This window comes from Sulfitobacter sp. 1A13368 (genome assembly GCF_043557275.1).
Classification (GTDB): domain Bacteria; phylum Pseudomonadota; class Alphaproteobacteria; order Rhodobacterales; family Rhodobacteraceae; genus Sulfitobacter; species Sulfitobacter faviae.
In genome coordinates this window covers 500026-610067 of sequence record NZ_JBIFFR010000002.1, presented here as the reverse complement: position 1 = coordinate 610067, position 110042 = coordinate 500026, and the positions used below count along the sequence as shown (strand labels likewise).

Sequence of the window (110042 nt, the reverse complement as noted above, 5' to 3'; positions counted from 1 at the left end):
TCGATATGCGCAAGGGCCATGTGCGGCTGGATGGTGAAGACATCACCGAACTCAGCCCGCAGGACCGTGTGGCCAAGGGCATGGGCTTCGTGCCCCAAACCTCGAACATTTTCACCTCAATGTCGGTCGAAGAGAACCTTGAGATGGGCGCTTTCATCCGCCGCGATGACTTTCGCGATACGATGGCACAGGTCTATGACCTTTTCCCGATCCTTAAGGAAAAGCGCCATCAGGCGGCGGGTGAACTGTCGGGCGGGCAACGCCAGCAGGTGGCCGTGGGCCGCGCGCTGATGACCCAGCCCAAGGTGCTGATGCTGGATGAGCCGACGGCGGGTGTCTCGCCCATCGTCATGGACGAGCTTTTCGACCGGATCATTGAGGTTGCCCGCACCGGCATCCCGATCCTGATGGTCGAACAGAACGCCCGTCAAGCGCTTGAAATCGCGGACAAAGGCTATGTGCTTGTGCAGGGGGCGAATGCCTTTACCGGCACCGGCAAAGAGCTTTTGGCCGATCCTGAAGTCCGCAAATCGTTTCTGGGGGGCTGAACATGGATCTGCTCAACGCTTTCATTGCACTTTCGAACTATGTGCTCATTCCGGGCATCGCCTATGGCTCGCAGCTGGCGCTTGGCGCGCTTGGCGTGACGCTGGTCTACGGCATCTTGCGGTTTTCCAACTTCGCCCATGGCGACACAATGGCCATGGGCACCATGGCGACGATCCTGATGACATGGCTGTTCCAGTCCATGGGCCTCAGCCTCGGCGTGCTGCCGACGGCGCTTCTGGCCCTGCCCTTCGGCATCGCCTTTACCATGCTGCTGGTGCTCGGCACCGACAAGGTGGTCTACAAGTTCTACCGTGAACAGAAGGCCAAGCCGGTGATCCTCGTGATTGTCTCTCTCGGCGTGACCTTCATCTACAACGGGATCACCCGCTTCATCATCGGCGCGGATGACCAGAACTTCCTTGACGGCCAGCGCTTCATCATGTCGGCGCGGGATTTCAAAGAGATGACTGGCCTGCGCGAAGGTCTTGCCTTTAAGACCACCCAAGGCATCACCATCGTTACCGCGATCATCGTCGTGGCGCTGCTGTTTTGGTTCCTTAACAAGACGCGGGCGGGCAAATCCATGCGCGCCTATTCCGATAACGAGGATCTGGCGCTCTTGTCGGGCATCAACCCCGAGCGTGTGGTGATGATCACATGGATGATCGTGGCCGCCTTGGCGACGATTGCGGGCACGCTTTATGGTCTTGATAAGTCGTTCAAACCCTTCACCTATTTCCAACTTCTGCTGCCGATCTTCGCAGCGGCCATCGTCGGCGGGCTCGGCTCTCCGGTCGGGGCGATCGCGGGCGGTTTCGTGATCGCATTCAGCGAGGTCACGATCACCTACGCGTGGAAAAAGGTGCTGGGCTATGTGATGCCCGAAGGGTTGCAGCCGGACGGCTTGGTGCAGCTCATGAGCACGGATTACAAATTTGCGGTCAGCTTCGTCATTCTTCTGATCGTTCTGCTGATCAAGCCCACCGGCCTGTTCAAGGGGAAATCGGTATGACCCAGACTGTGAAAAACACGATCCTTTTCGCGATCATCGCCTTGATGATCATCTACACCGGCTTTGCGCAAAGCTGGAACTCGGCTCTGCTGATCATCGCCATGGGTCTGATCTCTTCGATCATGGCGCTTGGGGTGAACCTGCAATGGGGCTTTGCGGGCCTGTTCAACGTGGGCGTCATGGGGTTTGTGGCGCTTGGCGGTCTGGCGGCTGTGCTGGTTTCCATGCCCCCGACCGAGGGCGCTTGGTCCACCGGTGGTTTCGCCATTCTGGGGGCGCTGGCGCTTGGGGCGGCCACCGTGGTGGCGGCGGTCATGCTGATGAAACGGATGGCCCCGGGCACGCTGCGCACGCTTTCGGTGATCGCGGTCTTGGTCATCGGTTTCTTCATCTTCCGCGCCCTGCTCGACCCCGCCGTTCAGGCGGTCGAGGCGATTAACCCCGCGCAGACCGGCTATCTCGGGGGTCTTGGCCTGCCGGTGCTGATCTCTTGGCCCGTGGGCGGTCTCTTTGCCGCTGGCGCGGCGTGGCTGATCGGCAAGACGGCCCTTGGCCTGCGGTCGGACTATCTGGCGATTGCGACGCTGGGGATCGCCGAGATCATCATCGCGGTCCTAAAGAACGAAGACTGGATGAGCCGCGGCGTAAAGAACGTGATCGGCCTGCCCCGCCCTGTTCCTTATGAGATCGACCTGCAAAACAACCCCGCCTTCGTGGAACGTGCGGCGGGCCTTGGCTTCGATCCGGTAGACGCCTCGACGCTTTGGGTCAAACTGCTCTATATCGCGCTCTTCGCCGCTGTTCTGATCGTCCTGTTGTGGATGAGCCAGCGTGCGCTGCACTCGCCATGGGGCCGGATGCTGCGCGCGATCCGCGACAACGAAGTCGCGGCAGAGGCCATGGGCAAAGACGTGACCGCGCGGCATTTGCAGGTCTTCATCCTCGGCTCCGCGATCTGCGGCATCGCGGGGGCGATGATGACGACGATGGACAGCCAGTTGACGCCCGGCACCTACCAGCCGCTGCGCTTTACTTTCCTCATTTGGGTGATGGTGATCGTTGGCGGGTCGGGCAACAACTTCGGCGCGATCCTTGGCGGCTTCCTGATCTGGTTCCTCTGGGTGCAGGTCGAGCCGATGGGCCTGTGGCTGATGAACCTGATCACCGCGGGCATGTCCGAAGGGTCGGCCCTGAAGGCCCATCTGATCGAGAGCGCGGCGCATATGCGGCTTCTGACCATGGGCATTGTGCTGCTTCTGGTCCTGCGCTTCAGCCCGCGTGGGTTGATCCCCGAGCGGTAAATCCCGCTGAGCTTCACGATATAAAAAGGGGCGCGGTCGCAATACCGCGCCCCTTTTTCACTTCTCAGGCCGCTTCAGCGCCCCTTGAACAATCCGCCCAAGATGCCGCGCACGATCCGGCGCCCGGTGGTGCCTTTCAGCTCTTTGATCACCGCGCTTGCGATGGCATCGCCGAAACCGTCCGTCGCCTTGCGGCTTGACCGGCTGCCGCCGCTGCGTGCCCCGCCATAGCGGCGGGCCTTCTGGAACTCAGTCGCGGCTGCGTCCTCGGTCTCTGCCGCGGCTTCGATCTTTTCCGCCTCTTTGGCCGCCGCCTCTGCGCGGGCCTTCAGCATTTCATAGGCTGACTCGCGGTCCTGCACGGTCTCGTATTTCCCTGCCAAATCGGAGTCCGCCAGCACCGCCGCGCGCTCCGCCACGGTGATCGGGCCGAGCCGCGAAGACGGGGGCCGGATCAAGGTACGCTCCACCACGCCCGGCACGCCCTTGCGTTGCAGCATGGAGGTCACGGCCTCCCCAACACCGACCTCGCGGATCGCCTCTTCGGTGTCGAAGCGCGGGTTCTCGCGGTAGGTCTCGGCGGCTTGGCGCAGTTCCTTACGGTCACGCGCGGTAAAGGCGCGTAGCGCGTGTTGGATACGGTTGCCAAGCTGGCCAAGGATATCGTCGGGCACATCGGCGGGGTTCTGGGTGACGAAATAAACGCCGACGCCTTTGGAGCGGATGAGCCGCGCCACCTGTTCCACCTTGTCGACCAGCGCCTTGGGCGCATCGTCAAACAGCAGATGTGCCTCGTCAAAGAAGAACACGAGTTTCGGTTTGTCGGGGTCGCCGACCTCGGGCAGTTCCTCGAACAGTTCGGACATGAGCCACAGCAGGAAAGTCGCATAAAGTTTGGGCGAGGCCATGAGCTTGTCAGCGGCGAGGATATTGATCCGCCCGCGCCCTTCGGCATCGCAGCGCATGAGGTCCGAGAGCGCCAGCGCCGGCTCGCCAAACAACTGCGCGCCGCCTTGGTTTTCCAGCACCAGCAGCCGCCGTTGAATGGTGCCGACGGAGGCGGTCGAGACATTGCCATAGCGCAGCGCCAGGTCCTTTGCATTCTCGCCGACCCAGACCAGTAGGGATTGCAGGTCTTTCAGGTCCAAAAGCGGCATCCCTTCCTCATCGGCCACGCGGAAAGCGATGTTCAGGATGCCCTCTTGCGCCTCGGACAGGCTGAGCAACTGCGCGATGAGCAGCGGCCCCATCTCGGAAACCGTGGTGCGGATGGGATGGCCCTGCTCACCAAAGAGATCCCAAAAGGTGACCGGGAAGGATTGATAGCTATAGTCGTCAAAGCCGATCTTGGCCGCGCGTTCGGTGAAAGCGCCGTGCAGTTTGGCGGCCTCGCTCCCCGCGACGGCAAGGCCGGACAGATCGCCCTTCACATCCGACAAGAACACCGGCACCCCGGCATTGGCAAAGCCCTCGGCAAGGATTTGCAGCGTCACCGTTTTGCCCGTACCCGTTGCGCCCGCGATCAGCCCGTGGCGGTTGGCATAGCCGAGATCGAGGAATTGCTTTGTCGCATGGTCGGGACCGCCGCCGCCGATAAAGATGTCACTGCTCACGCTGGGGCCTTTCTGTCAATTTTAGCCATTCGTCCGTTCCACTAGAGCATACAAACTTAACCTTTGCGCGCCATAGTGAAGGCATCCCGCTCGCATGTCCTTTCATCGGGTGGGTGTACTTCCTCCCTGTTAGACTTGGCCGCGCCTTCGGGTGCGGCCCTTTTTCTGACCGGGACCTTGCTAAAACCCTGACAGATTGTCGCATTTTTCCTGTTGACCGGCATCACGCGCTTGCCTAACGTGGCATTAATAAGTCGGCCCAGTCCGACGGGGAGAAAGTACACGGAAAGGGGGCGCGCTGCGTCCCCTTTTGCATTTCTGGTCTTTAAGCCTCTGACATCGCGGGAAAACCGCGATTGCGGGGTCGGCATGAAATTGCCCGAACCTTGATCGAAATGCGGCCCTTGGCACTGACAATCCCGGGGCGGCGTGGTAAGGGGCGGTAACGCAACAAATGTGGATATGACATGAGCAAGTTTATGACCGCCCTGCCGCTTTGTGCAGCGCTTGCACTGACGGCCCCAATGACGGCTTTCGCCCAGACAGCCACGGAAGAAGACACCGCCCAGACCGAAGAGCAGCAGCCCCAGCCCGGCACCAGCGGGAATGCTTCGCAGATCGAAGAGCAGCTGAGCCTTGGTGAAGATGCGGACAAAGACCCCGATCTGGGCAAGCCCTACACCAAGAAAGAGATCGGTGCTTGGGAGATGCGCTGCATCAAGACCGAAGAAGAAGTCGACCCCTGCCAAATGTACCAACTCCTCGCCGATGGCGAAGGCGCGCCGGTTGCCGAAGTCTCGCTCTTCCGTCTGCCAGATGGGGGTCAGGCCAAAGCCGGTGCCACGGTTGTCGTCCCGCTTGAGACCGCCCTGCCCGCGCAGTTGACCCTGTCGGTCGACGGTGGCAAGGCCCGCCGCTATCCCTATGCCTTCTGCAACCCCGTGGGCTGCTATGTACGCATGGGCCTGACCGATGCCGATATCGGCGCCTTCAAACGCGGCAAGGAAGCGGTGCTGACCATCGTGCCCGCGCTGGCCCCGGATCAGGAAGTGAAACTGACCCTCTCGCTCGACGGCTTCACCGCCAGCTACGACGAAGTCTCCGTGATCGAGCAGTAAGACTGGATTCTACCGATTTGAATGCCGCGCCCGACCTCGGGGGCGGCATTTTTTATGGCCGCGCGTGGATCAGGCGCGGCGCAGCGCCAGCACGGCGTTCATCCCACCAAAGGCAAAAGCATTGCTGAGCGCCACATCGACCTGCGCCTCGCGTGCCTCATTGGGCACCACGTCAAGCGCGCATTCCGGGTCGGGTTCCTCATAGCCAATGGTCGGCGCGATCACCCCGTCGCGCAGCGCCATGATACAGGCCAGAAGCTCAACCGCCCCGGTGCCACCGATGATATGACCATGCATCGACTTGGTGGAAGAGATCATCAACCGGTCCGCATGGGTGCCGAAGACATCCGCCACGGCGGCGCATTCGGTCTTGTCATTCGCCGCGGTCCCGGTGCCATGGGCGTTGATATAGCCGACCTCTTCGCGGTTGATCCCCGCATCGGCCAGTGCGCCCTGCATCGCCCGCGCGGCCCCGGCTTTGGAGGGCATCACGATGTCGCTGGCATCCGAGGTCATGGCGAAACCGGCCACCTCGCAAAGGATCTCGGCCCCCCGCGCCCGGGCATGTTCATAGTCTTCAAAGACAAAGAGACCCGCGCCCTCGCCCTGCACCATCCCGTTGCGGTTGGCCGAGAAGGGGCGGCAGGCATCGCGGCTCATCACGCGCAGCCCTTCCCAAGCCTTCACCCCGCCGAAGCAAAGCATGGATTCGGATCCGCCCGTCACCATCACAGGGCTCATGCCGGAGCGGACCATGGCAAAGGCCTGCGCCATGGCGTGGTTCGACGAGGCACAGGCGGTGGAGACGGTGAAGGACGGCCCGCGCAGGTTCCATTCCATGCTGACATGGCTGGCGGCGGCGTTGTTCATCAGCTTGGGCACCACGAAGGGATGCACCCGGTTTTTACCCTCTTCATAGACTGCGCGGTAGTTGTCGTCCCATGTTGAGACACCGCCCCCCGCCGTGCCCAGCACCACCCCTGCGCGGGCGGCAAGCTCATCGGTGAAGGTCAGGCCCGATTGTTCGATCGCCTCGCGGGCGGCGGTGAGGGTGAATTGCGTGAACCGATCATAAAGCGCGATTTGCTGGCGGTTGTAGCGGCCCTCGGCCTCGAACCCGCGCACCTGACCGCCGATGCGGATGGCCAGCCGCTCCACATCCCGGAACTCAAGCGGGCCGATGCCGCATTTGCCCTCGCGCATGGCCGCCAGCGTTTCGGGCACCGACAGGCCCAGAGCGTTGATCGTGCCCGCGCCGGTGATGACAACGCGCCGCATCGCTCAGCTCTGTTCGGCTTGTAGCCGTTCCACCCCGGCGACGATGCTGCGCACGGTCGAGATGTCGAAATCGCTTTCGCTGGGGCTGTTGGCGTTGAAAGGCACGCTGATGTCGAATGTCTCTTCAATCGCAAAGATGCATTCCACGACCCCCATGCTGTCGATCCCGAGGTCTTCGAGCGTGCTGTCGAGCGTGACATCCTCCGGCTCTATCATGGCCTGTTCGGCGAGGATGGTAATGACCTGATCCTGAGTGCTCATGCGGCGTCCCCCAACATATGTCCGCGGCAGGTTTAGTCAGCCTTGTCGGCTTTGGAAACCACCTTTTGCAGGGCCGCGACATCGCGCAGCAGCTTGGGCAAACGGCGCAGCGCTTTGTAGATTTCGGTCTGCTTGCTCATCTGGGTGGCGGGGTAGCCCAACATGGTGCGCCCCTCGGGCACGTTGGAGAGCACGATGGTCCCCCCGCCCGCGATCACCCGGTCACCAATGGTGATATTGTCGGCCAGACCGACCTGCCCGCCGAGCACCACATTGTCGCCCACGCGGGTCGAACCGCCCACGCCTGCCTGTCCGCAGAGCAGGCAGTTTTTGCCAATCACCGCATTGTGCCCGATATGCACAAGGTTGTCGATTTTCGTGCCGTCGCCGACCTGCGTGTCGCGAATGGTGCCGTTATCGATGGTGGAGCCCATGCCCATTTCGACATCCGCGCCGATGGTCACGGCGCCAAGCGAATGGATACGGGTCCAAGGCTGCGGGGCGGCATCGCCCTGATCGCCGAGCGTTTGCCGCGCGCTTTCCACGGTGGACAGCTCAGCCGTCACGAAAGAGAAGCCGTCGCCGCCCAAGCGCACGCCCGATTGCGCGATGAAACCCGACCCGATGGTGACCCGCGCGCCGATGCTGACATGTTCGCGCAGAAAACAGCCATCGCCCAATGTCGCATCCACGCCGACAAAACACAGCGGCCCGATGACGCTGCCCGCGCCGATCCGCGCCCCGGCAGAGATCACCGCCAAGGGGCCGACCGAGACGCCTTCGCCCAGCACGGCCTCGGGGTCGATCACGGCAGTGGGGTGGATGCCCGGCTTGAACCCCTGCCCCTTGTCGAGCATCCGCGTCACGCCGGAAAGCGCGTAGCGCGGGCGGTTGGGCAGGATCGCGGCCTTGAGGCCCAGAGCGCGCCAGTCGGCCCCTTCCCAAAGCATCGCCACTTCGGCGGCGCCATCGGAAAGGCTTCTGGCATAGCGTGGGTCCATCGCCAGCGCCATTTCGCCCGATTTGGCGCTGGCGGGTTCCGCGACGCCGCTTACCTTGAGTTCGATGTCACCCTCGGCGCTGGCGCCGACGGCTTTGGCGATTTGCTGAACACTATAGGTCATTTCGGGCGGCCCTTACTTGTTGCGCGCCCGAGAGTTACCCCTGAACGCCGCGCAAGGCCACCCCCGCCTTGGAGAGTGCGTTCCAGATCAGCGCATCCCGGCCATATACGTCATCGCGGTATTCGGTATGGCCACGGGCGTTGGTCACGGCGGTGCGGTAGATCAGATGCACCGGCACCTGCTCTTCAAGGACAACCCGTGTCTCACGACCACTGCGCAGAATGGCTTGGAACTCGCCTTCGGGATCCGCCGATTGCGGCGCGAGCAGCGCATAGGCGAACTCGAACGGTTCGGCCAGACGCACGCAGCCATGGCTAAAGGCACGAACATCGCGGGCAAACAGGCTCTTGGCCGGGGTGTCATGCAGGTAGATGTTGTATTTGTTGGGGAACATGAACTTCACCAGACCCAAAGCATTGGTGTCGCTGGGCGGTTGGCGCATGGAGAAGGGGAAGGTCCGCGCGGTGTAGCGGTTAAAGTTCACGGCGCCGCGGTTCACCTTGCGGCCCCGGCTGTCGGTGATCTCGATATGGCCCACGGCATAGGGGTTGCGTTTGAGCTGCGGCAGGTATTCCCCAGTGACGATCGACCGCGGCACATACCAGCTGGGGTTGACCACCATATGCTCCATCACGTCCGAGAATTCGGGCGTCGGACGGTCCTCGCGGGCGGCCCCCACGACCGAGCGGGTCTGGAAGGTGATCTTGCCATCGTCGATGATCTTGGCCGAGAAGTCGGGGATGTTCACAAGGATATGGCGTTTGCCGCGGTCGGTGTTGAACCAGCGCTCACGCTCAAGTGCGACCATGACCGATTGCAGCCGCTGCTCGACGCCGATGTTGATCTGTTTCATCGTGGCCGGACCGGCAACGCCATCGGTGTTCAGCCCGTGGGCCTCTTGGAACTGGCGCACGGCTTCGGTCAGGCTGGCGTCATAGCCCACGGCGTTGGACCGCTTCAGAAAGCCCATGGCGATCAGGCGGTTGCGCAGGGCAATCACGTCATTTCCGGTATCGCCCGGCTCAAGCTTGCCCGCGGGCACCGAGGGCCCCCAGCCACCCTGCGACAGCAGTTTTTCCATCGCGATCTTCTCTTTCAGCAGCGCATTATACTCAAGGCTGCGCGGCGGCAGGGCGCGGAAATAAGCGGCGGGCGTGGATTTGGGCAGGTCTTGCAGATAGGTCTTGCGGTCACGGTATGGGATTTCCCGCACGATCTGGCTGATGATCCGTTTGGGGATCAGCACACCGGTCTGCACGTCGCGGGCATAGCGCAGGAACACGCGGCTCAACTCCACCTCGGCGAATCCGCGATCACGCGGGGTCTTGGCTGTGCGCAGCATCTCCAACACCGCATCGGGGTTGTAGCGCGTGACCGGCAGGCCATGATCATCCGCCGTGGTGATCGCTCGCATCAGTTCCGACCGGCGCGCGTGGTGCTCTTCGGCGGCCCCTGTCCAGATGGCGGTATAATCGTTCTCACGATAGAAGGCGGCGATGTCATCGTCTTGGGCAGCAGCTTCGGCGACGGCTTGTTTGAAAGCGGTGACCTGCGCCGTGGCAGGCGCGGCAAGGACCAGTGCCGAAATCAACAGGGCAAACCCTGCGATGAATTTGGACAGTTGCCGTGAAAAAGTCGCGCTAAATCCCATGTCGTACCCCGTGAATATACCATTGCCGCCGCGCGACCCTATTGCCTGCCCGGTTTGCCAATAATACTACGCGCAAGTCCATTCAAATTTCCGTTCGCAGGAAAAACGCGTTATGGGCTGTGCGGATTGCGCATCGGTTGCCCCTGCAAACATTGGGTTTTTTAACCGCATTGCGCAAAAACTTGCCTAAATTTGAACCACTCGGGAACCATTCCGATTCAGCCCTTGGTCAGGTTTTCCCGCTATGCAATAATAATGTTGCATCTGGGGATGAGATGAATGGCCCATGTAACATCTTGGGTAACTTAGGCAGACGACGGGACAGAGACACATGACAGGCAAAAGCTCCTCGGGGATGACCCGGCGCGCCCTTCTCGGCGCATTCGCAGCAACCACCGTTGCAGCAGCTCCCACCTTCTCGAACGCGGCAGGCTTTCTGCGGGGCGCAGGCGACATTCGCCGCATCCGCATGTATTCGGGCCGCACCGGTGAGCGGTTGGACATGATCTATTGGATCGAAGGCCACTATATCAAAGACGCCTTTGCCGAAATTAATCACTTCATGCGCGACTGGCGGACCGACGATGTCATCAACATGGACCTGCGCACCATCGATATCATGGCCGCGTCGCACAATCTGCTGGATGTGAACGAGCCCTATATGCTCCTCTCCGGCTACCGCAGCCCGAAAACCAACGCGATGCTGCGCTCCCGTTCCAGCGGTGTCGCCAAGAATTCGCTGCACCTCAAAGGTCAGGCCGCTGACCTGCGCCTCGCCTCGCGCTCGGTGCATCAGGTGGCCCGCGCGGCGATGGCTTGTCGCGGTGGCGGTGTCGGGCGCTACTCCGGCTCCAACTTCACCCATATGGACTGCGGCACAGTGCGCAGCTGGGGCGGCTGATCGCAGCCTCTCGGGCGGGATGAGTGAATTGTTAAGGGCGCCTTCGGGTGCCTTTTTTGTTGCCCGATTTTGTCGCCGGTGGGCTTTCGCTGGCCGTGGTACGGCTCTACGGTCGCGCCAAACACATGCCGGGGAGAGAGATGCAGATAGAAGCGGCGCGCATTGCGGTGATCGGTTTCGGGCCGCGCGGCCTTGGCGCGTTGGAGGCTCTGTCGCAACGGCTTACGGGGACCGAAGGGCGGATAGAGATCGACATTTATGAACCCGGCCCCCATCCCGGCGCGGGTCCGAACTTCGCCCCCTCGGAGCCCACCTATTGTCTGCTTAACATCCCAAACCGAGATATCGCGATCCGCCCGCCAAAGGGGTCGCGGGTCGGACATTTCGCGGAGTGGCAAGACCGCGCCGTAGATCCCGACAGTTTCCCCTCCCGCGCCGAGATGGGCCGCTACCTCATGGCGCGGCGGGATGATCTTTTTGGACGGGGTTTTACGAAAACCGGCGTGACTTGCAGGGTGATCCCCGCCGCTGTGGCGCGCATCTCGCCCGAGGGGGCGGGTTGGTGCGTGCAATCGGAAAGCGGGGCGGAGGCGCCATATGACGAAGTCCTCCTCACCCTCGGGCAGCCCCCTGTCGAGCCGGACGCGCAATGGGCCGATTGGCAAGAGCACGCGGCGCGGAGCGAGGCGGAAGCCGCGCAGGCCTATCCAGCGGCGGAGCTGCGCGCGCGGGCGGCGGCATGGCGGGACAAGCACGTCGCGATCCGGGGCTTGGGGCTGTCGACCTATGATGTGTTGCGTGGTCTGACCATGGCACAGGGCGGGCGCTTCGACGCGGCGGGCTATCATGCCTCGGGCCGGGAGCCCTGCCGCATTCTGCCCTTCTCGCTCAACGGGCAACCCCCCTTCCCCAAGCCACAGGCTGCTGCTTTCGACGCGCTTTTCAATCCCACATCGGAAGAGACCGCAGGTTTCTCAAAAGCCGCCACGGCTGCGGTCAGTGCGGCACGCGAAGCGGCGCCTTCGTTGATCTCTGACGCCCTCCTGCCCGTGGTCGCGCGCATCCTCGCGCCCCAGAATGTGCGGGCGGCGGAAATTGCAAACTGGCTCAAGGTGGAATGGTCAGACCCCGGCGCGCAGGACCAGTTGCCCCCAATGAAGGCGCTGCGTCACGGGATAGAACTGGCCGCCGGAGAGGTCGCGCCGAGTATTGGCTACACGCTCGGGCAGGTTTGGCGCAAATGGCAGGACGCATGGCGCGCGGCCTTCAACCCGGGCAAGGCGTCGCCCCAGACGGCCAAGCGGCTGATAGACTTCGATGAGGGGCTGAAACGATATTCCTACGGCCCGCCCCTCGCCTCCGCCCGGGAGCTTTTGGCTCTGATCGACGCGGGGCTGGTCGACCTGTCCTTCGCCACTAATCCAGAGATCACGAATAGCGCGCACGGCTGGACATTGCAGGTGAAGGGGCGCGCGGCGGAGGTGTCGGTCATCGTCGATGCGGTGCTGCCTGCGCCGAACCTCTCGGGCATCGCAGCACCGCCCCTGCCCGATCTCATCTCGCAAGGTTTGCTCTCCCCGATGTCATCCGATCTGGCCGCAGCGACCGCACCTGACGGGACGCTGCGCGCCGTTGACGGACGCCCTGTGCCGGGCCTTTGCCTGCTGGGGCGGCTGGCGCTCGGCAGCGTGACGGCGGTGGATTCCCTGCACGATTGCTTTGGCCAATCCGCCGACCGTTGGGCGCAGGGCGTGATCGACAGGCTGTCGGTTTGACACGCTGCCGCTTGGCTACAACAGTTTGTGATCCGGCCCGCACGATGGAACGGCAAGGCGCTGAAACGGTTTCCCTTTCAACACGAGATTGAGGAATAGGGGAACGACGCAATGAAGAGACGACATTTCATCACCGGTGTAGCCGCCAGCGGTGCCGCATTCGGCGGTGTTCTTGCCACGCCTGCACTGGCGCATCCGCCCAAGGAAATGCCGAGCTATGACGTGCCGCCAGAGATGATGCCGCGCAAAGTGCCAATCGCGGCAGGCGCGCCGCCCTATGAAATCCACGTCGATCCCGACAATTTCGCGCTCTACTGGACTCTGCCCGACAATATGGCGTGGCGCTATACCGTGGGCGTGGGCCGCCCTGGTCTTTATGAATCCGGTGAGTTCTACGTCGGTGCCAAAAAGGAATGGCCGAGCTGGACCCCAACCCCGGGTATGATCGACCGCGAGCCGGAGAAATACAAGAAATACGCCGATGGTATGGAAGGCGGTTTGGACAATCCGCTGGGGTCGCGTGCCCTCTATCTCTTTACCGAGGAGCGCGGCGATACCTTCTTGCGCATCCATGGCACCAATGACCCCAGCACATTGGGCAAACGCGTCTCGAACGGCTGTGCCCGTCTGGTGAACGATCAGATGGCCGAGCTTTATGACCGCGTGCCGATGAACACCCGCGTGGTGCTTTACGAACCCATCGGCTGAGTTTTCTTTCGGCCACATCAAGCAGCCCGGAGCGGAGAATATCCGCTTCGGGCTTTTTTGTGCCTCTCGGTCGACCAGTAGGATTGAAACATTTCACACGGGCCAAAGAGGTTTGCCTGCGGTGGCGGCACACACGTTTCTGCGACGACTGTGTAACAGGTCTTGAACGCTCTTCGCGGGGCCGACTAGCGTCATGGGCCCCGGCCCAGGACGCAGGTATAACCTATTAATAACAGTATCTTATGCGGCTATGGCAATTTGTTACGATCTGATCGCGCCCGGTCTCGCTCTAACACTGGGCCGTGATCCGAGTTGCTTTGTAACCGCCCCTCGCCGCGCCTTAATATCATTGTATCGAACGGGCCTCCCGACCTCCCCGCCTCTCCCCAGAGCGAGAAAGCCGACGCCCTTTCCCAAACCTAAAAGGACTAGAACAATGAAACTCTTTATCGCAACCGCCGCCGCCACTCTGATCGCCACCGCGAGCTTCGCAGGCCAGTCGACACGCTACGAAGACCTGCGCTTGGACACGTCCCTAACGGCTGATGTCGTCCATGCCGCGGATGCCGGTGAAACCCGCCCTAATGAGCGCGCCGCTGACCTGCGGTTGGAAACATTCTCGGACGAGAGTGCGCCGGTCGCCACCTTCTCGACCAGCGGCCCCGTGAGCAGCTCGGGCGAAGGTTTCGCCTATGGTGGTTATGGCGCGGGCAACGACTCTCGCTAAGCTTTGACAGACAGAACTGAGAGAGCCCGGCCCGAAAGGTGCCGGGCTTTTCTACATGTGAAGCCGCATGGCCCGATGGGCAACAGCTTCTTTCTGCAAAAAAGGGAAAATGGCGGAGCGACAGGGATTCGAACCCTGGAGACGGTCTCCCGCCTACACACTTTCCAGGCGTGCGCCTTCGACCACTCGGCCACCGCTCCGTTGATGCGGGGTTTAGCTTGGGGGGACAGTGAGTTGCAAGAGCGAATTCCCCCCAGAGAGGATAAATTTATCTAACCGCCCAGATGAACATAGACACGGCGGTTCAAACGGCCCTTTTTCTCAATCTTTCCAAGGCGAAGCCCGCCGATCTCGCCGGTGCGGGCGACATGGGTGCCGCCGCAGGGTTGCAGATCGATGGGGTCCGGCGCCTCTCCGATGCGGATCAGGCGAATGTCCCCCCGTCCGCGCGGCGGGGCGACGGACATGGTTTTGATGAGTTCAGGCGCGGCGTCCAATTCGGCCTCGGTGATCCAGTCCTCGCTCACCCGCGCATCGAGGGAGACGAAGTGGTTCAGCGCTTCCTCCAGTTCCTCGCGGTCCTGCGGCGCATCGGGCATGTTGAAATCAAGCCGCCCGTGGGTGGCCGAAATCTGCCCCCCCGTGACCGGATGGGGGATCACGACCGACAGAAGGTGCAGCGCCGTATGAACGCGCATGTGCTTGTGGCGGCGGTCCCAATCGAGTTCCTGTTTCACGAATGCGCCCACCGGCGGCAAGGGACGCGGCTCTGCCGGGACCAGCGCGATGCCGCCGCTGTCGCGGTCGCGCACCGTGGTCGCGATGGTAAGCTCTTGCTTGTCCCAGGTCAGCCATCCGCTGTCGCCCGGCTGCCCGCCGCCCGTGGGGTAGAACAGGGAATTGTCCAAGATCACCCCACCTTCGGGCGTATGGGCTGCCACGCGGGCCGGGGCGTCACGCAGGTAGGTCTCGGTCCGGTACAGCTCGCCCGTCATGCCTGCGGCTCCGGTTTTGCGTCATCTTCTATTTTCGGTGCTTCGGCCTTCAAAGTCTCAGGGTTGCGCAGCCATAGGTCGCGTTGGGCAAAGGGAATTTCGATCCCTTCCTCTTTGAAACGCGCGGCGATGGCGTGGTTGATATCGTTCTTGACCTTCATCATCCAGTTCACATCCCGCAGGTAGCAGCGCACCTCGAACTCCAGCGCATCGGCGCCGAAGTTCAAGAACAGGACTGCGGGCGGCGGGTTGGTCAGCACGATGGGCTGCGCCTCGGCGATCTCTTGCAGGATGCCTTCGATCCGTTTGGTATCGGTACCGTAAGCCACGCCCACGGGCACGATGAGGCGGCCCACGGTATTGCCGCGGGTATAGTTGGTGACCGTGCCGCTGATCAGGTCGGCATTGGGCACGATCACATCGGTGCGGTCGAAGGTCTCGATCCTTGTGGAGCGCACCGAGATGTCGCGCACATAGCCCATCTGGCCGCCCACCTCGATCCAATCCCCCTCGGAAATCGGGCGTTCGATCAACAGGATGATGCCCGAGACGAAGTTCGACACCACGTTTTGTAGGCCAAAACCAATACCGACCGACAGCGCACCGGCGACATAGGCCAGCGCGGAAAGGTCGATCCCCGCCCCGGTGATGGCGAGCAGCGCGGCGAGGAAAATCCCGACATAGCCGATCCCCGAGACGATGGCGTTCTGCCCGCCGATGTCCATCCGCGTCTTGGGCAGGACGTTGCTGCGGAGTGCCCCTTGGATCAGACGGGTGGCGGCATAGCCGATCACGAAGATCACCGCGAAGGAGAGGAAATCCGTGGGACGGATCCGCGTCTCGCCAAAGGCGAAGCCGCGGCTGAACAGCGCCCAAAGCTCGGTCAGGTCGGTGACCCGCGCGCCCCATGCCAGCGCCATCACAGGCAGCGACAGCAGCAGCAGGATCAGGCCAAAGAAGACGGGCATCAGCGCGTCGCGTGCCTGCACCCCCTGCCCGGTCATGGCACCGTAAACATCGGCCAAGAAGCGTTGCAGCGTCATCACCAGCCCCAGAAGCACCAGCGTGGTGACATAGGGCGGCAGCAGCGAAACGGCGGCGTTGTAATAGCCGCTGATCAGCAAGAGGGGCGCGACCACGGCCACGATCATCGCGCCCAAGCCCAGCCCGCGCACGACGCGGTTCAGGGTCGAGGTCCGCGGCTCTTCGGCGGCGGAGACGTCTTCCGCCACCGGATCGCTGTAACCGCGCAGGATTTTCCCGATGCGGAACAGGGCAAAGGCGCTCAGCAGCATCACCGGCAGGCGCAGTACGGCCTCGGTGGTTTCCGCCGGTTGCTGGCCGTCGAAAATGGCGGTGATGATGGCGCCAATGATGACGGTGACGGTGATGATGCTGACGTAGAAACGAACCGCTTTGCGCTCAGCCGCGGGCAGCAGGATCAGCGCCTCGTCCTCATCGCGAGAGAACACCCGTTCGGCGACCCAGCGAACACCCAGCATCGCGCCGCCGATCACCGGGATCAGCTGCACAAGGGTCGAGCCGCGGGGGCCAAGCCAATCGGTCGCCAAGACGGCCATGGCCAGCAAGACCAGACCGACCGTGGGCAGGATGATCCGCAAAAGAGACACGACAAAGCGCCAAATGCCAAAGCCGCGCGCGCCGAATTGCTGAAGCCGCCCCACGATCGCGGTCGACCAATGGTGGCCGCGGAAAATCAGCACCAATCCCAGAATGGTGAAGGCCAGAACGGCAGGAAGCGAAGAGCGCAGGCTGCGCCGCGCCGTATCGGCATCGTCTGGGGCTTCGGCGGCAATTTCGCCAGCGGCGGTGGCCAGATCGTCAACCGCGGTGCGCCAATGCACCGGGTTAAGCGGCGTCGGCACCACCTCCATCAACTGCTCGGTCTGGCGTTCGCGTAAGGCAACGTCGATCTGCCCGATGAGCGCATCGGCGCGCAGATATGCCGCTTCGGCCCGCTGAACCGGGGTCAGCAGGGTGTTGAGCTGTCGGTTCAACTCTTCACGGTTGGCGGCGACTTCGGGGGATTCCGGCTCGGCCCCCTCGCCCTCGGGCGGGGTTCCGAGCGCGGCCAATTGTTCGCGCAGCGCGCTGATCCGCGCCGCGTTCAGGTTGCGCGCCGCGTCGAACTCGGCGCGGTAATCCACCAGCCGGGCGCGCTGCACCTCCAGCATGGTCTCAGTGGTATCAGGGGCGTCCACCGCCTCTTCAGCCGAAGAGGCGACGGTTTCCCATTGGTCGAAATCCGGCAGAACCGGTTCCTGTGCGACAGCAGCGCCGGTCAGCCAGACCAGCAACGCGGTAAGGCCAAGGGCGAAGCGGAGCATTTGGGTCATGTATCCTCGAAAACACCTGGGATGGATTGCGGCGCGGCATCAAGCCAACCGGGCGTCGGCAGCCCCTTTTCGCGCAGGAACTCGGGGTTAAAGAGCTTGGATTGATAGCGCGTGCCGAAGTCACACAGCACGGTCACGATGGTATGGCCCGGCCCCATCTCTTTCGCCAAACGCATGGCCCCGGCGACGTTGACGCCCGAGGATGCACCAAGGCAGAGTCCCTCATTCTCCAGCAGGTCAAAGACGACCGGCAGCGCCTCTTCGTCTGAGATGTTGTAGGAATAGTCAGGCTTGAACCCTTCGAGGTTCGCGGTAATCCGCCCCTGCCCGATCCCCTCGGCGATGGAGCTGCCTTCGGATTTCAACTCGCCTTCGGTATAGTAGCTGTGCAGCGCCGCGCCATCGGGATCGGCCAGTGCGATTTTTACGCCCTTGGGTTGCAGCGCCATGGCCACGCCAACAAGCGTGCCGCCCGAGCCGACCGCACAGCAAAAGCCATCGACCTTGCCGCCGGTCTGTTCCCAAATCTCGGGGCCAGTGGTTTCGATATGAGCTTGCCGGTTGGCGGTATTGTCGAACTGGTTGGCCCAGATCACCCCCTCGGGCGTGGTCTTGGTCAGTTCCTTGGCCAAACGCTCGGAATAGCGGACGAAGTTGTTGGGGTTTTTGTAAGGAGCCGCAGGCACCTGCACCAGTTCGGCACCGGCCAGCCGCAGCATGTCTTTCTTTTCCTGAGATTGCGTCTCAGGGATGACGATGACGGTCTTGAACCCCATCGACGCGCCCACCAGTGCAAGCCCGATGCCGGTGTTGCCCGCGGTGCCTTCGACAATGGTGCCGCCGGGCTTCAACTCACCCCGTGCGATGGCGTCGCGGATGATGAACAGCGCCGCGCGGTCCTTGACCGACTGGCCGGGGTTCATGAACTCCGCCTTGCCCAAGATTTCGCAGCCGGTCTCTTCGCTCGCGCCGCGCAGCCGGATCAGCGGTGTGTTTCCAATGGCCTCGGCCAGATCTTTAGCAACCTGCATGTTTGCCCCCAGTTCATGTTCCGTCCGGTTTAGCTGTCGCGCCTTCGGACCTCAAGCGTTCGCGGTGGCGGGCCAGCCAATAGGCGCTTGCCACCAATGGCGCATTGGCAAGCGCCTGCGCATCGGCCAAGGCCATCAGATCATCGGATGACATCAGATGCGACCGGATATCCTCGCCCTCCGCAGCCAAACCGCCGGTGCCGATGATATGATCCGGCAAATCTGCCAATCCCACGAAAATGTGAAAGAATTCCGTCGCATTCCCGGGGGAGGCATAGACGTTTCCGACCGGCTCCAAGGCGCCCACGGTGATGCCCGCCTCTTCCTGCGCTTCACGCCGGGCGGCGGCCTGCGGTGTCTCGCCGGGGTCGATATGGCCTGCGATGGGTTCCAACTGCCAGCGGGTATGATCACCCCGCGCCAGCGGGCCCATGCGGATTTGCTCAACCAGCAGCACGCGGTCGCGCAGTGGGTCATAGGGCAGCACCAGTGCTGCATCCGCGCTGACAAAAACCGCGCGGTCGATCTGCGCGGACATGCTGCCGTCAAAGGTCTCATGCCGCAGCGAGATTTCGTCGAGAGCGAAGAAATTCGCGTAAACGCGGCGGCGGTCGGTCACTTCGACCTTGCCATCGAGCGCTAGCGGATCATGCATGCCCTGCGCCGCCAGCACCTGCTGATGGGCTCGGCGGCGGATCATTGGGAACATCGCATCGACCTCGGCCCGCGTGCGCTTGCCCATATAGCTCATCACTTCGCGCGCGGCGTGGCAGGAAAGCGCGGCCCAATCACGCTCCCACTCAGGCAAGGACCATGGCCCCTGCGCGGTCCAGCGCCCGGGCTGGGGCAGATAGACCTCAGCCCCCTGCCCGTCTGCCAGTGTCACCGGCACCAAATCATAGTCGAACGCGCCTTCATAGAAATCGAGCCGCGCGAAATCATCCGCGCTCAGGCCCCGCACCAGCAAGCCCTCGGCCTGCGCGCCATCGCGCGTCTCAATCGTGGGAAACGGGCCTTCGGCGGCGGCAGAGACTTGGTAGCCGGACAGATTGGCGGGGCTGAGGTCAATCGCCTCGGCGGAGCGGCCAAGCACGATTTCCAACAGCGGCAGATGCCGCAGGGTGCCATAGATAAAGAGATGTCGCATGGGGATCAGGGCCAACGGTTATAAGCAAATTCTGTCAAAAGCCCTGCGATCATGCCCCCGACGACAAGCGCCACGCCGATGGGCACGGTGGCGATCATCAGGCCGAATTCCGCGCCGATCTGAAACACAGCGACGATGGCCTCGAAGGGATCGTCATAGCGGTTGCGCAGCGCCAGCCGGACCATTTCATTCGCCGCCTGCAAGAAGATCGCCCAGAGCATCAGCACAAAGACACCGGCGAAACCGTTGTTGATCGCAGCCACGATGCCCCGGCCCGCGCGCCGGCCCATCACGCGCCAGCCCACGATGAGGCCAAGCACCACGTTAAGCGGCAGGAAATACCCGAAATCCGTGCTTTCCGGCATCAGTGGCACCACCATGCCCGACAGGACAAAGGCCAGCACGGCGAGTGAGATCGCCGCCATAAGTCGTGCACCAGTCGGCATTTTTCGGCTCCTTGCGGGGTTGGACCGCAGGGGCGGTCACACAGGTCGCCGTACCGTAATCTGCGTCACGTCGCAATTGCCACTGTCAAATGTCGCGGCACAGGAAGTGAGGTAAAAATTCCACATCCGGCGAAAGCGTTCGTCAAAGCCAAGCGCGGTGATCTGATCCCATTTCTCGTTAAAGGTCTCATGCCAACGGCGCAGGGTGATGTCATAGCTTTTGCCAAATTCGATCGACCGGTCGACCACCAGCCCTGCCCGCTCTACCTGCTCCCGGAGGATCCTGGGGCTGGGCAACATGCCGCCGGGGAAGATGTACTTTTGGATGAAATCCACCCCGCGTTTGTAGACCTCCCAACGGCGGTCGGCGACGGTGATGATCTGCAAGGTCGCGGCGCGGCCCGGTTTCAGACGTTGGTGCAGCGTGTCGAAATAGACCGGCCAGTATTTCTCGCCCACCGCCTCGAACATCTCGATGCTGGCGATGCCGTCATAGCTCTCGGTCTCATCGCGGTAGTCTTGCAGTTTGAAGGTCACGCGGTCCGAGAGGCCCGCCTTGGCAATCCGCTCTTGTGCGTAGTTGAACTGCTCTTGGCTGATGGTCAGCGCGGTCACCTTCAACCCGCGTTCGGCGGCGGCATATTCCGCAAAACCGCCCCAGCCGCAGCCGATCTCCAAGACATGATCGCCGGGCTGCACACCCATCTGATCGACCATGGATTTGTATTTCGCCCGCTGCGCGGCTTCCAGCGACTGCTGGGCGTCGCCCTCGAAAATGGCCGAAGAATAGGTCATCGTATCGTCCAGCCAGAGGCTGTAGAACGCATTGCCCAGATCGTAGTGATAGCTGATGTTGCGCTTGGCCTGTTTGCGGTTGTTGCGCTGAAGCCAAAACCGGAACTTCTCGAACTGGCGCAGCAGCCCTTGGCCGGGAAAACCGTCATAGACCGTCTCATTCCCCGCATGGACCAAATCCATAAAGGCTTGCAGGTCCGGCGTCGACCACCACTCATCCAGATAGGCATCGCAAAAGCCTAGGTCCCCCTCGCGGATCAACCGGGCAAAGAGATCATCGTTATGGATATGCAGTTCCGCCACCGGGCCGGGCTTGGCCCCTTCGGCACGGAACACGCGGCCATCGGGCAGGACAAAGTCCACCCGCCCGTGCTGCATCTCCTGCGCCATGGCGAAGACCTGCGGGAAATAGCGCGGCAGACCTTTCTGCCCCTCGGTGGTCGTAAGCTTCATACCTCGGTTCCGTTCTTGTTCTGGCCTACTGTAACCGCAGGCTTCTGTTTCGCAAAAAGTTAAAAGTCGCGGTTGCGGTAGGCGTCGAGCGCCCGTTCCCGCCCTTCCGACAGATCGACGATCGGATCGGGGTAATCGTCCTCTGGGCTTAGGCCCCAGCGGCGCGGGATCGCGTCGAAATAGGCCAGCGCCTCGTCACTCGGTTTCGCGCGGCCCTCGGCGATCCAACGGCGGGTGTAGTCGCGCCCCTTGTCGAACCGATCAAGCTGGGTCTCGGGGTTGAAAATGCGAAAGAACGGCGTCGCATCGGGGCCAGAGCCTGCGGCCCATTGCCAGCCCATCGCATTATTGGCCGGGTCCCAGTCGATCAGGTGTTCTTCGAACCACTTTTGCCCGATCCGCCAGTGGCACATCAAATGTTTCGTCAGATAGCTCGCCACGATCATGCGGCCCCGGTTGTGCATGCGCCCCGTGACCTGCAACTCGCGCATGGCCGCATCGACGAATGGCACCCCGGTGCGCCCCTGTTTCCACGCCAGCACCTCGGCGCGGCGCTCGTCCTCATTCCACGGGAAAGCCTGCCATTCCTCGCGCCAGTTTTGGTCAAGGATGCGCGGCGTGTGATACATCAGGTGATAGGCAAACTCGCGCCAGGCGAGTTCCTTGAGGAAGGTCTCAGCCCCGCGCTTGCCCTCCTGCATCGCCCGCTGGCCCGCGTGCCAGCACTGGGCCGGGCTGATCTCACCCAATGACAGGTTTTCTGACAAGGCCGAGGTGCCATCCTCGCCCGGCATGTCGCGGCTTTCGTCATAGCCTTCGACGATATGGGCCATGAATGAGCCAAGCCGAGCCTGTGCCGCGGCCTCCCCCAGACGGACATAGGGGCGCACCACGCCGCGCCCGCGCTGCATCTCGTCGTCCATTTGCCAATCGTCGAGCGCGGCGCTCTCGGGCCAGCTTTGCGGGGCTGGGATGTCGCTTGGGGTGTCCGAAGGGGCGGCCACATCGCGGCCCCGGACCGCCTTCCAATAGGGGGTGAAGACTTTGTAAAAGCCGCCGGTCTTGGTCTCAACCGTCCAAGGCTCGAACATCAGATGCCCGGCAAAGCTACAGGCCTCGACCCCATTGTCCTTTAGCGTCTCTTTGACCTTGGCGTCGCGGTCGATCGCGGCGGGATCGTAAAGGCGGCTCCAATAGACCGCGCCCGCGCCGGTTGTCTCGATCACCTCGCGCAGTAGCTCAAGCGTATCGCCACGGCGCAGGATCAGGCGGCTGCCCTTCTCGGCCAAAGTCTCTCCAAGACGGCCCAAGGCCAGCCCGAGGCGGAACTTTGGGGCCGCGCCCAAAGCCTCCGATTGTGCGTCGTGGATGAACAGCGGGATGACCGGGCGGCCCGCCTGGCAGGCCGCCGTCAGGGCGGGATGGTCGCTCAGCCGCAGATCGCGGCGGAACCACATGATAATCGGGGAATTGTCGCTCACGTTCGGGGTCTTGCTCCTGCACTTGTCCCGAAACATAGCGCCCCTGCGCCGGGGTCAAGGATCAGAGCAGATCATCCAGCGCGTTCAGCAGTTTGTCCATTTCATCCTGCGTCGTGTAATGGGTGAAACTGAGGCGGAGCACGCCTTTGGCCTCATCTACCCCAATCGCACCAAGCGCCCGGCCTGCGTAGAAGGTGCCACCCCCAGCCATGATGCCGCGCGCGGCTAGTGCCTGCGCCATCTCGACCCCCGGTCGATCAAGCGCCAATGCCACCGTGGGCGCGCGAGTTGCCGCATCGGTGGGGCCGATGACCCGCACCGAGTTGCGCGCCGCCATGGCATCCAGCAGCGGTTGCAGCAAAGCCGTCTCATGGGCGCGCATCGCGTCATGCACAGCGACACCGCGCGCCGTGGCCCCGGCAGTGCCGCCGATATGGTGGGCGTGGAAAGCGTCGATATAGTCCGCCATGCCCGCGCTGGCTGCGATCTGCGCGTGATCCGGCCCGGCGGGGGTGAAACGTTTGTAAAGCACGTCCCCGTTGAAGTGATGCGCTTGGTTCGGCAGCAGTTCGGCGAGCGCCCGGCGGATGACCATAACACCCTGATGTGGCCCGAAGGTCTTGTAAGCCGAAAAGAGGTAGATATCTGGCCCCAGCACCCCGACATCGGCAAAGCCATGTGGCGCATAGGAGACGCCATCGACGCAGACGAAAGCGCCGGCGGCATGGGCCAGCGCCGTGATCTCGGTCACCGGGTTGATCTCGCCCACCACGTTTGAGCAATGCGGGAAGCAGACCAGCCGGACACTCTCGTCGAGTAGGTCTTCGAGCTTTGCCGGATCGAGATGCCCGGTGTCAGGGTCGATTTGCCATTCACGGATCTCGATCCCCCGCTCGGCCAGCCGGCGCCACGGGCCGGTATTGGCCTCATGGTCTTGATTGGTCACGACGATCGCCTCACCGGGCTGCATCATCTGGCCGAAAGCCTGCGCCAGCACATAGGTGTTCTGCGTGGTGGAGGGGCCAAAGCTCAGCTCCTCCGGCGTCACGCCTAGGATCGCGGCCATGCGGGTGCGGGCTTCGTCCATCTCCTCCCCACCAAGGCGGCTGGCCTCATAGGCGCCGTAGGGCTGCACCTTTCGCTGGGAGTAGAAGCGATGCAGCCGGTCGATCACTTGGCGGCAGGTGTAAGACCCACCGGCGTTCTCAAAGAAAGCCTGCCCCTGAAGGCTCGGCTCGGCGAAAGCGGGAAATTGGGCGCGGACCCATTCGGAATCAATATGCATGGCGGGAAGGTCCACCGCGGCGCGGCCAAGGTCAAGCGCCCAAAGAAAACGGCGGCCCCGAGAGGCCGCCGTCATCCGTGTCTTAAAGGCTGTGCAGGTTAGCGGATTTTACGCTCGTCCTGCAGACCGCGGAAGATGCAGAAGCACATGAAGAGCAGCAGCAGCGTGAACAGCAAACCGGTGGAGATCACCATGGATTGCAGCGCTGCCAAGCCGCCGCCGATCAACAGCGCGATGGCCACGGCACCCTCGAAGATGCACCAGAACACCCGCTGCGGCACCGGCGCGTCGACCTTGCCGCCTGCGGTGATCGTGTCGATCACAAGCGACCCGGAATCGGACGAAGTGACGAAGAACACCACCACCAGCACGATGCCGATGAAGGAGGTGATCGAGGCCAAAGGCAGCGCATCGAGCATTTTGAAGAGCTGCAACGGCAGTCCCGCATCTTGAGCCGCGGTGTAGCCGTCATTCAGCACCTGATGGATCGCAGTGCCGCCAAAGATCGACATCCACAGCACACAGACAAGCGATGGGATCAACAGCACGCAAACGATGAATTCGCGCACGGTACGGCCCCGGCTGACGCGGGCGATGAACATTCCGACGAAGGGTGACCAGCTGATCCACCAAGCCCAGTAGAACGCTGTCCAGCCTTGGGAGAAGTTCACGTCTTCACGGCCAAACGGGTTCGCGAGTGCAGGCAGATACTCAATGTAAGCGACCAGCGAGTCCCAGAAGAAGGACAGCAGGAAAACAGTTGGCCCGACGATCAAGGTGAACAGTGCCAGCAGTGCTGCCAGACCCATGTTAACCTCACTGAGGACTTTGACACCGCCATCAAGACCGCGCAGCACCGAAACCAGCGCCACGGCGGTGATCAGCGAAATCAGAACGATCTCAGATGTGGTGCCAACGGGAATCCCGAACAGCTCGTTCAGACCGGCGTTGGCCTGCGTGGCACCCAGACCCAGCGACGTGGCCAGACCAAAGAGCGTGGCGAAAACAGCGATAGTGTCGATGATATGCCCGGGCCAGCCCCAAACACGTTCGCCCAGAACCGGGTAAAAGGCCGAGCGGATCGTCAGCGGAAGACCTTTGTTATAGGTGAACAGCGCCAGCGCCAGCGCGACGATGGCATAGATCGCCCAAGGGTGCAGACCCCAGTGATAAATCGTCGCCGCCATGCCAAGGCGCAGCGAACCGGCCTCGTCACCCGTGGCGGCACCCAAGGGGGCCCAGTCGGTGCGCAATCCGTTCTCTGTCGTGATCTCGCCCATGGAGGTCGAGAAATGGGTCAAAGGCTCGGCCACGCCGTAGAACATCAAGCCAATGCCCATGCCCGCCGCGAAAAGCATCGCGAACCAGCCCAGATAGGTATAATCCGCGACCGCTTCATTGCCGCCAAGGCGGACACTGCCAAAGGGCGTGACGATCAGCAAAAGTGCAAAAATCACCACCAAGTCGGCAGAGCCGATCAGGAACCAGTCGAAGTTCTTGGTGGTAAAGTTGAACATGGCCGAGAAGATCGCGGCGGCCTGTTCCGGCAATGCGATGGTGTAGAACACGAAGACCACGACCGCGATCCCCGAGATTAGAAAGACCGGGTTGTGAATATCCAGCCCGAACGGCCCGATCTGCCGTTCGATATTGTCCTGACCGATCTCATAATCGGTATCGATCACATCCGCCTTGCCCTCAGGCTCGGGGATGCCGTGCGAATTGGTATCGCTCATAATCTGTTCCCTCTTTGATGACAGATTACCGCGCAAAACGCGGCCTTCTGTTTTTCTCATCCGTGCGCAACAGGATAGAGGCCTGCGACCATTGGGCAAGCCATTGCGGCCAAGCCCCCTTGGAAACTTGGCTAAAACGACCGTTTCGGTATCTGCTGCGACGTAAGTTTGGGGGGACTACCCTGTCCCGAGCGCGGCTGCAATCGCATCGGCCTGTTCGCGAATCCGGTCCATGTCCCCTTGGACACCGGGCGGACGCAGCTTGTCGCCCTCATGCCGCGGCAGGATGTGGTAGTGGAGGTGAAAGACCTCTTGCCCGCCCGCAGCCTCGTTAAACTGCTGCACGGTGATGCCATCGGCGCCAAAGGCGCGCAGGCAGGCGTTGGCGACTTTCTGAACCGTCGCCAGACAATCCGCCAATTGTGTAGGGCTCGCGTCGAGCATGTTGCGGCAGGGAGACTTGGGGATCACCAGACAATGCCCTTCGGCGCGGGGCATGATGTCCATAAAGCAATAGGTCTTGTCGTCCTCATAGACCTTAAAGCTTGGGATCTCTTTGCGCAGAATCTTGGCAAAGATATTGTCGTCGTCGTAGCTGGCCATCATGCTCTCCTTCTGGCGGTCGGGGCGGCGCGGACCATTAACCACACCGCCCCGCGCCGAGGCAATATCAAGCGTTTACGTCGACGACCACCCGGCCTTTGACCTGCCCTTTCAGGATGTCCGCCCCCAGTTGCGGCAGGTCGCTGAGCCCAGCGGGTTGGACCATCGCCTCAAGCTTGTCCATTGGCAGGTCTTTGGCCACCCGCTTCCAAGCGCGCAGACGGTTGTCATAGGGCTGCATGACGCTGTCGATGCCCAAGAGGTTCACGCCGCGCAGCAGGAAGGGGATCACCGTGGCAGGCAGGGCGGCACCGCCCGCAAGGCCCACGGCCGCCACGCTCGCCCCGTACTCCATCTGGCCCAACACGCGGGCCAGCATCGCGCCGCCCACGGCATCGACGCATCCGCCCCATGTCTCGCCCTCAAGGGGGCGTTTGACAGTCTCGTTGATCTCTTCCCGCGCGACGATCCGGGCCGCCCCAAGGCTTTTGAGGTAATCCTCGGTCTCGGGCCGACCGGTGACCGCCGCCACTTCATAGCCGAGGTTGGCAAGGATCGCCGTGGCGACGGAGCCGACGCCCCCCGCAGCACCCGTGACCAGAACCGGGCCTTTCTTGATGCCGTGATCCTCCAGCGCCATGACGGCCAGCATCGCGGTGAAACCTGCCGTGCCAACGGCCATGGCTTGCCGCGTGTCCAGCCCTTCGGGCAGCGGCACCAGCCAATCGGCCTTGACCCGCGCCTTTTGCGCATAGCCGCCCCAATGCGCTTCGCCCACGCGCCAACCGGTCAACACGACCTTGTCGCCGGGCTTGTAGCGTTCGTCATTCGAGGTCTCGACCGTGCCGGCGAAATCAATGCCCGGCACATGCGGATAGTTGCGGACCAAGCCACCACCCGGCCCGATGCACAATCCGTCTTTGTAGTTCACGGTGGAATATTCGACCGCGACCGTCACCTCGGCCTCGGGCAGTTGGTCTTCGGTGATCTGGGTGACCTCGGCCTGGGTCTGGCCTTGGTCATCCTTGTTTACAATCAGCGCATTAAAGCTCATCTCTCATCTCCTTTTCAGGTTTCAATCGACCGGACCTCAGGCCCAGAAACTGTCCCGTACGGTCACGTCACGCGCGCCATCGGGGGTGCGCGCCTGCAACCGCGTGCCCGGGTCCCAATGGGTCATCCGCACCATCCCGATGGCGACATTCACGCCAAAGTCGGGGGACCAAACCGCCGAGGTCACCTGCCCCACGCGTTCGTCGCCCGCCATCAAGGGCCAGACACGATCACAAAGCGGCACCGGATCGCCCGCGATCTCTAGGGGACGTATCTGTTGCACCGGCCCCTCTTTCGCCACCCGCAGCAGCGCATCTCTGCCGATACAGCCCATCGCCGCCTGCGTGTCGCAGAGCTTGCCAAGACCGCATTCGTGGGGCGTGTTGTCATCGGTCATGTCATTGCCATAGCTCAACAATCCGCCCTCGATCCGCTCAATCAGGTTCGGACAGCCGGCCCGCACATCCAGATCGCGCCCCGCCTCGATAAGCGCCTCCCAAAGTGGCATCGCGATATCGGCCCCTTCGGTATAAATCTCAAAGCCGCCCTGTTTGGAGTAGCCGGAGCGCGCAACATTCATGGCGCGGCCTTGAAACTGGAACCCCTCGAAGCGGAAGAACTTCACCTCCCGCACCGCCGCGCCAAAGATGCGATCCATCAGATCTTCGGCTTTCGGCCCCTGCACCGCCAGTAGGTTCACATCCGGCTCATCGACCAAAACATCAAGATGATAACCGTTGCATATCCCCTTGGCCCACAATAACAAATCGCTATCTGCGATGGAAATCCACCAACGATCCTCGGCCAGTTTTACCGCCACCGGATCGTTAAGCATCCCACCCGTCTCATCCACGATCGGCACATAGACACAGCGGCCCGGCGCCACATCGCGCAGATCACGGGGCGTCAGCATTTGCATCAGTCGGGAAGCATCGGGCCCGCGCAGTTCAACCTGTCTTTCGCAAGCCACGTCCCAGACTTGCACGGCTTTCTTCAAGTGGTGATAATCCGCCTCGGTGCTCTCAAATACGGTCGGCAGCAGCATCCGGTTGTAGACCGTATAGGCTTTCACACCCGCTGCCTCGACCCCGGCAGAGAATGGCGTGCGCCTGATCCGGCGCGAGGGAGAGAGTTCGGCCATCAGCCCTCCTCCGGCATAAAGATGAAATCGCTCACCGGCGCGTCACATCCTGCGTCGGTGAGCATGGCGTGCACTTGGCCGCGGTGGTGGGTTTGGTGGTTGAAAAAATGCACCACACATCCCGCCATTGGCTTGGAAACATCGCGCTGCAAGATACCGGAATGCCAAGTTAAATCTCCATCCAGCATCGACTGGTCGAGCCCCGACGCCCAGTCAGAAATAGCAAGATCGCATTGCCCTCGCGCCAAAACCCAAGCGTCGCCGGAGGGGCAAAGCTCGGTGTCTTTGCCTTCCGGTTTTGGCGCTGCAGGGTCGAACCGCGACAGCCAGAGTTGATCGCACCACAGAAGATGGTTCAACGTGCCGAGCATGGAGCCGAAGAACGCCCCGCGATCCTGCGTTAACGATGCTTCATCCAAAGTCTGAACGAAATTTGACAACTGTCTGTTTTGCCAGGCATTATAGCGCGCCATTTCCTTGGCATAGGCGGGGGTGATCACCGCGCCCCCTGCCAATCAATCGCGCAGACCTCAGCCGATTTACCACCGAAATCCCAGACCCGGCCATAGTCGCGGACCTTGGATTTTACGCCGCGCGCGGCGACGATATTCGGCCCCATCCAGTATTTCGAGTTGGTGATCGTCACCGGCTCTCCCGGTTCGGTCCCGGCCAGCATCTCGATCTCGCCGTTGATCTTTCGGCCAATGTTGATGACCCGACGGTTGCCGTCGCGAATGATCTCAACTGGGGCGCGTTCGGCGCCGATGATCTCGCTCACCAACATGGTGAACAGCCCCGTGGTGCCGCCCGCAGCGCCCGAGAAGATTTGCAGCAACCCGTCATAGGCCGCCTCGCTCGCACGGTCGTCCACATAGGCGGCGACCTTCCAATTTCCCTCGCCCATGCGGCCCGGGATGTCGACCAATAGCCCGACGTTCAGGCCGGCCAAATCCTCCCCCTCGAAATGGCCCTCGTCGATCACGATGCCCATCCATGCATGGCAGTGGCCTTCGGTCGGCAGATGCGCGCCAAGGCTGACCACGCAGGGGCAGAAGACATCGCAAGAGCAATTTAGGAAAAGCTCGCCCTTGATCGCCCAATTGGCGGGTGTCATCTCTCTGTTTGGCATATCATCCTCCTGTGATCACGGGCCAACCCGCCACGACACCTGCGCCGAGGATCAGGGCGAAACCCATTGGTTTTGTTACGTAATGCCCTATTTGGGGCAGTTTTTCGATGACCATGAAAAGCGTGGCCAGCCCCATCCAAGCAAGGTTCATGACCCCGCCGGCAAAGCCCAGAAGCATAAAGCCCCAGCAGCAGCCCGCGCAAAAGGCGCCGAGGCCCAGCCCCATCCGAAAGCCGCCCGCGGCGCCGGGGCGCCAGTGGCCCATGAAATACATCATCGGAGAGTGGCAGACGCCGTGGCAAATCTCCTTGGCGCGGGTAAATTGGAAGAGGCCCACAGCCAAGAGCAGCGCCGCCGCCGTCCAACGCGATTTGGCGATGCCGAGCATATCGATGACGCCGCCGTGCAGCAGCAACAGTTGCAAACCCGCGATCCCCGCCGCGAAGACGAGCCAGACCGCGAGGTAGCCCGCAAGCACCGCCAGCCAGCCCGCGCGCGTGCCATTGGCCGAAGTCATGAGGTCTTCGTAGGCGCGTAGCGTCGGCACCATGGTCGGGACCATCATCGCCGCCATCATCGCGCCCCACATCACGAACAGCGGAAAGAAACGCGCCATGGGCATATACATATCCATGCCCGGATCCATCTGCCGCATGCGTTCGCCCATGGCACCGGGGCGGCCCAGCAGATCGAGGTCCATCTGCATCGCCATGCTGTACATCATCCACCAGGCGGCGAGAATTAGGGCGAAAAAACCTAGCCATAGTGTTGATCGTACCATCCCGGTCATCGCCGCCCTCCCCTGCGTGCTCTTGTAGATTTAATGTCAGACAATTAAAGTCCTCGCAAACACTAATTGTAAGACATATGAAAATTGACCCAAGCAACCCCGCCGATCTATCGGCCCAGATCGCCACGGCCATTCGCGACGCCATCATCGGCGGGCATCTGATCGTCGACCAGCGCCTGCCCTCCGAGGCGGAGCTGGCCGAGCAGTTCGAGGTCTCCCGCCCCACGGTGCGCGAGGCGTTGAAGCGGCTTGCCGCGCAATCGCTGATCCGCACGCAGCGCGGGGCCACGGGGGGTGCTTTCGTTAACCGGCTGAGCTTTCCGGATGCCTACGCGCAGCAGATCACCACATCGACTCTGCTTCTGTCGATGAACGCGGTGAGTTTTGAGACCGCTTGCGAGGCACGCTTCGCCTTGGAACGCGCCTGCGCCCCACTATCGGCAGAGCGGCGGACGGCGGACCACCTTGCCACCATGCGCGCGGAGATTCACCGGCAGGCGCAGCCGGGGCTGACCGATGAGGCCTTTTGCGCCTCCGACGTGGCATTTCACCGGGCGCTGGTCGATGGTGCGGGCAATCCGGTGCTAAGTTATCAACTTGCGGGCGCGGTTGAGGCGATGCAGCCCCTGATGAATATGATCACCTTCACCGCGCGGGATCGCGCGCGGATCGTAGCTCTGCATCAAGAGATCGCGGATGCGGCAGAGGCCCATGACGGCAAAGCGGTGACGGCGGGGCTGACCGCGCTTGAGGCCGAGACGCAACAGCTTGCCCAAAGCGTTTTCGCCGCGCGTGCGGCGCGGAATGCCGAAGTTGCGGGCAGACGCTAGGTTGGGCCATATAAACAACGCGATACGCGCTTATCTTGACGTGAAAAATTCACCGCATCGCACCCCTTGCAATTCACCCATGGCAGCCCTACTTTAATCCTGTCCTTCGGGACTATGGACATAAACGCGCTCGTAATAAGCGGTTCGGACCCGGGGGCGGTACCCGGCGGCTCCACCAAACATCCTTCATTTGGGGATCATGGGGCCGAAATAGGATCGACGAACGTCTAAAGGGGTTGCTTTGTCTCGGTGAGATACCACCGTTATCGGTTCAAACTGTACAATTGCAAATGACAATCGTGCTCCAGTTGCGATGGCCGCGTAAGCGGTTTCAGCGACTGAAATCTTAAGTCCTTAGGCCTTGCAGCTTAAGGCGGGGTTCGCAGGTACCTGGCAACAGAAACCTGCACTTTTCCCTTCCGTTCCATACCCGTTAGACGGCGCTCTTGCCTTAACTTGACCGCGCTTTTCTCTGGCCCTATCCGTGACGCAGCGAAGCCGTAGTGGCTTGATGACGCAGGATGGCCCCGATGACCCCACCTAGTTGGCCCGATATGTTTCGCGTGTTTGGCCGGATTGGGTTGATGTCCTTCGGCGGCCCCGCAGCCCAAATCGCCGTGATGCACCGCGAGCTGGTCGAGCATCGCCCGTGGCTGAGCGAGCAGACCTACCTGCGGGCCCTTTCGCTCTGTATGCTGTTGCCCGGACCAGAGGCGATGCAGTTGGCGACCTATGCAGGCTGGCGCCTGCGCGGCGTCGCGGGCGGGCTGCTCGGCGGGTTGCTTTTCGTTGTGCCGGGGGCGGTATTCATCGCTGCTCTTGCGCTCTTATACGCATGGTACGGGCAAATGCCCTTGGTCCAAACGGCCTTTCTGGGCATCAAGGCCGCTGTCATTATCGTGGTATTCCAAGCGCTTCTGAAGGTTTCTTCAAAGGCGCTGCACGGGCGGCTCGGCTGGGCGTTGGCTTTCGGGTCTTTCATCGCCCTCTTCGTGCTGGGCCTGCCGTTTCCGCTGATCATTCTGGTGGCCGGGGCCATTGGGATGCTGAGCCGAGGCCCGACGCCTGAGACCGAAGCCGCCGACCTGCCGCCGGCGCATAGCCTGCGCACCCTGCTCATCTGGGGTGGTCTTTGGGCCGCGCCGCTTCTGTGCCTTTCCCTCATCGGCGACGACTTCCTGCTGCAACTGGGGCTGTTCTTTTCCAAACTGGCCGTGGTGACCTTCGGCGGGGCCTATGCGGTGCTGGCCTATATGACCCAGACCGTGGTGCAGGATTTCGGCTGGATCGAGACCGATCAGATGATCGACGCGCTTGGCTTGGCTGAGACAACCCCCGGCCCACTGATCCTTGTGACGCAATTCGTCGGGATGTTGGCGGGATTTGCGCAAAGCGGCCCCGCGGGGGCGGTGGCTGCCGGGCTGCTGGCGCTTTGGGTCACTTTCACGCCCTGTTTCCTGTGGATTTTCCTTGCTGGCCCGTATCTTGAGGCGCTCTCTGAACAGCCGCGCATTGCAGGCGCGCTGCGGGCGATCACGGCGGCTGTGGTGGGGGTCATCGCCAATCTCTCGGTTTGGTTTGCGCTGCATGTGCTGTTTGATCGGGTGGGCGCTGATGGCCCGCTCGCCCTGCCCCTGCCCGTTTGGGACAGTTTCAACCCCATGGCCGCCGCGCTTACCATCTTGGCTTCTGTGCTGATGCTGGCGCTCAAGCGTGGTTTTGTCCTCACGATGGTCTTGCTCGCGGCGCTGGCGCTGATCCTTCACGCGATTTAGCGCGGGACCCCCTTTCACTCGCCCCTGAATGGGGTATGCTTACCCCTGCCCAACGCCCGGACCGGAGAGAAGAATGAGCCGCAGCATTGATTACGGCAACCTGATGCACGAAGCCATGCGGGGCCTGATCCGCAGGGTCTTGCAAGACGTATCGGACAAGGGACTGCCGGGGAATCACCACTTCTTCATCACCTTCGACACCTCGCATCCGGATGCGGAATTGGCCGATTGGCTGTCGGACCGCTATCCCGATGAGATGACCGTGGTGATGCAGCACTGGTACGACGGCCTCGATGTGGGTGAAGACGGTTTCGCCATCACGTTGAACTTCGGCGATGCGCCAGAGCCGCTTTATATTCCTTACGACGCGATCCGCACCTTCGTGGACCCTTCGGTTGAGTTCGGCCTGCGGTTCGAACAGCAAGAGACCGAAGAGCAAGACGTGGCGGAAGACGAGGCCACGCTCGACCAGACGGATGAGGCAGAGTTGGAAGTCGCGGAAGAGCCGGTCAAAGATGCTGAGATCGTCTCGCTCGATTCCTTTCGGAAGTAGCGCCGGAATGGCCGTTAGCGCCATCCCCGCATTGCGCAGCGCGTAAGGCGCAGGTACACCGCTGGACAACGATAAGTCACAGCAGGAGCCGCAGAATGGCCGATACCCGCACCGAAACCGACAGCTTTGGTCCGCTTGAAGTCCCCGCCGATAAATACTGGGGCGCGCAGACGCAGCGTTCGATCATGAACTTCCCGATTGGCTGGGAAAAGCAGCCCATCGCCATCGTGCGCGCGCTCGGCGTGATCAAAAAAGCCTGCGCGCAGGCGAATGTGGCGCAGGGCGCGCTGGACGAGGAACGCGGTCGCGCGATCATTCAAGCCGCTGGCGAAGTGTTCGAGGGTAAGTTCGACGACAACTTCCCGCTGGTGGTCTGGCAGACCGGTTCCGGCACCCAGTCGAACATGAACGCCAATGAGGTCATCGCCAACCGCGCAATTGAACTCATGGGCGGCACCATCGGCTCCAAGGACCCGGTGCACCCCAACGATCACTGCAACATGGGCCAGTCCTCGAACGATACTTTCCCCACCGCCATGCATATCGCCACCGCGATGACGGCGCGTGACGTGCTGCTGCCGGGGCTGGAGAAGCTGCACGGCGCGTTGCAGAAGAAGGTCGAGGAATTCGAAGGCATCATCAAGATTGGCCGCACCCATACGCAGGACGCGACACCGCTGACGCTGTCTCAGGAATTCTCGGGCTATACCCATCAGGTCGCAATGGGCATCGCCCGCGTGCGCGACGCGCTTGGCCGTATCTATGAGCTGGCACAGGGTGGCACCGCCGTGGGCACCGGGCTGAACACCAAGCAAGGCTGGGCGGAAACCGTGGCGCATAACATGGCCGAGATCACCGGCCTGCCCTTTGTCACCGCGCCCAACAAGTTCGAAGCGCTGGCCGCCCATGACGCGATGGTCGAGATTTCCGGCGCGCTGAAGACCGTGTCGGCGTCGCTGTTCAAAATTGCCAATGACATCCGCCTTTTGGGCTCCGGCCCGCGCTGCGGTCTGGGCGAATTGATCCTGCCCGAGAACGAGCCCGGCTCATCGATCATGCCGGGCAAGGTGAACCCAACGCAATGCGAGGCGCTGACGCAGGTCTGTGCCCATGTCATGGGCAATGATGCCGCCGTCGGTTTCGCCGGGTCGCAGGGCCATTTTGAGCTGAACGTCTACAAACCAATGATGGCCTATAACGTGCTGCAATCTATGCAGCTTTTGGGTGATGCAGCCTCGGCCTTCACCGACAATCTGGTGGATGGCCTTAAGGCCGACGCGGACCGGATCGAGAAGCTGATGCGCGAGTCGCTGATGCTGGTCACCGCGCTGGCCCCCGAGATCGGTTATGACAACGCCACCAAGGTCGCCAAGACCGCGCATAAGAACGGCACCACCTTGAAGGAAGAGGCGATTGCTTTGGGCTTCGTCGATGCCGAGACATTCGAGCGTGTGGTGCGCCCCGAGAACATGATCGGCCCGAAATGAGCCAGCCCATCAACCTGAACAAGGCGAGAAAGGCACGCGATCTTGCGGCCCGCCGCGCTCAGGCGGATGAGAATGCGCTGCGCTTTGGCCGCAGCAAAGCCGAGAAAGAGGCGGCGCGCAAAAGCGCCGCCCAAGCCAAGGCGACGCTCGACGCGCATAAGCGCGAGACATGAGCACCCGGCCCCGCAAACATTCGGTGACCCTAAGGGGCCACCGGACATCAATCTCCCTCGAAGACGAATTTTGGGAAGAGTTCCGCGCCATCGCCGCCGCGCGGGGCGTGCCGATCAACGCATTGGTGGCCGAGATCGACGCCGCCCGTGGGCTGGACATCGGGCTGGCCGGGGCGATCCGGCTGTTTGTGCTGCGGTCGTTAAAGGAACGTTTACCAAAAGCGGATTAGCGTCCGGTCATGACTTTGGCCTCTCCCCTTTCGCCACAGGCGTGGCTCCACAGCCTCTTTGCCTCGCGCGCCGCGATCAGCGGTCAGGTGATCCGGCGCAAAGCGCGGGATATCGAGAAATTCGTCGGACGCCGGGCATTCGAAGCGGAATTGAAGCGCCGTGGGTATCAAGCGGTGGAAAACGCCGGACAGGTCATCATATTTTGCAATCGTGAATCCATCCGGCGGATCGTGTAGCCGTTTTCTTTAAAAGAAAACGGCCCCGGAATTTTCAAAAAATTCCGTTTAACAGATCGACGCTTGGTAGATTTTCTCGATGTTCTGCCCGAGCGCCTCATTGAACTCCGCGTCCGTCATCTTGACGTTCAGCCCTTCCGTCAAAGCGCGGGAGAAGCTAGCGATCATGGTCCGGTTCTTGCCCAGCCGTTCACAGGCTTCCGCTGTGGAATAGCCACCCGACAGCGCCACGACGCGCAGAACATTGGCATGTTCGGCCAGATCGTCATAGAGACCGGCCTTTTCGGGGATCGTCAGCTTCAGCATCACCATCTCACCTTCGGGCAGCGCCTTCAGGTGTTTCGCGATCTCGCCGTGCAGGATCTCTTCGGCCTCGGCCTTGCTCTCGGAGTTGATGTTCACCTCGGGCTCGATGATCGGCACGAGACCGGCGGCACAGACCTGTTTGGCCAGTTCGAACTGCTGCGCCACCACGGCGGCGATGCCGTTTTCGTTGGCCTCATGAATGACAGAGCGTTCCTTGGTGCCGAAGATGCCGTGTTTCACGGCACGGGCCAGAAGATCGTCGATCTCCATGATCGGCTTCATCATCTGCACGCCGTTATTGGTCTCTTCCAGACCCTTGTCGATCTTCAGGAAAGGCACCACGCCGCGGTCTTCCCAAAGCAGCTGTGCAACAGGTTTGTCATTGATCGTGTCATCCATCGTGCGCTCGAAAAGGATCGCGCCAATCACTTTTTCAGAGGTGAAATCATCGGCCAAGATGATCCGCGCGCGCATGTCATGGACGGCTTTGAACATCTCTTCGTCGCCGTTGTAATCCGACGGTTCCACGCCATAGAGGCTCAGCGCCTTGGGGGTGGAGCCACCCGATTGATCAAGCGCCGCGATGAAGCCCTTGCCGCTGTCCATTTGCTCAAGTTGCGCCTTGTCGTAGCCCATGTCACCCAGGTCCTATTTTGATTCCGTTCGCTGCGTTTCTAATTGAAACGCAAAGCCGATGATAGCAGCTAGCGTCTTGATAGCGCTAACCAAATGCCCTGATCTGAACGGACGGTCAAATGTGCGACAGGCACTGGCACGCGGTCCGGTTGGGCGGTCACGCGGAAGTCGCGCAGGATGCGCGACAGGATCAGCGGCCCCTCGACCATGGCAAAGCCCGCCCCGGTGCAGACCCGCGGCCCGGCGGAGAATGGGATGAAAGCGTCGCGCTGGCACTGTTTGCCATTCTCGGTATGCCAACGGGTCGGGTCAAAGCCGTCGGGGTTGTCCCAAAGCCGTTCGTGGCGGTGCAGATGCCACGGGCTGAGCACCAGTTGCGCGCCCTGTTTCACCTGTCGGTCACGGAAGCGTTCGGGGCAGCGGTTCTCGCGCACCATCATCGGCACGGGCGGGTAGAGGCGCAGCGTCTCGCGAAAAACATCGCGGCTGAGCTTGAGTTTCGACATCACCGCGAAATCGCAGGTCTCAAGCGCCTGCGCCTCTTCCGCCAGTCGCTCTTGCCACGCGGGATGGGTGGCCATCAGGTACAGCGCCCAAGCAAGGGCCGAGGCGCTGGTCTCATGCCCCGCAAGAAAGAAGATCGCGACCTGATCGACCATCTCTTGGGTGCCGAAGCGCTCTCCGGTTTCGGGATCGGCTTGGGTCATGATCTTGGTGGCAAGATCGTCGGGCGCGGTGCCCGCCTCGATCTGCGCCATGCGCGCGCGAGTCAGATCGGTGATCAGTGTCCTGATCCGCGCCGCGCTGGCCCGTGTGTCGCGGCGAAACAGGCGCGGCATCCAGCGCGGCAGCGGCAAAAGCGCCCCGAGGTTCAGGATCGGCTGGCTGCGCTGGTAATTGCGAAACTCGTCAAAAACCGCGCGGGCGACCTCATGTTCGATCGGCAGGGAAAACAGCGTGCGAAAGATCACATCGGCGGCGGCGTGGCTTGTCTCAGCCTCGATCTCGACCACCTGGCCCGCCTTGGGCTCCAGCCGTGCCGCAGTCGCCTCTGCCGCGTCCCACATGGCTGGGAAAGTCTCACGCAGGCGCCCGCCCTCGAAGGCTGGGTCGATGATGCGGCGCTGGCGTTTCCATGTCTCGCCATTGGTCAGAAAGACGGAGTTGCCCAAAAGGGGCCGCAGCCCCTCGCCGATACGGTCGGACTTGGGAAAATCCTCGGGCCGGTCCTTCAACACGGTTTTCACCAGTTCGGGCTGGTTCATCAGGTAGCTGCGAAAGAACGGCGTTTTGAACTCGGCCATCCATGCCCGATAGAGCCGCGCGGGCTGGGCCGAGAGGATGTCGGCGCGAAACAGTTTGGCATAGCGCCAGAGCGACACCCGGTCGGGGCGCGCAGGGGGTTTGGGCGGATGGCTCATGCGGCGACAGAGGTGTATTTGCTGACCGCCTGGTCGATCCGCGATTTCGACGCAGGCCGCCCGTCATAGCGCGCGGCGAGTGTCTGGGGCCCGGCGGTAATCTGGAAGTAATCGTAGTCACGTGGACGGTCGAAGGCACAAAGATACTGGAAATGCAGCCGGAAGAAGCGCCAGCGCAGCGCCTTCCAACGCACGGGGCTGAGGGTTTGCGTGAAGGCGGCGGAGAAGACCAGCGGCCAGCGTTTCCCTTCGGGCGCGACGCCGGACACCGACACCGGATCGCAAAGCGCAAAGGCGCAGCCATCGCCCGGGGCGGTGACATCGACCCAAGCCAATTCATCACGCGCCGAGAGAAAGCGCAGATCGCTGCGCAACCGCTCGGCCCGGGGCAGGAAAGACACCATTGGCACCACCTGCCCCAGCGTGAGGAAACCCAGAGCAGGCCCGCCTTCGGCCACCCTGCCCGACCGGATCAGATCGGCAAGCACCGAAACCCCCAGATGCGCGCCCGAGGAATGGCCGATGACCAAGACCTCGTCGACATCATCGGTCAGCGCGGCGGCAATGGCATCGGCAAAGGTCGCCATCCGGGCCTCAAGCTGCGGCGGATTCGCGCCCTTGGTGGCGGCGGAATAGGCGTAGTCATGCATCAGGTAATAGGCGAAAAACTTGCCGTCCTTCTTTTTGAACCAGCGCAGCAGGGCAATGCCCAACCCCATGCCCAGTGCCGCGAAGGCGAGCCGCGCGGCCCAATGATCGCTGAGCATGCCGAGAAGGCCATAGGTCAACAGGCTAAGCGCCACCGCCAGCAGCGCCTGCGCGATCAACATGCCAACGGGGTAAAGTGCGGCGATCACCGGCCCCTTGCGCAGCCGCATGAGCCGCCAAAGCGCACCCGATCCGATGTAGACCCAAGCGGTGCGCAGCAATTGCAAATAGGTCGCGGGGATCGAACTGCTCATGCTTTCGCGCACGATGTCGGACCAGACCAGAACCTCGACCTGCGCGCTCACCCGCTGCCCGTCGATCTCAGCATCCACCTGCCAGCCGTAATTGCCGCGGCCCGCCTTCGGCTTCAGCCCGATCTCATAACCCGAGATCGCCGCCTGCGCCGCGCTTTCTTTGCGGTACAGCTCGCGGTAGCGGCGCGGGTGAATCGGGTCGTAGCCGGGGATGTAGAACACCCGGCGCGTTTTCACCGTCTTTCCCTGCGCTTTGCTTACCATGCCCGCCCTCTTCTTCGGCATAGTCTAGCCGTAATTCGGGGCGAGAATAAGGCTTAACCCACGGTTGCGAGGATCGGGAAGGTTTCGAGCAGCCAGAAGGAGAAGGCGGTGAAGGCACCGGTCAGCAAGGCCAGCCCGACGAGCACGAGAAGCCCCCCCATGATCCGCTCAATCAGCTTCATATGCGGTTTGATACGGTTCATCAGCGTCATTGCGCGGGTGATGAACATCGCGGCCAGCAGGAACGGGATCCCCAGCCCTGCCGCATAGACGCCCAGCAAAAGCGTACCGCGAGAGACGGAAGCCTCGCTCGCCGCGAGCGACAGGATCGCGCCAAGCTGCGGGCCGATGCAGGGCGTCCAACCAAAGGCGAAGGCCAGCCCTAGAACATAGGCGCCAAAGCTGGAACCGCCCTTATCGCCCGCGTCCAACCGCGCCTCTTGGTCCAGAAAGGGAATGCGGAAAAGGCCGATGAAATGCAGGCCAAAGACGATGATCACCACGCCGGAGATCTTGGCGAAAAGCGCCTGATTCTGGAGAAAGAACATCCCAAAGGCTGAGGCCGTGAAGCCCAAGAGCACGAAGACGGTGCTCAGCCCCAGCACGAAGAACAGCGCCGCCACCACCGCCCGCCGCCGCGCGCTGGATTGGCTCGACATGTCATTGATCGACACGCCCCCCATATAGGCCAGATAGGGCGGCACGATGGGCAGCACGCAGGGCGACAGGAAACTGAAAATCCCGGCGACAAGGGCGATGGTCATGGCCGGCAGGATCCCGGCGTCGAGGAGGCTTATTTCAAACATGACCGACTCCTAGACCGACATGGCCCCGGCGTCACCTGTCATATTGTCACAAGATCGTGGACCTCGGGACCGGCTTGGCTTAACTGATCTTATGAAGATCGAAAAACTGGATGCCACGGGGCTTCTCTGCCCCCTGCCCGTGCTGAAAGCACGCAAACGACTGGCCGCGCTGGCGCCGGGCGATCAGCTTCACATGACGGCGGATGACCCCGCCGCCGTGATCGACGTGCCGCATTTCTGTACCGAGGCGGGCCATCAGCTGACCGAAACCCGGACCGAGGGCGCGGCAGAGCTTTATATCATCACCAAGGGCGGCTGAGCGGGCGCGGTCGCGCCGTCTTTCTTACCCTATCGCCAAACTGAAAACGGCGGGCCCGAGAGCCCGCCGTTTTCCTTATCTAGAGCACTTTAGCTGCCCAGCGACCACCAGCCACGCCGTTTGGGCTTGGGCTTTTCGGCGGGCTGCTCTTCGACCTTTTCGGCCACTGGCTCAGGAGCGGTTTCGGCAGCGGGTGCCTCTGCCTCGACCGGCTGCGGCGCGGGGTCGGGCTGCGGCTCAGGCTGAGGCGCTTCCGCGACGGGCGTCGCCGTCTCCGGTGACGGGGCCGCGATGGGCGCTTCACTCGGCAGGGCTTCGGCCATCGCATCGGGCGTGGCTTCGGCGACCGGCTCGACCGGCTTGGCCTTGGCCCGGCTGCGGCGCTTGGGCTTCGGCGCGGGTGCGGCCTCTTCCTCACTTGCCACGGCGTCTGCGCTTACGGTCTCTTCCGCTGCGTCGGCTGCGGGTTTCTTGGTCCGACGGCTACGCTTGGCCTTGGGCTTGGGCGTCTCCTCCCCTTCGGCCTCGGCGCTGACCTTCGGCGCTTCGCCTTCTGCGGCGGCAAGGGCTTCGGGCGCGGGTTCAGCTTCGGGAGCGATTTCGGCCTTAGGCTTGCGCGAGCGGCTGCGGGATTTCGGCTTGGGTTTCTCCTCGGCAGCAGGCGCCGCTTCCGCTTCGGCCTGCGGGGCTTCCGCCTCTACCGGCGCGGTTTTCTCGCCCTCGTCCGATTTCGCTTCGTCCTGCTGCTGAGCACCGTTTTGATCCTCTGCACCGTTCTGCTGATCGCCATTGCCGTTGCGGCCACGGCCACCCCGGCTGCGGCGACGGCGGCGGCGGCGCTTGGATTTGCCCTCACCCTCTTCACCATTGCCATTGCCGTTCCCGTTGTCAGAGGGGCTGGCGTCCTGTGCGGCGGGGGCCTCTTCGGCCTCGGCGGCGCTCTCATCCTCGTCGATTTGATCCATGAGGGAAGTATCGACCGAGACGACGTGATCCGAGACGGGCGGCACAGTGCGCGTGGCCGTCTTGAACTTCTCGATGTGGAAGTCGGGGCTCACCAGCGACGGATCGCCTTCGATCCGCACGGACATGCCGTAGCGCATTTCGATATGGGCGATATGCTCGCGCTTTTGGTTCATCAGGAAGTTGGCGATGCCCACGGGCGCGCGTACCAATACCTCGCGGGAGCGGCGGCGGGTGCCTTCTTCCTCGATCTGGCGGATAATCGACAGGGCGAGGTTATCGTCCGAGCGCACGAGGCCGGTGCCGTGGCAGGCGTGGCAAGGCTGGGTCGTCGCCTCGATCATGCCGGGGCGCAGACGCTGACGCGACATTTCCATCAGGCCGAAGCCCGAGATGCGGCCCACCTGAATGCGCGCGCGGTCGGTCTTGAGCCGGTCCTTCATGCGCTTTTCGACGGCAGCGTTGTTCTTGCGCTCGTCCATGTCGATGAAGTCGATCACGATGAGCCCGGCAAGGTCACGCAGACGCAGCTGGCGTGCGACCTCATCGGCGGCTTCAAGGTTGGTCTTGAGCGCGGTCTGCTCGATCGAGCCTTCCTTGGTGGCCCGGCCCGAGTTCACGTCGACCGCCACCAACGCTTCGGTCACGCCGATCACGATATAGCCGCCCGAGGGCAGTTGCACCGTGGGGTTGAACATGCCCGAGAGGTAGCTCTCGACTTGGTAGCGGGCAAAGAGCGGCAGGCTCTCGTTGTAGAGCTTCACGTTCTTCGCGTGGGACGGCATGATCATCTTCATGAAGTCCTTGGCGATGCGGTAGCCGCGCTCGCCCTCAACATGAATCTCGTCGATCTCGCGGTTGTAAAGGTCGCGGATCGAGCGTTTGATCAGATCGCCTTCCTCGTAGATTTTGGCAGGCGCGATGGACTTCAGCGTCAACTCGCGGATCTGTTCCCACAGCCGCTGGAGGTATTCGTAGTCGCGCTTGATCTCGGCCTTTGTGCGTTTCGCCCCGGCGGTGCGCACGATGAGGCCGGCACCTTTCGGCACCTCGATCTCGGTCGCGATCTCTTTCAGCTTCTTGCGGTCGGCAGCATTGGTGATCTTGCGGCTGATGCCGCCACCGCGGGCGGTGTTGGGCATCAGCACGCAGTAGCGGCCCGCGAGGCTGAGATAGGTGGTCAGCGCCGCACCCTTGTTGCCGCGCTCTTCCTTGACGACCTGCACCAGCAGGATCTGGCGGACCTTGATGACTTCTTGAATCTTGTAGCGGCGCGGGCGCGGTTTGCGCACGGGGCGGATGTCTTCGCTGTCGTCTTCATCGGCGACGGATTCGATGGAATCGTCCTTCGCCGTGGCATCGCTGCCTTTGTCCTCGCCATCGGCGTCTTCACCGTCGGCCTGCGCGTCATCCTGGGCGTCGGCATCCTCGGCCTTTGCCGCGTCATCCGCCTTGGCCGGGGCCGCGTCATCGGCCTTGGCGATATCACCCTCCGCCGCATCATTCTCGGGCTCTTCAACCGGCGTCTCCGCGACCCGCTCCATGGGCGAGCTGCCCTCTTCGCTGTCGAGATCGACGGTTTCCATGCCCGCGATCTGATCGCTGTTTTCCTCGGCGACCTCGGCGGTGGCTACGGCATCATCGCTGTTGGTCTCGGCCGCTTGGCTTTTCGACCGGCTACGCGACCGCGAGCGGGTCCGCTTGGGTTTTTCTTCTTCGTCATCTTTGGCGGCCTGCGCTTCGGCATAGGCGCGCTCTTCTTCCAGCAGCGCCTGACGGTCGGCCACGGGAATCTGGTAATAATCGGGGTGAATTTCCGAGAAAGCGAGGAAACCGTGACGGTTGCCGCCATAGTCGACAAAGGCCGCCTGAAGCGACGGTTCGACCCGTGTAACCTTGGCTAGATAGATATTGCCAGCAAGCTGGCGTTTGTTTTCCGATTCAAAATCGAATTCTTCGACCTTGTTTCCGTCCACGACCACGACCCGAGTTTCCTCGGCGTGGGTGGCATCGATAAGCATTTTCTTAGACATAGATCCATTATGCACAGCACCCGCGCACAAAATGCCCCTGGCGGGGCTTCGGGCTGGGAGGTGTGACTTGTCAGGGCGATGGAGGACGCGGCAACAGCAGGGCCACGAATGGCCCCCGACTGTCTGCTCTGAGCATCTGCGCGCGTCATCGCGGTTCTTCTCCGATGCGAGGGCTCTGCGGCCTCTCCCATCCATTAATTAGCTGTGCTTCGGTCGGGCTAACCCTCGCGAATATCAGCGGTTCTTCGGCCGTTTCCGGCCCAATCGGTCTGCTGGCCCCCCGGTGTCGGGCGGGCACGGCAGCGAAACTGTCAAAAGTCACCCCACGCCGGTCGGGCGTTACGGGACTTATCCGGCTAGTTAAGGGCTTTACGGGGTGAAACACAATGGTCAATCGAATGAGCAACAGTCAAATGCGCTTTATCCCCGGTCGGTTGACAAGGCGCATGGGCTTGGAAACATTCAGACTGTCACGGCGGCTGTCGCCGGGCGACACCATAGAATTGCCTTGCCGCCGATGCGGCCCAGAGTTTCAAAGGACCGCTTTCATGCCTAAATTTCTGCGCCCCGCGCTTTGTCTGACCCTTCTGGGCCTGGCCGCCTGTGATGAGATCGCCGTGGCCGACGACCCCGCAGCGCTGGCGGAATTGCGCGGGCAGAAAAGCTGTGTCTCTGCGGTGGCCCAGCAAACCGGAGCGGCGGGGGTTGCGATTAACACCACCCGTCCGGTCGTTGAGCTTTACCGCCATATTGTAGATGTGCCCGGCGCGGCGAGCTGGTCTTGCATCACCGATCCGAATGGCAAAGCGGTCGAGATCGCGGAGCAGCGCAACGGTTAAGCCGCGCTGCTTGCCGGGCGCGGTCAGAGGTAATCTGACCGCTGCAACCCGTATTTCGCCATCTTCTCATTCAATGTCCGGCGCGGCAGGCAGAGCTCGTCCATGACGCTGGCGATCGAGCCCTTGTGGCGGCGCATGGTGTTGTCGATCAACATACGCTCAAAGGCTTCGACATATTCTTTCAGCGGCTTGCCCTCGGTGGTCATCACCGGCTGCATTTCGTCATGGTCACTCATCAACAGCGAGGCAATGGTGCCCGAGCCGCGGCGCGATTGCAGCACGGCGCGTTCGGCGACGTTGATGAGTTGACGCACGTTGCCGGGCCAAGGCGCCTGCAACAGCTGTGCCGCCTCTTGCGCGCTAACCTGAGGCGCCTCGCAACCGTATTCATCCGCGAATTGATCGCTCAACCGAGTAAAGAGCGTCAGAATATCCTCGCCCCGTTGGCGCAGCGGGGGCACGGTGATGCGCAGCGCCGCCAGACGGTAAAACAGGTCCGAGCGCAGCGCGTCTTCCGAGGTGCGCCCCGCCTCTTGCAGGTTCGAGATGGCGACGATCCGCGTCTCCGCCGGGGTGCCCTGCTCGTTGATCGCGCTCAGCAGCCGGGCTTGGAGTTGCTCAGACAGCGCTTCGATATCCTCCAAGACCAAAGTGCCGCCACGGGCTTCTTCGATAGCAGGCAGTTGCGCGTCTTCGGGCTGCATCGGGCCGAAAAGCCGTTTGGCCAGCGCTTCTTCCTCCAAGGCGCCGCAGGAGACGAGCACGAATTTCTTGCCCGCACGCGAGCCTACGGCGTGCAGCGCATGGGCGACCAAAGTCTTGCCCGTCCCGGTCTCCCCGTCGATCAGCACATGCCCATCGGCCTGCCCCAGATCGAGAATATCTTCGCGCAGGCGCTCCATCACCGGGGATTGGCCGATCAGCTTTTTCATCAACTGGCCACCGTCCGACAGTTCACGCCGCAGCGCGCGGTTGTCCATCACCAGCCGCCGCGCGTTGGTGGCTTTCTTGGCCAACTCGCTCATCCGGTCGGGGTTGAAGGGCTTTTCGAGGAAATCGAACGCGCCCACCCGCATCGCCTCAACCGCCATCGGCACATCGCCATGGCCGGTGATCATAATGACCGGCAGGGCCGAGTCGCTGCCCATGAGTTTTTTCAAAAACTGCATCCCGTCCATGCCCGGCATCTTGATGTCGGAAATGACGATGCCCGGATAATCGGGCCCCAATGTCTTGAGCGCGTCCTCGGCGCTGCCGAAAGTTTCCGTGTCATAGCCTGAGAGGGCCAGCCACTGGCTGATCGACTGCCGCATGTCCTGTTCGTCATCTACAATCGCGATTTTCATTGCCTGAGCCATGCGTTCACTCCGCCGCTTCTATCTTCGTTTCATCTGCCAATATGGGCAGTTGCATTTCAAAAACAGCGCCACCGTTCTGTCCGTTGCGCGCCGTCAGCCTTCCACCGAGGTCGTTCACGATCCCCGATGAAATGGCAAGACCCAGCCCAACGCCATCGCCGGGCTGTTTGGTCGTGTAGAAAGGTTCGAACAGCGCGTCCAAGTCTTCGATCCCCGGGCCATTGTCGCGCACGGTCAATGTCGCCGTCTCCCCCGCTGATAGTATAATGTCCACCTGAGGGTTTCGTTCCGATTTTGTTGCGTCCAATGCGTTTCTTAACAGGTTTACCATAACTTGCTCGATCCGCATACGGTCTCCCATCACCATGACGGGATTATCGGGCAGAATCCGGCTGATCTGGACCTGTCGTTGGCGCAATTGTGGCTCCATCATCGACAAGGATGAGGCCAAGGCCGCGCCCATGTCGACCGGAGAGAAGGCTTCCTGCCCCTTGCGGGCATAGGATTTCAGCTGCCGGGTGATTGCACCCATCCGTTCGATCAGATCGTCGATCCGCCCAAAGGACGACAGCGCCTCATCCTGCCGGTTGCGATTGAGCAACAACCGCGCGCCCGCCAGATAGGTCTTCATCGCGGCAAGCGGTTGGTTCAACTCGTGGCTTACGGCGGCGGACATCTCGCCCAAGGCGGCGAGTTTCGATGACTGTTCAAGCGTTTGTTCGGCCACGGCGAGGGTCTGTTGCACGCGCTTTCGTTCGGCAATCTCACGTTGCAGGGCAAGGTTCAGCGCCCTGAGTTTTGCCGATTCCCGTTGGAAGATCGCCAGCCTTCCGGCCGTGCGACGGCTAAGGAAGTAGAACGCCAAGGCCAGCAGGATCGCAAAACCCATCACCTCAAGCGCCAGCACGCCGTTCACCTTCTCGCGGACCGAGGCATAGGTGGTGTAGCTACTCATCCGCCAGCCGCGGAACGGGATCCGGTTCTCCAGCCGCATCACCGCTTCGCCTTGCAAGTAGGCATCGGGCGGCAGCGCGGTCCAATCGGTGGTGGCTTGGATGGCGCGCTCAATCGCGCTTTGCGGCGTGTGGTTGGCCAAGGCTTCGGGTTCGGTCAGGCCGCGCCAGCGCGGCTCAGTGGCGAGGATGATCTGCCCGGTGCTGTCCATGACGATCACCGCATCGGAAATCCCGGCCCATGCGCGCTCGAACTTCTGCAAGTCGACCTCGACCGCGATCACCCCCAGCGTCGTGCCGCCCGACTGCATCCGCCGCGAATAGAGGAAACGATAGCCGCCCTGCTCCCGCTCAATCGTCGAAAAGATTGTGGCGTTGGAGCGAATGGCGTCGACGAAATAAGGCTCGGATTTATGCGCAGAGCCCAAACGGTTGCGGTCGGTCGCCGCCACCGTGCGCCCGTCGATGTCATAAAGCATCAAAGAGGCCGCGCCGATCTCCTCCACGAAGGAGATAAGCCGTTGCGTCGACAGGGAATAATCCGCCGTTTGCAGCGCCCCGATCAAGGTGGGGTCGCGCGCCAAAAGCTGTGGGACGATGGCATTCTGGCGCAGTTCCGCCAGCAGGTTCCCGCTATAAAGCGCGATGCGCAGTTCGGCGCGGTTGCGAGTGCTCTCGGTAAAACGGTCGGTCAGCAGTTTGTTGGTGATCGAAATGGTCACCACGGCAAGGATCATCAGCGCCGCGATGGCGAACCGCACCCGCCAGGATACGGCCATGCTATTGCCTTCGGAACCGGATGTATCACTCATCGCGGCAACCTACGCGCTCCGCGCGCCGCACTCAAGTCAGGCGGTTTGCAAAGCACCGGTCAATGCGCGGAAGAGCGCCGCCCCATCCGTATTGCCATGCGCCGCTTCCGCCGCCCGCTCAGGGTGCGGCATCATGCCCAGCACCCGGCGGTTTTCCGACAGGATGCCCGCGATGTCATCGCGCGCGCCATTGGGGTTCTCGGCATAGCTGAAGGCCACGCGATCTTCGCCGCGCAGTTTCGCAATCGTCTCGTCATCCGCGAAATAGTTGCCATCGTGGTGGGCGATCGGAATGTCGATGACTTGACCGGCGCTGTAGCCGTTGGTGTAATCGCTCGCTGTAGTCTCGACCTTCAGACCAACGGTCTTGCAGATGTATTTTAGCCCTGCGTTCCGCAGCAACGCGCCCGGCAGCAGGCCGGTTTCGGTCAGCACCTGAAATCCGTTGCAGATGCCCAGCACATAGCCGCCCCGCTCCGCATGGGCGGCCACTGTACGGCAGATCGGCGAATTCGCGGCGATGGCCCCGCAGCGCAGGTAATCGCCATAGGAGAACCCGCCGGGGATCCCCACAATATCAACGCCTTGCGGCAGTTCGCTGTCCTTGTGCCAGACCATGGAGACCTTGGCACCCGCGGCTTTGAAAGCCACGGCAAGGTCGCGGTCGCAATTGGACCCGGGAAAGACAACCACCGCTGCGTGCATCAGGCCAGCTCCACCGAATAGGATTCGATCACCGTATTGGCCAAGAGCTTTTCGCACATGGCGTTCACATCGGCCTCGGAGGTGCCTTCGGCGAGGTCAAGTTCGATCACCTTGCCCTGACGCACACCGTTCACCCCGTCGAAGCCCAAGGCTCCGAGCGCGTGGCGAACCGCTTCGCCCTGAGGGTCGAGCACCCCGTTCTTCAGCATCACATGCACCCGTGCTTTCATGGCGCGACACCCCTTTGTAACATCTGCAAATTGAACGGCGAAGCCGCGTTAGTTGATCAGCGTCGGCTTGGTCACCGGCGCGTTGTTCTTGGGCATGACGCCAAGGCGTTTGGCCACTTCGGTATAGGCATCGGTGAGCGAGCCGAGATCGCGGCGGAACACGTCTTTATCGAGCTTCTGGCCCGTTTCGATGTCCCACAGGCGGCAGCTGTCGGGGCTGATCTCATCGGCGACGATCAGACGCTGGAAATCACCGTCGTAAACGCGGCCAATCTCGATCTTGAAGTCCACCAGCTTGATGCCCACGGCCATCATCACGCCCGACATGAAGTCATTGACCCGCAACGCAAGGCTCAGAATATCGTCCATGTCTTGCTGGCTGGCCCAGCCGAAGGCGGCGATATGCTCTTCTGTAACAAGCGGATCGCCGAGCGAGTCGTCCTTGTAGCAATATTCGACAATCGGGCGCGGCAATTGCGTGCCCTCTTCGATGCCAAGGCGCTTGGACATGGAACCGGCGGCATAGTTGCGCACGATCACTTCCAGCGGAATGATCTCAACCTGCCGCACGAGCTGTTCGCGCATGTTCAGGCGTTTGATGAAATGCGTCGGCACGCCAATGCTGTTCAGGCCAGTCATAAAGAACTCGGACAGGCGGTTGTTCAACACGCCCTTGCCTTCGATCGTGGCTTTCTTCTCGGCGTTAAAGGCCGTGGCATCGTCTTTGAAATATTGAACGATCGTACCGGGCTCGGGACCTTCATAGAGGATCTTTGCCTTGCCTTCGTAGATCTTGTTGCGCCGGGCCATGGGCATCCTTTCCAACAGGGGGCCGGGAACATCCCCGCCGCTTGCGCTTCTCTTAGTGCAAGCACCCCGCTGCTGCAAGCATGGCCCGCCACCTTTGCCCTGCCACTTGCGAGAACGGGCCCGCGTTCGCATATCGAAAGAGTAACCGCAGCAATCGGAGACCGGCCATGAGCAACTTTGACGACCGTGCAAATGCCTTTGAAAGCAAGTTCGCCCACGACGCGGACATGCAATTCCGCGCCGAGGCGCGGCGCAACAAGCTTTTGGGCCTCTGGGCTGCTGAACTTTTGGGCAAATCCGGCAGCGATGCCGAGGACTATGCCAAAGAGGTCGTGAAATCCGATTTCGAAGAGGCGGGCGACGAAGACGTTTATCGCAAAGTCTCGGGCGATCTGGGCGACCGCGCGGATGAGGCAACGATCCGCGCCAAGATGCAGAGTCTGATGGCCGAGGCCAAGGCGCAACTGCTGAGCGAGACAAGCTGAGCCCCTGCGCTCCGGTTTTGGCACCGGGGCGCAGCCTTCCCGCCTGCCCTCATAATGAAGATGAATATTATGAGATTGCCCCCAAGTGGCCGCCATGACATCAGGCGAAATTCTCAGACCTAACAGGAGCCCCCATGAGCAACGCATTCACCGATCTTCTCGCTGAAAAGGGCACATTGCTCGCCGATGGGGCCACGGGCACCAATCTGTTCAACATGGGGCTGATGTCGGGCGATGCGCCCGAATTGTGGAACACCGACGAGCCCGCCAAAATCACCAAGCTCTACCGTTTCGCGGTGGATTCAGGCAGCGATCTGTTCCTGACCAATTCCTTCGGCGCCAATGCCGCCCGTCTCAAGCTGCACGACGCGCAGAACCGTGTGCATGAGTTGAGCCGTGTCTCCGCCGAACTGGCGCGCGAAGTGGCCGATACCGCCGAACGCAAAGTGATCGTCGCAGGCTCCGTCGGCCCGACGGGCGAGATTATGGAGCCTGTGGGCACTCTGTCCCACGCCCTCGCCGTCGAGATGTTCCACGAGACCGCCGATGGCCTCAAGGCAGGCGGTGCCGATATCGGGTGGCTAGAGACGATCAGCGCCCCCGAAGAATACCGCGCCGCTGCTGAGGGGTTTCAGCTTGCCGGTCTGCCGTGGTGTGGCACGATGAGCTTTGACACCGCGGGCCGCACGATGATGGGGCTGACCTCCGAAGGAATGGTCGACTTGGTGCATGGGCTCGATAACATGCCGCTGGCCTATGGCGCCAACTGCGGCACCGGCGCCTCTGACTTGCTGCGCACCGTGCTTGGCTTTGCTGCGAAGAACGGCACGCTGCCGATCATTTCGAAAGGCAACGCAGGCATTCCGAAATACGTCGAAGGCCACATCCACTATGACGGCACGCCCGAGTTGATGGCGCGCTATGCGGTGATGGCCCGCAACGCAGGCGCAAGCATCATCGGCGGTTGCTGCGGCACCCTGCCTGAGCATCTGGTCGCAATGCGCGAGGCGCTAGACAGCACCGAAAAAGGCCCGGCCCCGACGTTGGAGCAGATCCGCGAAGAGATCGGCGATTTCTCTTCCGAAAGCGATGGCACCGATGGCCAAGGCCCCACCCGCGCACCGCGCCGCGGGCGTCGCCGGGGCTGAGGCTCAGAACAAGCTCAATTGATCGCCCTTTTCGGAGGGCGGTCGAAACAGATCACAGCGCAGCGGCACGCCGGAACGGGCCAGCCCCAAACGCTTTACCGCCAGATCAAAGCGTTGCGCTACCATCTGCGCATATGGCCCCTCGCCCCGCATCCGCTTATGCCAGCCCGCGTCATATTCCTTGCCGCCATGCATATCGCGTAACCGCGCCATGATCCGATCGGCCCGGTCGGGGTAATGGGTGGCGAGCCAGTCCTGCACCAGCGGCGACACCTCTCGCGGCAGGCGCAGCATGATCCAGCTTGCATGCCGCGCGCCGGCCTCGCGCCCGGCGGTGAGGATCGCCTCCAATTCCGGATCGGTCAGCGCCGGGATCATCGGCGATGCCATGATCCGCACCGGGATCCCTGCTTCCGACAGTTTTCGGATCACCTGCAACCGCCGCTGCGGCGCGGGCGCGCGCGGCTCCATCAAGCGGCTCAGCTTCGGGTCCAGCGTGGTCACCGAAATGCCGACCGCCGCCAATCCGCGCCCTGCCATGCCGCCCAAGATGTCGATGTCGCGTTCGATCAGGCTGCCCTTTGTGACGATCGCCACCGGGTGATTGAACGCCGACAACACCTCAAGACACTCTCGCATGATGCCATGGGTCTTTTCGATCGGCTGATAGGGATCGGTGTTGGTGCCGATGGCGATGGGCGCGACCTGATAGCGCTTCGACCGCAGCTCCCGCGCCAGAACGTCCGGGGCTTCGGGGCGGGCGATCAACTGCGTCTCGAAATCCAATCCCGGCGACAGGCCGAGGTAGGCATGGCTGGGCCGCGCGAAACAGTAAACGCAGCCGTGTTCGCAGCCGCGATAGGGGTTGATCGAGCGGTCAAAAGGCAAATCCGGCGAACGGTTGTAGGTGATCACCCGGCGCGGCACCTCAATACTGGTCTGGGTGCGCAGCACCGGAAGCACCTCGTCGCGCGCCCAACCGTCATCTTCGGCGACGCGGGTATGACGCTCAAACCGGCCCACATCATTGCTGCCTGCCGCGCGGCCAAGCACGCGGAATCGCTGGTCTTCCCTATCCATGAAAGAAGGTTAGAACATTGCGTGAACATCGGCAAGTAACCTCGTGCAAACCCTTGTCCTTACACCGCAAAAAGCAGTAGTTTGCCCCCAAGGCGTCGCGCAAGGCGCGGCCGATGTCGCAAACCGCGACCCCGGCGCTAACATTCCGTGAGACAAGGGCTCAAGTGTCATGCACCTGCACGCCCAGCAGAAGGAAACACCATGTCGGAAGAAGACGATATCATCCTGGCCGAGTTGGACGACGAAGAACTGGTCCAGCAGATGTTCGATGACCTCTATGACGGTCTCAAGGAAGAGATCGAAGAAGGGGTGCAAATCCTGCTCGACCGCGGGTGGGAGCCCTATGAGATCCTGACCAAGGCGCTTGTCGGCGGGATGACCATCGTCGGCGCGGATTTCCGCGACGGTATCCTTTTCGTGCCCGAAGTGCTGCTGGCCGCCAATGCGATGAAGGGCGGCATGGCCATCCTCAAGCCGCTGCTTGCGGAAACCGGCGCGCCGCGTGTCGGTAAGATGGTGATCGGCACCGTCAAAGGCGACATTCACGACATCGGCAAAAACCTCGTCGGCATGATGATGGAAGGCGCGGGTTTCGAGGTCGTCGATCTGGGCATTAACAACGCGGTCGAAGCCTATCTCGAAGCGCTCGAAGCGGAAAAGGCCGATATCCTTGGCATGTCGGCTCTGCTGACCACCACTATGCCCTATATGAAGGTGGTGATCGACACGCTGGTCGAACAGGGCAAGCGCGACGACTATATCGTGCTGGTCGGTGGCGCGCCGCTGAACGAGGAATTCGGCAAGGCCATCGGTGCCGATGCCTATTGCCGCGACGCTGCCGTGGCGGTGGAGACGGCGAAAGACTGGATGGGCCGTCGACATAATTCGGCTAACGCCTGAGCCTCTCGCCCCTGGCCGCTTTGCTTGGGGCGCGATGGCATGCGATGGTATCGGCATGAATGACACCCCGCTGCCAGATGACCGGACCCTGACCCAAGACGGGCTCGCGCCCACCCGCGCGGGCCGTATCTTGCTGATCGCCTGCGGGGCGCTGGCGCGTGAGATTCTGGATCTGAAAGCCGCCAATGGTTGGACCCATCTGGATCTGACCTGCCTGCCCGCGAAATATCACCTCTACCCGGAAAAGATTACGCAGGCGGTGCGTGATACGGTCGCCAAACACCGTGCGGATTACGACGATTTCTTTGTTGTCTACGCCGATTGCGGCACGGGCGGCGGGCTGGAGCGGGCTTGTGAAGAACTCGGCGTGCAAATGGTCGCCGGGCCGCATTGCTACAGCTTTTTTCAAGGCAACGAGAGCTTCGCCAAAACCGCCGAAGATGAGATCACCACCTTCTACCTCACCGATTTTCTGGTCCGGCAGTTCGACGCTTTCATCATCAAACCCATGGGCCTCGACCGGCATCCCGAGCTGCGCGACATGTATTTCGGCAATTACGAGAAACTGGTCTATCAGGCGCAGACAGATGACCCGGCGCTGACCGAAAAGGCCCAAGACTGCGCCGCACGGCTCGGCCTCGCGTTTGAGCGGCGATTCACGGGTTACGGGGATTTGGAGAGCGCGTTGCGCGCCCTCTGAGCGTTACGCTTCCTGCGCTGCCGTCTCGCGCACCCGCTCGATCATCGCGCGCAATCCGTTCGAGCGCTGCGCCGAGAGGTGGTCGTTCAACCCCAGCCGCGCCAATTCCGCCTTTGCATCGACCCCGCCCACCTCACTAGGTGTCAAGCCGTTGTAAAGCTTGCGCAAAACCGCGATTAGCCCTGAGACGATCATCGCATCGCTGGCGCCGTCGAAATGCAGCTTCCCGCCCTCGAACTGTGCATGCAGCCAGACCTGAGAGGCGCAGCCATCGACCTTGGTCGCGGGGACGCGCAGCGGCTCAGGCAGCGGCTCCATCGCTTTGCCAAGGTCGATCACATGGCGATAGCGGTCTTCCCAATCGTCCAGAAACTCGAAATCCTCGACCAGTTCTTCAAAGGCGGGCGTGGCCATCTGTGCACTCTCTTCGGGTGAATTCCATTGTCTGACAGGTAGGATGCCCATGGGCAAAGGTCCACCCCCTTCCCAAGGCTGGCGGGATGGGGTAGCACAAGGCAAGTAAACTTAACGGCGGTTCCCATGCGCAAGACAATCCTCGCTCTTTTGGCTTCGACCCTTTTGGTATCCGCCTGCGGCACGGTCCGTGACAGTCGCATCAACCCGTTGAATTGGTTCGGGCCCGCCCGTTCGGTTGAGACCGCCCCGGCGGAGAGCACGAACCCCCTGATCCCGCAGCGCAGCGGGCTGTTCGCGCGGCGCGCGGTTGAGGTCGACACCTATGAGGGGCGCCCCTTTGAGCAGATCACCGATCTGACCATCGAGCCGGTGCCGGGCGGTGCGATTCTGCGCGCCACCGGGCTGGCGGCACGCCAAGGCATCTACAAAGTGCGCCTGACCCCCGCGACGCCGGATGAGACGCCCGTCGACGGTGTTTTGACCTATCGTTTGGAAGGGGTCCGGCCCGACAAGGCCACCCCGCAAGGCAGCCGCCCCACGCGCGAAGTGATTGCCGGGCGTCGCCTGACCGATCAGATGCTGGCCGGGGTGCGTGAGATTCGCGTCGAAGGGCAGCTAAACGCGCTGGTCTCTCGTCGCTAAGACGCCGCGCGACCCTCTATTGAGAAAGAGCCGCCCCTGATTGGGCGGCTCTTTTCGTTTCAGACTTTGACGGCTTTCACGTCATTTCCGTCAGCGGCCAAGGCGATCTTGCCTTCGCAGAGCAGCAGCGCATCGGCGCCAAAGACCTCATGCCGCCAGCCGCGCAGCGCCTGCACGTCACGCTCCCCCGCCGAGAGCATGTCGAGATCGCTGGCCGAGGCGATGAGCTTGGCCGCGACGCCCGCGCTTTCGGTCTTGGCCTTGAGCAGCACGCGCAGAAGATCGGCCAAGGCCGGGTTCACTTGCAGCTTGTCGCGCTTGCGGTCGGGCTGGGGCATGTCGGCAGGCTTGCAGGCCACGCCTGCGGCGACCGCTTTCAGTATGCCTTCGGCAATTTCGCCTTTGCGGGCCTCGCGCAGCAGCAGCCGGGCGCGGTTCAACTCTTCGCCATTCGAGGGCTTGAGGCTCGCCAATTCGACCAGCGCGTCATCTTTGAACACCCGGTTGCGCGGGATGTTGCGGCTGCGGGCGTAATCCTCACGGAAAGCCGCCAACTCGCGGACGATCGCCAGAAACTTGGGCGAATTGGTCCGGGTCTTGACCCGTTTCCACGCATCCTGCGGTTGGGTGACATAGGTGTCGGGGCTGAGCAGCGTTTCAAGCTCTTCGGCCACCCACCGCGCCCGTCCGGTCTGTTCAAGCTTGCGGGCCAGAAATTCGTAGATTTGGCGCAGATGGGTCACGTCGGCCAGCGCATAGGTCTTCTGCGCCTCGGTCAGCGGGCGGCGCGACCAATCGGTGAAACGCGAGGTCTTGTCGAGCGACTGATGCGCGATCTTGCGCACCAAGGTCTCATAGCCCACCTGTTCCCCAAAGCCGCAGACCATCGCAGCGACCTGCGTGTCGAACAGAGGCTTGGGAAAGACTTTGGCATCGACATAGAAGATCTCGAGATCCTGCCGCGCGGCGTGGAAGACCTTGACTACCGATGTATCGCGGAACAGATCGTATAGCGGCTCAAGCGAGATGCCATCGGCCAAGGGGTCGACCAACACGGCTTTGCTGTCATCGGTGCCGGGCATGGCAAGCTGAACAAGGCAGAGTTTCGAATAATAGGTCCGCTCACGCAGGAATTCCGTGTCGACGGTCACGTAATCATGGCGCGCAGCCTCTTCACAGAATTGCGCGAGGTCGGCGGTCGTGGTGATGGTTTTCATATATGCTCTTTGACATGTTGCACGCCCGGTCATCGGGCTTTGCCAAAGAGGTACATCACGCGGGCGGGTTTGACCAGCGTCAGCCCGTGAGCAGGACCGGCTCCCGCTCACCAGCGGCGAAACGGCGCAGCACGGCGGGGTAAAGGCGGTGTTCCTGCACCAACACCCGCTCGGCCAAAGTCTCGGGAGTGTCGCCGGGCAGAACGGGGATGCGCGCCTGACCAAGGATCGGACCGTCATCAAGTGCGGCGGTCACCTCATGCACGGTGCAGCCATGTTCGGTATCGCCAGCCTCCAGTGCGCGGGCATGGGTGTGCAGCCCGCGGTATTTCGGCAATAGCGAAGGGTGGATGTTGATCATCCGCCCCGCCCAAGCATCGGTAAATCCTTCGGTCAATTTGCGCATGAAACCGGCAAGGCAGATGATGTCAGGCGCATGGGCCTTAAGCGCGGCACTGAGCGCCGCCTCAAAGGCTGGGCGGTCCTTGCCGAAGGGGCGGTGATCGACCACCTCGGTCGCGATCCCCTGCCCTTGCGCCCAAGCGATCCCCCCCGCATCCGCGTTGTTCGACAGCACCAGACAGGGGCGGCCTGCATGGTCGCCGGTCATATCCTCGACCAGCGCCCGCATGTTGGAGCCGCCGCCCGAGACGAAAATTGCAACCCGCTTGGTCAAAGCAGCGCGCCGGAATAGGTGACGCCATTGCCGGTGGTGATGCGGCCAATCTCAATCGCGCGATGGCCATCCTCGGCAAAGGCGGCCTTGGCGGCCTCGACCTTGTCGGTGGAAACCACGGCGACCATGCCGATCCCGGCGTTGAAGGTCTTGAGCATCTCGGCCTCGGCCATGCCGCCTTGGGCGGCCAGCCATTTGAACACCGGCGGGAGTTCCCATGCATTGAGGTCGATCTCAGCAGCCAGCCCCACGGGCAGCACGCGCGGCAGGTTCTCGGTCAGGCCACCGCCGGTGATATGCGCCAGAGCCGAGACGGCATCCGCGCGCAGAGCCGCCACAGCGCCTTTGACGTAGAGTTTCGTGGGTGTGAGCAGCGCATTGCCCAGATCACCTTCGCCCCATGGGCAATCGTCACCCCAGCCCAGACCGCTCCGTTCAACGATCTTCCGTACAAGGCTGTAGCCGTTGGAATGGACCCCGTCGCTCGGCAGGCCCAAGAGGACGTCGCCCTCTTTCACGTCGCGCGGCAGCTCGGTCCCCCGCTCCATCGCGCCGACCGAGAAACCAGCGAGGTCGAAGTCGCCCGCGTGATACATGCCCGGCATTTCAGCCGTCTCGCCCCCGATCAAGGCACAACCGGAATCGGCACAGCCCTTGGCGATGCCTTCGATGATCCGCGCGGCGCTGTCGAGCTCCAGTTTGCCGGTGGCGAAATAGTCGAGGAAGAAGAGCGGCTCGGCCCCCTGACAGACCAGATCGTTGACACACATGGCGACCAGATCAATGCCGATGCTGTCGACATTGCCCGTATCAATCGCGATGCGCAACTTGGTGCCCACACCGTCTGTCGCGGCGACCAGCACCGGGTCGGTAAAGCCTGCGCCCTTAAGATCGAACAGCGCGCCAAAGCCGCCGAGGCCGGACATGACACCGGGCCGCGCGGTGGATTTCGCCGCCGGTTTGATCCGCTCTACAAGCGCATTGCCTGCGTCAATATCCACGCCTGCTTCGGCATAGGTGATTCCGTTGTCGGATTTCGTCATGGTCATGGCCCCCGGCGCGCATTTTCCCTTGCGCGCGGGGTTAGAGTATTGCGCGGCCCACTGCAATCATTTGGTGCAGCTAATGTCTTGACGCTCGGCCTGCGGCGTCATACCCAAACGCTCATGGCGGGCCTGTAGCTCAATTGGTTAGAGCAGAGCGCTCATAACGCTTTGGTTGCGGGTTCAAGTCCTGCCGGGCCTACCATACTTCCGCCCCCCGCCTTTCGTGGCCGTCACCGTTTGGCGCTGACGTGCCAGTTCACTTGCATCTCGACCACCGTTTCACCCGCTTCGTTCTGGATGTCGACCGCCACGTCAAAGGCGACTTTTCCGTCTTCTTGCAGAGTGCTCAGCAGCTCGGCCCCGGGGCGCGAGGTTTTGGCATGGGCGGTTAGCGTGCCTTCGGCGATCTTTTTAAAGGTGATCTGCCCCATGGCCGCCACGGGGCGCATGTCCATGATCACCGGTGCAATAGCCCCCGCCATGGCAGCCCCCGAGGCGGCTTCGCCCAGCGTGAACATCGCGCCCGCATGCTGCGTGCCGATGTGGTTCGAGGTTTCATGCCGCTGCACCAATTCGGCGTTGGCGGTGCCGTCACCGATCTGGAGCAGTTTCACCCCGACATGGGCGGCAAAGGGCACGGCGGTGTCGAGATGGGCTTTGATCATGTCATAGGGGGTCATCGGTGCGCTCCGTTCAAAGGTCGGTTCACTGTGGCAAAGCCGCGCGCGCGGCACAATCCTGCCGCCGGGTCACCGCGCGATGACGATATCGGCGCGCAGCCCGCCTAGGCGGTCCGATTCCCCAAGCCGCAGCACCCCGCCGTGGGCGCGGGCGATGTCGGAGGCGATGGCAAGGCCAAGCCCCACGCCGCCGCCCTTGTCCTGATTGCGCGCAGGATCAAGCCGCGAGAAAGGCCGCGTCGCCTCGTCCCGCCGCGCTTCTGGGATGCCGGGGCCATCGTCTTCGACCCGGATGCGCAGGGTGCGGTCGCTCAGCATGACCGAGACTTCGGCCTGCGTGCCATAGCGCACGGCGTTGGAAATAAGGTTGTCCACCGCCCGGCGCATCGCGACCCTGCGCAGCTTCACGATCCCCTCGCCCGCGCCCTCGGGCGGCAGTAGTGTGACTTTGCGCCCGGTGCGTTGCGCGTCTTCGACGATGGCGCTGACGAACCCATGCGGGGCCACCTCTTCAGGCTCACCCTCAGCGGCGCCCTTGGCGAAGTTCAGGAATTCGTCCAGCATCCGCTGCATATCATCGACATCGGCCAGCAGCGGGGCTGCATCCTCTTCGTCGATCATCGACAGGCCGAGGCGCATCCGGGTCAGCGGCGTGCGCAGGTCGTGGCTCACCCCCGAAAGCATCAGCGTGCGTTGCTCGATCTGCCGCTCGATCCGGGCGCGCATGTCGACAAAGGCGTTGCCCGCCGCGCGGACTTCGATGGCGCCGGTGGGAGTATAAGGCTCATGCCGCCCCCGGCCAAAGGCCTCCGCCGCGCGGGCCAGACGTTTGATCGGGCGCAGCTGATTGCGCAGATAGATCGTGGCGATATAGCTCAAGAGTACGCCGAAAAAGACGGTGTAGACGAAAAGCTGATGCGGGTTCGAGGCCGAGATGCGCCGCCGCTCGAACTGGATCCGCAGCGGCCCGTGCACGCTTTCGATATAGAGCACGACGAAATCGTCATCACTGAGGTCCACCGCTTCGATCCCGTCCATCTTGCTGCGCAGCCGGGGGATGAGGACGCGGCCCGAATAGTCGTACCACAGCATGCTGTCTTCTCCGGGCAGCGGACGGTTGGCGGGAGTCACCACGAAATCAAGCGGGCCCGCCCGCGCCTCAACCGCTGTGGGCACGGATTGCGCATCGGGGGCCGTGCCGACCGCCAGCATGACCAGTTCCAGCTCCCGCAACACCGTATCGGTCATCTGGCCGGTGACACCTTCGAAATGCCTCTGCGCAAAGATCACCACGACGACCAATTGCAAAAACACCACTGGTAACAGCAGGATCAGCGCGGCGCGTCCATAGATGCCGCGCGGTACATATCGTTTGAGCCAGGCAAAATTCATGGCTAGACCTTAGCCAGCCCCCTGCCCCAGCGAAAGGTGAAACCATGCTGCCGCCCGACAACTTCGACCCCGAGATTGGCCTTGCCGAAACCTTGGAACCCGGGCTGCGGCGGATCGTGGCGCCCAACCCCTCGCCGATGACCTATCGCGGCACCAATACCTATCTCTTGGGCGAGACCGATGTGGCGGTGATCGACCCCGGCCCCGACAGCTCGGCGCATCTTGAGGCGATCCTCGCCGCGATCAAACCGGGGCAGCGGATCAGCCATATCATCGTGACCCATACGCATCTGGATCACTCCCCTCTGGCCCGCCCCTTGGCCGAGCGCACGGGGGCCGAGGTTTGGGCCTTTGGTGACGCGCGGTCGGGCCGTTCACCGGTGATGCGAAGGCTGGCCGAGGCGGGGCTGATGGGCGGCGGCGAAGGGGTGGACCACGGGTTTCGCCCCGACCACCATCTGTCCGATGGCGACGTGCTTGAGGGCAATGGCTGGGCGTTGGAGGTGCTGCACACGCCGGGCCATATCGGCAATCATGTCAGCCTCGCTTGGGGGGATGCCTGTCTGACAGCGGATCACGTCATGGGCTGGGCGACCTCGCTCGTTTCGCCCCCTGATGGGGATCTGACTGATTTCATGGCCTCCTGCGAGAAGCTGGGCGCGCGGCAATGGCGGGTGTTCTACCCCGGTCACGGCGCACCGGTGAGCGACCCCAACGCGCGGCTCGACTGGTTGGTGGCGCATCGTCGCGCGCGGGAGGTGTCGATCCTCGATGCACTGGCTGCCGGGCCCGCCACGGCGGAGGACCTCGCCCGCGCCATCTATACCGAAACGCCTGCCGCGCTCTTAGGCGCGGCCACCCGAAACGTGCTGGCGCATCTGGTCGATCTGACAGGCCGGGGGCGCGTGGCCCCAGAGGCCACCCTGCAGGCAGAGGCGCGTTTCACTCTCAACTCATAGGGGAATACGCGCGTTTCCGTCGCAAAATCGCAACAAATGCCCCATTCTGGGCGCAATCTGGCCCCTTTATGGACCCGAACCGCGCCCAAGCTGGTTGCGGGGGTGAGAGACATCAAACCCCAGCGAGCAGCAAAGGAGCTACCCGATGGCCCGACTAGACAGAACGCCGCAACCACAGAAACCAAAGCCCGCGCCGAAGCCGAACGGCACCTCGGCCCAACCGCCGCAGCGCCCTACGCCGCTGATCACCGACTACGCCAGCCTTTGAACGGCGCTCCCCGCGCATCGGATTGGGGGGGAACTTTGGGGTCGGACCACGCGTTTGCCGCCTAGAGCAACACGCAAGGAAAGATATGAAACCCCATACCCCCTCTCACGAAGCTGACCTCGCCCGTCTGCGCCGTTTGGCCGTCAGCATGGACAGCGCCTTTAAGCTGCCGATCGTCGGCGTGCGGATGGGATGGGATTCGATTCTGGGCCTCGTGCCGGTGGTGGGCGATACGCTCGCCCTTCTGCCCGCGGCCTACATCCTGAAAGAATCGCACCGCATGGGCGCGCCGAAAAGCGTACTGGCAAAAATGCTGGTGAACACCGGGGTCGACTATGTGATCGGCTCCGTCCCGCTGGTCGGTGACCTCTTCGATATCGGTTGGAAGTCGAAACTGCGCAACGTCGACTTGCTGGAGCGTCACCTAAAAGACCAGGCGGCTAAAGCCCCGCCGATGGGCGATGTCGAAGGGCGCATGTCCTCGCACCACCCGACGCTCAACAACTGATCGCCAAAGAAAAAGGGCCGCCCCAAGGCGACCCTTTCAGTCTTTCCGAAGAACGGGTGGCTTAGCCGACCAGTTCCAAACCGGAGAAGAAGTAAGCGATCTCAACCGCTGCGGTTTCCGGTGCGTCGGAACCGTGGACGGAGTTTTCGCCAACGCTTTCAGCAAATTCTGCGCGAATGGTGCCCTCTGCCGCATCGGCAGGGTTGGTCGCGCCCATCACTTCGCGATTTTTCGCGATGGCGTTTTCACCTTCGAGAACCTGAGCCACGATCGGCGCGGAAGCCATGAACTCGCACAGTTCGTCGTAGAAGGGACGCTCAGCGTGCACTTTGTAGAACTCGCCCGCCTGCGCTTTGGTCAGGTGGATGCGCTTTTGTGCGACAACGCGCAGGCCCGCGTCTTCGAATTTCTTGACGATGGCGCCAGTCAGGTTGCGGCGGGTTGCGTCGGGCTTGATGATCGAGAAGGTGCGTTCGAGGGCCATTGGCTGTACTCCATAGCGGGTGTTGATTTGCGCGCTCCCTAGCATGGGGTCTGGCCCATGAAAAGCCGTGATTGACCTTCGGCCCCGCTTGCTCCAAACGGCTTTCATGTTACGCATTTCAGAAATCAACTACTCCGTCGAAGGCCGCCCCCTGTTCGAGGAAGCCTCCGCCGTGATCCCCGAGGGGCATAAGGTCGGCATCGTCGGGCGCAACGGCGCGGGCAAGACGACGCTGTTCAAAATCATCCGTGGTGAGCTGTCACTCGACAGCGGCGATATCTCTTTGCCCTCCCGCGCCAAGATCGGCGGCGTCGCGCAAGAGGTGCCGTCGTCCGAGACCTCGCTCATCGACACGGTGCTGGAGGCCGACATTGAACGTGCCCGGTTGATGAAAGAGAGCGAGACCGCCGAAGACCCTGCCCGCATCGCTGACATCCAGACCCGTCTGGCCGATATCGACGCTTGGTCCGCCGAAGGCCGCGCAGCGTCGATCCTCAAGGGGCTTGGTTTCGACGACGAAGAGCAGCAGATGCCCTGCTCCGCCTTCTCCGGCGGCTGGCGGATGCGCGTGGCGCTCGCCGCCGTGCTCTTTGCCCAGCCCGACCTGCTGCTTTTGGACGAGCCGACCAACTACCTCGACCTTGAAGGCGCGCTCTGGCTGGAAAGCTATCTGGCGAAATATCCCCATACGGTGCTGATCATCAGCCACGACCGCGGCCTGTTGAACCGCGCCGTAGGCGGCATCCTGCACCTCGAAGACCGCAAGCTGACCTATTACCAAGGCCCCTACGACCAATTCGCCCGCCAGCGCGCCGAGAAACGCGCGTTGCAGGCGGCGATGGCCAAGAAGCAACAGGCCCGGCGCGATCACATGCAGGCCTTCGTCGACCGTTTCAAGGCCAAGGCCAGCAAGGCCAAGCAGGCGCAATCGCGTCTCAAGATGATCGAGAAGATGGACATGATCACCGCGCCCGAAGAGGCGGCGCGCAAGGTATTCACCTTCCCCGAGCCCGAGGAACTCTCGCCGCCGATCATCAACATCGAGAACGGCGCAGTCGGTTATAGCGACGACAACCCGGTGCTCACGCGCCTGAACCTGCGCATCGACCAAGACGACCGGATCGCCCTTCTGGGCAAGAACGGTCAGGGCAAATCGACGCTGGCGAAACTTCTGTCAGACCGCCTGCCCCTGATGGCCGGGCGGCAGATCAACTCCTCCAAGCTGCGCGTGGGTTTCTTCGCCCAGCATCAGGTGGATGAGCTGATCGTCGAGGAAACCCCGCTGCAGCACATGATCGCCGCGCGCCCCGGCGTGCTGCAATCGAAACTGCGCGCGCAGCTTGCGGGCTTCGGCCTTGGCCCGGAGCAGGCCGAAACCGAGGTGGGCCGCCTGTCAGGCGGGCAGAAGGCGCGACTTTCGCTGCTGCTGGCCACGCTGCACGCGCCGCATCTGCTGATCCTCGATGAGCCGACCAACCACCTTGATATCGAAAGCCGTGAGGCGCTGGTGGAGGCGCTGACGCGCTACTCGGGCGCGGTGATCCTCGTCAGCCACGACATGCACCTGCTGTCGCTGGTGGCCGACCGGCTGTGGCTGGTGTCGAAAGGCACGGTCAAACCCTATGAGGAAGACCTCGAAGCCTATCGCAAAATGCTGCTGACGCCGGAAAAGCCGGTTAGCAAGAACCCCGCCAAGCCGAAAGAAGCGCCCAAGCCCAAACGCGCAAGCCGCGATGAGGTTTTGGCCCTGCGCAGCGAGGTCCGCAAGGCCGAAGCGCGGATGGAAAAGATCAACGAGATGCGCGACAAGCTCGCCAAGAAACTCGCCGATCCCGCGCTTTATGAGGACGCCAAAACCGGTGAGCTTGAGGTCTGGAACAAGAAATACGCCGAGGTGATGGAGGCGCTGGACCGCGCGGAATCGCTTTGGATGGGCGCACAGGAAAAGCTGGAGAAGGCCACGGCCTGATCCGGAAGCGTTCACTTTATCACATCGGAGGGGTCGCCTAAGGGGCGGCCCTCGTGCATTCTGGCAAGAAGCCCCGCGCCAAGGAAACCCCATGACCCTCGACACCGCCTATATGATCACCGCCCTCGTCACGATGTTCGTGGTGATCGACCCCATCGCCATCGCGCCGGTCTTCCTCGCGCTTACCCGCGGGATGAGCAACGCAGAGCGGCGCAAGATCGCATGGCGCGCGGTAGGCGTGGCCGGGTTGGTGCTGCTGATCTTCGCCGCTTTCGGCGAAGCGGTGCTGGGGTTCATCGGCATCTCCATGCCCGCTTTCCGCGTGGCGGGCGGCATCTTGTTGTTCATCACCGCGCTCGACATGCTCTTTGACCGCCGCACCAAACGGCGCGAGGACCGCGCGGATGAAGACGACCACGACGACCCTTCCGTCTTCCCCATGGCCATTCCGTTGATTGCGGGCCCCGGCTCCATCGCCTCGGTCATCCTGCTGACGGGGGAAAAACCGGGCGGCGAAGGGCTGTTGACCATTATCGTGATCACCGCGCTGACACTGGTGGTCATGGCGCTGACTATGCAGGTCAGCGGCGCGCTTGAGCGGGCGATGGGCAAGACGGGCATTAACATCGTGACCCGCCTGCTCGGCATGTTGCTGGCGGCGCTCTCGGTGCAATTCGTGCTCGACGGCTTGGCGGCTTTTGGCTTTGGCCCCGGCCCCACGCCCGGCTGACATTTCCGCGCGGCCTTCCTATATGAGATGTAAGGGGGCGCGTTCATGGCCGGTATCGACACAGCACATCTGATCTATCTCATCGTTCTTCTGGCCATGGTGGCGGGCTGGTTTCTCATGCACAGCCGCCCCAACATGAACAAGACGCTGCAACAGGCGGCGGTTTGGGGGCTGATCTTTACCGGTGCGGCGGCGGGCGTCGGCCTGTGGCAGGACATCACCCGCGACACAGCGCGCCAACATCTGACCATCAGCGAAGAGGGTGACATCGTCCTGCCCCGCGGGCGCGATGGGCATTACTACCTGACGGCCCAGATCAACGGCGCGCCGGTGCGCTTTGTCGTCGATACGGGCGCATCCGATATCGTGCTGACCAAATCCGACGCGGCGCGCATCGGCATCGACCCCGAGGGGCTGGATTACCTTGGCCGCGCGGGCACCGCCAATGGCGAAACGCGCACCGCCTTCGTGCGTCTCGACGAGGTGGTGGTGGGCCATGCGGTCGATCACAACGTCCCCGCGGTAGTGAATGACGGGATCATGTCGCAATCATTGCTCGGCATGGGCTACCTGCAACGTTGGGGCCGGATCGAGATCAGCGGCGGTGAACTGCGCCTAAGCCGCTGACGGAATAGGGCAAGACCTTGCCGGAAATACGGGGCAAAACATCAAACACGCCGCAAAATGACGCCGCATTCGCCGTGAATTGAACAGGTTCCCGCCCTTTTGAGCGGATATCTGCAGGGCACAACTGTACCCAATTTTGGAGAAAGTGCTGCTATGCTGATGAACATTTTTGGTGGGTCATCCTCCTACCAACAAAGCAACAAACCCGCTAAGGCGGAGAAGGCTGAAAAGCCGCAAGAGGCCGAAAAGGCCAAGGACAAGCCATCCCAGGCGCAGGCGAAACCCGCCAATGACGGGCAGATCGCGCAGAACAGCGCGGCGGCGCAGGAGGCATCCAAACCTCAAGCCGTGCAAGCGCCTGCCAAGGTCGAAACGGTGCAAGCTGTGGCACAGGCAAAGCCGGTCGAGACGGCTCAAAAGGCCACGAGCGCGGATGACGAAGCCTTTGCCCGCGCCGCAGCACAGCGCAGTGTCGATAGCCAGCGCACCCGCGCCCTGCTGGACACGATCGCGCCGGTGAACAACAGCGCGGTCGAAGCGGCCAAATCCTATGTCAGCAAGGTCGAACCCGCAGCACCGGAGGCCGAGGCGAGCAAATCCGCCGCTGCCGCGAAACCCGCGCTCGACAAAGCGGCCTGATCCGCGTTCAGGGGCGGCGGGCTTTCGGCCCCTGCCCCTGCACTGCCGCCCTTTAAGTCTCGGCCTTCTTTTCCCAGCGACCGCTTTCCTCGGACCAATATTGGGCCGAGGCGCCGTCGGATTTCAGCCGCTTCCACAGGCCGCGTGCCTGATCCAACGCCACGGGATCATGCCCGTCGAACAAGACGCAGACCCGTTGGTGCGCTGCCACTTCCGCAGCCGTGACATCGGCCCCATGCACCGTCATCAGACAATCCGCCCGATTGGGGGCGCCATCCTCCAGCGTCAGCAGCACGGGCTGATCCGCGTCCTGCGGCCCGCCCGCCATGCCATGGGGCAGAAAACTGTCATCCGCATAGGTCCAAAGCGCCCGGTCCAGCGCCTGTAGCCCCGCCCGGTCCGTCCCGCGCAGGGCCACGCGCCAGCCATTGGCAAGCGACTTTTCCAGCAGCATCGTCAGCGTCTCGACCAGAGGTCGCTGGGTCAGGTGATAGAAGTAAGCCGCCCCCATCAGTCGCTTAGCCCTTCTCGAAACGATCGGCGACGAGACGGTTCAACGCCGCCACGCCCCAGCCCGTCGCGCCCGCAGGCGCCAGCGTGCTTTCGGATTTCAACGAGGCGACACCGGCAATATCGAGGTGAATCCAAGGTGTCTCATCCTTGACGAAACGCTTGAGGAATTGTGCCGCGGTGATCGACCCGGCCGGACGCCCGCCGATGTTCTTCATGTCGGCCACGCGGCTTTTCAGCAGGTCATCATATCCCTGCCCCAGCGGCATCCGCCACGCGCCCTCGCCTTCGCTCTCGGCGGCTTTTAGGAAATCGTTGCACAGCCCGTCGTCATTCGAAAAGACCCCGGCGTTCTCGTGGCCCAGCCCGATGATGATGGCCCCGGTCAGCGTGGCCAAATCAATCATCGCCGCGGGTTTGAAACGGTCTTGCGTGTACCACATGACATCGCAGAGCACCAAACGCCCCTCGGCGTCGGTGTTGATCACCTCCACCGTATCGCCCTTCATCGTGGTGATCACATCGCCCGGACGGGTGGCATTGCCCGAGGGCATGTTTTCAACGATACCCACAAGCCCCACGACATTCGCCTTAGCCTTGCGCAGTGCAAGTGTGCGCATCACGCCCGAGACGACGCCCGCGCCGCCCATGTCCATGGTCATGTCTTCCATGCCAGCCCCGGGTTTAAGGCTGATGCCGCCGGTGTCAAAGACCACACCCTTGCCGACCAGCGCCAGAGGGGCTGCGTCATCCGCGCCGCCTTCCCACCGCATCACGACCACTTTCGATGGGCTGTCCGAACCTTGGCCCACAGACAAAAGCGTGCGCATTCCGAGCTTTGCGAGTTCTTCCTCATCCAGAACTTCAACTTTCAGGCCCAAGCTCTCCATCTCGGCCAGTCGTTCGGCAAAATTGGTGGTGGTCAGGATGTTGGCGGGCGCATTGGTCAGATCGCGGGTCATGAAGGCCCCCTCGGCCACGGCCATGAGCGGTGCGGCGGCCTCACGCGCGTCATCGGGTTTGGAACACATGACCTCGACCGTGCCTTTGCGCGCCTTGGGCGCGGATTTGTGATCTTCAAAGCCGTAGTCCCGCATTGCCAGACCAAAGGCCACATCGGCCACCCGGCGTGTTGCGGCGGCCAGCATCAGCAGATCGCTGTCACCCCGGCGTTTGGCCAGCGCGGCCCCGGCCTTGCGCGCGGTCATCACCTCGGCCCGGCGCGGCATATGAACCACGTCCACCGCCTCTGCCGCCATGCCTGCGGGGTAGCCCATGCTGAGAACATCGCCGGGTTTCAGGGCCGCGAAACGCTCGCTTTCCACCAGCCGCTGCAAGGCGCCTTTGGTCAGACGGTTCACCCGCCGCGCCCCGGCATCGAGCCGCCCCTCGGGCAGAAACACCGCGACCCGCCCGGAATGCCCCGCGATACGGTCGATGTCGGTCTCGGCGAATGTGATGGGGGTCAGATCGGTCATGGCATGCCTCATGGTTGATTTTGCCCCAGACCTACCGCGCCGCGCCGCGCATGGCCAGATAGCAGTTTTCCCGCCCCGCGAATTGCTTTAAGATCTGCGCAAAGGCCGTCAGAGCATCTCGGGGGATCAGAGTGGCAAGAATTGACCGCTACATGCTGTCGCAACTTCTGGTTATGTTCGGCTTTTTCGCTTTGGTGCTGGTGGCGCTTTTCTGGATCAACCGCGCGGTTGTCCTGTTCGACCGTTTGATCGGCGATGGCCAGTCCGCCTTGGTGTTTTTGGAGTTCACGGCCCTCGGCCTGCCGAAACTCATCGTCACCGTCCTGCCCATCGCGACCTTTGCCGCCTCGGTCTATGTGACCAACCGCATGTCGGGCGAATCCGAGTTGACGGTGCTTCAGGCCGCAGGCTCCGGCCCGTGGCGGCTGGCGCGGCCTGTCTTCGTTTTCGGGCTTTGCGTGGCGGCGATGATGACGGTGCTGAGCCATTTTCTGGTCCCCATGGCGCAGGGGCAGTTGAAGCAGCGCGAGGCCGAAATCTCGCGCAACCTCACCGCAAGGCTGCTGACGGAGGGGACTTTTCTGCATCCCTCCGACGATGTCACCTTTTATGCCCGCGCCATCGACAGTGACGGGGTGCTGCGCGATGTTTTTCTGTCGGATCGGCGCAAGGCCGACGAAGGTGTGATCTACACCGCTGCCGAAGCCTACCTCGCCCGCAACGGCGACGACACGACGCTGATCATGCTCAACGGCATGGCCCAACGGCTGGACACCGAGAGCAACCGTTTGGCGACGGCCAAATTCCGCGACTTTTCGTTCGATATTTCCCCGCTGGTCAGCAGCGGAGACGCGATCGACCTGTCGGTGAGTACCATGGTCACGCCTGATCTGCTTTGGGATTGGGACGGGGTCGCAGCGGCGACCGACACCTCGCCGGGCGTGGTGGCCGAAGAGCTGCATGGCCGCTTCGCGCAGCCGCTGTTCTGTCTCGTCGCCGCGATGATCGGCTTTGCGACTTTGATCCTCGGCGGTTTTTCCCGCTTTGGCGTCTGGCGCGAGGCGGTGATCGCTTTTGGACTGCTCATCGCCATCGACGGGCTGCGGGGCACGATGGTGGTGCAAATCCGCGAGGCGGCGGCGCTCTGGCCGCTGGCCTATCTGCCCTCGCTCATTGGGGCCGTGCTGACGCTGGCGATGCTTTGGCAAGCCGCACATCCGCGCTGGATAAGGCGGCGTCTGCGTGGCAAGAGGGCCGCCACATGATCCTGCATTTCTATTTCGCCCGCCGCTTTTTTATGAGTTTTCTCGTCATCACCGGGGTGCTGGCCGCGCTGGTGATGCTGGTCGATGGTGTGGATCAAGCCCGGCGTTTCGCCGATGACGATGTGGGCTGGGATCAGGTGCTGGGCATGACGCTGCTGCACATGCCCCAGACCATCAACATGATCCTGCCGCTGATCATGATTCTCGCCACAGTGGCGCTTTTCATTGGCCTTGCGCGGTCCTCCGAATTGGTGGTGACCCGGGCCGCGGGCCGCTCGGCCCTGCGCGCGCTGGTGGCCCCGGTGGTGGTGGCCTTGATCATCGGCACGCTGGCCGTGGCCATGCTCAACCCGATCGTCGCGGCGACCAGTGAGCGGGCCGAGCAATTGACCCAAGAATACCGGTCCAATGGCCGCGCGGCGCTCTCGGTCAGTGACGAGGGGCTGTGGCTGCGGCAAGGCACGGAGGAAGGCCAATCGGTCATTCGCGCATGGCGCACCAACGCCGACGCCTCTGTCCTCTATAACGTCACGATTATCAGCTATGATGCCGAGAAGGGCCCGATCCGGCGCATCGAAGCCGAAAGCGCGCAACTTAGCAGCGGCGATTGGGAACTCACCGGGGCGAAGATTTGGCCGCTGGCGGCCGGGGTGAACGCCGAAGGCGCGGCGGAGATGCATGAGACCCTGACGATCCCCTCCTCCCTCACGGTCGAGCGTATCCGCGAAAGCATTGGCCGTGTCGCTGCCGTCTCAATCTATGAACTGCCCGAGTTCATTCGACAGTTGGAACAGGCCGGGTTCAGCACGCGCCAGCATGAGGTCTGGCTTCAGGCCGAGCTTGCGCGGCCCTTCTTTCTAGTGGCCATGGTTCTGGTTGCGAGCGCATTCACCATGCGCCATACCCGCTTTGGGGGGACCGGCGTTGCTGTGCTGGCCTCGATTTTGCTGGGGTTCGGTTTGTATTTCATTCGCAGTTTCGCACAGATCCTTGGCGAGAATGGCCAGATCCCCGTGATCCTTGCCGCTTGGGCGCCGCCCGTGGCGGCGATTTTTCTGGCGCTAGGCCTGCTACTGCATGCGGAGGACGGCTGACATGCGCGCGGCCCTTGTTGGACTTGCCCTTTCATTCGCGCCTCTGAGCCTTGCCGCCCAGACCGCGCCTGCCAGCGACCGCCCCGCCGTTCTGGTGGCCGATCAGGTCTTCATTACACGCGATAAGGTCTTGGTCGCGCAGGGAAATGTCGAAGCCTTCCAAGGGGAGACGCGGCTGCGCGCCACGGCGATCCGCTATGATCAGGCCACCGGCGCGCTTAGTATCGAAGGGCCGATCGTGCTGTCTGAGGGGGAGAATACCACGATCCTTGCCGATGCGGCCTCACTTGATGCGGGCTTGCAGTCCGGCCTTTTGCGCGGCGCGCGGATGATCCTTGAGCAGCAGTTGCAGCTTGCCGCCGTGCAGATCAACCGGGTCGAAGGCCGCTATAGCCAACTTTACAAAGCCGCCGTAACCTCTTGCAAAGTCTGCGAAGATGGCGAAACGCCGCTCTGGCAAATCCGCGCGAAACGGGTGGTGCATGACCAAGTGGCGCAGCAGCTTTACTTTGACGAGGCGCAGTTCCGCATCAAGAACGTGCCCATTGCCTATCTGCCCCGCCTGCGTCTGCCCGACCCCACGTTGGACCGCGCGACTGGCTTTCTGGCGCCCACGGTCCGCTCGACTTCGCAATTGGGCGTTGGGCTGAAACTGCCCTATTTCATCAAGATCGGCGATCACCGCGATCTGACGCTGACCCCCTATCTTTCCGCCGAAACCGGCACGCTTGAGTTCCGCTACCGTCAGGCTTTCGTTTCGGGGCGGATCGAGTTCGAAGGGGCGATCACCGATGATGAGTTGGACCCCGGCAAAACCCGTGGCTACCTCTTTGGCACCGGCAGTTTCGATCTGCGGCGCGACTACAAACTGTATTTCGATATCGAGACAACGAGCGACAGTTCCTATCTGAGCGACTATGGCTATTCGGGTAAGGACCGTCTGACCAGCGAATTGACCGTCAGCCGCGCACGGCGCGATGAATATATGCGGGCAACCCTGCTGAACTACCAATCGCTCCGCGATGGTGAGGATAATGATCTGCTGCCCAATCTGGTCTTGGATGGTGAATTCGAGCGGCGCTATTTCCCAGTTTCCGTGGGCGGTGAGCTCCGCCTGACGCTTGAGGCTCATAGCCACCGCCGGTCGTCGGACCTCAGCACCGATGGCAACGGAGATGGCGAGGCCGACGGGCGCGACGTGTCGCGGCTCAACGGGGAGGCCGCTTGGCTGCGCCGCTTCACCTTCGGCAACGGTCTGGTGACCGACGTCGAGGCCGGGGCGAGCTTTGGTCTGTTCAACATCGCGCAAGATGCGGTCTATGACGGGCGCTACTCCGACCTCGTGCCCCATGCTGCCGTCACCATGCGCTACCCCATGCAGCGCCGCGAGGCCGCAGGCGTGGTGCAACAGCTTGAACCGCTGGTGCAATTGGGTTGGACTGGCGGTGATCGGCTCGACATTCCGAATGAGGAAAGCACGCTGGTGGAATATGATGAGGGCAACCTTCTGTCGCTCAGCCGCTTCCCCCGGCCCGACCGGCGCGAACGGGGTGCCGTGGCGGCCATCGGGGTGAATTGGGCGCGGCTCGATCCCAATGGCATGGATGCCAGCCTGTCTTTCGGTCAGGTGATCCGCGCCGATGCGGATGATGCCTTTAGCTTTAGCTCAGGCCTGCAGGGCACCTATTCCGATTTCCTGCTGGCCGGGCAATTGCGCAGCGACAACGGTCTTGCGCTCATCGGGCGCGGGCTGGTCGATGATGACTTCGAGGTCGCCAAGGCCGAGCTGCGCGGGGTCTGGGATTTCAAACGCGGGCAGATCTCGGGCAGCTATGTCTGGCTGCATGAAGACGCTGCCGAGGACCGCAACGAAGACGTGTCTGAGATCACCTTCGACGGCAGCTATTCGATCAACAGCCAATGGCAGGCGTCCGCCGAATGGCGGTTCGATCTTGCTGACGAACGCGCAGCGACGGCGGGTCTTGGCCTGAGCTACAACAATGAATGCGTGCAGGTCGACCTTTCGGTGAACCGCAGCTATTCATCCTCAACAAGTGTTGAGCCCTCAACGGATATCGGTTTTAACATCGGCCTCAGGGGCTTTGCCGCAAACACCGGAACAGAAAGATACGTACGCTCATGTGGGAAGTAACGAAACAGACCGTCCGCACCGGGATCCGTGGCACTGCGGCACTCGCCCTTGCTCTGGTCATCGGCCAATCCGCAGCGGCGCAGAACCTCTTTGCGCCTGTGGCTCGTGTCAATGACGAGGTGATCACCGGCTACGAAGTGCAGCAGCGCCAGCGTTTCATGCAGCTGATCGGCGCCCCCGGGGCCGATACCGACAGCGTGATCGATAGTCTGATCGACGACCGCCTGCGCGGGCAGATTCTGGATCAAGCCGGGCTTGAAGTCACCCCCGAGGGCATTCGATCCGGCATGGCGGAATTTGCCAGCCGCGCGGATCTGACGACCGAAGAGTTCCTGAAAGTGCTGGGCCAAGCGCAGATTTCCGAAGAGACCTTTCGCGACTTTATCGTGATCAGCGCCGCTTGGCGTGACCTTATTCGCGCGCGCTATAATGGCCGCGTTAACATCACCGACGAAGAGGTCGACCGCGCGCTTGGCAGCAGCCGGGGCAATAACGGTCTGCGCGTGCTGTTGTCTGAGATCATCATTCCCGCCCCGCCGCAGAATGCCGATCAGGTGAACGCGCTGGCCGAACGCATTTCGGAAAGCCGCTCGGAAGCCGAATTCTCGTCCTATGCCAGCAAGCATTCCGCCACCGCCTCGCGCGGGCGCGGGGGCCGGATGCCTTGGACACCGCTTGAAAAATTGCCCGCCAGCCTGCGGCCCATCCTCTTGGCCCTTGCCCCGGGTGAGGTGACGGCGCCGCTGCCGATCCCCAATGCTGTGGCCCTTTTCCAACTGCGCGGCATCGAAGAGACCGGCAAGCCGAGCGTCGAGTATTCCGAGATCGATTATGCCGCCTATTACATCCCTGGTGGCCGTTCCGAGGCTGCCCTGTCGCGCGCGGCACAGCTGCGCGGTCAGGTGGATCAATGTGACGACCTCTATGGCGTGGCCAAGGGCCAGCCCGCCAATGTGCTGGACCGTGGCACCAAGGCCCCGGCGGAGATACCGCAGGACGTGGCCATTGAACTGGCGAAACTCGACCCCGGCGAAGTCTCCACCGCACTGACCCGTGCCAATGGGGAGACTTTGGTCTTCCTGATGCTCTGCAACCGCACCACGGCGGCCAATGCCGATGTGAACCGCGAGGCGGTGGTCAGTTCGATCCGGCAGCGCAAGCTTGAGGGCTATGCCACACAGCTGCTGGAACAGGCCCGCGCCGAAGCCCGTATCACCCGCCAATGAGCCGCCCGTCCCGGCCGGTGGCCATCACCTGCGGTGAACCCGCCGGGATCGGCCCCGAGATCGCTTCCCGCGCTTGGGCGGCGCTTTCGAATGATATCCCGATGGTCTGGATCGGCGACCCGCGTCATCTGCCGCAGGATGTCCCGCACCGCGTGATCGACAGCCCGGATGAGGTGAGCGCGCCCAGTGCCGACGCGCTGCCCGTGCTCCCTCATCCCTTCGACAGCGCCGCCCTGCCCGGCGTGCCGCAGCCCGGCCATGCGCAGGGGGTGATCGATGTGATCGCCCGGGCGGTCGACCTCGTGCAGGCGGGCGCCGCCTGCGGCATCTGCACCGCGCCGATCCACAAGAAGGCGCTGCAAGACGGGGCCGGCTTCGCCTATCCGGGCCATACCGAATACCTCGCCGCACTTGCAGGTGTCGATGACGTGGTGATGATGCTCGCCTCTGATCAATTGCGCGTCGTGCCTGCCACGATCCATATCGCGCTCGATCAGGTGCCGCAGGCGCTGACCCCTTCGGGCCTGCGCCGCACGATTGAGATCACCGCGCAGGAATTGCAAAACCGCTTTGGGATTGCCCGCCCCCGCATTGCCGTCGCCGGGCTGAACCCGCACGCAGGCGAAGGCGGCAGCATGGGCCGGCAAGAGATTGACTGGATCGCGCCGCTAATCCTTGAGATGCAGGGCGAAGGCTTTGCGCTGACCGGGCCGTTGCCTGCCGATACGATGTTCCACGCCCGCGCCCGCGAGGGCTATGACGCGGCGGTTGCGATGTATCACGACCAAGCGCTGATCCCGATCAAGACCTTGGATTTCGACCGGGGCGTGAATGTGACGCTGGGGCTGCCCTTCGTGCGCACCTCGCCCGATCACGGCACCGCCTTTGACATCGCGGGCCAAGGGCGCGCCAACCCGACCAGCATGATCGAAGCGATCAAATTGGCATGGCAGATGGGCCAGAAGACATGAGTGCAATCGACAATCTCCCGCCGCTGCGCGAGGTGATCAACACCCACGAATTGGCGGCGCGCAAGTCCCTCGGCCAGAACTTTCTGCTGGATATGAACCTCACGGCCAAGATCGCGCGTCAGGCCGGGGATATGGCCGATTGCGACGTGTTGGAGATCGGCCCCGGGCCCGGCGGCCTCACCCGTGGGCTGCTGGCTGAAGGCGCGCGTCATGTGTTGGCGATCGAAAAGGACCGCCGCTGCCTGCCCGCGCTGGCCGAGGTGGCGGAACATTACCCCGGTCGCCTGACGGTGATCGAAGGCGACGCGCTTGAGATCGACCCGCGAAGCCATCTGACCCCGCCCATCCGGGTGGCCGCCAACCTGCCCTATAACGTCGGGACCGAACTGCTGGTCCGCTGGCTCACCCCGCCCGAGTGGCCGCCGTTTTGGCAAAGCCTCACGCTGATGTTCCAGCGCGAGGTGGCGGAGCGGATCGTGGCGCAGCCGGGGGCGAAAGCCTATGGGCGGCTGGCCGTGCTGGCGCAGTGGCGCAGCGATGCGCGGATCGTGATGCAGTTGCCGCCGGGCGCTTTCACCCCGCCGCCCAAGGTCTCGTCGAGCGTGGTGCATCTGACCGCCCTGCCCGAGCCGCGCTTCCCTGCCGATCCGAAGGTGCTGAGCCATGTGGTCGCGATGGCCTTCAATCAGCGGCGCAAGATGCTGCGTTCGGCGCTTAAAGGTGCTGCGCCGGATATCGAGGACCGTTTGACCGCCGCGGGGCTGAAACCCACGGACCGCGCCGAACAGGTGCCGCTTGAGGGGTTCTGCGCCCTCGCCCGCGAGATTGCCAAGGGGTAACCATGTTCTACCGACTATTGCTCGTCTTTGCCCTGTTGCTGGGGCTTTCCGCCTGCGCCCTGCCGCGCAACGGCCCACCGCCTCTGGGCACCGAGGCCGAGATCGCGAAACTCGCCCGCGCTATCGAAAACCTCTCCCCGCAGGTAAATCCCGAAGAGGCCGCCCGTGCCGCGCGGATCGCTTACCGGCATACCCATGAACTGGCGATCGCCTATCAGATCACCGACCCGCCGCTGATCCATAACGTGAAGGTCAACAACGGCAGCAAGCCGCGCGGCCTGTGTTGGCATTGGGCAGAGGATTTGGAGAAACGCCTGAAGGCCGAGGGTTTCGCCACGCTTGACCTGCACCGCGCCATCGCCAATGGCGACTCGCGGATCCTGCTGGACCATTCCACCGCCATCATCTCAGCCGCCGGGGCACCGATGCAGGCGGGGCTTGTCCTTGACCCATGGCGGCGCGGGGGCGAGCTGTTCTGGTCGCCGGTCACCAGCGACCCGCGGTATGACTGGGCGCCGCGCGAAGAGGTGCTGCGGCGCAACGGGCGGATCAGATATGTGCAGGCGGGGATGGAAGGGTAAATCTGCCCCGCGCTGCCGACCCTCACCACCCACGAAAAAGCCCCGCAAATCGCGGGGCTTTTCTTATTCTGCGACCTTTGCGGTGTCGCTCTTGCTGTCACCACCCTCCTGCGGCTGTGCCTCTGCCGCTTTCGGCTTGGGCTTGCGGCGCGGGGCGCGTTTTGGCTTGGGCTTGCTCTCGGGCGTGTCGACCAGCGTGCTCTCTTCGCTGTTCGGCTCGGCCTCGGCCTGCTGCTGCGCGGGCTCTTGCTGCTCGGGCTGCTTGTCGACTTTCGGCTGCTCGCCCTGCGACTGGCCGCCCTGCTGTGCCTCGCGCTCCTGACGCTCGGCCCGCTCGCGATCCCGCTCGGCCTGACGCTCACGGTTGTGGCGCTCTTGCTCCTCGCGGCGCTGGTCCACTTCGCGCTGTGCCTCGCTCAGCAGACGCAGGTAGTGTTCGGCGTGCTGTTGAAAGTTCTCGGCGGCCACACGGTCATTGCTCAACTGGGCATCGCGGGCCAGTTGGTTGTATTTCTCGATAACCTGCTGCGGCGTGCCGCGCACCTTGCCCTCGGGGCCGGAGCTGTCGAAAACACGGTTGACGACATTGCCGCCGCCACCTTGCGACGAGCGTTTGCGGTTATTCTTCGACCGGGAGCGTGATCTGGGAGAATTCATGGAATGATGTCAGCCTTGTGTGCTGTGTGTCGTTCACCGGGGGTGCAAAGCACGTCTTGAACCCGGCCTAAGCGATATGTTGGGCATAGTGCCGCGCGGGACCGCCTGTGGCATCCACCGCTGCAACACCCCTGACTAACCATGCCAGAAAGGCTTGGGCAAGAAGAAACTGCCGCTTAGCCCGCCAAATGGCGGTTTTTTCGCGATTTCACGCCGGTTTATCAGCTGAAACGACCCTTGGCCGCCCATCGAGATCATGCGCCAGCGTGACCCGGCCCCAGCCCGCCGCGGTAAAGATTTCCTGCACCGCTTCGCCCTGTTGCCAGCCGATTTCGACCATAACGCGGCCTTGAGCCGTGAGGTAGCCCTGCGCCTCGGCGGCGATGATGCGGTAGATGCTCAGCCCGTCTTGGCCGTCGGTCAGCGCCATTTCCGGCTCATGCTGGCGCAATTCCGGTGAGACATCGGCCATTTCCTCAGCGGCCAAATAGGGCGGGTTCGACAGGATCAGGTCAAACCGCCCCTCAACGGCGCTGAACCAATCGGACTGCCGGATATCGGTGCGGTCGGCCACCCCGTGCTGCACCGCATTGGCGCTGGCCTGAAGGCAGGCGGCCTCAGAGAGGTCCACGCCCAGCCCCGTCGCCGCCGCCCGTTCGGCCAGCAGGGTGACGAGGATACAGCCCGAGCCGGTGCCGAGGTCCAGAATGCGGGTGAAATCCTCGCCGAGCGCGAGGTCAATCAGGGTCTCAGTTTCGGGCCGCGGGTCAAGCACATCGCGGCTGATCGCGAAATCGCGGCCATAAAAGGCCCGCCGGCCAATGAGTTGCGAGACAGGCACGCGCACGGCGCGCAGGGAGATGAGCTGGTCAAAGCGTTCTGCAACCTCGGGGGTGATTTCCTCGGGCGCGATGAGGGTCACGCGGGCGGCATCGACGGCGGCGGCATGGGCGAGCAACAGCCGCGCATCCCGCGCCGGATCGGGCACACCGGCGGCACGCAGCCGTCCGGCGGCGGCGGCCATGGCTTGGGCAGCGGTTTGAGGACTCACCCCTCCATCTCCGCCAATTGCCGCGCTTGGGCGTCAGCGGTCAGCGCATCGACGATCTCATCCAGATCGCCCTGCATCACCGCTTCGAGCCGGTATAGCGTCAGGTTGATCCGATGGTCCGTCATACGACCTTGGGGGAAATTATAGGTCCGGATCCGTTCGGACCGGTCACCGGAGCCCACCTGAGCCGCCCGGTCGGCAGAGCGCTCGCTGTCCATCCGGCTGCGCTCCATATCATAGAGCCGCGCTTTGAGCACCTGCATCGCCTTGTCGCGGTTGCGGTGCTGGGACTTCTCTGACGAGGTGACGACGATCCCGGTCGGGATATGGGTGATCCGCACGGCGGAATCGGTGGTGTTGACGTGCTGCCCCCCCGCACCCGAAGAGCGCATCGTGTCGATCCGCAGGTCATTTGCGTTGATCTCGATATCCACGTCTTCGGCTTCGGGCAGCACCGCCACGGTCGCCGCCGAAGTATGGATACGCCCGCCGCTTTCGGTGGTGGGCACGCGCTGTACGCGGTGCACACCGCTTTCGAACTTGAGCCGGGCAAAGACGTTCTGGCCGGTGATATGGGCCACGACCTCTTTCACGCCGCCGAGTTCGGTCATCTGGCTTTCGATCAGGTCAAACCCCCAGCCCTGCGCCTCGGCATAGCGTTGGTACATGCGCAGCAGGTCACCGGCAAAAAGCGCCGCCTCATCGCCGCCCGTGCCTGGGCGGATCTCCAACATGGCGGGTTTCGCATCCGCCGCGTCGCGCGGCAGAAGTGCGAGTTGCAACCCCTGCTCGACCTCCGGCAGACGGGCGCGCAGGCGCGGCAGTTCATCCCGCGCAAGCTCAGCCATCTCGGGGTCTTTCAGCATCTCTTCGGCCTCTTCAAGGTCGCGCTGAAGCTGCTGGTAAAGATCGATCTGATCGACCACGGGCTTGAGATCGCTGTATTCTTTGGCGAGGGCTGCAAAATCGGCCCCATCGGAGCCCGCAGACATGCTGGCCTCCAGAAACTGGAAGCGTTGCGAAATTTGCGCGAGGCGGTGCATCGGGATCATGGGGTTCCTGTCGCTTATGCAAATGCTTTGGTCAAGGGGCGGCTTGTGCTATCATGGGCTATGACACGTCTTATGCCGCTCATCTGCCTTATGGGCTTGACGGCCCTGCACCCTGCCATTGCGGATGTCAAAGCGCCGGGCGGCAAGACGATTGATTGCTATTGCACCAACAGCAGCGGTGCCCGTGTGGAACTGGGTGAGACCATTTGTCTGCAAGTGGATGGGCGCATGTTCATGGCGCAATGCCAGATGTCGCTCAATGTGCCGATGTGGCGGGAGGTGCAGCAAGGCTGCCTGTCATCGCGCCTCGATCTGATCAAGCCATCCGTTGACCCGCTTGGCGTTGACCCCCAGATCTGATCGGCCAAAGCGCGAGCGGCCATAGACCTCGACATAGCGCGGGTTGTCACCGTAGACGCCGATGGTGGTGAAATCGGGATAGCCCATCAATTTGGTGCGGGTGACATAGGTGACCTGCCCCTCGGCGAGCGATCCGGCGACGACTTCGGTGCGCGGGGTTTGCAGGATCACCCGGTCAAGCTGGGCCAAGGTCTCGGCCCCGTCGCCCTCGACGGGCACGCGCCAGATATAGCTGTTGGTGCCTTGGGTCTTGCCCATCTTCTGCCCGTCTGCCTGCACATGCCAACGCGCGGTGTCGATGGGCGCAAGGCGGACATAGGCCACCAAGGCGACGAGGGCGATCACGATGATCCAGAACAGCATTTTAAGCACCTTTCAAAGCTCGGCGGTCAGGGGCGACGGAGGTCGCAGTAAGCAAGCCGGCCCGCCTTTCGGCGGACTGGCGCGTGATGTCGTGGCTTTCGCTCACGCGGTTCTCATGCGGTGACCCAGCAGCGACAGAATCTCGGTCGCGACATGGGCACCTGCCACCGCTGTAGCGCCGGTTGTGTCGAAGGGGGGCGAGACTTCGACGACGTCACCGCCCATGATGTTGATCCCCGCCAGATCGCGCAGCATGATCGACGCCTGCGCCGAGGTCAGCCCGCCCCACACCGGCGTGCCGGTCCCGGGGGCAAAGGCCGGGTCCAGCGCGTCGATGTCAAAGGTCAGATAACAGGGGCGATCGCCGAGGATCTCCTTGATCTTGACAACGGTGGCCTGCGGCCCTTTCTCATGCACCTCACGCGCGTCGATGATATTGACGCCCATCGTGTCCTCATTGGTGGTGCGAATGCCGACCTGCACGCTGGTCGCGGGATCGACGATGCCGGACTTCACGGCCTTGTAAAACATCGTCCCGTGGTCGATCCGGTCCATGTCGTCGTCTTGCCAAGTATCCGTATGCGCATCGAACTGTAACAGACTGATGGGCCCGTATTTTTCCGCATAGGCCTTGAGGATCGGGAATGAGATATAGTGATCCCCGCCCAGCACGACAGAAGCCGCACCGGCATCCAGAATGGTCTTGATATGGGCCGTCAGGGCGGCGGGAAACTGGCTGACATGACCATAGTCGAAGGCCAGATCGCCGTAATCCGCGATGGCGAATTCGCTGAGCACGTCGAAATCCCAGCCATAGGGCGCGTCGGGGGCCTGCAGCGCGCTGGCTTCGCGGATGGCGCGGGGGCCAAGGCGCGTGCCGGGGCGGTTGGTCACCGCTTGGTCGAAGGGCACGCCGGTCACCGCGATGTCGACGCCGGTCAGATCCTTGGTGTATTTCCGTCGCAGGAAGGAGGTCGCCCCGCCAAAGGTCAACTCATAGCTCGGCCCTTTGAGATCCTCGCGGGTAAAGGCCATATCCATCTGCTTGGCCGCGTCTTCCAATGCCATTACTTGCCTCCTGCTGGCTGTGCCCGCTCAACGATACGGGCGAAAAAGGATGCGCCAAGCGGCGCGATCTCGTCGTTGAAGTCGTATTCCGGATGGTGCAGCCCCGCGCCTTCCCCGGCTCCGAGGAAGAGATAGGCGCCGGGGCGTTTTTCAAGCATGAAGCTGAAATCCTCCGCACCCATCTCGCGGCCATAATCGCCGTGCACTTGGGCCGCGCCCACTACCTCGGTCGCTACCGCGATGGCGGCCTCGGCCTTGGCCGGGTCATTGACCGTGGCGGGATAGCCGACCTCATAGTCCAACTCGGCGGTGACGTCATAGCTCGCCGCCTGCCCGTCCACGATCTGCTGCATCCGGCGCATGACCATGGCTTGCACCTCACGGTCAAAGGTGCGCACGGTGCCGTTGATATAGGCCGTCTCAGGGATGATGTTATCGGCGGTGCCGGTGTGAATCTGCGTGACTGAGACGACCAAATCCTGCGCCGCGACATGGTTGCGGCTGACGATGGTCTGGATCGCAGTGGCGATGCCGCAGGCCGCCACAACGGGGTCGCGGCTCTCATGGGGCATCGCGCCATGACCGCCCTTGCCCTTGATATGAATGTGGAATTCATCCACCGCCGCCATGATCGGCCCCGGCGTCGTGTAGAATGCGCCTTCGTCAAAGCCGGGCGCGTTGTGGATGCCGTAAACCTGCGCGATCTCGAACCGCTCCATGATGCCCTCTTCGACCATCACGCCCGCGCCGCCGCCCGCCTCTTCGGCGGGTTGAAAGATCAGCGCCACCCGGCCTGCGAAATTGCGTGTCTCGGCCAGATATCGCGCCGCGCCGAGAAGCATGGTGGTGTGCCCGTCATGGCCGCAGGCGTGCATCTTGCCCTCCCGCGTGCTGGCATATTCCTTGCCAGTTGCCTCTTGGATCGGCAGCGCATCCATATCGGCGCGCAGGCCGATGGTCGGGCCTTCGCCCTGCCCCTCGATGATCGCCACGATTCCGGTCGTCGCGATGCCCTCGTGCAGCTCATCCACACCAAACGCGCGCAGCCGCTCGGCCACGAAAGCCGCCGTCTCATGGCAGTCGAACGCCAGTTCGGGAATCCCGTGCAAATGGCGCCGCCATGCTGTCATATCCTCCGCAAAGGCGTTGATGCGGTTCACCACGGGCATGGGCTGGACTCCTTGGGTTTGGTTTGGTCAGGGTGCATCTGACACCAGACATACGGGGCCTGCAATGCCGGACAACACAAAAGCCGATCTCATTCACGATTCAGATGCCGGGATCGAACGGTTGCTCGAAATCATGCGCCGCCTGCGCGACCCTGAGACGGGCTGCCCGTGGGATATCGAGCAAGATTTCGACAGCATCGCCCCCTATACCATTGAAGAGGCTTATGAAGTCGCCGATGCCATCGCCCGGCGTGATTGGGGCGAGCTTGAGGGGGAATTGGGCGATCTGCTGCTGCAATCGGTCTATCACACGGCGATGGGTGAAGAAGCGGGGCATTTCACCTTTCAATCCGTGGTGCGCAACATCAGCGACAAGATGGTGGCGCGGCACCCGCATGTCTTTGGCGACGAATCTCGCGACAATAGCGCCGAACAGCAGACCGCCGATTGGGAAAAGATCAAAGCCGCCGAACGTGCGGGCAAGGCACAGGGGGGCACCTTGGACGGGGTGGCGATCGGCCTGCCTGCGCTGTTGCGGGCGATGAAGCTTCAGAAACGCGCGGCGCGTGTGGGCTTCGACTGGCCCGAGACGACGCAGGTGCTCGACAAGATCACCGAAGAGGCCGCCGAATTGGTCGAGGCCAAGGACCAGCTGAGCCAAGCGGAGGTCGAGGAAGAATACGGCGATCTGCTCTTCGTCATGGCCAATCTCGGGCGCCATCTGGGGCTGGACCCGGAAGCCGCTCTGCGCGCCGCGAATGCCAAATTCACCCGCCGGTTCGAAGGGGTCGAGGCCCGGCTTGCCGCCATGGGCAAAACCCCGCAAGACAGTGATCTGGCCGAGATGGACGCGCTATGGGATGCGGTGAAACTGGCGGAACGCGGCTAATCCCCCGGGCAGCGGCTGGACAAAGACCCGCCCCTCCGGCAAGGCTCTGCCCCACGCAATTTGACGAAAGTAAGCCCATGACCCCGCGCAAAATCATCATCGACACCGACCCCGGACAGGACGACGCCGTGGCGATCCTCCTTGCCCTCGCCAGCCCGCAAGAGATCGAGGTTCTGGGCATCACCTGTGTCGCGGGCAACGTGCCGCTGGATCTGACTTCGAAAAACGCGCGGATCGTTTGCGAATTGGCGGGGCGGGATGATGTGAAAGTCTTTGCCGGTTGCGACCGCCCGCTGGGGCGTGATCTGGTGACGGCGGAACATGTGCATGGCAAGACCGGCCTCGACGGCCCCGACCTGCCCGATCCAACCATGCCGCTGGCCGAAGGGCATGGGGTGGATTTCATCATCGAACAGGTCCGCGCCCATCCCGCAGGTAGCGTGACCCTTTGTCCCTTGGGGCCGCTGACCAATATCGCGACCGTCCTGCAAAAAGCGCCCGACATCGCTGAGAAGGTGCAAGAGATCGTGCTGATGGGCGGCGGCTATTTCGAGGGGGGCAACATCACGCCCACGGCGGAATTCAACATTTACGTCGACCCCCATGCCGCTGATATCGTTTTCAAATCCGGCATTCCGATCGTCGTAATGCCGCTCGATGTCACCCATAAGGCGCTGGTCACCAAACCGCGCAACGATGCCTTCCGCGCACTTGGCACCAAGGTCGGCGTCGCCGTGGCCGAGATGACCGATTTCTTCGAGCGGTTCGACAAAGAGAAATACGGCTCCGAAGGCGCGCCGCTGCATGACCCTTGCGTCACCGCCTATCTGATCAAACCCGATCTTTTCCAAGGCCGTCATATCAATGTCGAGATCGAAACCCAATCGGAACTGACCATGGGCATGACCGTCGCCGACTGGTGGCGCGTGACCGACCGGGCGCCCAACGCGCTCTTCGTAGGCGATCTTGATGCCGACGGGTTCTTTGCCCTGCTCACCGAAAGGCTGGCCCGCCTATGAGCGCACATCTCACCCTCGGCGCGCCTGAGCATCTCGACAAGCTTGTCGCGCTGGTGACGGCATTTCACGCCGAAGCGGGGATCGAGATGAGCGATGAACAGCGCCGCCGTGGGCTGGCGCCGCTGTTGGATGGCATCCCCCATGGCGCCGCCTATCTGATCGGCCCGCCCCGCGCGCCCATCGGCTATGTGGTGATCTGTTTCGGCTGGTCGGTTGAATTCGGCGGGTTGGACGCCATCATTGATGAAATCTACGTTCGTCCCGGCGTGCGGGGTCGCGGCATCGCCTCGGAGGCGCTGATCGCGCTGCCCCGGGCGCTGGCGGCGGGCGGGCTGCGGGCCGTCCATCTTGAAGTGGATCGCAACAATGCCGCGGCGATGAAACTCTATACCCGTGCGGGCTTTCGCCCGCGCGAGGATTACATGCTTATGTCCCGGACCCTGTGATGCGTATTCCTTTCGATAACAGCTATGCCGCCCTGCCAGAGGGGTTCTTTACCCGGCTGGCTCCCACGCCTGTCAAAGCGCCCCAGCTTTTGGCATGGAATGCGGCATTGGCGGCAGAACTGGGTATCGAAGGGGCGGAGCCTGCGCAAATCACGCAGATCTTTGCCGGCAACGAACTGCCTGCGGGGGCCGATCCCCTGGCGCAGCTTTACGCCGGGCATCAGTTCGGCAATTTCAACCCGCAGCTTGGCGATGGCCGGGCGATCCTGCTGGGGGAAGTCGTCGATCAGAGCGGCCAGCGCCGCGACATCCAGTTGAAAGGCTCTGGCCCCACGCCCTATTCGCGGATGGGCGATGGCCGCGCATGGGTTGGGCCGGTGCTGCGCGAATATCTCATAAGCGAGGCGATGCATGCCCTTGGCGTGCCCACCACCCGCGCCCTGGCCGCCGTCGCCACCGGAGAGCCGATCCTGCGCGAAAGCGGCCCCCTGCCCGGCGCCATTGTCACCCGCGTCGCCGCCAGCCACCTGCGCGTCGGCACCTTTCAGGTCTTCGCCCATCGCGGGGAGACCGAAGCGCTCAAAACCCTCACCGACTATGCCATCGCGCGCCATTACCCCGAGGCCGATGGCCCGCTTGGCCTTTTGCGCGGGGTCTGTGCCGCGCAGGCAGAACTGGTGGCGCAGTGGATGGCCCTAGGCTTTATCCACGGCGTGATGAACACCGACAATTGCAGCATCTCGGGCGAGACGATCGACTATGGCCCCTGCGCCTTTATGGATGCCTTCCATCAGGGTCGTGTCTTTAGCTCCATCGACCGGCAGGGGCGCTATGCCTATGGGAACCAGCCGCAGATCGTGGTCTGGAACATGGCGCAGCTTGCCACCTCGCTTTTACAGCAGATGGAGGACAAGGAGAGCGCCGTCGAAGAGGCCACCGAGATCGTCCACGACATGCCCGACTTGATCGAAGCCGCATGGCTGCGCCGTTTCGCGGCGAAGATCGGCATCTCGACGCCACGGGCCGAAGATGTTGACTTGATCAACGAATTGCTGGGGCTGATGCAAAAGGATGGTGCCGACTTCACCAATGCCTTTCGCGCGCTTCCCACAGATCAAGCCCGCGATCAGTTCACCGACCGAGACGCTTTTGACACATGGGCCGAAGGCTGGCGCGCGCGGATCGAAGGGGAACCCGATCCGCAAGCGGTGATGAATGCGGCGAACCCCGCCGTGATCCCCCGCAACCACCGGATCGAAGAGATGATCGAGGCCGCCGTCGCGGGCGACATGGCCCCTTTCGAGCGGCTGATGAGAGCGCTGGCCACCCCCTTTGACGAGACGGACCCCGAGCTTCAGCGCCCGCCGACCGAGGACGAGATCGTGCCCGCCACATTCTGCGGCACCTGAGCTTAGTGGCTGCGGGGTTTACGGTTAATCAGGTAAATCCCCGCCGCCACCAGCAGCAATGCGGCCCAGATGCTCAGGCCCACCTCTTCCGAGAGGATCAGCCAGCCCAGAAGCACGGCAAAGACCGGCGACAGGAAGCTAAACGAGGCGACGGAGGCTGCGGGATAGATCGTCAGCAGCCAGAACCACGCCAGAAAACCAAAGCTCGCCACCGCGATGATCTGATAGGCAAGCCCCGCCAGATGCACCGGGGCCACCTCGCGCAGCAGCGGGCCAAAAAGTGGCGCAAGCAGCAGAAGGATCGGGGCGGAGATCACCAGTTGCATCATCAGTTGCTGCGCGGGCGGCACTTTGGCCAGCGGCGTGACACGGACGCAAAGCGCGATGCCCGCCCAGCAGAGTGCTGCGAAAAGCGCCAGAAAATCGCCCAGCCAATGCGCCCCTTCGGTTCCGCCATCGCTCAGCGCCAGCACCACGCCGCCCATGGCCAGCCCCATGCCGATGAGCCGCGCCCCGCTTAGCCGCTCTCCCGGTAGCCACAGATGCGCGGCGATGCCAAGCCAGACCGGCATGGAATAAAGCAGGATCGACGCGCGGCTGACCGTGGTCAGGTCGAGCGCGAGGAACAGGCAGACAAACTCTAGCGTAAAGAAAAGCCCCGCCGCCACACCGCCCCATAGCGCAGCACGTGGGATCGACAGGCTGACGCCCCGCCGCCGCATCCAGATCAGCAGCAAAAACACCGCCCCGAGAGAGCGCAGCCCGGCCAGAAAGACCGGGTTGAAGCCGCCGGTGCTGACCTTGATGACGACTTGGTTAAAACCGAGGTTTAGCGCGAAGAGCACCAGCGCCACGGCGCCGAATGTGTCGATATTTGATTTGCGTTCCATCCCGACAGAAGCGCCGCCCGGATCGGATAGGTCAATGGCGCGCCGCGGTTTTCCGGGCGCGCCATTCTTTTAGGTCGTAAGTGTTGGCTCAGGCCGCCTGCTGGCCGCCCGGCTTGCCGCCGCCGCCACGCCTGCGACGCCGCCCGCCGCTTGGCTTGCCCGCGCCTTCACCACCGCCGCCGCCGCCACCGGGACGACCGCCACCACCACCGGGGCGGCCACCGCGTCTGCGGCCCCGGCCTTTGGGTTTCGCTGGCTCATCGATCACTTCCCAAGGACGGCCCGAGGCCACGGGGATCGAAATACCCATCGTCTTTTGGATCGCCTTCAGTTCGCCCATTTCATCGGGGGCGCAGAAGGCCACGGCGGCCCCGTCCTTGCCCGCCCGCGCGGTCCGGCCAATGCGGTGGACATAGTTGTCCGGCACATTCGGCAGGTCGAAGTTATAAACGTGTTTCACATCCGGAATGTCGAGGCCCCGCGCCGCCACATCGGTGGCCACCAGCACGGTGATGTCGCCATTCTTGAACCCTGCAATCGCGCGGTCCCGCTGACCTTGGCTTTTGTTGCCATGGATCGAAGCCGCGTCAAACCCGGCCTTGACCAGCGTCTTCATCAGCTTTTCCGAGCCGTGTTTCGTGCGGCCAAAGACTAGCGCGCGTTCGCCCTTGTGTTTGGCCAGCAGTTCTTTCAGCAGCTCGGTCTTCTCGGCCTTGGCGATAAAATGCACTTCTTGCGTCACCTTGTCTGCCGCCTTGCCCGGAGGCGAGACTTCGATACGGATCGGGCTGTTGAGATAGCTGTTGGCGATCTCGTTCATCAGCTTGGGCATGGTCGCCGAGAAGAGCATCGTCTGCCGCTCTTTCGGGATCATGTTCGAGATTTTGCGAAGGTCATGGATGAACCCCATGTCGAGCATCTGGTCGGCCTCATCCAGCACGAGGAAGGTCGTCGTGTCGAGCTTGACCGCGCGGCGGTCGAGCAAGTCCAGCAGACGGCCCGGTGTGGCAATCAGCAGATCGACGCCCCGTTCCAGACGCTTGATCTGCGTGTTGATCGACTGACCACCCACAACCATCGCCACTTTGATCGGCGTGCCTTCGGCATAGCCGCGCAGGTTCACGGCGATCTGCTGCGCCAGCTCGCGCGTAGGGGCCAGCACCAGCCCGCGCACGGAACGCGCTGCGGGGCGGCCCTCGATCTCCATCATCTGAGCCAGCAGCGGCACGCCAAAGGCGGCGGTCTTGCCGGTGCCGGTCTGGGCAAGGCCCATCACGTCGCGCCCGTTCAGCGCATGGGGGATCGCCTGTTTCTGGATCGGGGTCGGCTCGTTCAGCCCCATCTCTTTCAGTCGGGCCACCAGTTTGGCAGGCAGGCCCATCATGTCAAAATCGCTCATTCGTTCACTTTCCGGCCCGCGAAAACACGCGCCATGTTCTTTCGCCGCGCCACTCAACAGGCGCCACGGGGTCGCGCAAGCCAGATCGCGGGCGCGGGCCACATGCCCTACACCCGTCTGTCGCGCTTGGCCCCACGCGTGATTTTGGGAACATCGGCGGGCCTTGTCGTCAGCGTCCCAGAGGCCCCCCATGGGGCTTGGCGCTGATACTGCTCACGCGGCAGAAGGCTTCGCTTGATCCCCACATGGGCGGTGCGGGCGCAAAAGTCAACCGGCGCGGTCAATTCCGGTGGCGTCCGGCGGTGCTAAAATGCTAGGACCGTAGTCCGACGGACGAAGGGCGAGACGATGCGCAACCCGATCATCAAACGCTGCGAGGCGATGGGCCTGCGCATGACAGGGCAACGCCGGGTCATCGCGCAGGTGATTCACGATAGCGAAGACCACCCCGATGCCGAAGAAATCCTGACCCGCGCCAGCGTGATCGACAGCGGCATCTCCATCGCCACGGTCTACCGCACGGTGAAGCTGTTTGAAGAAGCGGGCATCCTCGACAAGCTGGAATTCGGCGATGGCCGGGCGCGCTATGAAGACGCGCAGCGGGCGCATCACGACCACCTCATTGACGTGAACTCAGGCGAGGTCATCGAATTCGTCGATGCGGAAATCGAAGAGCTTCAGGAACGCATCGCGCGCAAACTGGGTTACAAATTACAGGGCCACCGGATGGAACTCTACGGTGTGCCGATCAAGAAGGATGACCCATGACAGAACGTGACCGCCCTTTGCTGGCTGTGTTGATCGACGCCGACAACGTGCCCGCAAAACATGCCGCAGCCATCATGCGGGAGGTCACGACGATTGGGGAGCCTGCCCTGCGCCGGGTCTATGGCGATTGGTCGAATGACCACCTCAAGGGCCGGAAAGCGCCGATCCGCGAGTTGGGTCTGGTGGCGCATCAGGAAACCGCGAACACCAAGGGCAAGAACGCCAGCGACATCGGGCTGGTCATTCAGGCGATGGACATTCTGCACAGCCGCCGCTTCGATATTATCGTGATCGTTTCCTCCGACAGCGATTTCACCGCGCTGGTGAACCGCCTACGCGAGGATGGGGTGACCGTCATCGGCATCGGCGAGAAGAAGACCCACGATTCGCTGCGCAATGTCTACAACCGCTTCATCCTGATAGAGAACCTCGACGAGGTAGATCCCGACACCCCCTCGCGGGCCAAGGCCAAGGTGGGCGATGCCCTGCCCCTGTTCAAAGCCGCGATGGACAAGATCGACACCGAAGACGATTGGTACAACCTCGGCCAGATCGGCCAGACCATTCAGGCAGCGCATCCCGACTTCGACAGCCGCACCTATGGCCATGGCAAGCTGAGCGCCTTGGCCGCCGACCTCAAAGCCTTGGAAACGCGCAAAGACGGCAACCGTTTGATGGTTCGCCTGAAAAGCTAACGCCGGATCATTCGGCGGCGCGCTGCTCTTGCCGCGCCACACGGGCGAGCATGGCGGGCAACAGCAGGCTCAGCACCACCAGACGCATGATGTGGCAGGCGGCCACGAAGCCCGGCACCACCGCCAGCACGGCGCCGAGGGCGATCATCGTCTCCAGCCCGCCGGGTGCGAAGGCCACCAGCACATGCCCCAGCGGCATGCCGAGCGCCCAGGCCACCGGCACCGCGCCAAGGCCCGCCAGCCCCACCGCAACGCCCGTGATCGCCAGCCCCGCGCCAAGCCCGCTTGCCAGACGCGCAGGCGTGATGCCCGAAAACCGCGTGCCGATGAGGCTGCCGAGCACGAGATAGGCGACAAGGGTCAGCCAGCCCGGCAGCACGCCAGTCTCTAGCCCAGTCAGATGCGCGATGGCCGAGACCACCATCGCCCCCATCAAGAGCGGCGCGGGCACGGAAAGACGGGCAAAGATCATCCCCACAACAACGGAGACGCCGATCATCACGAGGATCGACAGCAGGCTCATCCCCGCGCCCGCGGGGGCGATATTGCCGGTCATATCGACGCCCATCAGAAGGGCGGCGAAAGGCACGACGATGGTCAGCGCCAAAAGCCGGACCGACTGCGTGATCGAAATGCGCGGCACGTCCGACCCGCTGTCGCTGGCAATCGCCATGACGAAACTCAGATGTCCGGGGGCCGAGGCCAGAAGCGCGGAGCGCGCGTCAAAGCCAAAATACCGCGCCAGCATCCAACGGCAAAGCGCCATGATCCCCCAAATCACCCCGGTCATAAAGACAAAAGCCAGTGGCCAGCGCAGCATGGCGTTCACCGCATCTTGGTTGAACCCTGCCCCCACGACGATGCCCAGCACGACGAAACAGGCATCCCGCAGCCGCGGATCGACCGCCGTGCGCACCCCCATCAGGCCTAAGACACTCACCGCGATCACCGGGCCAAGCAGCATATAGACCGGCGCATTCAGCCACCAGAACAGCGCCGCACCAAAGGCCCCGGCCGCAAGGGTCAGCACTGTGTCGCGCGGGGCGAGCGAGGGGATCGGCCATCTCATGCGGTAGGGCTAGCACTCCGGTAGAGCCTGCGCCAGTGCCACACGCATGACGCGCATCGCGCGCCCTTGCCCTTTCGTCGCAAAAGGTTCATGGGCGACTGGCAATACCACGGGATGAAGGGGCGTGATCATGGACAATCTGCGCGGCGCGATGCTGATGGTGCTGGCCATGGCCGGTTTCGCGGTCGAGGACATGTTCGTCAAACTGACGAGCGATGCGCTCCCCGTCGGTCAGATCATCGCGCTTTTGGGCGCGGGCGGCGGGGCGATCTTTGCCGTGATCCTGCGCATTCAGGGAAAGCGCCTGTTCTCTGCCGATATGTTGACGCAGCCGATCCTGCTGCGTGCCGTGGGCGAAGTGCTGGGCACGCTCTGTTTCGTCACCGCCATCGTGCTGACGCCGCTCTCTTCGGCCTCGGCTATTTTGCAGGCGACCCCTCTGGCCGTCACCCTCGGTGCGGCGCTGTTCCTTGGCGAGCCGGTCGGCTGGCGGCGCTGGAGCGCGATCATCGTAGGCTTCCTCGGCGTGCTCTTGATCGTGCGCCCGGGGCTGGAGGGGTTCAACGCGCTGTCGCTTTTCGCCGTGGCCGGTGTCATCGGCCTCGCCTTGCGCGACTTGGCGACACGCAAAGTTCCCAAAAGCATCAGCTCCATGCAGCTTAGCTTTCTGGCCTTTATCGTCTTGGTCCCCGCAGGGCTGATCCTGATGCTGGCCGCAGGCACGCCCGCCGCCATGCCCGGCGGGGCCGAGGTGCTCTATCTCGCCGGGGCGATGGTGATCGGGGTGCTGGCATATTACGCCATCGTCGCCGCCATGCGCGTGGGCGAGGTGAGCTTCGTCACCCCCTTTCGCTATACACGCATGCTCTTTGCGCTGGTGGCGGGGATCGTGGTTTTCGACGAATCCCCCGACAGGCTGACGCTGGTCGGGGCCGCGATCATCATCGCCTCGGGGGTCTATACCCTGCTGCGCGAACGCAAAATTACCCCCCGGCCCCGCCGCGGTCTTTCCAAGCCGGGCCTGCCGGGGTAAACCGCACCAAACCCGAACATGAGGAAAATGCCCATGAGCACGATCATCGACATCCACGCCCGCGAAATCCTCGACAGCCGGGGCAACCCGACGGTTGAAGTCGACGTTATCCTCGAAGACGGCACCATGGGCCGCGCCGCTGTCCCCTCCGGTGCCTCGACCGGCGCCTATGAGGCGAACGAGCGGCGCGACGGCGACAAGTCGCGCTATCTGGGCAAAGGCGTGCTCGAAGCCTGCGCCGCGGTCAATGGCGAGATTGCCGAGGCGCTCGTGGGGGTCGAGGCGACGGAACAGGTCGAGATCGACGAGATGATGATCGAACTCGACGGGACCGAGAACAAATCCCGCCTCGGCGCCAACGCGATCTTGGGCGTGTCGATGGCCGCGGCCAAGGCGGCGGCGGACTATTGCGCGCAGCCGCTCTACCGCTACATCGGCGGCACCACCGCACGCGTGCTGCCGGTGCCGATGATGAACATCATCAACGGCGGCGAACATGCCGACAACCCGATCGACATTCAGGAATTCATGATCATGCCGGTCGCCGCGGAGAACATCCGCGAAGCCGTGCGCATGGGGGCCGAGGTGTTCCACACGCTGAAGAAAGAGCTTTCCGCCGCGGGCCTGTCGACCGGGATCGGCGACGAGGGCGGCTTTGCCCCCAACATCAGCTCCTCGCGCGATGCGCTTGATTTCATTCTGAAGTCTATCGAAAAAGCGGGCTACAAACCGGGCGAAGACATGTATCTCGCCCTCGATTGCGCGGCGACGGAATACTACAAAGACGGCAAATATGTCCTCTCCGGCGAAGGCAAAACCCTGTCGAGCGCAGAGAACGCCGACTACCTCGCGGCTCTCGTGAACGACTACCCGATCATCTCCATCGAAGACGGCATGGCCGAAGACGATTGGGGCGGTTGGAAGGCGCTGACCGACCTTTTGGGCGGCAAGGTCCAACTGGTGGGAGATGACCTTTTCGTCACCAACCCTGCCCGTCTGAGCGATGGCATCCAGCGCGGCGCGGCGAACTCCATGCTGGTCAAGGTCAACCAGATCGGCACCCTGACCGAGACCCTCAAAGCCGTGGATATCGCGCATCGCGCGGGCTACACCAACGTCATGTCGCACCGCTCGGGCGAGACCGAAGACGCCACGATTGCCGACCTTGCCGTGGCCACCAACTGCGGTCAGATCAAGACCGGCTCGCTGGCGCGGTCCGACAGACTGGCGAAGTACAACCAGTTGATCCGTATCGAGGAAATGCTGGGCGAGACCGCTCAATACGCGGGCCGCTCGATCCTGCGCGGCTGATGTCGGCCCTCACCATCCGCCCTGTCACCACCGCTGCGGACCTCGCGGCGGTGGTCAACCTCTGCTGGGCCTATCGCGACTTCCTCTACCACTTCGGCCCGACCGAACAGCGGATCGTCGAGACTTTCTACCCCCAAGACAAATACAGCGCCCTGATGGCGCGCCTGCCCGAGGAACACGCCCGTCCGCGCGGCATCATCCTATTGGCCGAGCGGGATGGCATCCCCCTAGGCTGCGGCATGTCCCATGCGCTGACCGAGACGGAGAGCGAGATCAAACGCGTCTTCGTCACCGATGCGGCCCGTGGCACGGGGGCGGGCCGGGCGATCTGTCAGCGCCTTGTCGATCAAGCGCGGGAGGACGGATTCGCAAAGGTCTATCTCGACACCTCCGTGGGCTTCGCCCCTGCCCGCGCGCTTTATCGCTCGCTTGGGTTTGTTGAGCGCGGGCCCTATCAACCGATGCCGGATTTCACGCGGGATGCGATCTGTTTCTTTGAGATGCCGCTGAGGGACGTGGCTGCGCCAGCCGACTAACGCAAACGGGGCGGCCAGATTGCCGCCCCGTTTTTCATTGCCGCGCGGTTTACCCGGCGAAGAGTTTTAGGAACTTCTGCTTCGAATACCCCACCTTCAGTGCCCCACGGTCCGACAGGCGGGGCGCGATGCGCATGCGGATGATATCCCGGTCGGTATCAAGGGCTGCGTTGAGGCGCAGCACCGCGTCGACCTTGCCGTTTGGCCCCGGGGCGACCTCTTCGATCATGCCGACCAAGACACTGTCTTTGCTCCAGACCGGCGCGCCGATGAGGGTCGCGATGTTGATCGGTCTTGGGGTGGTGGCACTGTTGTCGCCGCCGGTGATCGCCCGGCCTGCGGTCGCCGTGGGGGTGCTATCGGGGTCATCCGTCCCGCTGTGCCCGCTGCCACCGCCGACCGAGACGCCAGCTCCGGCCCCCAGACCGTCACCGCCGCCCACCGAAGCGCCGACGCCTGCGTTCACACCGTCGCCCCCACCGACCGAAGCACCAACTCCGGCCCCGATGCCATCACTGCCACCGACCGAAGCGCCAACTCCGGCCCCGATGCCGTCACTGCCGCCAACCGAAGCGCCGACACCGACATCCGCGCCGCCAAGGTCGCCATGGCCCCCGACGCTGACCCCAACCCCGAGGCCGATTTCGGCCTGCGCCGCGGGTGCGAGCATGAGCGTCACTGCCGTAACGGCGAGGCTGTTTTTGAAAGCACCTGTGTGAAAGATAGTCATAGCGAATCTCCTTCTCTAAGCCGGTCGAATGCCTTCGACCCTTGGCCCCCACAGGGAACCTACGCGGGAAGTCGCAACGATGTTTCAAGAAAATTGCGCTATAGTTGTATTTTTCGCAACTTTGTTAGCAAGTTGGCGCTCTTGCCGATATGACGGCATAGCGGCTGCACGCTGGGGCCTTAAAATCCCTCTCCGGCACCTTTCCGTCAAAGTTAGGCAACGCCCCGGCCACCTCACTCCCGGCTGACGGTGCCCCCGCCCACGGCGGCGCGGACGCCTGTCGTGCCGGGGCACGAGGTTGGCAGCCCGCGCGCCACGCGTACTGCCAGATAGGCAAAGGCCTGCGCCTCCAGCATGTCGCCATCGAGGCCGATCTCCTCCACCGGGGCGACGGGGCAATCGAGGCTGACATCCAACATCCGCATCAGCACCGGATTATGCCGCCCGCCGCCCGTCACATAGACGCGTTCGGGCGGGGCTGGGCAATGCTGCATCGCCTCGGCCACGCCAGCCGCGCACATGGCAGTGAGGGTCGCGCAGGCATCGGCATCGGAGAGCTCACCCACAAGGGCCACCATCTCGGCAAAATCGTTCCGGTCGAGGGATTTGGGCGGCATGCGTGCGAAATAAGGCTCGGCCAGAAACAGTTCCAAGGCGCCCTGCTCCACCCTGCCCCGCGCGGCCAACTTGCCGCCTTCGTCATAGTCTTGCCCGAGCCGAGCCTGCATCAAATCATTGATCGGCGCATTGGCGGGGCCGGTGTCAAAGGCCAGCAACGCGCCGTCCTCCTCCGGGCGGGCCACGCGCGGATCGACCCATGTCAGGTTGCCCACGCCGCCGAGGTTCAGGAAGGCCACCGGCCCTTTTTGCCCGGCGTAGCGCGCGCAGGCGTGGTGAAAGAAGGGGGCGAGCGGAGCGCCCTCGCCGCCCAGTTCAACATCGGCGCTGCGGAAATCCCAGACCACGGGCAGGCCAATCTCTCGCGCCAGCAGCGCCCCGTTGCCGACTTGCAGCGTGCCCTGCATGCGTGGGGCATGGGCGAGTGTTTGGCCGTGAAAACCGATGAGGTCGACCTCGGGCGCTTCTTTCAGCAGGTCGGCCAGAAGCGCCAGATGCGCGGCCTCCACCGCCTTGGCGGCCTCCTCAACCTCGGCCCCGTGCCACTTGCCGAAGCCCGCGGCGATCACGCGCCGCTCTTCGGCGGAATAGCTGCGATAGGCGCTGCGGCCAAAGCTGGCGATGCCCTGCCCATCGGTGCGCAAAATAGCGGCGTCCACCCCATCCAGAGAGGTGCCCGACATCATTCCCAAAGCCGTCACCACTTCGGTTCCGGCATCTTGCCTGTGCTTGGCCCTATTCATGGCCTTTTCCTTTGCCGCTCGTGCGCATATAGATTGCCCCGCAATACAGTTTTGAGGCAAGTCACCATGACATACCATCCCAAATCGGAGTTCATCCACACGATGATGCAGCGCGGCTTTCTGGCCGATTGCACCGATTATCAGGGGTTGGACGAAGCCCTGCTGAAAGGCGCGGCCCCGGCCTATGTGGGCTATGACGCCACGGCCAAATCGCTGCACGTGGGGCATCTGGTCAATATCATGATGCTGCGCTGGCTGCAGAAATGTGGCGGCAAGCCGATCACCCTGATGGGTGGCGGCACGACCAAGGTGGGCGATCCCTCCTTCCGCTCGGACGAACGCCCGCTGCTGACGCCCGAGGCGATCGACGACAATATTGAAGGCATCCGTCAGGTCTTTGCCCAATACCTCGATTACGGCGAGGGCGAGAATGGCGCCTTGATGCTGAACAACGCGGAATGGCTCGACGGGTTGAACTACCTCGACTTCCTGCGCGACATCGGGCGGCATTTCTCGATTAACCGGATGCTGAGCTTTGAGAGCGTGAAGTCCCGTTTGGACCGCGAGCAGTCGCTGTCTTTCCTTGAGTTCAACTACATGATTCTCCAAGCCTATGACTTCATGGAGCTGCACCGCCGCTATGGCTGCATTCTCCAGATGGGCGGGTCGGATCAATGGGGCAATATCGTCAACGGCATCGACCTGACCCGCCGGGTGATCGACGGGGAGGTTTACGGCCTGACGTCACCGCTCTTGACCACCAGCGACGGCAAGAAGATGGGCAAATCGGCGGGCGGTGCGGTCTGGCTCAATGGCGATATGCTGAGCCCTTATGAGTTCTGGCAGTTCTGGCGCAATTGCACCGATGCCGATGTGGGCCGTTTCCTCAAGCTCTACACCGAGCTGCCGGTCAATGAATGCGACCGTCTGGGCGCGCTGGCGGGGTCCGAGATCAACGAGGCGAAGGTGCGTCTGGCCAATGAGGTCACCGGTCTCCTCCACGGGGAAGAGGCCGCCCGCAACGCCGAAGCCACCGCGCGTGAAGTCTTTGAAAAAGGCGGTGTGGGCGATGACCTGCCCACCCTGACCCTGTCGGCGGCGGATGTGGGCGATGGGGTTTCCATCGTGCAATTGCTGGTGAAATCGGGCCTTGCCGGCTCTGGCAAAGAAGCCAAGCGCCTGATCGCCGAGAACGGCGCACGGATCGACGACAAACCGCTGACCGATGCGGGCATGATGCTGGATGCGGGCGCGCTGTCCTCCCCGGTCAAACTCAGCGCGGGCAAGAAGCGCCACGCGCTGGTGCAGGTCGGCTAATCTCTCACGGGGCGGGCTTCGGTCTGCCCCGTATTCCCTGCTCCCACAGCCCTCCTCCCGCCGCAACGGCATCCCTTGCATGGGGTGAGACTTCGTGCTGAACTGAACAAGTGTTCATATCGGGGGGAGCCATCATGAAACTAGACCGTACAGCCGCCATCATCACCGGGGGCGCCTCGGGGCTTGGCGAAGCCACGGCGCGCTATTTTGCGTCGCAGGGCGCGCAGGTCACCCTGTTGGACCGTGACGCCACCCGGGGCGAAGCCATCGCGAAAGAGATCGGCGGCCACTATGTCTTGACCGATGTAACGGATGAGACCTCGGTGCAGGAAGCGGTGGACTATGCCCAAGAAAAGATGGGCTGGATCACCGCGGCGGTGAATTGCGCGGGCATCGCACTTGGGATCAAAACCACGGGCCGCGATGGGCCGCATCCGCTCGACGCCTTTCAACGCACCATCGACATCAACCTCGTCGGCAGCTTTAACGTGGCGCGGCTGGCGGCGGTGGCTATGGCCAAGAACACCCCCGAAGACGACGGCGCGCGCGGGGTGATCATTAACACCGCTTCCATCGCTGCCTTCGACGGGCAAAAGGGCCAAGCCGCCTATGCCGCCTCCAAGGGTGGGATTGCGGGCATGACCCTGCCGATGGCGCGGGATCTGGCCAAGGAAGGGATTCGCGTGATGACCATCGCGCCGGGCATCTTCAAAACGCCGATGCTGGCCGGGCTGCCGGAAGAGGTGCAGGCCGAATTGGCCAAGGATGTGCCCAACCCGCCGCGCCTTGGCGATCCGTCTGAATACGGGCGGCTGGCCGGGTTCATCGTCGAAATGGGCTATCTCAATGGTGAGGTCATCCGCCTCGACGGCGCGCTCAGGATGCGCTGATGCCGCTGCAAAACCGCGTCCAACCGGATGGGGAGATCATCGCCCACCCGGCGCGGGGCAGCTTCATGGGCAACCGTGGCATCCTGCATGACGAAAACGGACTGCACCCCAAACGCCGTTGGGCGCATCAGAATTGGGTCTGTTGTCGGCTCAGTTTCAAGGGGCGTCGCCGCAAGCTGATGGCGCCGCGCCATTACACCGAGCTGTTCTTTCTTGATGAGGCCGTGGCCTTTGCCGCCGGTCACCGCCCTTGCGCGGAATGCCGTGCTGCGGATTATCGACGGTTTCGCGCGTGTTGCGACCTCCCCGGCCCTGCCGCGGATTTTGACCGTCAGTTGCACGCCGAACGGGCCGTGCCGCGCGTTTTTAGTCAGCGCCGCCATGGGGATGTAGAAGCACAGGACCTGCCCGACGGCAGTTTCGTCTTGGATCGCGATGGCCAGAGCGGCGTGCTTCTCGGCGATGCCCTTCACCCCTATGCGCCGGAGGGCTACGGGGCTGCGCAGCGACGCCCGCAGGGCCGCGTCACCCTGCTCACCCCGCCAAGCATCGTCGCGGCATTCCGCAACGGTTACCGCCCGCAGATCGCTTTGGCAGGGGCGCGGGGTTAGCCCTGCGCCTTCTCCTCCAGCGCCATCCACTCTTCTTCGGCGTTAGAGAGCTTTTCATGCCGCTGCACCAGCGCATCGGTGGCTTTCTGAAACTTCACCGGCTCGCGGGTGAAAAGCTCTGCATCGCTGAGCAGTTCTTCGAGCTTGCCAATCTCGGCCTCCAACCGCTCGATCTCAGCGGGCAAAGCTTCGAGCCGGTGTTTTTCGGTAAAGCTGAGCCCGCCCGCGGATTGCTTTTTCTCAGCTTTCGGCTCGGCCTTGCTCGGCTTGGGCTTGACCACACTCTGTGCAAAATCATCCTGCCCGCGCTGTGCCAGATAATCCGACCAGCCGCCCGCATAGACCGTGGCGCGGCCATCCCCCTCCATTGCGATGGTCGCCGCCGCCACCCGGTCGAGGAAGTCACGGTCGTGGCTGACCAGCAGCACGGTGCCGTCATAGGTGCCCAAGAGTTCTTGCATCAGGTCCAACGTCTCAACGTCGAGATCGTTCGTCGGCTCGTCGAGCACCAAAAGGTTCGAGGAGCGCGCCATGATTTTGGCCAAGAGCAGCCGCGCCTTTTCGCCGCCCGAAAGTGAGCGGACCGGCGCGCGGGCCTGTGCTTCGTCAAAGAGGAATTCCTTGAGGTAGCCGACCACATGTTTCGGCTGGCCGCGCACGAGCACCTGATCGGCCTTGCCCGAGACGCGCATTTCGGGATCGCCGGTCAGGCTGTCCCAAAGGGTCATGTCGCCCTCAAGCTGCGCGCGCGCCTGATCGAACAGCGCCAGTTCCAGATTGGTGCCGAGCTTGATCTCGCCCGCGTCGGGCTGTTCTTTGCCGATCAGCATGTTCAAAAGCGTGGTCTTACCCACACCATTCGGCCCGACCAACGCAATCCGGTCGCCGCGCTGCACGGTGATCGAGAAGTCGCGCAGGATCTGTTTGTCGCCGAATTTCTTGGCGATACCGCTCGCTTCGATCACCTTGCGGCCTGACTTCGGCCCAGCCTCCAGCGCCATGGCCGCGGTGCCTTGCCGTTTGATCTGCGCCGAGCGTTCGGCGCGCAACTCCTGAAGCGCGCGCACCCGGCCCTGATTGCGCTTGCGCCGGGCCGAGATCCCCTCGACCGCCCAACGCGCCTCAGCCTTGATCTTGCGGTTCAGCTTGTGGCGCTGCATGTCCTCTTCTTCCCAGACCTGATCGCGCCATGCCTCGAACCCTTCAAAGCCGATGTCCTGACGGCGCACGGTGCCGCGGTCGACCCAGAGGGTCGCGCGGGTCAGCTCGCGCAGGAAGGCGCGGTCGTGGCTGATGATGACAAAGGCGGTGCGGGTGCCCTTTAGCTCGGATTCGAGCCATGCGATGGCTTCGATGTCGAGGTGGTTGGTCGGCTCGTCCAGCAGCATCAGTTCCGGCTCTTCGGCCATCAGCCGCGCCAGTGCCGCGCGGCGACGCTCCCCGCCCGATGCGGTGGCCACAGGGCGCGCCGGATCAAACTTCAGCCCCTCGCCTGCGCGTTCCACCTTATACATCTCACCCGGATCCAGCCCATGGGCCGCGAAGTCGCCAAGCGTCTCAAAGCCCGAGAGGTCCGGCTCCTGCTCCATATAGCCGACCGAGACGCCGGGCCCGGCCACAACCGCCCCGCTGTCGGGCTCTACCAGCCCGGCCATGACCTTCATCAGCGTCGATTTGCCCGAGCCGTTGCGGCCCACCAGGGCCAACCGATCGCCGGTCTGCACCACGAGGGAGAGGTCTTCGAAAACAGGATCGCCGCCAAAGGTCAGCGAAATGTCGGTGAGTTGTAAAAGGGGTGCGCGTGCCATGCCTGCCAGCTATCTTTCGGCGCGGGCAAGGTCAATGTCCAAAGGCGGTGCGGCCTCAGGCCAACGCCCGCAAAAGCCGCGCGCGGTTGGGCGGAATCCCGGCGATCTCCAGCCCGGTGAAGACATGCAGCGTGCCCATTTGCCGATCGATCACGGCGTGGTCGCTGACCCAGCCGCCCATCGCCAGATAGCTGCGCAGCAGCGGCGGGATTTGCTGGCGCGCGCGCCGGGGATCGGGGCTGTGGCGGTCGCGGGCATAGGGGTGGACCTCAGCCGCCCTGACGCGGGGGCGCCATTCCGCGGGGGCAAGATGCTGCTGTTTCAACAGGGCAAAGGCGTCGCGGTAGCGGGTCGGATCGGTGCCCGTGAAAGAGGAACAGCCAAACAAAAGCGCCGCCCTGCTGTCATCGACTTCCCGGGCCAATTGCCCCCAAGCGAGGCGCTGAATGTCGGGGTCTTGCCATTCTGGGTGGATGCAAAAGCGGCCCAGTTCCAGCATGGCGCCTTTCATGCGCTCCAGATGGCTCAGTTCGTAAAACTGCGCGGCATAGCTCTGGGCCAGCTCCGCGCCCTGAAACAGGGTCAGGCGAAAGCAGCAGACCAATGTGCCGCTGTCGCGATCCTCTATCAGAAAATGCCGTGCTGCCGCGTCGAATGCATCACGGTCGACGGTCCCGGTCTGAAAACACTGCGTCCGCAGCGCCTGCGCCCGGGTAATGTCCCCGGGCGTGAGGGCTTCGCGCGTCAGATATCGGCCCGGGGGCGCTTGGGTCATCTGCGAGGTCGCCTTCGCTTATCCGCGGCCCTGCCCCGCTGCCGGGGCATGCCAAGGGGAACTTAGCTGCCGAAGGCCGACGGGCTGAAGCGGCCAAGGTTGCCAAGAAGCTGGCGCAGGAAGGTGTTGTCGGCCACAGGCGATGTCGTCACGCGGCGCGACAGCGGCACGACCTGCCCCCGTTCAAGCCCGAAGCGTTCGACATTCGACACCACACCGGCTTCGTTGAAACTGACGGTCACCACCTCACGCTCGATCTCTTTCGGGGCCATGAAGCCGAGCGCGCGTTTGCGCATCTTAACGTAATAGTAACTATCATCGCTCAAAACACCCGAAACCGTGGGCACACCGATCTTCTGCGCGACGCTTTCCTTGGTATCGCTGCCCACAACGACCTGCTCAAGCTGGTCTTGCGGCGGCACATAGCCGTGGTTCTCATACTGCGGGCTACAGGCGGTCAGAAGCAGTGCCAGGCCCATACCCGCGATCCGGAGGTGCGTCTTGCCGGTCTGTTTGGTTTTGCGCATTTGGTCTGCCCTCTTGCCCTGACGGATTATGGCTTTTATTTCGCATACACCAAGGCACCCCAAGTGTACAAGAAACGAAAGTCGGATCTCATGTCGCGCAAATCACCTACGCCAACCGCTCTTCGGGTCGCGGACCTGTCCCAGACGGAGCCAAACGCGTTCGCGCTGCGCCCTGAGGCGGAAGCGCTGGCGCAGATCGCCGAGGAACTCGATCTCTCGGCCCTGCGCAAACTTAGCTTTTCGGGCAGCATCAAACCGCTCGGCAAACAGGACTGGCAGCTGGACGGGAAACTGGGCGCGACCGTGGTGCAGCCCTGCGTCGTCACGCTTGAGCCAGTGACCACGCGGATCGACGCCGATATTACCCGCCGCTTCATCCATGATTTCGAACTCCCCGAAGAAGAGGAGGTCGAAATGCCTGAGGACGATACGGCAGAGCCTTTGGGTCAATGGATCGACCCCGCGCAGGTCATGATCGAGGCGCTGGCGCTGGAAGTGCCGGAATATCCCCGCAAGGGCGATGCGGAACTGGGCCAGATGGTCCATGCCGAACCGGGAAAAAAGCCGATGACCGACGAAGACGCGCGGCCCTTCGCGGGCTTGGGCGCGCTGCGCGATGCGCTGAAGAAAGACGAAACCTAAGGAAACAAGCGGAAAACCGCGGAAATTCGCGCTTGCATCGCGCCGGTTTCGCGTTATTTTGCCGCCCTCACCCGAATTAAGGTTGGACATTGCGCGGCTGCGGCCCTAAAGCGTCGTCACGCCCGAAACGGGGTCCGAATTGAAACACGGTTGCGGCCTGCTTTGCCAAGTCAGCAACCCCGAAGGCAAAGGCACCAGACATGGCTGTCCAACAGAATAAAGTATCCAAATCCCGCCGCAACAACCGCCGCGCCCACGATTCGCTCTCTGCGGCGAACCCGAACGAATGTTCGAACTGCGGTGAGCTGAAGCGCCCCCACCACATCTGCGCGGCTTGCGGTCACTATGACGACGCCGAAGTTGTCGCCCTGACCGAAGAAGTGGACCTGGAAGACGACGCAGCATAAGCTGCGCTAGTTTTTAAGGTTTTCTCTTAGGCAGTGAGGCATTCGCACTGATGACGGCCCAGCCCGATCACCCCAACGCGAAAGCCGGACACACCCTGATCTCGGTCGACGCGATGGGGGGTGACGAAGGCCCGGCAGCAGTTGTTGCCGGGTGTGCGCTTTCTGCGAAAGCAAATCCCGATATCGGTTTTATCCTGCATGGTCCCCGTGATCAGTTGGAGCCTTTGATCGCCAAACGTGGTGAGTTGTCGGGCCGTTGCGAGATACGTCACGCCACGGATGTCGTCACGATGGACGACAAGCCCAGCCAAGTCGTGCGCACCGGCAAAGACAGTTCCATGTGGTCTGCCATCGAATCCGTGCGCAGCGGAGAGGCGGCTGTGGCTGTCTCTTGCGGCAATACCGGCGCGCTGATGGCGATGTCGATGATACGGCTGCGCAAATTGCCGGGCGTGAACCGCCCTGCGATTGCCGTGCTCTACCCCTCTTCCAACCCGCAAGGGTTCAACGTGATGCTCGACGTGGGCGCCGATGTGCGCGCCGACGCCGATGATCTGTTGCGTTTCGCGCTGATGGGCACCTCCTACGCCCGCAACGGTATGGATTTGCAGCGCCCCCGCGTGGGGCTGCTGAATGTCGGCACCGAAGAGCATAAGGGCCGCACCGAACTCAAAGAAGCCTATGATTTGATTCGCGCCCAAGGCGATGCCACCGGGTTTGAATTCGTCGGTTTCGTTGAGGGCGGCGATATCTCGGGCAACCGCGCCGATGTCATCGTGACCGATGGGTTCACCGGCAATGTCGCGATCAAGACCGGCGAAGGCACGGCCAGCATGATCGGCGACCGGCTGCGCGAAGCGTTCAAATACTCACCCCTGTCGCGGCTCGCCTCGCTGCTGGCCTATACCTCGCTGCGCCGTCTCAGCAAAAAGATCGATCCGCGCCGCGTGAACGGCGGCGTCTTTCTGGGCCTGAACGGCACGGTGGTGAAATCGCACGGCTCCGCCGATGCGACCGGCATCTCCGCTGCGATCAAACTCGCCGCGCAGTTGTCGCAGAATAAATTCAATGACAAGCTAGCCGCTCGCGTCGCCGCGACGCTGCCAGCTGAGGAGTCCGTCAAATGAGCCTGCGCGCCGTTGTCACTGGTTGTGGCCACTACCTGCCCGCCCGTGTCGTGGAAAATGCCGAATTTGAAGCGACCCTCGACACGAATGACGAATGGATCCGCTCGCGCTCGGGCATCGAACGCCGCCACTTCGCCGCTGAAGGTGAAACGACCTCTTCCATGGCCAGCGCCGCCGCGCGCAAGGCGCTCGAAGACGCAGGGCGCGATGTCTCCGATGTCGACGCGATCGTCGTGGCCACCTCCACCCCCGACCTGACCTTCCCGTCGGCCGCGACCATGGTGCAGGCCGAATTGGGCATGACCAATGGTTTTGCCTTTGACGTGCAGGCGGTTTGCGCGGGTTTTGTCTATGCGCTGGCGAACGCCAATGCGCTTATCGTTTCCGGTCAGGCGCGCAATGTGCTAGTGATCGGGGCCGAGACTTTCAGCCGCATCATGGACTGGACCGACCGGTCGACCTGTGTGCTTTTCGGCGACGGCGCGGGCGCGCTGCTGCTCGAGGCGCAAGAAGGGCAAGGCACGCCCGAGGATCGTGGGATCCTCGCGACCGACCTGAATTCCGACGGGCGCTACCGCGAGTTGCTCTACGTCGATGGTGGCGTCAGCACCGGCACGACAGGCTATCTGCGTATGCAGGGCAATCAGGTGTTCCGCCACGCGGTCGAAAAGCTGGCCGCCACGGCCAATACCGCCATGGAGCGTGCCGGCGTCAGCGCCGAAGACGTCGATTGGATCGTGCCGCATCAGGCCAATATCCGCATCATCCAAGGCACCGCGAAGAAATTGAACCTGCCGATGGAGCGCGTTGTCGTGACCGTGCAGGACCACGGCAACACCTCTGCCGCCTCGATCCCGCTGGCGCTGTCGGTGGGCCGTGAGCGCGGCCAGATCAACAAGGGCGATCTGATCGTCACCGAAGCCATTGGCGGCGGTCTGGCTTGGGGCTCTGTTGTCCTGCGCTGGTAAGTCCCTGAGCTAACGCGGAAAATCTCTGCCGAATCGTGCTCGATCCGGGCATTGATGTTGACTCTAAAAATCTGAGCAGCATATGCTATTGGAAAGCATGGGGGATATAATGCCGAACAAGACATTGACGCGCATGGATTTAAGCGAAGCTGTATTTCGTGAGGTCGGTCTTTCTCGCAATGAGAGTGCTCAGCTGGTCGAAGCCGTGCTTGAGCATATGTCCGACGCTCTGGTCGACGGGGAACAGGTCAAGATTTCCTCTTTCGGCACTTTTTCGGTGCGCGACAAGACCGCGCGTGTGGGCCGCAACCCGAAAACCGGCGAAGAGGTTCCGATCAACCCGCGCCGGGTGCTGACCTTCCGCCCCTCGCATTTGATGAAAGACCGGGTTGCCGAAGGCAACAAGTCCTGACCCATGGTCAAATCGCCGGACGCTTTTCGCACCATCTCCGAAGTCGCTGACTGGCTCGGTATCCAAGCCCATGTTCTGCGGTTTTGGGAGAGTAAGTTTACCCAAGTGAAACCCATCAAACGGGCGGGCGGGCGGCGCTATTACCGTCCCGCCGATATGCTGCTGCTTGGCGGAATCAAGAAGTTGCTGCATGACGATGGGCTGACCATCAAAGGCGTTCAGAAGATCTTGCGTGAGGAAGGGATGACCCATGTCTCCTCCCTCTCCGCCCCGCTTGATGAGTTGGATTTCGTGGAACCGCGCCCTGCGCCGAAGCCGGACATTATCCGGCCTGAGACCGGTGTGGTTCTAAACTTCGGCGCAAAGACGGAAGCGCGCGGGGATGAGGTGAGCGCTGAGACGGTTGAGACGGTCGACACGCGGCAGGAGAACACGGCGGAGGTAGAAGAGCCCGCCCCTGCGGTAGCACAGCGCCCCTCGCCCATGCCGCCCGCCGACGATCACCCACGGGCCACGCCCGATCCGCTGGCCCCCTCTGACAGCAGCACGCCCGATGCGCCGCAACTCCCTGCGTCCGAATTGGAGCCCGAAGAGGAACCCGCGCCGGAACCTGCATCGGAGACCGGCCTGCCCGAGTTCCTCAAGCGCCCGCTGGCGGCTGAGCCCGAGGAGACCGCAGAGCCTTCACCCGCTCCTGCCGAAGCCGAGGCGGAAGACCCTGAAGACGACAGGCCGAAACCCGCGATCATCGACCTGCCCGATTTCACCCCAGAAGCCGATTTTCCCGCCCGTCCGGGGCTGCTCAGCGTAGGTGCGCGTGTCCATCGCCTGCCCCGCGACGTGCAACCGCAGGTCGCCGGTCTGCTGTTGGATTTGGCCGAATTGCGCGCGCGCATGGCCGCAGAAGCCGGCGCGGAAACAAATTTCTAATCGCGATGAAAAGATTGGCAATTCCCTCTTGCACCCCCTGCGAGATCGGGTATGAAGCCCACGTAGTCGGGCTATGGCGCAGCCTGGTAGCGCGTCCGTCTGGGGGACGGAAGGTCGCAGGTTCGAGTCCTGCTAGCCCGACCAACCGACTACAACAAAACGCCCGCGCCGGTAACGCGCGGGCGTTTGCCATTTAAGAAGGCCGCGCCCGATGCCCAATGCGATGAACGGGGTGCTCCCCAACCAGCAGATTGCAGCGATGATCGAAAGCGGCGCCATTGCCGCCGATCCCGCGGTCACCTCTGCCCAGATCCAGCCCGCCAGTCTTGACCTCCGCCTCGGCAGCGTCGCCTATCGCGTCCGCGCGTCTTTCCTTGCCGGGCATGGGGCCAAGGTCTCGGATCGTTTGGCGGAATTCGAGATGCACCGGGTCGACCTCAGCGAAGGGGCCGTGCTGGAAAAGGGTTGTGTCTATGTGGTGCCACTGATGGAGCAATTGGCGCTGCCCGAGGGTGTCTCTGCCGTGGCGAATGCCAAAAGTTCCACCGGGCGGCTGGACCTGCTGACCCGCACCATCACCGATGGCGGCACCGAATTCGACCGCATCGCGCCGGGCTATACCGGGTCGCTTTATGCCGAGATCTGCCCGCGCTCTTTTTCGGTGCTTGTGCGGCCCGGCATGCGGCTCAATCAGATTCGTTTCGGCAGCGGGGATGCGACCCTCGACGACGACGCGCTGCGCGCGCTGCACGATAAGACACCGCTCGTTGACGGGACCGCCGTGATCGATGAGGGCTTGGGCTTCTCCGTCGATCTACGGCTGCCCGGCACCAGCCTCGTCGGTTACCGCGCGAAGCCGCATGCCGGGGTGATCGACCTCGACAAGATTGGCCATTACGATCCCGCCGCCTATTGGGAAGAGGTGCATAGCACTAACGGTCAAATCATCCTCGACCCCGGCGCCTTCTATATCCTCGTCAGCCGCGAAGCGGTGACGATCCCGCCTGCCTATGCCGCTGAAATGGCACCCTATTTGGCGATGGTCGGAGAGTTCCGCGTGCATTACGCGGGCTTCTTCGATCCGGGCTTTGGCCATGCCGAGGCAGGCGGCGCAGGCTCACGCGGGGTGCTGGAAGTGCGCTGTCACGAGGCGCCCTTTGTGCTGGAGCATGGGCAAGTCGTGGGCCGTTTGGTCTATGAGCATATGGCGCAGATCCCAAGTCAGCTTTACGGCGCCGACATCGCGTCGAACTACCAAGGTCAGGGGCTGAAACTGTCGAAACATTTCCGCTCCGCGTAAAGACGCGGCGCCGGTCAATCCTCGAACAGCTCGCTCTGCCCTTCGGTCGCTTCCGGCTCGTCTTCGCCATCGCCGACGGTGGGCAGCAGACCGGCGGGCGGACGGTTCTCCAACAACCCGGCAGAGCGCAGCTCTTTCAGCCCCGGCAGATCCCGCGCGCTTTCCAAACCGAAGTGATCCAGAAACTCCTGCGTGACGACAAAGGTCACCGGACGGCCCGGCGTCATCTTGCGGTGGCCAAAACGGATCCACTCCATCTCAAGCAACTGGTCCACCGTGCCGCGCGACACGGATACGCCGCGAATCTCTTCGATCTCGGCGCGGGTGACGGGCTGGTGATAAGCGATGATCGCCAAAGTCTCGATGGCGGCGCGGCTGAGCTTGCGGGTCTCGACCGTCTCCTTATGCATCAGGAAACCAAGGTCCGGCGCGGTGCGAAAGGCGTAGGCATCGCCCACTTTCATCACCTGCACGCCGCGCCCCTGATACCGGTGCCGCAGGAAGGCCATCGCCTCGCCCACGTCTGAGCCGCGCGGCAAACGCTCTTCGAGTTCGCGCAGGGTGATCGGCTCGGAACTGGCGAAAAGCACGGCTTCGATCATACGCTCCTGCTCGGCGAGCGAGGGCGCGTCGAACAGTTTCTTTTCTTTGGTTTCAATCTCTTCCGACACGCATCAATCCTTCTTGCGCAGTTGGATGGGGGCGAAAATCTCTTTCTGCCGGATCTCCATATGCCCCTCTTTGACCAGTTGCAAAGAAGCGGCAAAGGTCGCCGCCGTGGCCGAGCGGCGGCGTTCTGGGTCGCTTTCCCAGCCCTCGGGCAGGTAGCTGTTCAGATCGCTCCAATCGCCCGCGTAGCCGATCAGACCGCGCATGCGGTCCAGGGCCTCTTCCATGGTGAAGACCTTGTCGCGGTCCATCACGAAGGGGCGGAAATCTTCACGCGTGCGGGTGCGGGCATAGCCTTGCATGAGGTCCAGAAGGGTCGCCGTATAGGTGACCTTCTTGACCTGCGTGACCTCCTGGGTCTGGCCGCGGGCAAAGAAGTCGCGCCCCAGTTGGTCGCGCGCCATCAGCCGCGCCGCTACGTCGCGCATGGCCTGAAGGCGTTCCAGCTGAAAGGCCAGATGCGCGGCCATTTCCTCGCCCGAGGGGCCTTCTTCGCTGGGGTCCGGCGGCAGCAGCAGACGCGACTTCAGGAAAGCCAACCACGCCGCCATGACGAGGTAATCCGCCGCCAGTTCCAGCCGCAACTCCTTGGCCCGTTCGACAAAGGCCAGATACTGCCGCGCCAGTTGCAGCACCGAGATCTTGCGTAGATCGACCTTTTGCGTGCGGCTCAGCGACAGCAGCAGATCAAGCGGCCCTTCATACCCTTCGACATCAATGATGAAGGTTTCGGCGGCCAGCCGGTCGGCCACGGTGCTGCCAGCCCTGCCCCGGTCTTCCTGAAATGTCGTCTCAGCCATGCAATGTCCCGCCCAGAAGCGTCTCAAGCTGGGCGCTGAGGGCGTCGATGTCAACGTCATCGGGGGTTTGCCGCGCATCCATCGCGCGCAGGGCGCGGGTCTGGGCGGCGGGGGTCATCTCACCCGCGGCTTCGGCCACGGCGCGGCGGTCTTCGAGCGGGCCATTGCAGAAAAGTGCCACGTCACAGCCCGCCGCGATGGCGGCGCGGGTGCTTTCCGCCGGGGTCATTTGCAGCGCTTTCATCGAAATGTCGTCGGTCATCACGAGGTTGTCGAAGCCGATCTCTTCGCGGATCAGCCGCATCACCTCGGGCGACAGGGTCGCCGGGGCATTGTCCAGCGCGTCATAGACCAGATGTGCGGTCATCCCCATCGGCAGGTCGCGCAGGCTGCGGAAGGGGGCGAAATCGACCGCCTCCAGATCGATCCGGCGGGCCGCAACCCGGGGCAGATCGTGGTGGCTGTCAAGCGTCGCGCGGCCATGGCCCGGCATGTGCTTCATTACCGGCAAGACCCCTCCGGCCAGCAGCGCATCCGCCACGGCACGGCCAATCTCGGCCACCTGCCCCGGCGTTTCGCCGTAGCAGCGATTGCGCAGAAAACGGTGGGTGTCCGGCCCGGCCACATCGATCAGTGGGGCGCAGTTACTGTCGATCCCGACACTGTGCAGCTCATGGGCGATGATCCGGTACATCAAGTAGAAGGCTTGGCGCGCTTGATCGCCGGCGCGGGCGGCGAGGTCCATCGGCGGCATCCAATCGCGCCAATGCGGCGCGCGCATGCGCTGCACGCGTCCGCCCTCTTGGTCGATGGTGATCACGGCCTCATGCCCCGCCGCCTCGCGCATCTCTTCGCAGAGCGCGCGCAGCTGGTCGGGGCTGTCGATGTTGCGGGCGAAGAGGATAAAGCCAAAGGGCCGCACGTCCCGAAAGAACGCCTTTTCCTCGACGCTGAGCCGATGGCCCGTCGCGTCGAGGATCGCGGCCCCGAAGGGGCGCATCAGCGCATCACCACCGGGATGCAATCCGCGTTTTCGGCCACGAGGGCCGAGCAGAAGCGGCGCGCATCGGCGATGTCGTTAAAGCCCATGGCACGCAGGCGGTAGAAGACCCGCCCGCCGCTGGTGGCCTTTTGCACGACGCGGCTCTTGCCTTCGAGATAGGCACCGAAACGGCCCTGCAAACGGTCCCATTGTTCGCGCGCCACCTCGGGGCTGTCAAAGGCGCCAAGCTGGGCCATGCGGGTGCCGGCGGGGAGCGATGCGGGGTCGACTTCTTGGGTGGCCGCGGCCACTGGATTAGGTTGCACGGCGGCGGGTGTCACAACGGCACCGCCCGCCGGACGGCGGCGCGGACGCAGGGAGTTGCGCACGCCCGGCGCGTTCAGCACGGCCTTGACCACCTTGGGCTGCACGGATGTATCGGCCAGCGCCATCGCCACGGCGGCATCGACAGGATCGCCAGCGGCGGCCTCCTCACCGGTGAGCGGTGCCACGCCATTGGTCAATTGCGCCACGAGGTCTTGCACATTGCCCGAGCGGATCGCTTCGGAGGCGTCGATCAGGTCGCCGTCATCCTCAAGCGCCACGGCTGGCGTCACGTTGCCTTGTGTCTTTGCGGCAACCATTGCCGCTTTGACGGGCTGGTCTTCGTCTTGCAATTCGATCTGGCGCGGCGCGAGGCGCAGCTCATCCGCCGGGCGCCCGGCGCTGCCTTCGGCGGCGACCACATTGACCGAAA

The 110042-nt window shown here is 62.9% G+C and carries 114 protein-coding genes, 3 tRNA genes and 1 other RNA gene (2 of these 118 only partly in view); 59 read left to right on the top strand and 59 right to left on the bottom strand.

Going from position 1 to position 110042, the window contains the following annotated elements; all coding sequences use genetic code 11:
- The 3 genes in view from ACGYK4_RS06570 to ACGYK4_RS06560 are tightly spaced (at most 2 nt apart) and all read left to right on the top strand, a layout consistent with a single transcriptional unit that may run on beyond the window.
- Positions 1-548 carry the 3' portion of an ABC transporter ATP-binding protein gene (locus tag ACGYK4_RS06570; protein ID WP_271687269.1) on the top strand. Its footprint begins 274 nt before the window's first position, so the window shows 548 of its 822 coding nt (coding positions 275-822); the start codon falls outside the window, past its left edge; it ends in the stop codon at positions 546-548.
- A gap of 2 nt (positions 549-550) precedes the next feature.
- Positions 551-1561: a branched-chain amino acid ABC transporter permease gene (locus tag ACGYK4_RS06565; RefSeq protein WP_067261483.1), complete on the top strand. Its 1011-nt coding sequence runs from the start codon at positions 551-553 to the stop codon at positions 1559-1561.
- On the top strand, positions 1558-2862 hold the full coding sequence (locus tag ACGYK4_RS06560) for a branched-chain amino acid ABC transporter permease (RefSeq protein WP_394429968.1): 1305 nt from the start codon (positions 1558-1560) through the stop codon (positions 2860-2862). Before ACGYK4_RS06565 ends, ACGYK4_RS06560 begins: the two co-directional genes overlap by 4 nt.
- A gap of 74 nt (positions 2863-2936) precedes the next feature.
- Here the strand turns inward: ACGYK4_RS06560 and ACGYK4_RS06555 are convergent, their stop codons facing one another.
- Positions 2937-4475 carry a helicase HerA-like domain-containing protein gene (locus ACGYK4_RS06555; RefSeq protein WP_394455673.1) on the bottom strand — a complete coding sequence of 513 codons (1539 nt, stop codon included), beginning with the start codon at positions 4473-4475 and terminating at the stop codon, positions 2937-2939.
- 467 nt (positions 4476-4942) lie between these two features.
- On the opposite strand from ACGYK4_RS06555, the gene ACGYK4_RS06550 reads away from it, so the two are divergent.
- Entirely contained in the window at positions 4943-5593 is a 651-nt protein-coding gene (locus tag ACGYK4_RS06550) for an invasion associated locus B family protein (RefSeq protein WP_209217784.1), read from the top strand.
- Between the two features lie 69 nt (positions 5594-5662).
- Here the strand turns inward: ACGYK4_RS06550 and ACGYK4_RS06545 are convergent, their stop codons facing one another.
- Genes ACGYK4_RS06545 through ACGYK4_RS06530 form a run of 4 tightly spaced genes read right to left on the bottom strand, consistent with a single transcriptional unit; the run spans position 5663 to position 9907 of the window.
- A complete protein-coding gene (locus ACGYK4_RS06545; protein ID WP_394455672.1) occupies positions 5663-6871 on the bottom strand; it encodes a beta-ketoacyl-[acyl-carrier-protein] synthase family protein in 1209 nt (402 codons plus the stop codon).
- Between the two features lie 3 nt (positions 6872-6874).
- Positions 6875-7132: an acyl carrier protein gene (locus ACGYK4_RS06540; RefSeq protein ID WP_394409687.1), complete on the bottom strand. Its 258-nt coding sequence runs from the start codon at positions 7130-7132 to the stop codon at positions 6875-6877.
- A 32-nt stretch (positions 7133-7164) separates the two neighbouring features.
- Positions 7165-8256 (bottom strand): UDP-3-O-(3-hydroxymyristoyl)glucosamine N-acyltransferase, encoded by a 1092-nt coding sequence (gene lpxD / locus ACGYK4_RS06535; protein ID WP_394455670.1) that lies wholly within the window; start codon positions 8254-8256, stop codon positions 7165-7167.
- Positions 8257-8290: 34 nt separating this feature from the next.
- The gene (locus tag ACGYK4_RS06530; protein ID WP_394455668.1) at positions 8291-9907 is read right to left on the bottom strand and encodes a murein L,D-transpeptidase; all 1617 of its coding nucleotides are present in this window, start codon (positions 9905-9907) and stop codon (positions 8291-8293) included.
- A 331-nt stretch (positions 9908-10238) separates the two neighbouring features.
- Between ACGYK4_RS06530 and ACGYK4_RS06525 the strand changes: the two genes are divergently transcribed.
- The 4 genes from ACGYK4_RS06525 (at position 10239) to ACGYK4_RS06510 (ending at position 14018) form a co-directional block, all read left to right on the top strand.
- Positions 10239-10808: a DUF882 domain-containing protein gene (locus ACGYK4_RS06525; protein ID WP_067267369.1), complete on the top strand. Its 570-nt coding sequence runs from the start codon at positions 10239-10241 to the stop codon at positions 10806-10808.
- A gap of 47 nt (positions 10809-10855) precedes the next feature.
- Positions 10856-12583: an FAD/NAD(P)-binding protein gene (locus tag ACGYK4_RS06520; RefSeq protein ID WP_394455666.1), complete on the top strand. Its 1728-nt coding sequence runs from the start codon at positions 10856-10858 to the stop codon at positions 12581-12583.
- A gap of 111 nt (positions 12584-12694) precedes the next feature.
- Positions 12695-13291: a L,D-transpeptidase gene (locus ACGYK4_RS06515; protein ID WP_394407775.1), complete on the top strand. Its 597-nt coding sequence runs from the start codon at positions 12695-12697 to the stop codon at positions 13289-13291.
- Between the two features lie 436 nt (positions 13292-13727).
- On the top strand, positions 13728-14018 hold the full coding sequence (locus ACGYK4_RS06510; RefSeq protein WP_394429954.1) for a hypothetical protein: 291 nt from the start codon (positions 13728-13730) through the stop codon (positions 14016-14018).
- Between the two features lie 110 nt (positions 14019-14128).
- Here the strand turns inward: ACGYK4_RS06510 and ACGYK4_RS06505 are convergent.
- The 16 genes from ACGYK4_RS06505 to ACGYK4_RS06430 form a co-directional block, all read right to left on the bottom strand.
- Positions 14129-14218: transfer RNA gene (locus tag ACGYK4_RS06505), tRNA-Ser, on the bottom strand.
- 72 nt (positions 14219-14290) lie between these two features.
- Positions 14291-15013 (bottom strand): alanyl-tRNA editing protein, encoded by a 723-nt coding sequence (locus ACGYK4_RS06500; RefSeq protein WP_394429952.1) that lies wholly within the window; start codon positions 15011-15013, stop codon positions 14291-14293.
- Positions 15010-17370: a DUF3772 domain-containing protein gene (locus ACGYK4_RS06495; protein ID WP_394455664.1), complete on the bottom strand. Its 2361-nt coding sequence runs from the start codon at positions 17368-17370 to the stop codon at positions 15010-15012. Before ACGYK4_RS06495 ends, ACGYK4_RS06500 begins: the two co-directional genes overlap by 4 nt.
- Positions 17367-18401: a cysteine synthase A gene (locus tag ACGYK4_RS06490; protein WP_394455662.1), complete on the bottom strand. Its 1035-nt coding sequence runs from the start codon at positions 18399-18401 to the stop codon at positions 17367-17369. Before ACGYK4_RS06490 ends, ACGYK4_RS06495 begins: the two co-directional genes overlap by 4 nt.
- A gap of 13 nt (positions 18402-18414) precedes the next feature.
- Positions 18415-19548 (bottom strand): NUDIX domain-containing protein, encoded by a 1134-nt coding sequence (locus ACGYK4_RS06485; protein WP_394455660.1) that lies wholly within the window; start codon positions 19546-19548, stop codon positions 18415-18417.
- Positions 19549-19553: 5 nt separating this feature from the next.
- Complete coding sequence (locus ACGYK4_RS06480; protein ID WP_067266699.1) at positions 19554-19994, bottom strand: TrgA family protein; 441 nt, start codon at positions 19992-19994, stop codon at positions 19554-19556.
- A gap of 36 nt (positions 19995-20030) precedes the next feature.
- Positions 20031-21242 carry a class I SAM-dependent methyltransferase gene (locus ACGYK4_RS06475; protein ID WP_394455658.1) on the bottom strand — a complete coding sequence of 404 codons (1212 nt, stop codon included), beginning with the start codon at positions 21240-21242 and terminating at the stop codon, positions 20031-20033.
- Between the two features lie 59 nt (positions 21243-21301).
- Entirely contained in the window at positions 21302-22723 is a 1422-nt protein-coding gene (locus ACGYK4_RS06470) for a cryptochrome/photolyase family protein (RefSeq protein WP_394455657.1), read from the bottom strand.
- Between the two features lie 61 nt (positions 22724-22784).
- A complete protein-coding gene (locus ACGYK4_RS06465) occupies positions 22785-24008 on the bottom strand; it encodes an aminotransferase class V-fold PLP-dependent enzyme (protein WP_394455655.1) in 1224 nt (407 codons plus the stop codon).
- Positions 24009-24106: 98 nt separating this feature from the next.
- The gene (locus ACGYK4_RS06460; protein WP_394429941.1) at positions 24107-25744 is read right to left on the bottom strand and encodes a BCCT family transporter; all 1638 of its coding nucleotides are present in this window, start codon (positions 25742-25744) and stop codon (positions 24107-24109) included.
- Between the two features lie 177 nt (positions 25745-25921).
- On the bottom strand, positions 25922-26347 hold the full coding sequence (locus ACGYK4_RS06455; RefSeq protein WP_394429940.1) for an HIT family protein: 426 nt from the start codon (positions 26345-26347) through the stop codon (positions 25922-25924).
- Positions 26348-26414: 67 nt separating this feature from the next.
- The gene (acuI, locus tag ACGYK4_RS06450; protein WP_394455653.1) at positions 26415-27401 is read right to left on the bottom strand and encodes an acryloyl-CoA reductase; all 987 of its coding nucleotides are present in this window, start codon (positions 27399-27401) and stop codon (positions 26415-26417) included.
- Positions 27402-27437: 36 nt separating this feature from the next.
- A complete protein-coding gene (locus ACGYK4_RS06445) occupies positions 27438-28541 on the bottom strand; it encodes a dimethylsulfoniopropionate demethylase (protein WP_394455651.1) in 1104 nt (367 codons plus the stop codon).
- Positions 28541-29041, bottom strand: coding sequence for a DinB family protein (locus ACGYK4_RS06440; RefSeq protein WP_394455649.1), 501 nt, complete (start codon positions 29039-29041; stop codon positions 28541-28543). Before ACGYK4_RS06440 ends, ACGYK4_RS06445 begins: the two co-directional genes overlap by 1 nt.
- Positions 29038-29670, bottom strand: coding sequence for a DUF1326 domain-containing protein (locus ACGYK4_RS06435; RefSeq protein WP_394455647.1), 633 nt, complete (start codon positions 29668-29670; stop codon positions 29038-29040). The genes ACGYK4_RS06440 and ACGYK4_RS06435 overlap by 4 nt, the downstream gene beginning before the upstream one ends.
- Before the next feature lies 1 nt (position 29671).
- Positions 29672-30460, bottom strand: coding sequence for a DUF2182 domain-containing protein (locus ACGYK4_RS06430; protein WP_394455645.1), 789 nt, complete (start codon positions 30458-30460; stop codon positions 29672-29674).
- Between the two features lie 77 nt (positions 30461-30537).
- Between ACGYK4_RS06430 and ACGYK4_RS06425 the strand changes: the two genes are divergently transcribed.
- The 8 genes from ACGYK4_RS06425 to ACGYK4_RS06390 all read left to right on the top strand — a co-directional run bounded on the left by ACGYK4_RS06425 (position 30538) and on the right by ACGYK4_RS06390 (position 35745).
- Positions 30538-31290 carry a FadR/GntR family transcriptional regulator gene (locus ACGYK4_RS06425; RefSeq protein WP_394455643.1) on the top strand — a complete coding sequence of 251 codons (753 nt, stop codon included), beginning with the start codon at positions 30538-30540 and terminating at the stop codon, positions 31288-31290.
- 62 nt (positions 31291-31352) lie between these two features.
- Positions 31353-31701, top strand: a transfer-messenger RNA (tmRNA) gene (gene ssrA, locus ACGYK4_RS06420).
- Positions 31702-31820: 119 nt separating this feature from the next.
- On the top strand, positions 31821-33065 hold the full coding sequence (chrA, locus tag ACGYK4_RS06415) for a chromate efflux transporter (protein ID WP_394455642.1): 1245 nt from the start codon (positions 31821-31823) through the stop codon (positions 33063-33065).
- Between the two features lie 73 nt (positions 33066-33138).
- The gene (locus ACGYK4_RS06410; RefSeq protein WP_394407803.1) at positions 33139-33618 is read left to right on the top strand and encodes an SspB family protein; all 480 of its coding nucleotides are present in this window, start codon (positions 33139-33141) and stop codon (positions 33616-33618) included.
- 95 nt (positions 33619-33713) lie between these two features.
- On the top strand, positions 33714-35105 hold the full coding sequence (gene fumC / locus ACGYK4_RS06405) for a class II fumarate hydratase (RefSeq protein ID WP_394429924.1): 1392 nt from the start codon (positions 33714-33716) through the stop codon (positions 35103-35105).
- Positions 35102-35278 carry a DUF4169 family protein gene (locus ACGYK4_RS06400; RefSeq protein WP_067266677.1) on the top strand — a complete coding sequence of 59 codons (177 nt, stop codon included), beginning with the start codon at positions 35102-35104 and terminating at the stop codon, positions 35276-35278. Before fumC ends, ACGYK4_RS06400 begins: the two co-directional genes overlap by 4 nt.
- Positions 35275-35508 carry a ribbon-helix-helix domain-containing protein gene (locus ACGYK4_RS06395; protein ID WP_394429922.1) on the top strand — a complete coding sequence of 78 codons (234 nt, stop codon included), beginning with the start codon at positions 35275-35277 and terminating at the stop codon, positions 35506-35508. The genes ACGYK4_RS06400 and ACGYK4_RS06395 overlap by 4 nt, the downstream gene beginning before the upstream one ends.
- Before the next feature lie 9 nt (positions 35509-35517).
- Positions 35518-35745, top strand: coding sequence for an N-(5'-phosphoribosyl)anthranilate isomerase (locus tag ACGYK4_RS06390; RefSeq protein WP_394429920.1), 228 nt, complete (start codon positions 35518-35520; stop codon positions 35743-35745).
- 48 nt (positions 35746-35793) lie between these two features.
- Here ACGYK4_RS06390 and ACGYK4_RS06385 read toward each other — a convergent pair whose 3' ends face one another.
- The 4 genes from ACGYK4_RS06385 to ACGYK4_RS06370 all read right to left on the bottom strand — a co-directional run bounded on the left by ACGYK4_RS06385 (position 35794) and on the right by ACGYK4_RS06370 (position 40140).
- Complete coding sequence (locus ACGYK4_RS06385) at positions 35794-36687, bottom strand: fructose bisphosphate aldolase (RefSeq protein ID WP_394429918.1); 894 nt, start codon at positions 36685-36687, stop codon at positions 35794-35796.
- A 68-nt stretch (positions 36688-36755) separates the two neighbouring features.
- Complete coding sequence (locus ACGYK4_RS06380) at positions 36756-38108, bottom strand: cytochrome P450 (RefSeq protein WP_394429915.1); 1353 nt, start codon at positions 38106-38108, stop codon at positions 36756-36758.
- Positions 38105-39334, bottom strand: a complete 1230-nt coding sequence (locus ACGYK4_RS06375; RefSeq protein ID WP_394455640.1) for a hypothetical protein — start codon at positions 39332-39334, stop codon at positions 38105-38107. Before ACGYK4_RS06375 ends, ACGYK4_RS06380 begins: the two co-directional genes overlap by 4 nt.
- 53 nt (positions 39335-39387) lie before the next feature.
- Positions 39388-40140: a cytochrome c biogenesis CcdA family protein gene (locus tag ACGYK4_RS06370; RefSeq protein WP_271687236.1), complete on the bottom strand. Its 753-nt coding sequence runs from the start codon at positions 40138-40140 to the stop codon at positions 39388-39390.
- Between the two features lie 91 nt (positions 40141-40231).
- Between ACGYK4_RS06370 and ACGYK4_RS06365 the strand changes: the two genes are divergently transcribed.
- Positions 40232-40459, top strand: a complete 228-nt coding sequence (locus ACGYK4_RS06365) for a sulfurtransferase TusA family protein (protein ID WP_394429910.1) — start codon at positions 40232-40234, stop codon at positions 40457-40459.
- 89 nt (positions 40460-40548) lie between these two features.
- Here ACGYK4_RS06365 and ACGYK4_RS06360 read toward each other — a convergent pair whose 3' ends face one another.
- Complete coding sequence (locus tag ACGYK4_RS06360) at positions 40549-43455, bottom strand: Rne/Rng family ribonuclease (protein WP_394455638.1); 2907 nt, start codon at positions 43453-43455, stop codon at positions 40549-40551.
- A 548-nt stretch (positions 43456-44003) separates the two neighbouring features.
- Between ACGYK4_RS06360 and ACGYK4_RS06355 the strand changes: the two genes are divergently transcribed.
- On the top strand, positions 44004-44294 hold the full coding sequence (locus ACGYK4_RS06355; RefSeq protein ID WP_394455636.1) for a hypothetical protein: 291 nt from the start codon (positions 44004-44006) through the stop codon (positions 44292-44294).
- Between the two features lie 23 nt (positions 44295-44317).
- Here the strand turns inward: ACGYK4_RS06355 and ACGYK4_RS06350 are convergent, their stop codons facing one another.
- The 5 genes from ACGYK4_RS06350 to purC all read right to left on the bottom strand — a co-directional run bounded on the left by ACGYK4_RS06350 (position 44318) and on the right by purC (position 49162).
- Positions 44318-45652, bottom strand: coding sequence for a sigma-54 dependent transcriptional regulator (locus tag ACGYK4_RS06350; protein ID WP_067266663.1), 1335 nt, complete (start codon positions 45650-45652; stop codon positions 44318-44320).
- A 4-nt stretch (positions 45653-45656) separates the two neighbouring features.
- A complete protein-coding gene (locus ACGYK4_RS06345; protein ID WP_197470957.1) occupies positions 45657-47384 on the bottom strand; it encodes an ATP-binding protein in 1728 nt (575 codons plus the stop codon).
- A 69-nt stretch (positions 47385-47453) separates the two neighbouring features.
- Entirely contained in the window at positions 47454-48122 is a 669-nt protein-coding gene (purQ, locus tag ACGYK4_RS06340) for a phosphoribosylformylglycinamidine synthase subunit PurQ (RefSeq protein WP_394455634.1), read from the bottom strand.
- Positions 48122-48352, bottom strand: coding sequence for a phosphoribosylformylglycinamidine synthase subunit PurS (purS, locus tag ACGYK4_RS06335; RefSeq protein WP_067266658.1), 231 nt, complete (start codon positions 48350-48352; stop codon positions 48122-48124). Before purS ends, purQ begins: the two co-directional genes overlap by 1 nt.
- A gap of 48 nt (positions 48353-48400) precedes the next feature.
- Positions 48401-49162, bottom strand: a complete 762-nt coding sequence (gene purC / locus ACGYK4_RS06330; protein WP_067266657.1) for a phosphoribosylaminoimidazolesuccinocarboxamide synthase — start codon at positions 49160-49162, stop codon at positions 48401-48403.
- Positions 49163-49329: 167 nt separating this feature from the next.
- Between purC and ACGYK4_RS06325 the strand changes: the two genes are divergently transcribed.
- Positions 49330-49647 (top strand): DUF1476 domain-containing protein, encoded by a 318-nt coding sequence (locus tag ACGYK4_RS06325; RefSeq protein ID WP_394409613.1) that lies wholly within the window; start codon positions 49330-49332, stop codon positions 49645-49647.
- Between the two features lie 134 nt (positions 49648-49781).
- Entirely contained in the window at positions 49782-50795 is a 1014-nt protein-coding gene (bmt, locus tag ACGYK4_RS06320; RefSeq protein ID WP_394455633.1) for a betaine--homocysteine S-methyltransferase, read from the top strand.
- 3 nt (positions 50796-50798) lie between these two features.
- Here the strand turns inward: bmt and ACGYK4_RS06315 are convergent, their stop codons facing one another.
- Complete coding sequence (locus ACGYK4_RS06315; RefSeq protein ID WP_394455632.1) at positions 50799-51875, bottom strand: PA0069 family radical SAM protein; 1077 nt, start codon at positions 51873-51875, stop codon at positions 50799-50801.
- Positions 51876-52076: 201 nt separating this feature from the next.
- On the opposite strand from ACGYK4_RS06315, the gene ACGYK4_RS06310 reads away from it, so the two are divergent.
- Both ACGYK4_RS06310 and ACGYK4_RS06305 read left to right on the top strand, forming a co-directional pair.
- A complete protein-coding gene (locus ACGYK4_RS06310) occupies positions 52077-52775 on the top strand; it encodes a B12-binding domain-containing protein (RefSeq protein WP_067266651.1) in 699 nt (232 codons plus the stop codon).
- A gap of 55 nt (positions 52776-52830) precedes the next feature.
- Positions 52831-53475 (top strand): DUF1638 domain-containing protein, encoded by a 645-nt coding sequence (locus ACGYK4_RS06305; protein WP_394455630.1) that lies wholly within the window; start codon positions 52831-52833, stop codon positions 53473-53475.
- A 3-nt stretch (positions 53476-53478) separates the two neighbouring features.
- On the opposite strand, the gene ACGYK4_RS06300 is transcribed toward ACGYK4_RS06305, so the two are convergent.
- Positions 53479-53889 (bottom strand): SufE family protein, encoded by a 411-nt coding sequence (locus ACGYK4_RS06300; protein ID WP_067266648.1) that lies wholly within the window; start codon positions 53887-53889, stop codon positions 53479-53481.
- A gap of 126 nt (positions 53890-54015) precedes the next feature.
- On the opposite strand from ACGYK4_RS06300, the gene ACGYK4_RS06295 reads away from it, so the two are divergent.
- Positions 54016-54534 (top strand): hypothetical protein, encoded by a 519-nt coding sequence (locus tag ACGYK4_RS06295; protein ID WP_322327696.1) that lies wholly within the window; start codon positions 54016-54018, stop codon positions 54532-54534.
- A 59-nt stretch (positions 54535-54593) separates the two neighbouring features.
- On the opposite strand, the gene rnd is transcribed toward ACGYK4_RS06295, so the two are convergent.
- From rnd to purM, 3 genes are all read right to left on the bottom strand, one after another.
- Positions 54594-55751, bottom strand: a complete 1158-nt coding sequence (rnd, locus tag ACGYK4_RS06290) for a ribonuclease D (protein WP_394455628.1) — start codon at positions 55749-55751, stop codon at positions 54594-54596.
- A 79-nt stretch (positions 55752-55830) separates the two neighbouring features.
- The gene (purN, locus tag ACGYK4_RS06285) at positions 55831-56427 is read right to left on the bottom strand and encodes a phosphoribosylglycinamide formyltransferase (RefSeq protein WP_394455626.1); all 597 of its coding nucleotides are present in this window, start codon (positions 56425-56427) and stop codon (positions 55831-55833) included.
- The gene (purM, locus tag ACGYK4_RS06280; RefSeq protein ID WP_394455624.1) at positions 56424-57470 is read right to left on the bottom strand and encodes a phosphoribosylformylglycinamidine cyclo-ligase; all 1047 of its coding nucleotides are present in this window, start codon (positions 57468-57470) and stop codon (positions 56424-56426) included. The genes purN and purM overlap by 4 nt, the downstream gene beginning before the upstream one ends.
- A gap of 128 nt (positions 57471-57598) precedes the next feature.
- Here purM and ACGYK4_RS06275 point away from each other — a divergent pair.
- A tRNA-Ile gene (locus ACGYK4_RS06275) sits at positions 57599-57675 on the top strand.
- A gap of 28 nt (positions 57676-57703) precedes the next feature.
- Here ACGYK4_RS06275 and ACGYK4_RS06270 read toward each other — a convergent pair.
- Together ACGYK4_RS06270 and ACGYK4_RS06265 are read right to left on the bottom strand one after the other, a co-directional pair.
- Positions 57704-58153 (bottom strand): DUF4442 domain-containing protein, encoded by a 450-nt coding sequence (locus tag ACGYK4_RS06270; protein WP_394455622.1) that lies wholly within the window; start codon positions 58151-58153, stop codon positions 57704-57706.
- Between the two features lie 69 nt (positions 58154-58222).
- A complete protein-coding gene (locus ACGYK4_RS06265) occupies positions 58223-59545 on the bottom strand; it encodes an ATP-binding protein (RefSeq protein WP_394455620.1) in 1323 nt (440 codons plus the stop codon).
- 44 nt (positions 59546-59589) lie between these two features.
- Here ACGYK4_RS06265 and ACGYK4_RS06260 point away from each other — a divergent pair, with 44 nt between their 5' ends.
- From ACGYK4_RS06260 to ACGYK4_RS06250, 3 genes are all read left to right on the top strand, one after another.
- A complete protein-coding gene (locus ACGYK4_RS06260) occupies positions 59590-60504 on the top strand; it encodes an MBL fold metallo-hydrolase (RefSeq protein ID WP_394455618.1) in 915 nt (304 codons plus the stop codon).
- A gap of 145 nt (positions 60505-60649) precedes the next feature.
- Positions 60650-60772 (top strand): hypothetical protein, encoded by a 123-nt coding sequence (locus tag ACGYK4_RS06255; RefSeq protein ID WP_269451603.1) that lies wholly within the window; start codon positions 60650-60652, stop codon positions 60770-60772.
- A gap of 85 nt (positions 60773-60857) precedes the next feature.
- Entirely contained in the window at positions 60858-61280 is a 423-nt protein-coding gene (locus tag ACGYK4_RS06250) for a DUF4112 domain-containing protein (protein ID WP_394455616.1), read from the top strand.
- A 61-nt stretch (positions 61281-61341) separates the two neighbouring features.
- Here ACGYK4_RS06250 and ndk read toward each other — a convergent pair whose 3' ends face one another.
- On the bottom strand, positions 61342-61764 hold the full coding sequence (gene ndk / locus ACGYK4_RS06245) for a nucleoside-diphosphate kinase (RefSeq protein WP_067266630.1): 423 nt from the start codon (positions 61762-61764) through the stop codon (positions 61342-61344).
- 106 nt (positions 61765-61870) lie between these two features.
- Between ndk and ACGYK4_RS06240 the strand changes: the two genes are divergently transcribed.
- The 4 genes from ACGYK4_RS06240 to ACGYK4_RS06225 all read left to right on the top strand — a co-directional run bounded on the left by ACGYK4_RS06240 (position 61871) and on the right by ACGYK4_RS06225 (position 65729).
- Complete coding sequence (locus ACGYK4_RS06240) at positions 61871-63733, top strand: ABC-F family ATP-binding cassette domain-containing protein (RefSeq protein ID WP_394455615.1); 1863 nt, start codon at positions 61871-61873, stop codon at positions 63731-63733.
- 91 nt (positions 63734-63824) lie between these two features.
- Positions 63825-64463, top strand: a complete 639-nt coding sequence (locus ACGYK4_RS06235; RefSeq protein ID WP_322327687.1) for a MarC family protein — start codon at positions 63825-63827, stop codon at positions 64461-64463.
- A 45-nt stretch (positions 64464-64508) separates the two neighbouring features.
- Positions 64509-65090 (top strand): TIGR02281 family clan AA aspartic protease, encoded by a 582-nt coding sequence (locus tag ACGYK4_RS06230; protein ID WP_394455614.1) that lies wholly within the window; start codon positions 64509-64511, stop codon positions 65088-65090.
- A gap of 153 nt (positions 65091-65243) precedes the next feature.
- Entirely contained in the window at positions 65244-65729 is a 486-nt protein-coding gene (locus ACGYK4_RS06225) for a hypothetical protein (RefSeq protein ID WP_394455613.1), read from the top strand.
- A 52-nt stretch (positions 65730-65781) separates the two neighbouring features.
- Here ACGYK4_RS06225 and ACGYK4_RS06220 read toward each other — a convergent pair whose 3' ends face one another.
- Complete coding sequence (locus ACGYK4_RS06220) at positions 65782-66240, bottom strand: DNA polymerase III subunit chi (RefSeq protein WP_271691363.1); 459 nt, start codon at positions 66238-66240, stop codon at positions 65782-65784.
- A gap of 7 nt (positions 66241-66247) precedes the next feature.
- On the bottom strand, positions 66248-67717 hold the full coding sequence (locus tag ACGYK4_RS06215; RefSeq protein WP_394455612.1) for a leucyl aminopeptidase: 1470 nt from the start codon (positions 67715-67717) through the stop codon (positions 66248-66250).
- Between the two features lie 131 nt (positions 67718-67848).
- Here ACGYK4_RS06215 and lptF point away from each other — a divergent pair, with 131 nt between their 5' ends.
- Genes lptF through ACGYK4_RS06180 form a run of 7 tightly spaced genes read left to right on the top strand, consistent with a single transcriptional unit; the run spans position 67849 to position 75845 of the window.
- Positions 67849-68982: an LPS export ABC transporter permease LptF gene (gene lptF / locus ACGYK4_RS06210; RefSeq protein WP_394455611.1), complete on the top strand. Its 1134-nt coding sequence runs from the start codon at positions 67849-67851 to the stop codon at positions 68980-68982.
- Positions 68979-70076, top strand: a complete 1098-nt coding sequence (gene lptG, locus ACGYK4_RS06205; protein WP_394455610.1) for an LPS export ABC transporter permease LptG — start codon at positions 68979-68981, stop codon at positions 70074-70076. The genes lptF and lptG overlap by 4 nt, the downstream gene beginning before the upstream one ends.
- A 1-nt stretch (position 70077) precedes the next feature.
- Positions 70078-72228, top strand: a complete 2151-nt coding sequence (locus ACGYK4_RS06200; RefSeq protein WP_394455609.1) for an LPS-assembly protein LptD — start codon at positions 70078-70080, stop codon at positions 72226-72228.
- Positions 72216-73454 carry a peptidylprolyl isomerase gene (locus ACGYK4_RS06195; protein ID WP_394455608.1) on the top strand — a complete coding sequence of 413 codons (1239 nt, stop codon included), beginning with the start codon at positions 72216-72218 and terminating at the stop codon, positions 73452-73454. The genes ACGYK4_RS06200 and ACGYK4_RS06195 overlap by 13 nt, the downstream gene beginning before the upstream one ends.
- Complete coding sequence (gene pdxA, locus ACGYK4_RS06190) at positions 73451-74425, top strand: 4-hydroxythreonine-4-phosphate dehydrogenase PdxA (protein WP_394455606.1); 975 nt, start codon at positions 73451-73453, stop codon at positions 74423-74425. The genes ACGYK4_RS06195 and pdxA overlap by 4 nt, the downstream gene beginning before the upstream one ends.
- Positions 74422-75264 (top strand): 16S rRNA (adenine(1518)-N(6)/adenine(1519)-N(6))-dimethyltransferase RsmA, encoded by an 843-nt coding sequence (gene rsmA, locus ACGYK4_RS06185; RefSeq protein WP_394455605.1) that lies wholly within the window; start codon positions 74422-74424, stop codon positions 75262-75264. The genes pdxA and rsmA overlap by 4 nt, the downstream gene beginning before the upstream one ends.
- A 2-nt stretch (positions 75265-75266) precedes the next feature.
- Positions 75267-75845 carry a hypothetical protein gene (locus ACGYK4_RS06180; RefSeq protein ID WP_394455604.1) on the top strand — a complete coding sequence of 193 codons (579 nt, stop codon included), beginning with the start codon at positions 75267-75269 and terminating at the stop codon, positions 75843-75845.
- Between the two features lie 63 nt (positions 75846-75908).
- Here ACGYK4_RS06180 and ACGYK4_RS06175 read toward each other — a convergent pair whose 3' ends face one another.
- From ACGYK4_RS06175 to prfA, 3 genes are all read right to left on the bottom strand, one after another.
- Positions 75909-76502, bottom strand: a complete 594-nt coding sequence (locus ACGYK4_RS06175; protein WP_394455603.1) for a DUF4167 domain-containing protein — start codon at positions 76500-76502, stop codon at positions 75909-75911.
- Between the two features lie 208 nt (positions 76503-76710).
- Positions 76711-77553, bottom strand: coding sequence for a peptide chain release factor N(5)-glutamine methyltransferase (prmC, locus tag ACGYK4_RS06170; protein WP_394455601.1), 843 nt, complete (start codon positions 77551-77553; stop codon positions 76711-76713).
- A complete protein-coding gene (prfA, locus tag ACGYK4_RS06165) occupies positions 77550-78605 on the bottom strand; it encodes a peptide chain release factor 1 (RefSeq protein ID WP_394447795.1) in 1056 nt (351 codons plus the stop codon). The genes prmC and prfA overlap by 4 nt, the downstream gene beginning before the upstream one ends.
- A gap of 60 nt (positions 78606-78665) precedes the next feature.
- Between prfA and ACGYK4_RS06160 the strand changes: the two genes are divergently transcribed.
- Positions 78666-78965: a hypothetical protein gene (locus ACGYK4_RS06160; RefSeq protein WP_394455599.1), complete on the top strand. Its 300-nt coding sequence runs from the start codon at positions 78666-78668 to the stop codon at positions 78963-78965.
- On the opposite strand, the gene ACGYK4_RS06155 is transcribed toward ACGYK4_RS06160, so the two are convergent.
- The 3 genes from ACGYK4_RS06155 to ACGYK4_RS06145 form a co-directional block, all read right to left on the bottom strand.
- Positions 78903-79328 (bottom strand): DUF1499 domain-containing protein, encoded by a 426-nt coding sequence (locus ACGYK4_RS06155; RefSeq protein ID WP_271691375.1) that lies wholly within the window; start codon positions 79326-79328, stop codon positions 78903-78905. The genes ACGYK4_RS06160 and ACGYK4_RS06155 overlap by 63 nt on opposite strands.
- Positions 79329-79430: 102 nt before the next feature.
- Entirely contained in the window at positions 79431-80396 is a 966-nt protein-coding gene (speB, locus tag ACGYK4_RS06150) for an agmatinase (RefSeq protein WP_394429853.1), read from the bottom strand.
- Positions 80396-81565 (bottom strand): M20 aminoacylase family protein, encoded by a 1170-nt coding sequence (locus ACGYK4_RS06145; protein ID WP_394455598.1) that lies wholly within the window; start codon positions 81563-81565, stop codon positions 80396-80398. The genes speB and ACGYK4_RS06145 overlap by 1 nt, the downstream gene beginning before the upstream one ends.
- Positions 81566-81629: 64 nt before the next feature.
- Between ACGYK4_RS06145 and mazG the strand changes: the two genes are divergently transcribed.
- The 4 genes from mazG to ACGYK4_RS06125 all read left to right on the top strand — a co-directional run bounded on the left by mazG (position 81630) and on the right by ACGYK4_RS06125 (position 85328).
- Complete coding sequence (mazG, locus tag ACGYK4_RS06140; RefSeq protein WP_394455597.1) at positions 81630-82454, top strand: nucleoside triphosphate pyrophosphohydrolase; 825 nt, start codon at positions 81630-81632, stop codon at positions 82452-82454.
- Between the two features lie 77 nt (positions 82455-82531).
- On the top strand, positions 82532-83473 hold the full coding sequence (locus ACGYK4_RS06135; RefSeq protein ID WP_394455596.1) for a nucleoside hydrolase: 942 nt from the start codon (positions 82532-82534) through the stop codon (positions 83471-83473).
- Complete coding sequence (locus ACGYK4_RS06130) at positions 83470-83919, top strand: GNAT family N-acetyltransferase (protein ID WP_394455595.1); 450 nt, start codon at positions 83470-83472, stop codon at positions 83917-83919. Before ACGYK4_RS06135 ends, ACGYK4_RS06130 begins: the two co-directional genes overlap by 4 nt.
- Complete coding sequence (locus tag ACGYK4_RS06125; RefSeq protein ID WP_394455593.1) at positions 83919-85328, top strand: YdiU family protein; 1410 nt, start codon at positions 83919-83921, stop codon at positions 85326-85328. The genes ACGYK4_RS06130 and ACGYK4_RS06125 overlap by 1 nt, the downstream gene beginning before the upstream one ends.
- Before the next feature lie 2 nt (positions 85329-85330).
- On the opposite strand, the gene ACGYK4_RS06120 is transcribed toward ACGYK4_RS06125, so the two are convergent.
- Both ACGYK4_RS06120 and ACGYK4_RS06115 read right to left on the bottom strand, forming a co-directional pair.
- Positions 85331-86218: a DMT family transporter gene (locus ACGYK4_RS06120; protein WP_394455592.1), complete on the bottom strand. Its 888-nt coding sequence runs from the start codon at positions 86216-86218 to the stop codon at positions 85331-85333.
- An 88-nt stretch (positions 86219-86306) separates the two neighbouring features.
- On the bottom strand, positions 86307-87617 hold the full coding sequence (locus tag ACGYK4_RS06115; RefSeq protein ID WP_394400978.1) for a DEAD/DEAH box helicase: 1311 nt from the start codon (positions 87615-87617) through the stop codon (positions 86307-86309).
- Positions 87618-87965: 348 nt separating this feature from the next.
- Here ACGYK4_RS06115 and ACGYK4_RS06110 point away from each other — a divergent pair, with 348 nt between their 5' ends.
- Together ACGYK4_RS06110 and ACGYK4_RS06105 are read left to right on the top strand one after the other, a co-directional pair.
- Positions 87966-88385, top strand: coding sequence for a Fur family transcriptional regulator (locus ACGYK4_RS06110; protein WP_067265902.1), 420 nt, complete (start codon positions 87966-87968; stop codon positions 88383-88385).
- Positions 88382-89080: an NYN domain-containing protein gene (locus ACGYK4_RS06105; protein WP_394455591.1), complete on the top strand. Its 699-nt coding sequence runs from the start codon at positions 88382-88384 to the stop codon at positions 89078-89080. Before ACGYK4_RS06110 ends, ACGYK4_RS06105 begins: the two co-directional genes overlap by 4 nt.
- A 7-nt stretch (positions 89081-89087) precedes the next feature.
- On the opposite strand, the gene ACGYK4_RS06100 is transcribed toward ACGYK4_RS06105, so the two are convergent.
- Positions 89088-90149, bottom strand: coding sequence for an AbrB family transcriptional regulator (locus ACGYK4_RS06100; RefSeq protein ID WP_394455589.1), 1062 nt, complete (start codon positions 90147-90149; stop codon positions 89088-89090).
- A gap of 130 nt (positions 90150-90279) precedes the next feature.
- On the opposite strand from ACGYK4_RS06100, the gene ACGYK4_RS06095 reads away from it, so the two are divergent.
- The 3 genes from ACGYK4_RS06095 to ACGYK4_RS06085 are packed head-to-tail and all read left to right on the top strand — an operon-like array spanning position 90280 to position 93029.
- The gene (locus ACGYK4_RS06095; protein ID WP_067265896.1) at positions 90280-91182 is read left to right on the top strand and encodes a DMT family transporter; all 903 of its coding nucleotides are present in this window, start codon (positions 90280-90282) and stop codon (positions 91180-91182) included.
- A gap of 33 nt (positions 91183-91215) precedes the next feature.
- Positions 91216-92493 carry a phosphopyruvate hydratase gene (gene eno, locus ACGYK4_RS06090; protein ID WP_394455587.1) on the top strand — a complete coding sequence of 426 codons (1278 nt, stop codon included), beginning with the start codon at positions 91216-91218 and terminating at the stop codon, positions 92491-92493.
- Complete coding sequence (locus tag ACGYK4_RS06085) at positions 92493-93029, top strand: GNAT family N-acetyltransferase (RefSeq protein WP_394455585.1); 537 nt, start codon at positions 92493-92495, stop codon at positions 93027-93029. Before eno ends, ACGYK4_RS06085 begins: the two co-directional genes overlap by 1 nt.
- Before the next feature lie 49 nt (positions 93030-93078).
- Here the strand turns inward: ACGYK4_RS06085 and ACGYK4_RS06080 are convergent, their stop codons facing one another.
- Both ACGYK4_RS06080 and ACGYK4_RS06075 read right to left on the bottom strand, forming a co-directional pair.
- Positions 93079-93759, bottom strand: coding sequence for a hypothetical protein (locus ACGYK4_RS06080; RefSeq protein WP_394455584.1), 681 nt, complete (start codon positions 93757-93759; stop codon positions 93079-93081).
- A 233-nt stretch (positions 93760-93992) separates the two neighbouring features.
- Positions 93993-95120: an anhydro-N-acetylmuramic acid kinase gene (locus tag ACGYK4_RS06075; RefSeq protein ID WP_394455583.1), complete on the bottom strand. Its 1128-nt coding sequence runs from the start codon at positions 95118-95120 to the stop codon at positions 93993-93995.
- A gap of 66 nt (positions 95121-95186) precedes the next feature.
- Here ACGYK4_RS06075 and tyrS point away from each other — a divergent pair, with 66 nt between their 5' ends.
- From tyrS to ACGYK4_RS06060, 3 genes are all read left to right on the top strand, one after another.
- Entirely contained in the window at positions 95187-96437 is a 1251-nt protein-coding gene (tyrS, locus tag ACGYK4_RS06070; protein ID WP_394429829.1) for a tyrosine--tRNA ligase, read from the top strand.
- Positions 96438-96571: 134 nt separating this feature from the next.
- Positions 96572-97327, top strand: a complete 756-nt coding sequence (locus ACGYK4_RS06065; RefSeq protein ID WP_394455582.1) for a 3-hydroxyacyl-CoA dehydrogenase — start codon at positions 96572-96574, stop codon at positions 97325-97327.
- Complete coding sequence (locus tag ACGYK4_RS06060; RefSeq protein WP_394455581.1) at positions 97327-97938, top strand: hypothetical protein; 612 nt, start codon at positions 97327-97329, stop codon at positions 97936-97938. Before ACGYK4_RS06065 ends, ACGYK4_RS06060 begins: the two co-directional genes overlap by 1 nt.
- Here ACGYK4_RS06060 and ACGYK4_RS06055 read toward each other — a convergent pair.
- The 3 genes from ACGYK4_RS06055 to ACGYK4_RS06045 all read right to left on the bottom strand — a co-directional run bounded on the left by ACGYK4_RS06055 (position 97935) and on the right by ACGYK4_RS06045 (position 101048).
- Positions 97935-99746 (bottom strand): ABC-F family ATP-binding cassette domain-containing protein, encoded by a 1812-nt coding sequence (locus ACGYK4_RS06055; RefSeq protein WP_394455580.1) that lies wholly within the window; start codon positions 99744-99746, stop codon positions 97935-97937. The genes ACGYK4_RS06060 and ACGYK4_RS06055 overlap by 4 nt on opposite strands.
- 55 nt (positions 99747-99801) lie before the next feature.
- The gene (locus ACGYK4_RS06050) at positions 99802-100521 is read right to left on the bottom strand and encodes a GNAT family N-acetyltransferase (RefSeq protein ID WP_394455579.1); all 720 of its coding nucleotides are present in this window, start codon (positions 100519-100521) and stop codon (positions 99802-99804) included.
- A gap of 62 nt (positions 100522-100583) precedes the next feature.
- Positions 100584-101048: an outer membrane protein assembly factor BamE gene (locus ACGYK4_RS06045; protein ID WP_067265877.1), complete on the bottom strand. Its 465-nt coding sequence runs from the start codon at positions 101046-101048 to the stop codon at positions 100584-100586.
- Positions 101049-101138: 90 nt separating this feature from the next.
- Between ACGYK4_RS06045 and ACGYK4_RS06040 the strand changes: the two genes are divergently transcribed.
- The 8 genes from ACGYK4_RS06040 (at position 101139) to ACGYK4_RS06005 (ending at position 106834) form a co-directional block, all read left to right on the top strand.
- Entirely contained in the window at positions 101139-101690 is a 552-nt protein-coding gene (locus tag ACGYK4_RS06040) for a YceD family protein (RefSeq protein WP_394455578.1), read from the top strand.
- 200 nt (positions 101691-101890) lie between these two features.
- A complete protein-coding gene (rpmF, locus tag ACGYK4_RS06035; protein ID WP_067265873.1) occupies positions 101891-102097 on the top strand; it encodes a 50S ribosomal protein L32 in 207 nt (68 codons plus the stop codon).
- A gap of 50 nt (positions 102098-102147) precedes the next feature.
- A complete protein-coding gene (plsX, locus tag ACGYK4_RS06030; RefSeq protein ID WP_394429817.1) occupies positions 102148-103224 on the top strand; it encodes a phosphate acyltransferase PlsX in 1077 nt (358 codons plus the stop codon).
- Positions 103221-104192, top strand: a complete 972-nt coding sequence (locus ACGYK4_RS06025) for a beta-ketoacyl-ACP synthase III (protein WP_394429815.1) — start codon at positions 103221-103223, stop codon at positions 104190-104192. Before plsX ends, ACGYK4_RS06025 begins: the two co-directional genes overlap by 4 nt.
- A 109-nt stretch (positions 104193-104301) precedes the next feature.
- Positions 104302-104604, top strand: a complete 303-nt coding sequence (ihfA, locus tag ACGYK4_RS06020; protein ID WP_067265868.1) for an integration host factor subunit alpha — start codon at positions 104302-104304, stop codon at positions 104602-104604.
- A gap of 3 nt (positions 104605-104607) precedes the next feature.
- Complete coding sequence (locus ACGYK4_RS06015) at positions 104608-105534, top strand: MerR family transcriptional regulator (protein ID WP_394455576.1); 927 nt, start codon at positions 104608-104610, stop codon at positions 105532-105534.
- A 67-nt stretch (positions 105535-105601) separates the two neighbouring features.
- Positions 105602-105678, top strand: a tRNA-Pro gene (locus tag ACGYK4_RS06010).
- Between the two features lie 79 nt (positions 105679-105757).
- A complete protein-coding gene (locus tag ACGYK4_RS06005; RefSeq protein WP_394455777.1) occupies positions 105758-106834 on the top strand; it encodes a 2'-deoxycytidine 5'-triphosphate deaminase in 1077 nt (358 codons plus the stop codon).
- 14 nt (positions 106835-106848) lie between these two features.
- Here the strand turns inward: ACGYK4_RS06005 and scpB are convergent, their stop codons facing one another.
- The 4 genes in view from scpB to ACGYK4_RS05985 are tightly spaced (at most 3 nt apart) and all read right to left on the bottom strand, a layout consistent with a single transcriptional unit that may run on beyond the window.
- Positions 106849-107505, bottom strand: coding sequence for an SMC-Scp complex subunit ScpB (gene scpB, locus ACGYK4_RS06000; RefSeq protein ID WP_394455574.1), 657 nt, complete (start codon positions 107503-107505; stop codon positions 106849-106851).
- Positions 107506-107508: 3 nt separating this feature from the next.
- On the bottom strand, positions 107509-108303 hold the full coding sequence (locus tag ACGYK4_RS05995; protein WP_394429809.1) for a segregation and condensation protein A: 795 nt from the start codon (positions 108301-108303) through the stop codon (positions 107509-107511).
- Positions 108296-109303: a beta-N-acetylhexosaminidase gene (gene nagZ / locus ACGYK4_RS05990; protein ID WP_394455572.1), complete on the bottom strand. Its 1008-nt coding sequence runs from the start codon at positions 109301-109303 to the stop codon at positions 108296-108298. The genes ACGYK4_RS05995 and nagZ overlap by 8 nt, the downstream gene beginning before the upstream one ends.
- On the bottom strand, positions 109303-110042 hold the 3' portion of the coding sequence (locus tag ACGYK4_RS05985) for an SPOR domain-containing protein (RefSeq protein WP_394455570.1). Its footprint extends 271 nt past the window's final position; 740 of the gene's 1011 nt are visible here — the last part of the coding sequence; its start codon lies off the right edge, out of view; its stop codon occupies positions 109303-109305. Before ACGYK4_RS05985 ends, nagZ begins: the two co-directional genes overlap by 1 nt.

Excerpts from the sequence above, each read along its gene's own strand:
- plsX (WP_394429817.1), top strand. The coding sequence starts at position 102,148 with ATGACGGCCCAGCCCGATCACCCCAACGCGAAAGCCGGACACACCCTG.
- ACGYK4_RS06115 (WP_394400978.1), bottom strand. The coding sequence starts at position 87,617 with ATGAGCGATTTTGACATGATGGGCCTGCCTGCCAAACTGGTGGCCCGA.
- ACGYK4_RS06325 (WP_394409613.1), top strand. The coding sequence starts at position 49,330 with ATGAGCAACTTTGACGACCGTGCAAATGCCTTTGAAAGCAAGTTCGCC.
- ACGYK4_RS06060 (WP_394455581.1), top strand. The coding sequence starts at position 97,327 with ATGCCGCTGCAAAACCGCGTCCAACCGGATGGGGAGATCATCGCCCAC.
- lpxD (WP_394455670.1), bottom strand. The coding sequence starts at position 8,256 with ATGACCTATAGTGTTCAGCAAATCGCCAAAGCCGTCGGCGCCAGCGCC.
- ACGYK4_RS06220 (WP_271691363.1), bottom strand. The coding sequence starts at position 66,240 with ATGGGGGCGGCTTACTTCTATCACCTGACCCAGCGACCTCTGGTCGAG.
- ACGYK4_RS06310 (WP_067266651.1), top strand. The coding sequence starts at position 52,077 with ATGTCGGAAGAAGACGATATCATCCTGGCCGAGTTGGACGACGAAGAA.
- ACGYK4_RS06545 (WP_394455672.1), bottom strand. The coding sequence starts at position 6,871 with ATGCGGCGCGTTGTCATCACCGGCGCGGGCACGATCAACGCTCTGGGC.
- fumC (WP_394429924.1), top strand. The coding sequence starts at position 33,714 with ATGGCCGATACCCGCACCGAAACCGACAGCTTTGGTCCGCTTGAAGTC.
- ACGYK4_RS06125 (WP_394455593.1), top strand. The coding sequence starts at position 83,919 with ATGCGTATTCCTTTCGATAACAGCTATGCCGCCCTGCCAGAGGGGTTC.
- ACGYK4_RS06475 (WP_394455658.1), bottom strand. The coding sequence starts at position 21,242 with ATGAAGCTTACGACCACCGAGGGGCAGAAAGGTCTGCCGCGCTATTTC.
- purM (WP_394455624.1), bottom strand. The coding sequence starts at position 57,470 with ATGACGAAATCCGACAACGGAATCACCTATGCCGAAGCAGGCGTGGAT.
- ACGYK4_RS06075 (WP_394455583.1), bottom strand. The coding sequence starts at position 95,120 with ATGAATAGGGCCAAGCACAGGCAAGATGCCGGAACCGAAGTGGTGACG.
- mazG (WP_394455597.1), top strand. The coding sequence starts at position 81,630 with ATGCCGGACAACACAAAAGCCGATCTCATTCACGATTCAGATGCCGGG.
- eno (WP_394455587.1), top strand. The coding sequence starts at position 91,216 with ATGAGCACGATCATCGACATCCACGCCCGCGAAATCCTCGACAGCCGG.
- ACGYK4_RS06530 (WP_394455668.1), bottom strand. The coding sequence starts at position 9,907 with ATGGGATTTAGCGCGACTTTTTCACGGCAACTGTCCAAATTCATCGCA.
- ACGYK4_RS06005 (WP_394455777.1), top strand. The coding sequence starts at position 105,758 with ATGAACGGGGTGCTCCCCAACCAGCAGATTGCAGCGATGATCGAAAGC.
- ACGYK4_RS06510 (WP_394429954.1), top strand. The coding sequence starts at position 13,728 with ATGAAACTCTTTATCGCAACCGCCGCCGCCACTCTGATCGCCACCGCG.
- rsmA (WP_394455605.1), top strand. The coding sequence starts at position 74,422 with ATGAGTGCAATCGACAATCTCCCGCCGCTGCGCGAGGTGATCAACACC.
- ACGYK4_RS06025 (WP_394429815.1), top strand. The coding sequence starts at position 103,221 with ATGAGCCTGCGCGCCGTTGTCACTGGTTGTGGCCACTACCTGCCCGCC.
- rnd (WP_394455628.1), bottom strand. The coding sequence starts at position 55,751 with ATGAAAACCATCACCACGACCGCCGACCTCGCGCAATTCTGTGAAGAG.
- ACGYK4_RS06105 (WP_394455591.1), top strand. The coding sequence starts at position 88,382 with ATGACAGAACGTGACCGCCCTTTGCTGGCTGTGTTGATCGACGCCGAC.
- ACGYK4_RS06040 (WP_394455578.1), top strand. The coding sequence starts at position 101,139 with ATGTCGCGCAAATCACCTACGCCAACCGCTCTTCGGGTCGCGGACCTG.
- ACGYK4_RS06365 (WP_394429910.1), top strand. The coding sequence starts at position 40,232 with ATGAAGATCGAAAAACTGGATGCCACGGGGCTTCTCTGCCCCCTGCCC.
- ACGYK4_RS06120 (WP_394455592.1), bottom strand. The coding sequence starts at position 86,218 with ATGGAACGCAAATCAAATATCGACACATTCGGCGCCGTGGCGCTGGTG.
- ACGYK4_RS06180 (WP_394455604.1), top strand. The coding sequence starts at position 75,267 with ATGTTCTACCGACTATTGCTCGTCTTTGCCCTGTTGCTGGGGCTTTCC.
- ACGYK4_RS06295 (WP_322327696.1), top strand. The coding sequence starts at position 54,016 with ATGCGCAAGACAATCCTCGCTCTTTTGGCTTCGACCCTTTTGGTATCC.
- ACGYK4_RS06485 (WP_394455660.1), bottom strand. The coding sequence starts at position 19,548 with ATGCGACATCTCTTTATCTATGGCACCCTGCGGCATCTGCCGCTGTTG.
- purS (WP_067266658.1), bottom strand. The coding sequence starts at position 48,352 with ATGAAAGCACGGGTGCATGTGATGCTGAAGAACGGGGTGCTCGACCCT.
- ACGYK4_RS06100 (WP_394455589.1), bottom strand. The coding sequence starts at position 90,149 with ATGAGATGGCCGATCCCCTCGCTCGCCCCGCGCGACACAGTGCTGACC.
- ACGYK4_RS06305 (WP_394455630.1), top strand. The coding sequence starts at position 52,831 with ATGAATGACACCCCGCTGCCAGATGACCGGACCCTGACCCAAGACGGG.
- ACGYK4_RS06550 (WP_209217784.1), top strand. The coding sequence starts at position 4,943 with ATGAGCAAGTTTATGACCGCCCTGCCGCTTTGTGCAGCGCTTGCACTG.
- chrA (WP_394455642.1), top strand. The coding sequence starts at position 31,821 with ATGACCCCACCTAGTTGGCCCGATATGTTTCGCGTGTTTGGCCGGATT.
- ACGYK4_RS06425 (WP_394455643.1), top strand. The coding sequence starts at position 30,538 with ATGAAAATTGACCCAAGCAACCCCGCCGATCTATCGGCCCAGATCGCC.
- ACGYK4_RS06430 (WP_394455645.1), bottom strand. The coding sequence starts at position 30,460 with ATGACCGGGATGGTACGATCAACACTATGGCTAGGTTTTTTCGCCCTA.
- ACGYK4_RS06395 (WP_394429922.1), top strand. The coding sequence starts at position 35,275 with ATGAGCACCCGGCCCCGCAAACATTCGGTGACCCTAAGGGGCCACCGG.
- ACGYK4_RS06175 (WP_394455603.1), bottom strand. The coding sequence starts at position 76,502 with ATGAATTCTCCCAGATCACGCTCCCGGTCGAAGAATAACCGCAAACGC.
- ACGYK4_RS06480 (WP_067266699.1), bottom strand. The coding sequence starts at position 19,994 with ATGCCGACTGGTGCACGACTTATGGCGGCGATCTCACTCGCCGTGCTG.
- ACGYK4_RS06215 (WP_394455612.1), bottom strand. The coding sequence starts at position 67,717 with ATGACCGATCTGACCCCCATCACATTCGCCGAGACCGACATCGACCGT.
- ACGYK4_RS06225 (WP_394455613.1), top strand. The coding sequence starts at position 65,244 with ATGCTGATGAACATTTTTGGTGGGTCATCCTCCTACCAACAAAGCAAC.
- ACGYK4_RS06515 (WP_394407775.1), top strand. The coding sequence starts at position 12,695 with ATGAAGAGACGACATTTCATCACCGGTGTAGCCGCCAGCGGTGCCGCA.
- ACGYK4_RS06435 (WP_394455647.1), bottom strand. The coding sequence starts at position 29,670 with ATGCCAAACAGAGAGATGACACCCGCCAATTGGGCGATCAAGGGCGAG.
- ACGYK4_RS06540 (WP_394409687.1), bottom strand. The coding sequence starts at position 7,132 with ATGAGCACTCAGGATCAGGTCATTACCATCCTCGCCGAACAGGCCATG.
- ACGYK4_RS06155 (WP_271691375.1), bottom strand. The coding sequence starts at position 79,328 with ATGCTGTTCTGGATCATCGTGATCGCCCTCGTCGCCTTGGTGGCCTAT.
- ACGYK4_RS06400 (WP_067266677.1), top strand. The coding sequence starts at position 35,102 with ATGAGCCAGCCCATCAACCTGAACAAGGCGAGAAAGGCACGCGATCTT.
- ACGYK4_RS06055 (WP_394455580.1), bottom strand. The coding sequence starts at position 99,746 with ATGGCACGCGCACCCCTTTTACAACTCACCGACATTTCGCTGACCTTT.
- tyrS (WP_394429829.1), top strand. The coding sequence starts at position 95,187 with ATGACATACCATCCCAAATCGGAGTTCATCCACACGATGATGCAGCGC.
- ACGYK4_RS06385 (WP_394429918.1), bottom strand. The coding sequence starts at position 36,687 with ATGGGCTACGACAAGGCGCAACTTGAGCAAATGGACAGCGGCAAGGGC.
- ACGYK4_RS06160 (WP_394455599.1), top strand. The coding sequence starts at position 78,666 with ATGACACGTCTTATGCCGCTCATCTGCCTTATGGGCTTGACGGCCCTG.
- ACGYK4_RS06255 (WP_269451603.1), top strand. The coding sequence starts at position 60,650 with ATGGCCCGACTAGACAGAACGCCGCAACCACAGAAACCAAAGCCCGCG.
- pdxA (WP_394455606.1), top strand. The coding sequence starts at position 73,451 with ATGAGCCGCCCGTCCCGGCCGGTGGCCATCACCTGCGGTGAACCCGCC.
- ACGYK4_RS06410 (WP_394407803.1), top strand. The coding sequence starts at position 33,139 with ATGAGCCGCAGCATTGATTACGGCAACCTGATGCACGAAGCCATGCGG.
- speB (WP_394429853.1), bottom strand. The coding sequence starts at position 80,396 with ATGGCATTGGAAGACGCGGCCAAGCAGATGGATATGGCCTTTACCCGC.
- ACGYK4_RS06350 (WP_067266663.1), bottom strand. The coding sequence starts at position 45,652 with ATGGCTCAGGCAATGAAAATCGCGATTGTAGATGACGAACAGGACATG.
- ACGYK4_RS06270 (WP_394455622.1), bottom strand. The coding sequence starts at position 58,153 with ATGACCCCCTATGACATGATCAAAGCCCATCTCGACACCGCCGTGCCC.
- ACGYK4_RS05995 (WP_394429809.1), bottom strand. The coding sequence starts at position 108,303 with ATGGCTGAGACGACATTTCAGGAAGACCGGGGCAGGGCTGGCAGCACC.
- ACGYK4_RS06260 (WP_394455618.1), top strand. The coding sequence starts at position 59,590 with ATGCTGCCGCCCGACAACTTCGACCCCGAGATTGGCCTTGCCGAAACC.
- ACGYK4_RS06045 (WP_067265877.1), bottom strand. The coding sequence starts at position 101,048 with ATGCGCAAAACCAAACAGACCGGCAAGACGCACCTCCGGATCGCGGGT.
- ACGYK4_RS06130 (WP_394455595.1), top strand. The coding sequence starts at position 83,470 with ATGAGCGCACATCTCACCCTCGGCGCGCCTGAGCATCTCGACAAGCTT.
- ACGYK4_RS06110 (WP_067265902.1), top strand. The coding sequence starts at position 87,966 with ATGCGCAACCCGATCATCAAACGCTGCGAGGCGATGGGCCTGCGCATG.
- ACGYK4_RS06095 (WP_067265896.1), top strand. The coding sequence starts at position 90,280 with ATGGACAATCTGCGCGGCGCGATGCTGATGGTGCTGGCCATGGCCGGT.
- ACGYK4_RS06345 (WP_197470957.1), bottom strand. The coding sequence starts at position 47,384 with ATGGCCGTATCCTGGCGGGTGCGGTTCGCCATCGCGGCGCTGATGATC.
- ACGYK4_RS06135 (WP_394455596.1), top strand. The coding sequence starts at position 82,532 with ATGACCCCGCGCAAAATCATCATCGACACCGACCCCGGACAGGACGAC.
- bmt (WP_394455633.1), top strand. The coding sequence starts at position 49,782 with ATGAGCAACGCATTCACCGATCTTCTCGCTGAAAAGGGCACATTGCTC.
- ACGYK4_RS06370 (WP_271687236.1), bottom strand. The coding sequence starts at position 40,140 with ATGTTTGAAATAAGCCTCCTCGACGCCGGGATCCTGCCGGCCATGACC.
- ACGYK4_RS06465 (WP_394455655.1), bottom strand. The coding sequence starts at position 24,008 with ATGCATATTGATTCCGAATGGGTCCGCGCCCAATTTCCCGCTTTCGCC.
- ACGYK4_RS06490 (WP_394455662.1), bottom strand. The coding sequence starts at position 18,401 with ATGCAGGTTGCTAAAGATCTGGCCGAGGCCATTGGAAACACACCGCTG.
- ACGYK4_RS06050 (WP_394455579.1), bottom strand. The coding sequence starts at position 100,521 with ATGACCCAAGCGCCCCCGGGCCGATATCTGACGCGCGAAGCCCTCACG.
- ACGYK4_RS06445 (WP_394455651.1), bottom strand. The coding sequence starts at position 28,541 with ATGGCCGAACTCTCTCCCTCGCGCCGGATCAGGCGCACGCCATTCTCT.
- ihfA (WP_067265868.1), top strand. The coding sequence starts at position 104,302 with ATGCCGAACAAGACATTGACGCGCATGGATTTAAGCGAAGCTGTATTT.
- ACGYK4_RS06565 (WP_067261483.1), top strand. The coding sequence starts at position 551 with ATGGATCTGCTCAACGCTTTCATTGCACTTTCGAACTATGTGCTCATT.
- ACGYK4_RS06240 (WP_394455615.1), top strand. The coding sequence starts at position 61,871 with ATGTTACGCATTTCAGAAATCAACTACTCCGTCGAAGGCCGCCCCCTG.
- ACGYK4_RS06065 (WP_394455582.1), top strand. The coding sequence starts at position 96,572 with ATGAAACTAGACCGTACAGCCGCCATCATCACCGGGGGCGCCTCGGGG.
- ACGYK4_RS06085 (WP_394455585.1), top strand. The coding sequence starts at position 92,493 with ATGTCGGCCCTCACCATCCGCCCTGTCACCACCGCTGCGGACCTCGCG.
- ACGYK4_RS06360 (WP_394455638.1), bottom strand. The coding sequence starts at position 43,455 with ATGTCTAAGAAAATGCTTATCGATGCCACCCACGCCGAGGAAACTCGG.
- ACGYK4_RS06265 (WP_394455620.1), bottom strand. The coding sequence starts at position 59,545 with ATGAATTTTGCCTGGCTCAAACGATATGTACCGCGCGGCATCTATGGA.
- ACGYK4_RS06525 (WP_067267369.1), top strand. The coding sequence starts at position 10,239 with ATGACAGGCAAAAGCTCCTCGGGGATGACCCGGCGCGCCCTTCTCGGC.
- ACGYK4_RS06355 (WP_394455636.1), top strand. The coding sequence starts at position 44,004 with ATGCCTAAATTTCTGCGCCCCGCGCTTTGTCTGACCCTTCTGGGCCTG.
- ACGYK4_RS06235 (WP_322327687.1), top strand. The coding sequence starts at position 63,825 with ATGACCCTCGACACCGCCTATATGATCACCGCCCTCGTCACGATGTTC.
- purC (WP_067266657.1), bottom strand. The coding sequence starts at position 49,162 with ATGGCCCGGCGCAACAAGATCTACGAAGGCAAGGCAAAGATCCTCTAT.
- ACGYK4_RS06195 (WP_394455608.1), top strand. The coding sequence starts at position 72,216 with ATGTGGGAAGTAACGAAACAGACCGTCCGCACCGGGATCCGTGGCACT.
- ACGYK4_RS06460 (WP_394429941.1), bottom strand. The coding sequence starts at position 25,744 with ATGAGCGATACCAATTCGCACGGCATCCCCGAGCCTGAGGGCAAGGCG.
- purQ (WP_394455634.1), bottom strand. The coding sequence starts at position 48,122 with ATGCACGCAGCGGTGGTTGTCTTTCCCGGGTCCAATTGCGACCGCGAC.
- ACGYK4_RS06230 (WP_394455614.1), top strand. The coding sequence starts at position 64,509 with ATGGCCGGTATCGACACAGCACATCTGATCTATCTCATCGTTCTTCTG.
- ACGYK4_RS06015 (WP_394455576.1), top strand. The coding sequence starts at position 104,608 with ATGGTCAAATCGCCGGACGCTTTTCGCACCATCTCCGAAGTCGCTGAC.
- ACGYK4_RS06300 (WP_067266648.1), bottom strand. The coding sequence starts at position 53,889 with ATGGCCACGCCCGCCTTTGAAGAACTGGTCGAGGATTTCGAGTTTCTG.
- ACGYK4_RS06315 (WP_394455632.1), bottom strand. The coding sequence starts at position 51,875 with ATGGATAGGGAAGACCAGCGATTCCGCGTGCTTGGCCGCGCGGCAGGC.
- ndk (WP_067266630.1), bottom strand. The coding sequence starts at position 61,764 with ATGGCCCTCGAACGCACCTTCTCGATCATCAAGCCCGACGCAACCCGC.
- ACGYK4_RS06390 (WP_394429920.1), top strand. The coding sequence starts at position 35,518 with ATGACTTTGGCCTCTCCCCTTTCGCCACAGGCGTGGCTCCACAGCCTC.
- ACGYK4_RS06500 (WP_394429952.1), bottom strand. The coding sequence starts at position 15,013 with ATGACGGGCGAGCTGTACCGGACCGAGACCTACCTGCGTGACGCCCCG.
- ACGYK4_RS06250 (WP_394455616.1), top strand. The coding sequence starts at position 60,858 with ATGAAACCCCATACCCCCTCTCACGAAGCTGACCTCGCCCGTCTGCGC.
- lptG (WP_394455610.1), top strand. The coding sequence starts at position 68,979 with ATGATCCTGCATTTCTATTTCGCCCGCCGCTTTTTTATGAGTTTTCTC.
- ACGYK4_RS06495 (WP_394455664.1), bottom strand. The coding sequence starts at position 17,370 with ATGACCCAAATGCTCCGCTTCGCCCTTGGCCTTACCGCGTTGCTGGTC.
- ACGYK4_RS06375 (WP_394455640.1), bottom strand. The coding sequence starts at position 39,334 with ATGGTAAGCAAAGCGCAGGGAAAGACGGTGAAAACGCGCCGGGTGTTC.
- rpmF (WP_067265873.1), top strand. The coding sequence starts at position 101,891 with ATGGCTGTCCAACAGAATAAAGTATCCAAATCCCGCCGCAACAACCGC.
- prfA (WP_394447795.1), bottom strand. The coding sequence starts at position 78,605 with ATGATCCCGATGCACCGCCTCGCGCAAATTTCGCAACGCTTCCAGTTT.
- ACGYK4_RS06200 (WP_394455609.1), top strand. The coding sequence starts at position 70,078 with ATGCGCGCGGCCCTTGTTGGACTTGCCCTTTCATTCGCGCCTCTGAGC.
- ACGYK4_RS06560 (WP_394429968.1), top strand. The coding sequence starts at position 1,558 with ATGACCCAGACTGTGAAAAACACGATCCTTTTCGCGATCATCGCCTTG.
- ACGYK4_RS06080 (WP_394455584.1), bottom strand. The coding sequence starts at position 93,759 with ATGACTATCTTTCACACAGGTGCTTTCAAAAACAGCCTCGCCGTTACG.
- acuI (WP_394455653.1), bottom strand. The coding sequence starts at position 27,401 with ATGAGCTTTAATGCGCTGATTGTAAACAAGGATGACCAAGGCCAGACC.
- ACGYK4_RS06380 (WP_394429915.1), bottom strand. The coding sequence starts at position 38,108 with ATGAGCCATCCGCCCAAACCCCCTGCGCGCCCCGACCGGGTGTCGCTC.
- nagZ (WP_394455572.1), bottom strand. The coding sequence starts at position 109,303 with ATGCGCCCCTTCGGGGCCGCGATCCTCGACGCGACGGGCCATCGGCTC.
- ACGYK4_RS06145 (WP_394455598.1), bottom strand. The coding sequence starts at position 81,565 with ATGCCCGTGGTGAACCGCATCAACGCCTTTGCGGAGGATATGACAGCA.
- ACGYK4_RS06455 (WP_394429940.1), bottom strand. The coding sequence starts at position 26,347 with ATGGCCAGCTACGACGACGACAATATCTTTGCCAAGATTCTGCGCAAA.